Raw genomic sequence first — 115,343 nt, 5'->3', positions numbered from 1 at the left:
GGTGCCCAGCATTGTCGGGATGGAGGGACCATAAATATCGGCGTCAAGCAGGCCGACCTTCGCGCCTTCCGCCGCCAGCGCCAGCGCCAGATTCACCGCCGTCGAGGATTTCCCCACCCCGCCCTTGCCGGAACTGACGGCAATAATATTTTTTACGCCGTTAACGCCCGGCTGATTCTTCACGCGTTTCAGCGTGGCGACAGTATGAGACAGCTTCCAGTCAATCGCTTTCGCGCCGGTGATCCGTAAAAGCTCCGCGCTGGTTTGCTCTTTCAGATCCTCGAACGCGCTGGTCCAGACAAACGGCATCTGTAGTTCGATGTGGATGGTGTCATCCAGCCAGGCGACGTGATGCAGCGCTTTCAGCGTCGTCAGATTGTGTTTCAGTGTGGGATGCTGAAAATTTGCCAGCGTCCCGGCGACCATTGCTCGCAAGCGTTCCGGGGATTTGGCCTGGGATTGTTCGTTCATCCCGACTCCTCTGTTGTTGTTCTGAAAAAGACAGTGTAATTACCCAGTTTACCTCAGAGACGACAATTATTCATTTGTGGATAAATGCCCTTATCACTTGGCGCGGTAAATACCATTTTGGTACTATCAAAGCCCTTTTCATTACCAAAGAAGTAATACCCACTATGACTCAAGTCGCGAAGAAAATTCTGGTAACGTGCGCGCTGCCGTACGCCAACGGCTCAATCCACCTCGGCCACATGCTGGAGCATATCCAGGCTGATGTCTGGGTCCGTTACCAGCGAATGCGCGGCCATCAGGTAAACTTCATCTGCGCGGACGATGCGCACGGGACGCCGATCATGCTGAAAGCGCAGCAGTTAGGTATCACCCCTGAGCAGATGATTACCGAAATGAGTCAGGAGCATCAGACCGATTTCGCGGGCTTCGACATCAGCTACGATAACTATCACTCCACGCACAGTGATGAGAACCGTGAACTGTCGGAGCTTATCTATGGTCGTCTGAAAGAGAACGGTTTTATTAAAAACCGCACCATCTCTCAACTTTACGATCCGGAAAAAGGCATGTTCCTGCCGGACCGTTTTGTAAAAGGCACCTGTCCGAAATGTAAATCTGCGGATCAGTATGGCGATAACTGCGAAGTGTGCGGCGCAACCTATAGCCCGACCGAGCTGATCGAGCCGAAATCCGTGGTCTCTGGCGCGACGCCGGTGATGCGTGATTCTGAGCACTTCTTCTTCGACCTGCCCTCCTTCAGTGAAATGTTGCAGGCATGGACCCGCAGCGGCGCATTGCAGGAGCAGGTGGCGAACAAAATGCAGGAGTGGTTTGAGTCCGGCCTGCAACAGTGGGATATTTCCCGCGATGCGCCGTACTTCGGTTTTGAAATCCCGAACGCGCCGGGCAAATATTTCTACGTCTGGCTGGATGCGCCGATTGGCTACATGGGTTCCTTTAAGAACCTGTGCGACAAGCGCGGCGACACGACCAGTTTTGACGAATACTGGAAGAAAGATTCCGCTGCCGAGCTGTATCATTTCATCGGCAAAGACATTGTCTACTTCCACAGCCTGTTCTGGCCGGCGATGCTGGAAGGCAGCAACTTCCGCAAGCCGACGAACCTGTTCGTGCACGGCTACGTCACGGTAAACGGCGCGAAGATGTCCAAATCGCGCGGCACCTTTATTAAGGCGAGCACCTGGCTGAACCACTTTGATGCCGACAGCCTGCGCTATTACTACACCGCCAAGCTCTCCTCGCGCATTGATGATATTGACCTGAACCTCGAAGATTTCGTGCAGCGCGTTAACGCGGATATCGTTAACAAGGTGGTCAACCTGGCCTCACGCAACGCAGGCTTTATTGCTAAACGTTTTGACGGCGTGCTGGCATCTGAGCTTGCCGATCCGGCGCTCTACAAGACCTTTACCGATGCCGCGACGGTGATTGGTGAAGCCTGGGAAAGCCGCGAATTTGGTAAAGCCGTGCGTGAGATTATGGCCCTGGCCGATGTTGCCAACCGCTATGTCGATGAAAAAGCACCGTGGGTCGTGGCGAAACAGGAGGGTCAGGATGCGGAGTTGCAGGCAATCTGCTCAATGGGTATCAACCTGTTCCGCGTACTGATGACGTACCTCAAGCCGGTGATCCCAACGCTTGCCGAACGTGCAGAAGCCTTCCTGAATACTACCCTGGAGTGGGACGCTATTCAGCAACCGCTGTTGAGCCATAAGGTCAACACCTTTAAAGCGCTGTATAACCGTATCGACATGAAACAGGTTGACGCACTGGTAGAGGCGTCTAAAGAAGAAGTGAAAGCGATGGCGGCTCCGGTATCGGGCCCGCTGGCGGATGACCCGATTCAGGAAACCATTACGTTTGATGACTTCGCGAAAATCGACCTGCGCGTGGCGCTGATTGAAAACGCCGGGTTTGTTGAAGGCTCTGACAAGCTGCTGCGTCTGACGCTGGATCTGGGCGGTGAGAAACGTAACGTGTTCTCCGGCATCCGCTCCGCGTACCCGGACCCGCAGGTGCTGATTGGCCGTCTGACGGTAATGGTCGCCAACCTCGCGCCGCGTAAAATGCGCTTTGGCGTGTCTGAAGGCATGGTGATGGCCGCGGGCCCCGGCGGAAAAGATATCTTCCTGTTAAGCCCGGATGACGGCGCAAAACCAGGCCAGCAGGTGAAATAATACGTCCTTCAAGCGCCGCGCTCGCGGCGCTTTTTTTATCCCTGTTTCGACCTTTTCCTACGACGAACTCCGCTTCCGGACTGCGCAATATTTTAAAAAGGCTCTATGCTTTATTGCACTGGTGCGCGTTTGCGCTTCGCTACGCCACTTCAGGCGGTTATTTTTTAAACATTTTTTATAAAATGGAGTTTTCATGAAAGCATTAAATAAATTGTTGTCAGTCGCGTTTGCTTCGGCGCTGGTTATTTCCCTGGCGGGCTGCGGCGACAAAGAAGAAACCAAAACCTTTAACGCCAATATCAACGGCGCTGACATTAAAATCACCTACACCTATGAAGGTGATAAAGTTCTGAAACAGACTTCAGAGAATAAAATCAACTACTCCACCATCGGTGCGAAAAACAAAGAAGAAGCGGCACGCGTGCTGGATCCGCTGAGTGCAAAATATAAAAACATTCAGGGTGTTGATGAAAAATTAGATTACAAAGACACCTGGGCGGAAGAAACAGTCACCGTTGATATGGAAAAAGTGGATTTCAAAGCGCTACAGAGCGTTTCTGGTTCCATGGTAACAGGCGACACCAGCAAAGGTGTCAGCATGAAGCAAACGCAGACTATGCTTGAGTCAGCTGGCTTTAAAGAAGTGAAATAAGCCCTTTCAGGCCGGATTAAGCCCGGCCTGGTATTCTATTTGGCGGCGTGTTCACGCGCCGTTAGCCCGCGCAGAAAATAACGTAACATCTGATCGCCACATTCGCGGAAGTTTTTATGATCCGGCGCGCGCATCATGGCGGTAATTTCCGGCATAGAGACGCGGAATTTTTGCTCGGTCAGGATCGCCAGAATGTCATCGGTTTTCAGTGCAAACGCGATACGCAGCTTTTTCAGGATCACGTTGTTATTCACGCGACGTTCAACCGCCAGCGCGGGAGCTGACTCATCACGTCCGCGTTTGTCGTAAATCAGGCCGTTTAAAAAGCACGACAGCATGATGTCCGGGCAACGCACGAAGCCTTCTTCCTCTTCCTTACGCAGCCAGGGCACCAGTTGTTCTGCGGTCACATCCGCTTCCCCCAGCGCGAAAATACGCACCAGATCGTTATTGTTGTTCTTCAGAATGTAGCGGACGCTACGCAAAATATCGTTACTGACCATAGTGCCTTCGGTGATGAAAAAAATGCGGGAGCTAATTCTACACCAATTACAGCCCCAGCGCCTCTTTCAGGTTTTTCAGGTAGCGGCGACTGACCGGCACCGTCTGCCCGGCGCGTAACAGCAGTTCGGCCTGACCGTTCTCTTCCAGACGAATTTCTTTCAGGTGCGCCATATTCACCAGATACTGACGATGGCAGCGCAGCAGCGGCGTTCGGCTTTCCAGCGTGCGCAGCGTAAGTTCGGTGAATCCCTCTTTCCCTTCATGGCTGGTGACATACACGCCGCTCATCCGGCTGCTGACAAACGCGACGTCTTCCATCTGCAAAAGCCAGATCCGGCTGTGCCCGGTGCAGGGAATAAATTTCAGCGCCTGCTGATTCTCCGGCAGTACCGAGATGTCCTGCTCGCCGCGCTCCTGGCGCAGGCGGGTCAGAGTTTTATTGAGTCGCCCGGCTTCGATCGGTTTGAGCAGATAATCGAAGGCGTGCTCCTCAAACGCTTTTACGGCGTACTCATCAAATGCCGTCAAAAAGACCACCCACGGCCGATGCTCCGGGTCGAGCATGCCGACCATCTCCAGCCCGCTGATACGCGGCATCTGAATATCGAGGAACAGCACGTCCGGGCGCAACGTATGCACTGCGCCAATAGCCTCAACGGCATTCGCGCACTCGCCTACAATCTCAATATCATTTTCGTCCTGTAGCAGAATGCGCAGATTCTCGCGTGCTAACGGTTCGTCATCCACAATCAGCACTTTTAACATGCGTTTTCCTCCAGAGGCAGTCGCAGAGTAATGCGGGTGAAACATTCTGGCTCACAATTGACGGTAATGCCGCAGTCGTCACCAAAACGGGCGCGCAGACGTTTATCAACCAAGCTCATGCCCAGCCCGCTGGCACTGGCATCCGGGTGATAAAGCCCGGCATTATCTTCAATATCGAGCTGTAAATAACGTTGATACTGGCTGGCATGAATTCTGATTTCCCCGACGCCAAGATGCTGCGACGTGCCGTGCTTGATGGCGTTTTCCACAATCGGTTGCAGCGTAAAGGCAGGAAGCTGGAGATGCTCCAGCGATTCAGGTACAAAAAGCTGCACCTGAAGGCGCGACTGGAAGCGCGCTTTTTCGATTTGCAGGTAGGCATTCACATGTTCAATTTCATCCGCCAGGGTGACTATCTCTGAGGGTCGCTTGAGATTTTTACGGAAAAAGGTCGACAGATACTGGACCAGCTGGCTGGCCTGATCGCTGTCGCGGCGGATCACCGCCTTCAGCGTATTCAGGGCATTAAACAGAAAATGCGGATTGACCTGCGCGTGAAGCAGCTTGATTTCCGACTGGGTCAGCAACGCTTTTTGCCGTTCGTACTGGCCCGCCAGGATCTGCGCCGACAGCAGTTGTGCAATCCCCTCCCCCAGCGTGCGGTTGATGGAGCTGAACAGACGGTTTTTCGCTTCATAGAGTTTAATGGTGCCGATCACCCGCTGGTTTTCACCGCGTAGCGGGATCACCAGCGTCGAGCCCAGTTTGCACTGCGGATGCAGCGAACAGCGATACGGCACTTCGTTACCGTCGGCATACACCACTTCGCCGGTATTGATCGCCTTCAGTGTCCATTCGGATGAAATCGGACGACCTGGCAGATGGTGGTCGTCGCCGGTGCCGGTAAACGCCAGCAGCTTGTCACGGTCGGTGATAGCGACCGCGCCGATATCCAGCTCCTGATAGAGTACCTGCGCCACCTTCATGCTGTTCTCTTCGTTAAACCCCTGGCGCAGGATCCCCTCCGTGGAGGCGGCAACCTTGAGCGCCGTCGCCGAAAACGCGGAGGTATATTTTTCAAACATGGCGCGCTTGTCGAGCAGAATACGCATAAAGAGCGCGGCACCCACGGTGTTGGTGACCATCATCGGCGCGGCAATGCTATTAACCAGGTGCAGCGCATCCTGAAACGGGCGGGCAATCAGCAGAATAATCAGCATCTGTACCAGCTCCGCGACAAAGGTCACGGCCCCGGCCGTCAGCGGACTGAAGACGCGATCTGTTCGCCCCCGTTTGATCAACATGCTGTGGACCAGGCCACCCAATAAGCCCTCGACCATGGTGGAGATCATGCAGCTTAGCGCGGTCATCCCACCCAGCGAATAACGATGCAGGCCACCGGTCAGACCCACCAGGCCACCGACGACCGGCCCGCCCAGCAGCCCGCCCATTACCGCGCCAATGGCGCGCGTGTTGGCAATGGAGTCTTCAATGTGCAAGCCAAAATAGGTGCCGAGGATACAAAAAATGGAGAAGGTCACGTAGCAAAGCAGCTTGTGCGGCAGGCGTACCGTGACCTGGATCAGCGGTATAAACAGGCGCGTCTTGCTCATCAGCCAGGCGATGACCAGAAAAACACACATTTGCTGCAATAGCAGCAACACAAGATTAAATTCGTACATACCTGCCAACCACACTTTCTGAAAGCGCGTAACATACAGGTTGAAGGTTTAACTTTCTTTGAAGCGCGGCATAAAATCGAAAATTCGTGCGCCGGATCACTGAATGGGCGCACAAATGTACAAAAAACGCGCTATCTGAAACCTCTCCGCTTATCAGAACCAAAATTAATGGTTCATTAACACATCAGCTTCGCCGTATAATCTTTTGATTAACATAAGGAGCAAATTATGAGCATAGCCAAAATGGGCATCATCACCCTTTTTGTGGTCATGGCCGTGAGCGGCATCGGCGGCGTCATGCTGGCCGGATACACCTTTATTGTGCATGGCGGTTAAGATAACGTCCCAGCCGCTCAAATCCGCGATCGACAATCACCGCCGCCAGCGCGACCAGGATCGCGCCCTGGATAATATACGCCGTATTGAATCCGCTCAGACCGATAATAATCGGTGTGCCTAGCGTACTGGCCCCGACCGTCGAGGCGATGGCCGCCGTACCGATATTAATAATAATCGAGGTGCGGACCCCGGCAAGGATCACCGGTGCCGCCAGCGGTAACTCGACTTTTATCAAGCGCTGCCAGCGATTCATCCCCATGCCTTCTGCCACGCTGGTAACGCCTGCGGGCACCGCAGCCAGCCCGGCTAAGGTCCCCTGTAAGATCGGTAACACACCGTAGAGAATCAGTGCGATAATGGCCGGCTGCTGACCAAAGCCCATCACCGGGACAGCAATCGCCAGTACCGCAACCGGCGGAAAGGTTTGCCCGATGGCCGCAATCGTCTCGACCAGCGAGCGAAATTCCCGTCCTGCCGGGCGCGTGACCAGGATGCCGGCCCCGACGCCAAGCACGATAGCCACCAGGCTTGACACGCCCACCAGCCAGAAATGGGCCAGCGTCAGCGCCAGAAAGCTCTCCTGTTGATAGACCGGCCGCGGCAGTTGCGGGAATAAGGCGCTGAATAGTCCCTCACTGTGCGGTAGGCCGACCAGTAGCGCGATAAAAAGCACCATCAGCCACAGTAACGGATCACGGATGAGTTTCACCGGCCCCCTCCTCACGCAGCAGATCGTCGAAATGGAGGTTGCCGCAGAATCGGCCCTGACCGTCGACCACCGGTAATACCAGGCACTGACGAGCAACAAAAGCGGAAAGCGCCTCGCGTAATGTCATGGTATCCAGAACGGGTTCACCCTCCACCGGCTCACCGTGGCGCAGATAATCCCGCACCGCACGCAGAGACAGCAGGCGGACGCCCAGCTCGCTGCGGCCAAAAAACTCACGTACGAAGTCATTTGCCGGGTGGGTCAGCATTTGCAGAGGCGTACCCTGTTGTACTACCTCGCCGTTATCCATCAGGATCAGATGATCCGCCAGCCGCAGCGCTTCATCGATGTCATGAGTAACCAGCACAATGGTGCGCCCCAGCAGGCGATGGATGCGGCTCATCTCTTGCTGTAGCGCACCGCGCGTCACCGGATCGAGTGCACCGAACGGTTCGTCCATCAGCAAAACATCAGGATCGGCCGCCAGCGCCCGCGCCACGCCCACGCGCTGCTGCTGTCCGCCGGAAAGCTGGTGCGGAAAACGTTCGCGCAGCGACGGATCCAGCCCCAGCAGGGCCATTAATTCATCAATACGCGCGTTAATGCGCTTGCGATCCCACTTTATCAGTTGCGGCACGGTGGCAATATTTTGCGCCACCGTCCAGTGGGGAAAGAGGCCAATGGACTGGATGGCATAACCCATCCGCCGACGCAGCGCCAGCAGCGGCAGCTGGCCAATGTCTTCCCCGGCAAAACGGATGGTACCGCTGTCGTGTTCGACCAGGCGATTAATCATCTTCAGGGTGGTGGATTTCCCCGAGCCTGACGTGCCGATGAGGACCGAGAACGCCCCCTCTTTCAGATGCAGGTTGAGGTTTTTTACCGCGTCCTGCCCGGCAAACGATTTGCTTACCTGGTTAAATTCAATCATGCGCACGTTCCTTAAGCAGTGCACTCCACAGGCCGAATAGCGCGTCTACCACGACGGCCAGCGCAATAACCGGAATAACGCCCAGCAACACCAGATCAAGCGCGCTACTGAGTAGCCCCTGGAATACCAGCGCGCCGAATCCTCCCGCCCCGATCAGCGCCGCAATCACCGCCATCCCAATGGTCTGCACGGTGACCACGCGTAATCCGCGGATCAATACCGGCAAGGCCAGCGGCAACTGGACGCGGAAAAAACGCTCGCGGGGGCTCATGCCCATTGCGGCGGCGCTTTCCAGAACGTCGCGCGGCACCTGCCCCATCCCGGCCACCACGCCGCGGACCAGCGGCAATAAGGCGTAGAGCACCAGCGCAATGAGCGCGGGCGTTCTGCCGGTTCCGGCCACGCCGATTTTTGCCAGCAGCGGAAAATGCTGCACCAGCCCGGCCAGCGGCGCAATCAGCAGGCCGAACAGCGCAATAGAAGGGATGGTCTGGATGATATTTAATACCGTAAACACCGGGGCCTGGCGCGCAGGATGGCGATAGCACCACAGCCCCAGCGGCACACCAATCAGCAGGCCGGGCAACAGCGTGCCGAACAGTAGCGTCAGATGTTGTAATAACGCGTCGTTAAACACGTCCTGACGGTTGGCGTACTCTTTCATCAGCGAGAGCTCATTAAGAGCGCCAGATCCCAGCAGCACCAGCGGTAGCAGCCAGACCTGCGCATTTAACAGCCAGCGCCATGTTGCTTTATCCGTAAGCCGCCGAATGGTATCACTCAGAATGAGCAGCGAAAGCGCCAGCCAGAGCCACAAGCCGCTTCCCGGCGAGGTACGCGCCAGCGGACTGCCGGTCTGCGCCAGCCAACTGGCAGATTTTCCTGCGCCCCAGATCAGGGCGATAAAGATCAGCTCAACTGCCAGCAACGTTATCACCAGCGACAGGCGGCCACGCAGGAAACTCAGGAGGATTAACCCCAGCGGCACGACCAGCAGCCAGAGCGGCGGAAACGCCCAGATCTGCCAGAGTGCGCGACCTTCCCCGGAAACCAGCCGGTTGGGAGCATAATTCACAAATGGCAGCGCTGCCGCCACCAGCGAAATCATCGCCAGCAGCAGCAGCACGCGGTTTTGACATTTTATATGCACAACGCCGTCCGTGTTATTTCACCAGCCCTTTTTCCTTCAGATAGTCGGCAGCGACTTTCTTCGCATCCAGACCTTCCACGGCAATTTTGGCATTCAGCGTTTGCAGCGTTTTTTCATCCAGGCTGGCGAAAACCGGCTTAAGCCACGCGTCCATCTGCGGATATGCCTTCAGCACGGCGTCACGCACTACTGGCGTCGGGGCATAGATCGGCTGCACGCCTTTCGGGTCGGTCAGCGTTTGCAGGCCCAGGGCCGCCACCGGACCGTCTGTGCCGTAAGCCATCGCCGCATTCACGCCGGAGGTTTGTTGCGCGGCAGCCTTGATGGTCACCGCCGTGTCACCACCCGCCAGCGACAGCAGCTGGCTCTGATTGAGCTTGAAATCGTAGGCTTTTTCAAAAGCAGGCAGTGCGTCCGTACGTTCGATAAATTCTGCGGAGGCCGCCAGTTTGAAGGTGCCGCCCTCTTTTAAATAGCGGCTGAGATCGCTTAATGAAGTGAGTTTATTTTTCGAGGCGAGATCCTGGCGCACCGCAATGGTCCAGGTATTGTTGGCTGGCGCAGGAGTCAGCCAGACCAGCTTGTTCTTCTCCGCATCCAGCTGCTTCACTTTCTCATAGCCTTGTTGCGCATTTTTCCACGCCGCGTCATTTTCCAGCTTAAAGAAAAACGCGCCGTTGCCGGTATATTCCGGATAAATATCCAGCTCGCCGGAGGTGATCGCGCCACGCACGACCGGCGTAGTGCCTAACTGAACTTTATTAACCGTTTTAACGCCGTGGCTTTCCAGAACCTGCAAAATAATATTGCCCAGCAGCGCCCCTTCGGTATCAATTTTGGAGCCTACTTTCACCGGTTCTGCTGCGTGTAGCGGCAGGCTTATTGCGGAGAATAATGCGATAGCGCTAAGCGTTCCCTTGAATGTCATCATCTGCTTTTCCTCGTTATTTTACGACCCACTTACAGGGGCTTAAGAGAAAAGCGTAGACGAAAAAAGGGCATTTAACCTTTAAATGATGTGCGGCCCTCCCGCTTTAACAACAAACGGGAGGGCCAGCAAGGGAAATGGAATGCTGCGGGTTTACAGCAGTTCAAATTCTCCCTGCTTCACGCGAGCGGAATCCACGCCAATAAAGACGTTGAATTTGCCCGGTTCAGCATCGTATTTCATTTTCTGATTCCAGAACTTCAGCGCCTCAACGTCAATCGGGAAGCTGACGGTCTGCGTTTCGCCTGGCTTCAGCGTGACTTTCTCAAACCCTTTCAGCTGTTTTACCGGACGGCTCATCGAGGCGGTGACATCCTGTAAATACATCTGAATAACCGTCGCCCCTTCACGTTTACCGGTATTGGTGACCTCAACGCTGGCGGTAACGCTGCCGTCGCGCTTCATGGTCGGCGCGGAGAGTTTCACGTCAGAGACGGTAAAGGTGGTGTAGCTCAGACCGTAGCCGAACGGATACAGCGGGCCGTTTGCCTCGTCAAAATAGCGCGAGGTGTACTTATTGGGTTTGTCGGCGTTATAGGGACGACCAGTGTTCAGATGGCTATAATACACCGGGATCTGCCCTACCGAACGCGGGAAGGACATCGGCAGTTTACCGGACGGGTTGTAATCGCCAAACAGCACATCGGCAATCGCATTGCCGCCTTCGGTGCCCGCGAACCAGGTTTCGAGGATCGCATCGGCCTGCTGATCTTCTTTCACCAGCGCCAGCGGACGACCGTTCATCAACACCAGTACCAGCGGCTTACCGGTGGCTTTCAGGGCGCTAATCAGATCGCGCTGGCTCTGCGGAATAGTGATATCCGTACGGCTGGAGGCTTCGTGCGCCATGCCCTGCGCCTCGCCCACTACGGCCACGACGACATCAGACTGATTCGCTGCCGCTACGGCTTCGTCGATCATCGCTTTCGGCGTACGCTCATCGACCTGCACCGCAGGCTCGTACTGGTTAAGGAAGGTCACGATGTCTTTGTCGTTAGTAACGTTCGCCCCTTTGGCAAAGATCACTTTCCCCTGATCGCCCATCACGTTTTTGATGCCGGTCAGCACGGTCACCGACTGGTCAACGACGCCTGCGGCCGACCAGCTCCCCATCACGTCACGCTTGCTGTCGGCCAGCGGCCCCACCACGGCCACGGTCGCCGTCTTTTTCAGCGGCAGCGTGTCCAGACGGTTTTTCAGTAGCACCAGACTTTCGCGCGCCACGCTGCGGGCGTCCTGACGGTGCAGACGGCTTTCGGCATTGGTATCTTTCGGATCGGAATCTTTCGGCCCCAGATGGCTATAAGGGTCGTTGAACAGCCCCATATCATATTTGACGTTCAGCACGTGGCGGGCCGCGTCGTCCAGTTCCGCCATCGGGACTTTGCCGGACTTCACCAGCCCCGGCAGGTACTTACTGTAATACTCGTCGCTCATGCTCATGTTAATGCCCGAGTTGAGCGCCACACGCACCGCATCTTCCGGATCGGCGGCGGTACCGTGTTTGATCAGTTCTTTAATCGCCCCGTGATCGGAAATGGTGATGCCCTTAAAGCCCCATTCATCGCGCAGCAGATCTTTCAGCAGCCAGGAATCTGACGACGCCGGCGTGCCGTTTAGCGAGTTCAGCGCCACCATCACGCCACCGCTACCCGCGTCCAGCGCGGCTTTATACGGCGGCATATAGTCGTTGAACAGTCGCTGCGGGCTCATATCGACGGTGTTGTACTCTTTCCCGCCCTCGACCGCACCGTAGGCGGCGAAATGTTTCACGCTGGTCATGACTGAATAGCGATCCGCCGGGCTTTTCCCCTGCATTGCTTCTACCATGGTTTTACCCATGATGGAGGTCAGGTAGGTATCTTCACCAAAGCCTTCCGAGGCGCGGCCCCAGCGCGGATCGCGCGAAACATCGACCATCGGTGCCCAGGTCATATTCAGGCCATCGTCCGCCGCTTCATACGCTGAAACGCGACCGACGGTTTTCACCGCGTCGAGATCAAAGGTCGAGGCCAGCCCGAGGCTTATCGGAAAAACGGTGCGCTGGCCGTGCACCACGTCATAGGCAAAAAACAGCGGGATCTTCAGGCGGCTGAGTTCCATCACCTGATCCTGCATTTTACGAATGTCTTCGCGCGTCACGGTATTAAAAATCGCGCCGACCTGCCCCTCTTTAATCATCTCGCGAATGGCTTCTTTCGGGTTATCCGGCCCGACGCTGATAAGCCGCAACTGACCAATTTTTTCATCCACTGTCATTTTTTTGAGCAGCTCAGTGACGTAAGCGTCACGGGCTTCCGGGGTCAATGGATGCTGGTTTTTGACTTCCTCTGCCAGCGCGGGATAACACGCCAGACTCACAGCGACACCTACAGAACACAGCCATTTCATATGGTTTACTCTCTTATGCTAAAGCCGGGGGAGCGGCCTAATCCGTGCGAAGATCGCAGTTTGCCATAATCGTAACCGCGGTTGCAGTATCTTGCCTCGCTTATTCTCTTATTTTTCTGGCGTTTTTCTCCGCCGCCCCGGTTTTCTCAGGCTATTCTTAAAGACGTTTATTTGTCCCACCACAAGGAGTGGAAGATGCCGTCTACAACTCATCATGATAATCACGCGCTACTCAACGAACTGACCCGCCTGGTGGGCCACTCTCATCTGTTAACCGACCCGGCGAAAACCGCCCGCTACCGCAAGGGCTTCCGTTCCGGCCAGGGCGAGGCGCTGGCCGTCGTTTTCCCCGGCAGCCTGCTCGAACTATGGCGGGTATTAAGCGCCTGCGTGCAGGCCGATAAAATTATTCTGATGCAGGCGGCGAATACCGGCCTGACGGAAGGTTCGACGCCGAACGGCAACGATTACGATCGCGACATTGTTATTATCAGTACCCTGCGACTGGATAAACTTCAGCTACTGGATAATGGCGAGCAGGTACTGGCATTTCCCGGCACCACGCTGTATTCGCTGGAAAAAGCGCTCAAGCCGCTGGGACGCGAGCCGCATTCGGTGATCGGCTCCTCCTGCATTGGTGCCTCGGTGATTGGCGGCATCTGCAATAACTCCGGCGGCGCGCTGGTACAGCGCGGACCGGCCTATACCGAGATGTCGCTGTTTGCCCGTATTGATGAAAATGGACGCTTACAGCTGGTCAATCATCTGGGCATTGAGCTGGGGCAAACGCCGGAGCAGATCCTCAGTAAACTGGACGATGAACGCATCACGGCTGGCGATGTGCGCCACGATGGGCGTCACGGACACGACAACGACTACGTGACCCGCGTACGTGATGTCGAGGCGGACACGCCTGCCCGCTATAATGCCGATCCGGATCGCCTGTTTGAATCTTCCGGCTGCGCGGGCAAGCTGGCGGTTTTTGCCGTGCGTCTGGATACCTTTATGGCGGAAAAAAATCAGCAGGTGTTTTATATCGGCACCAACCAGCCCGACGTGCTCACCGACATTCGCCGTCATATTCTGGCCAATTTCACCCATCTGCCGATTGCGGGTGAATATATGCACCGCGATATTTACGATATTGCCGAGCGGTACGGGAAAGATACGTTCCTGATGATCGACAAACTCGGCACCGACAAAATGCCGCTGTTCTTTACTTTGAAAGGCCGCACCGACGCGCTGCTGGAAAAGGTCTCGCTGTTTAAGCCGCATTTTACCGATCGCACGATGCAGAAGCTGACCCGCGCCTTCCCTTCGCATTTGCCGCCGCGCATGAAAAGCTGGCGCGATAAGTATGAACATCATCTGCTGCTCAAGATGGCGGGCGATGGGGTTAACGAGGCGCAACACTGGCTGAGCGAATACTTTAAAACCGCCGAGGGCGATTTCTTCGCCTGTACGCCGGAAGAAGGCAGCAAAGCGTTCCTGCACCGTTTTGCCGCGGCGGGCGCGGCGATCCGCTACCAGGCGGTACATGCCGATGAGGTGGAAGATATTCTGGCGCTGGATATCGCCCTGCGACGCAATGATACCGAGTGGTTCGAACATCTGCCGCCGGAGATCGACAGCCAGCTGGTGCATAAGCTCTACTACGGTCACTTTATGTGTCACGTTTTCCATCAGGATTACATCGTCAAAAAAGGCGTCGATGCGCATCACCTGAAGGAGCAAATGCTGGAGCTGCTGCGAGCACGCGGTGCGCAGTATCCTGCCGAGCATAACGTCGGCCATCTTTACGAGGCGGCGGAGAGTTTAAAAACGTTTTATCGCAAGAACGACCCGACAAATAGCATGAACCCGGGGATTGGCAAGACCAGTAAACAGAAGTACTGGGGCGAAGGCACTTCTGCCACACAAAAGCCTGCTGAAACCGCAGAGAGTGTGCCGACGCCGCCACCTGCCGTTTGAGTTTTTGTCGTTAGTCGTAATAAAGTGGTTCAACGTGCCAGAGACGGTGTTCTCTGGCTTTTTGTTTTGAGGAGCTTGCGTTATGTCTGCGGTTGACGTTTTGAACGGCGTGGATGTTGAAGTCCGTGATGCCCTGCCCGACGATGTTCATGCCATTGCCGCGCTATATGCCTGGCATGTGCTGAACGGCCGGGCCTCTTTTGAAGAAACGCCGCCTTCGGTGGAAGAAATGCGCGAGCGGATGGAGAACGTCGCAGCGCAGGATCTGCCGTGGCTGGTGGCGCTTTATCGCGGCGTGGTCGTGGGGTATTGCTATGCGACCCAGTATCGTCCGCGTCCCGCCTACCGTTTCACCATCGAAGAGTCGATTTATATTGATACGACGATGACCGGGCGCGGTATCGGCACGCGCCTGCTGTCGCAGTTGATTGCACGTTGTGAACAGGGACCGTGGCGGCAGATGCTGGCCGTGGTGGGTGACGGGCATAATAATCCCGGCTCGCTAAAGCTGCATCAGCAGCAGGGGTTTGAGGTTGCCGGACGGTTGCGCAGCGTGGGATATAAAAAAGGTGACTGGCGCGATACGTTGATTATGCAGCGCGCGCTTAATGACGGTGACTGGACGCTGCCGGAGTAGGATTCGGTGGGAGTAAGGCGGGAATCGGCCACGGTGCGCATGATGCCGGGTGGCGGCTTCGCCTTACCCGGCCTACGAAAACAGCATCGCAACATTGTAGCCCCGGTAAGCGCAGCGCCACCGGAGCTACCACAGCACCGTAGGCCCGGTAAGCAAAGCGCCACCGGGCAAAGTGGCACATAGCCTGCGTCACGACACCACGGGTTAATCGTTTTGCGCGGTGAAATCCGTACTGGCCATCTGCGCCGCCTTCTGCTTTTTATAGCTCAGCGCCGAGGCCGGAACCGGCATGACTTTCCCCGTCTCAATCCAGGTTTTCAGGCGGCTGGCGTCGGCAAAGTGGGTATATTTGCCAAACGCATCCATCACCACCAGCGCCACCGGGCGTTGGTTGATCAACGTGCGCATCACCAGACAATGACCCGCCGCGTTGGTAAACCCGGTCTTGGTCAACTGGATATTCCAGTTATCGCGATAGACCAGGTGGTTGGTGTTACGGAACGGCAGCGTATAGGCCGGGTTCGAAAACGTCGCCATATCTTCGCGCGTAGTGCTGAGTTGACCAATGAGCGGATACTGCTTGCTGGCAATCAACAGCCGGGTTAAGTCGCGAGCCGTGGAGACGTTTTTAATCGACAGTCCAGTCGGCTCCACGTAGCGCGTGTGGGTCATCCCCAGCGCTTTCGCTTTTGCATTCATCGCCCGAATAAACGCATCGTAGCCGCCCGGATAATGGTGCGCAAGGCTCGCCGCCGCACGGTTTTCCGATGACATCAGCGCCAGCAGCAGCATATCTTTACGGCTGATTTCGCTGTTCAGGCGCACGCGCGAATAAATTCCCTTCATTTTTGGCGTATGGCTGATATCCACCTTCAGTTTTTCATCCAGCGGCAGATGCGCATCCAGCACCACCATCGCCGTCATCAATTTGGTGATAGATGCAATGGGACGCACTAGATCCGGATGGCTGGCGTAGATCACTTTATTGGTCTGAAGATCAACAATCATCGCACTACCGGAGGCGATTTCCGGCTGTAACGCCGTAGCGGCCGCAGCCGTTTTGGCACTGACCTGTGGTGCGAAAACCACCGGGAGCATTAGCGCAAGGCTAAGCAAAGAAACGCGTAATTTCGGCATGATGAGATTCTGGTAGTTATATGCACAGGTTATGTTTTTGGGGCGTGATTCATTATAGATATCAATACAAAACACGCCTGCGCATCATACCCGCCGGGAAAAGGCTCCGCCAGAGAAGAATCATGTCCAAATACTGCACGGCGAGCGCGTCTACCCGCCGCACAGCATTTGTCAGATCAGATGATAGCCATAGCCCCACAGCAGGACCGTCAGGGCCAGCAGAACTTCAAGCACCAGCACGCCGATAGCCAGCGTAGAGCTGGAAAAACTCAGCCCCTCTTCTTTGTTGATATTAAGGAAGGTCGGGATGCCCAGATAGAGTAAATAACCGGTATAAAACAGCGCGGCCGTGCCCACCAGCGCACACAGCCAGACCAGCGGATAGAGCGCCACGATACCACTCAAAAAGATTGGCGTGGCGACGTAGCCCGCAAATACCATACAGCGTGCCAGCGAAGGGCGATGCGGATAGTTACGCGCCATCCACCAGATCACCCTGCCCATCACCGCCACCCCCGCCAGCATCAGCCCGTAGAAAAGGATTGCCAGCGCAAAAGCAGTAAACAGCGACAGCCGGACCACGTTATTTTCACCAAAATTCCAGCCAATTTGCGTCGTACCAATAAACGCGCAGATAACCGGGATGGCCGCCATGATCAGGACGTGATGGGTGTAGTGATGCGAAACCGTTTCGTTTTCGCGCTTAATAGCCTGCATTTCGCGATTAGGATGGGAGAGAAGTCCCCAGACATGGTTCATATGATCCCCTCTTCTCAACGTGATACGACTGTGGCTTAAGTATAATGCACATCAATAGATTATTTTATGTACAGTTCAAAAATGCTTATCCCTCTTTGCCTGCAACATTTCGCATAGCGATTATGCTTGTTGGGTGCGGTACAGAGAGGAGAGATGTTTAACGCATGGATATCAATTTGTTAATTACGGAGTATGGCTACGCTGCCCTGACGATTGGCAGTCTGGCAGAGGGAGAAACCATTACGCTGCTGGGTGGCGTTGCGGCCCACCAGGGGCTGCTGAAGTTTCCGCTGGTGGTGATTGCCGTTGCGCTGGGCGGGATCATCGGCGATCAGTTGCTCTATTTTTTAGGCCGCCGGTTCGGCAACCGCATCCTGGCGCGTTTCAGCGGGCATCAGGATAAAATCGACCGTGCGCAGCGGCTGATCCAGCGCCGTCCGTGGCTGTTTGTGATTGGTAGCCGTTTTATGTACGGTTTCCGCATTATCGGCCCCCTGCTGATAGGTGCCAGTCGTCTGCCGCCGACGCTGTTTCTGCCGCTCAACATTGCGGGCGCAATTGTGTGGGCGCTGATTTTCACCACCCTTGGCTATGTCGGTGGTGAAGTGATTGGGCCGTGGCTGCATCATTTCAATCAGCATTTAAAACATCTGGTCTGGCTGGGTATTGCTGTCGCGCTGGTCGTGGGTGTGCGCCTGTGGTTAAAACACCGGCAGAAACGGCAGTAGTTGCTGCCGTTACCGGGGCAAGATTTATTTCAGTCCTGCAAACTGCGGGTTTACCAGCATAAAACCACCGTCAACAATAAACGACTGGCCGGTCGTGTAGGTCGCATATTCCGAGCACAGCCATGCTACCAGACTGGCAATTTCTTCCGTTTTACCCGGACGCGTCAGCGGGATAGTGGGCATGGAGCCGGGTTTTGCATCGTCATCGCTCATATCATTCATGGGCGTGGCGATAGCGCCCGGCGCAACAGAATTGACCAGAATATTGTGTTTGACCAGTTCCAGCGCCATCGATTTGGTCAGCCCACCAAGCGCATGTTTGGCGGACGTGTAGGCACTGGCGTCAGGCAGAGGAGAATGTTCATGCACGGAGGTAATGTTAACAATGCGTCCTCCCTCCCCCTGCTCTACCATTTTTCTGGCGGCAATCTGCGAACAGAGAAATGCGCCTTCGACGTCTACCGTAAAAATCGCCCGCCAGTCCTCCAGCTTGACGTCAAGGAACGCATCTTTGGTCATCATGCCCGCGTTGTTGACCAGCACATCAATACGGCCAAACTGTTTAATCAGCGTTTCCAGCGCCTGCGTGCCCTCCGGCAGCTTGCTGAGATCCAGCTGTACCGCAATGGCTTTGCGGCCCAGCGCCTCAACTTCTTTTACCGTCCCCTGCGCGCCCTTTTCATCCGAGTGCCAGGTCACGCCGATGTCATATCCGCCTTTAGCGAGAAATAACGCGCACTGCTTACCAATGCCGGAATCCGACGCGGTGACTACTGCAACTTTGTTTGCCGCCATACTGACCTCCCGTTAAGTTCAGGAGGTAAGTATAGAAAACCCCGGCGAAGTCTGGGGGTCAGGATGAGAAATGATAGCCGCCGCCCAGCGTAGAAGTCAGCTGGATAGAGGCATCCAGCCACTGTCCCTGCAATTTCAGGCCGTTAATCTGCTCCTCAAGGGCCGGAATGCGCGCCTGGTTGACGCGAGATCCTGCAATCAGACCGGCTTTCAGTCGCGCCTCTGCCAGTGCCACAATGCGCGATGCATCCTGCTGCACCTGCTTCTGACGCGCACTTTTCTCCATCAGCGTTTCAACCTGCGTGGCGCTGCGGGCAACCTGATTCACCGCGTCAACCACTGCCTTATTGTAATTAGCGATGGAGAGACCGTTTTGGGCGCTGGCGATATCCAGATTCGCATTCAGCCGACCACTATCAAAAATCGGCAGCGTCAGCCCCGCCGTCACGCCCATTTGTTGCGCGGAGTGACGGAACAGATCGCTGAGGTGCAGCGCGTCCTGCTGTAAAAACGCCATCAGGTTAATGTCCGGGTAAAACGCCGCTTTGGCGGCATCCACCTCTTTTAATGAGGCTTCGATGTACCAGTGAGCGGCCTGCAAGTCCGGTCGACGCGCCAGTAATTCATAGCCAAGGCTGGCAGGCATTTTGGTCTGTACGGCCGGCAGCGGCACGCTGTGCAGGGCAAGCGTTGATGACTGTCCATTGGTCAATGCCAGCAGGCGGGCTTCGATAATTTTCATATTACCGGCAACTTCCGCCAGCTTTTGCTGGGTTTTCCCCGCACTGATATCGGTTTCCGCACCTTCAACAGAAGAGGTGATCCCCTGCTGATAGAGCTCGCGATCGACAGCAACAATCGCCTCCTGCTGCTGTTCAATATTGCTGAGCACCGTTTTAATGGCCGCTTCGGTCTGCCATTCCCAGTAGAGACGCGCCACGCTGCTGGCCAGTAACTGCTGCGTCTGCTGTAGTTCAGCATCACGCGCACGCACCAGGCCGATGCGGCCTTCCACTTCAGCACGATTTTTGCCCCACAAATCCAAATCCCAGCCGGCTGTCAGACCAAAGGTACCGTTGGTGTACCACGGCCCGGTGGTCCCGGCGGCCGGATCGGTGAGCGCGAAGGGTCCCATCAAACCCTCCGCCGACATTTTTTGCCGCTCAACGTCGGATGAGAAATTCACCGCCGGACCGTCTGCGGCCTCCGCCATTCTCGCCTGCGCTTCCGCCAGCGCAATACGCTGTTGCGCCACTTTTAAATCGGGCGCGTTGGCCAGTGCGCGCGTAATTAGCGCGTCAAGCTGCGGGTCCTGATATTGCTTCCACCACTGGCTTTGCGGCCAGCCGTTTTGTAACGCAGCCGGTAACGTGCTGCTCACCGACACCGCCGGGGTTTGGGGTGTGATCCCGGCGTTAACATCATGCGAGGGCGCGCAGCCCGTCAGGGAAAGAACCAGCGGCAGGACTGACATTGCAGTCAAAATCAGGGGACGATTCATAACGTATTTTTACGAGATAATAAGGAGGCGGCAAGATTACGTGGCGGGTGAGAATTTTTTTTAGTAACGCGTGGCAATGAACAAATGGACATAAAAAGAAATAGTTAGCAAATTATTCACCAAACAAATAATTAACAGGCTATTCAATTAACAAAAGTGTCATTTGGCGAGGCACAATTTCTCTGCTTTCCTATACTTGATGTGAATACTACAAAGAGGGAATGCGCGATGAAAATTTTACTATGGGCGATTTTAGTTATTTTTCTGATTGGACTGTTGGTCGTAACTGGGGTGTTTAAGATGATTTTCTGATAGTTATCGCCCTCCTGTGCGGGGGCGATAGTTTTCATGACCAGCGTTCAATGACCCGCGCAATGGACGTCGAATCCTGAAACGTCCGAATGGCCGTAAACAGATCCAGCGCCTCATCATATTCTTTACGTAAATATCCCAGCCACTGTTTTATGCGAGCGACATGGTATAAGCCGGTGTCGTCCTGCTTTTCGAGGCGGGAATATTTCCGCAGTAGTTCCACCACCTCAGGCCAGGGCATACGCGGCTCGTTATATTTGACCACCCGGCTAAGGTTTGGCACGTTCAGCGCCCCGCGACCGATCATTAGCGCATCGCATCCGCTGGTCTGCAAACAAGCCTGAGCGCTTTCCCAGTCCCAGATTTCACCGTTGGCGATCACCGGAATGGTCAGCCGCTGGCGGATGTCGCTAATCGCCTGCCAGTTAATCCGCTCCGCTTTATAGCCATCTTCTTTTGTGCGGCCGTGCACCGCCAGTTCGGTTGCCCCGGCCTGCTGTACCGCATCGGCAATTTCAAACTGGCGATCGCCGCTGTCCCAGCCAAGCCGGACTTTTACCGTCACCGGTAAATGCGCGGGCACGGCGTCGCGCATCGCTTTGGCTCCCTGATAAATCAGTTCCGGATCTTTTAGTAGCGTTGCTCCGCCTCCGCTGCCATTCACCGCTTTGGACGGACAGCCGCAGTTGAGGTCAACGCCGAACGATCCCAGTTCAACGGCACGCGCCGCATTTTCTGCCAGCCAGTGTGGATACTGGCCCAGCAGTTGGATACGCACCAGGGTGCCAGACGAGGTACGGCTCTGGTGATGCAGTTCCGGACACAGTTTATAGAATGATTTGACCGGCAATAGCTGATCTACCACCCGCAAAAATTCGGTGATGCACAGATCGTAATCGTTAACCTCGGTCAGCAGCTCTCGCACCAGTGAATCGAGCACGCCTTCCATCGGCGCGAGGAGTACACGCATATCTTTACCCGTAAAAAAAGAGACGCTATGTTAGCGTCGCTGAGGTTGATGCCAAACCGTCCGTGCGACCACCGGGTTGGGCCTCCCTCCGGGAACCCAATCCCGGCGTTTCCCCTGAGAAGCCGCTTTGTCAACACGCGGAGAGGCGCTATGTTAGCTTCTCTGCGCCAGGGTTTAAAGCACCCGCGGAATTCACTGGCCGGATTCGTTCATTTGCCCGATGTTCCGTTTGTCTATCTCAGCTATGCTTCGAATTCATGATGTGATCGGTAGCACATTTTCGGCTTTAATTGTATGATGAATGCGTTTTCGTAAGGATTGATACCATGAGCAAAACCTTCACAATCATCTGGCAATACCTGCGTGCATTCGTTCTGATTTATGCCTGTCTATACGCCGGAATTTACATCGCTTCTCTGCTGCCAATAACCATCCCCGGCAGCATTATTGGCATGCTGATCCTCTTTTTTTTGCTGGCGCTGCAAATCCTGCCTGCAAAATGGGTTAATCCCGGCTGCTATGTACTGATCCGTTATATGGCGCTGTTGTTTGTCCCCATTGGCGTTGGCGTGATGCAATACGTTGACGTTCTGCGGGCGCAGTTTGGTCCGGTAGTGGTCTCATGCGCTATCAGCACCCTGGTGGTTTTTCTGGTGGTAAGCTGGAGTTCACATCTGGTGCACGGTGAACGTAAAATCATTGGTCAGAAGGATATAAAAAAATGATGGCGTATATCTGGTGGTCATTGCCGCTGACGCTGGCCGTGTTTTTCGCGGCGCGTAAACTTGCCGCCCGTTTTAAGATGCCGCTACTTAACCCGCTGCTGGTCGCCATGGTAGTGATCATTCCCTTCTTACTGTTAACCGGCATCCCCTACGATCACTATTTTCAGGGCAGCAAAATCCTCAACGATCTTTTGCAGCCTGCCGTAGTCGCACTGGCGTTTCCGCTTTATGAGCAGTTGCACCAGATCCGCGCCCGCTGGAAGTCGATTATTACTATCTGCTTTATCGGCAGCGTAGTGGCAATGGTGACGGGAACCAGCGTGGCGCTGCTGATGGGCGCAACGCCGGAAATCGCCGCGTCTGTTCTGCCGAAATCGGTAACGACACCTATTGCGATGGCCGTTGGCGGCAGCATTGGCGGTATTCCGGCTATCAGCGCGGTTTGCGTGATTTTTGTCGGTATTCTTGGCGCGGTATTCGGTCACACTTTGCTCAATATTATGGGGATTCGAACTAAAGCTGCACGTGGGCTGGCAATGGGCACCGCCTCGCACGCCCTTGGGACGGCGCGTTGCGCGGAGCTCGATTATCAGGAGGGCGCGTTTAGTTCTCTGGCGCTGGTGATTTGCGGCATTATTACCTCGCTGATTGCCCCGTTTCTGTTCCCGCTGATTCTGGTTGTGATGGGGTAAAATTTGCGATACGTCGCGCAATTTTCGTTTTCATTGCAACCGTTGCACACATAATGGGATCTGGATCACGTTACAAATCTTCTGACGCCTCGTAAACTACGATCCCATTACATTGTTACGAGGCACCCCATGCATCAACGTTTTCAATCTGCTCTCCCGCAGCTTCCGGGTGAGATGCAATCGGCGCTGGCACCTTTGCTGGAAGATGAGCATTTTCCTGCCATGCTGAGCGCAGGGCAGATCTCATCGTTACTGAAAGCGACGGGAATGGACGAAGACGCCCTGGCTTTCGCCCTCCTGCCGCTTGCCGCCGCCTGCGCCCGCGCCGATCTTTCCAGTTTTAACGTCGGTGCCATTGCGCGTGGCGTCAGCGGCACCTGGTATTTTGGCGCGAATATGGAGTTTCACGGCGCGACGATGCAGCAAACGGTGCATGCCGAACAAAGTGCGATCACCCACGCCTGGTTACGGGGCGAGAAATCCCTCAAAGCCATTACCGTAAACTATACCCCTTGCGGCCACTGCCGCCAGTTTATGAATGAACTGAACAGCGGACTGGATATCAATATCCATTTACCGGGCCGTCCGGCGCATACTCTGAGGCACTATCTGCCCGATGCGTTCGGTCCTAAAGACCTCGACATTAAAACTCTGCTGATGGACGAGCAGGATCAGGGTTACAACGTGCAGGGCGATGCGCTGACGCAGGCCGCCATCCGTGCCGCTAACCGCAGCCATGCGCCCTACAGTAAAGCCCCGTCCGGCGTTGCGCTGGAATGTCGGGATGGCACGATTTTCACCGGCAGCTACGCGGAAAACGCCGCATTCAACCCTTCCCTGCCGCCGCTACAGGGTGCCCTTAATCTGCTGAGTCTGAACGGCTACGATTACCCGGATATTCAGCGAGCCATTCTGGCGGAGCGTGACGATGGCGCGTTGATTCAGTGGCAAGCCACCAGCGCAACGCTCAACGCGCTGGGCTGTCAGAATATTGAACGTGTATGCCTTGCCTGACAGTCAATGCGGGCTTTCGGGTCCGCATTGATGAAAATCCCTTCAGTTGAGCGTCCGTTTCTTGCGCTTGCTTCACGGGTAAAGTAGCCTGAATGAAATTTTCGCCACCGCCGGGTCTGGGTCCATGTTGAAGCGTTTGTTATACAGTGTGTTAGTCCTGATCGGCTTACTGCTGTTAACGGTGCTTGGCCTCGACCGGTGGATGAGCTGGAAAACCGCTCCCTATATTTATGATGAACTTCAGGACCTCCCCTGGCGACAGGTCGGCGTGGTCCTCGGCACGGCAAAATATTACCGCACCGGCGTGATTAATCAGTATTACCGCTACCGGATCCAGGGTGCGCTTAATGCTTACAATAGCGGGAAAGTTAACTATCTGCTGTTAAGTGGTGATAACGCCCAGCAAAGCTACAACGAGCCGGTCACGATGCGTAAAGATCTGATTGCCGCAGGCGTTGACCCTGCGGATATCGTGCTGGACTACGCGGGTTTTCGCACGCTCGATTCCATCGTCCGTACCCGAAAAGTCTTTGATACCAACGATTTCATCATCATCACCCAGCGTTTTCACTGCGAGCGCGCGCTGTTTATTGCCCTGCATATGGGCATCCAGGCGCAGTGCTACGCCGTCCCCTCGCCAAAAGATATGTGGAACGTTCGGGTACGAGAATTTGGTGCCCGCTTCAGCGCGCTGGCCGACCTCTATATTTTCAAACGCGAGCCGCGTTTTTTAGGCCCGCTGATCCCTATCCCCTCCCGCCATGAAATCCCGGAAGATACACAGGGCTATCCGGCAGTCACGCCCGAGCAACTGCTGGAATTGCAGCCAAAAACGAGAAAGTAATCTTCGCGTAATATAAGTTACATTAATGCAGAAAAAAGTGATCTATGAGTGATATAGGGAACATTACTTGCTTTCAGCCTGCTTTATGCGTAATATTTTACTCATAATCTAAAGGAGGCATGATGGAATCCTTAACATTACAGGCTTTTTATAGTCAACAATGGCATGACATCGCGCAAATTACGTTTCCAGATGGTGAAAATCATGACTTCCGCCGCACAGAAATTAACTATTTATCAGATTATGCCGTCGACTTTCTGGATTGGGACGATTTACATGCCGTTTCATTAAATCATCCTGTCTCACTGTTTTTTGACGATGGCGGTGAACCGGGCTGGTTGAAGTTTATAGACGATATTATGCCCAGCGGAGCAAGTCGTCGCTACTGGGTTAATTATCTCGATCTTGCAGGACTCAGCGTTAACCAGCAAAATTTTATATTACTAAAATATGGGACAATGTCTCCTGTTGGTAATCTCCGTATTAAAGAATCGCTTCCTGAATATAATGCAACCGCAGAAAAACTATTCTTTTTGGTAGACGATGTTATTAACAGAGCAGCTGACTTTCTTGACTACGCGCAGCAACGAGGTGCCGCAGCGGGAGGGGCGACCGGAGCAGGCGGTGAGGCACCTAAGCTCCTGTTACGCTGTAGCGACGATCAAAGGATCTGGATTGATACCTGGCAAAACGATCCTGCCAATCGGGATCAGCATTTTCTGGTGAAATACCCTCGAGGGGCAAGAACAGAAATTGATTGTAATATACTAAGAGCTGAATATTTCTACTATCAAGAGCTTACCGCTATGGGCTTTGATACTATTCCTGTTGAAAACATGAAGCTGGAAGAAGGAATTAGCTATCCTTCACTCTGGCTCCCCCGGTTCGATATCGTTATGGGTGAAAATGGCCTCCTTCAGCGATACGGTCTTGAATCTGTTTATTCTGTTTTAAAAAAAGGCCCCGGCGTTACCCTTGATCATGAAACAACGATCAGGACGCTGATTGACAAAATTCTTAATAGCCATATGGTGCAAGAGCAGGGATTCATATTTGATGTTCAGGCATTTGTCATCGAATGGGTTCGTCGCGATCTGCTCAACATTATCTTTGGCAATAGTGATAATCATGGTCGGAATACATCATTTATGAAAGCCGAGAACAGTATCACTCTCGCGCCGATTTATGACTTTGCCCCCATGAAAGCCGATCCTGAAGGCATTCCACGTAGCATGAAATGGTCCAGAGAACTGGAAATTGGTGGAGAGTATAACTTTCAGGGTATTGCACAAGCACTGTCAGATTTGGTTCCAGAAGATCTGTTGCTGGCAAAACTACGTGAAACGTCGGGACAGCTCATTGATTTAAAAACGCGGCTTATTGAGCGGGGCGTACCGATGCAGATTATTACCATGCCTGCCATCGGCTTTGATTATATTGCCGAAAAATTGTCTCGCTGGAGGCTAATATGAGTTCATCCGATAAAAAACATGACGATGTGCAAACAGCGATAGAAAAGCTTCGCTCACAAAACAAACGGACTGCTATGCATGAAAACACTGGCGTCTATACTGCTGCCGGGCTGAAAACATCATCCAGAAAACGGGTATCCGACGGGACAAATAAAGTGGACAGTCTGGAACGAAAAGCGGTGATGAATGATATCATCAAAAAGCTTCTTTTGGGCGACATGACCCAGGGAGAGGCGTTAAAACGTCTCCGTATTGATGTATTAGGCTTACAGCAAATGGCGTATGCTAATCTGGTCTCTATCTCGCGTAAAACCCTCTCGGAGATAGAAAATAACAAAGGAAATTACTCGGTTGAGGTGGTCAACAAGGCCTTCAGACCTTTTGGACTCGTTGTAGGTTTGGTTCCCGCTTCTAAACATTTGCTGAAGTCATTAATGGCACAATAAAAAAGCCCGGCACGCTTGCGCCGCCGGGCGTGTAGATATGAGGAATTATTTTTTACGCGCGTATTTCAGTGAATCCAGCGCCACGGCGAAGATAATAATACCGCCCTTAATAATATACTGCCAGTAAGGGTTAACGCCGATGTAGGTCAGACCGTAGTTAATAACGGTGAAGATGATGACACCGGTCACCACGCCGAGTACGGTACCGACGCCGCCGCTGAAGGACACCCCACCCACCACGCAGGCCGCAATCGCATCCAGTTCATACATAAAGCCGAGGTTGTTGGTCGCCGAGCCGATACGCCCCGCTTCCAGCATCCCGCCGAACGCGTAGAACACGCCGGAGAGCGCATAGATCATCAGCAGGTTCAGCGCAACGTTAACACCAGAGACTTTCGCTGCTTCCGGGTTGCCGCCGATGGCGAAAATGTTTTTGCCGAAGCGGGTTTTATTCCACAGAACCCAGACGAATGCCACGGCAATTAACGCATAGAAGGTAATGTAGGAGAGGCGGAAACTGCCCAGCGCCACAAAGCCCTGGGTAAAGGTAGAGAAGCCGCTGTCGAAACCGGAAATCGGTGATGCGCCCACGAAATCGTAATACAGGGAGTTGATACCGTAGACGATTATCATCGTACCCAGGGTGGTAATAAACGGCGTGACGTTCAGGTAAGCGATGATAATACCGTTCACCAGGCCAATTACCGCGCCGATAGCGCAAACAATCAGGATCACCACGAAAATCGGCATGGTTGCCATTTCCGGGAAGACCTTATTGGCGTTTTCCATCGATTGTAATAACGTCGCCGCCACCACCGCGGCCAGACCGACCTGACGACCAGCAGAAAGGTCAGTACCCTGAGTGACGATAAGACCTGCCACGCCCAGCGCGATAATAATACGCACCGAGGACTGGGTAAGAATGTTACTCAGGTTCAGCAGACTTAAGAACGTAGGGTCCTGGAAAATAATAATAGCCAGCAAGACTAAAAGAACGACGTAAATACCGCCCTCTTTCAGATAAGTGAGAAAACTTTTTTTATTTAACGCACTCATGAGGAGCCCCTGATCTTAAAGGTGCAAAGACGCAAGACGGAGTATTTCGTTTTGCGTGGTGGTTTTAGTGTCAACAATTCCGGAAACGAGACCATTGCTCATGACCAGAATACGGTCAGTGATCCCCAGCAATTCAGGCATTTCAGAAGAGATAATAATAATCCCCTTGCCTTTCTTCGCCAGCTCCGCGATCAGCTGATAGATTTCGAATTTTGCGCCAACGTCAATACCGCGCGTCGGTTCGTCGAGCATCAGGATTTCTGGCTGAGTTAATAGCCAGCGACCAATAACCACTTTCTGCTGATTGCCTCCGGAGAGCGAGCCAATTTGCGTGCGGTGTCCCGGCGTTTTAACGCGCATGGCGTCAATCACCCACTGGGTATCGCTTTTCATACGCGAATTATCCAGCAGCCCGACTTTGTTCTTGTAATTTTGAATATTCGAAATCAGCGAGTTAAAACCAATATCCAGATAGGCATAAATACCGGTTGAACGCCGCTCTTCCGTTACCAGCGCAAAGCCATGGTTAATGGCCTCGTTGGCAGTATGATTATTTATTTTTTTGCCGTGCAGGGTAATCGTACCACCTGATTTTTCACGGATACCAAATAACGTTTCGACAATATCGGTACGCTTCGCACCCACCAGGCCCGCTATACCGAGAATTTCCCCCTTATGCAGATCGAAGGAGATATCGCGAATCGACGGCTGACGCAGAGAAGTCAGGTTACGAACTTCAAGGATCACCTCGCCCGGTTTGTTTTCACGATGCGGGAAACGCTGGTTGAGAGAACGGCCCACCATCATGGCAATGATTTTGTCCATGTCCAGCCCTTCCAGCGGCTGAGTGGCAATCCACTGGCCGTCACGGAGGATGGTGATCTCATCGCACAACTGGAATATCTCTTCCATTTTGTGAGAGATATAGACAATACCGCAGCCACGCTCTTTCAGTTTACGGATAATGGTAAAGAGATGGCCGACCTCTTTTTCCGTTAACGAGGAGGTCGGCTCATCCATAATGACGATTTTAGCGTCATAGGAGAAGGCTTTGGCGATCTCAATCATCTGCATTTGCGAAACGGATAACGTACCGACGCGCGCCCGCGGATCGATATTAATATCCAGTTCGTCAAAAATGGCTTTGGTGTCGCGGTACATTTTGTCCTGATCGACAAACATACCTTTGGTGGGATAACGTCCCAGCCACATATTGTCCATCACGGAACGTTGCAATACCAGGTTCAGCTCCTGGTGCACCATTGAGATGCCGTTTTCCAGCGCCTCTTTTGCCGAGTGGAAGTCGATCTCTTTGCCCTGAAAAATAATACTCCCGGAATCTTTCTGATAGATCCCGAACAGACATTTTAATAATGTTGATTTACCCGCACCGTTCTCCCCCATTAATGCATGAATAGAGTGAGGACGAACTTTTAAATTAACATTATCGAGTGCCTTAACGCCGGGAAACGACTTGTTGATATTGCTCATTTCCAACAAGAATTCGCCTGACGACTCTGTGTTATTGCTGACCATAGCTATACCTGGCTGCGATAGTGTTGTTCCCGCTGTGTACCGTGGCGCGCACGTAACGCCCCCCGAATGAGTCAGGATATTTCTTTGTCGTTATTAATTGGGCGCACTTGCGCGCGCCCAAAGTTAAAAAACTTATTTATTGCTGAACTGGGACAGGTTGTCTTTATCCACGCCAACATATGGGATGCGGACGATTTTGTTTTCAATTTTCCAGTCAGTACCGTCAGCTGCGCCTTTACCATCGGCCAGGTTTTTCGCCAGATCGAACGTGGCTTTCGCCTGGTTGTTGGCGTCGTTCAGTACGGTACCGGCCAGCGCGCCAGATTTAACCAGCGCCAGCGCTTCTGGCAGAGCATCGACGCCGAATACCGGCAGGCTGCTCTTATTGTGGGCTTTCAGCGCTTCTACTGCGCCCATTGCCATCGCGTCGTTGTTGGCGATAACCACTTCGATTTTGTTAGCGTTCGGGCCGGAGAGCCAGGCATCCATCTTATCTTTCGCCTGAGCGGTATCCCACATGGCGGTATCTAACGCCAGCTGCTGCGTTTTGATGCCTTTATCATTCAGCTCTTTAATCACGTAAGAGGTACGCGCTTCAGCATCCGGATGACCCGGTTCGCCTTTCAGCAGTACGAACTGGATCTGGCCATCTTTATTCAGATCCCAGCCCTGGTTTGCCGCCCAGTGTTTAGCGATAAGATCGCCCTGGATGATACCGGATTCTTTGGAGTCCGTGCCGACGTAATACGCTTTGTCATAGCTGTCCAGCGCTTTACGGGAAGGTTCTTTGTTAAAGAAAACAATCGGCACGTTTTGTCCGCGCGCTTTTTCAATTACGGTGCCTGCTGCTGCCGGGTCAACGAGGTTGATAGCCAGCGCTTTCACGCCTTTCGCCAGCAGTACGTCAATCTGGTCGTTTTGTTTGGACTGGTCATTCTGCGAGTCATTCATCAGCAGCTGAACGCCCGATGCGTCTTTCGCATCTTTCTCAATCGCTTTACGCACGACAGACATAAAGTTATCGTCGTACTTATAAATCGTCACGCCAATACGGGTATCAGCAGCGTGAGCAGCCGCACCAAATAACATGCTTGCCATCACGGCAGACAGGGTAAGCACCTTCTTATTCATGGTATCTCCGGTTTTTGTTATGCAGGGTAGTACGGGTGAATAACTCTGGCAGGCAGCGCCTTAAGGAGGATTACTGCATGCCGAATTCACTTTTAAAGTTCTGCCTTCCGTTTTCGGTAATGCTCCAGTAATGCGCTTTATTATTTGTTTCAGGCACGGTTGCTATGGGTCGTGTAGTCACTCACTGTTACATAGTGTTTCAGCCTTGCAAACGATGTCATCATAGCTATCACGTTGTTAAGATACTGTGAATTTACTCACAAATTGAAAACGGTTACATCATGGAGATTTATAAGTTAGTGATCGGCCCCACAGTTTGTCGCTGAGCGACGGAATGCCGCCTCACCAGCGTCGGCATAAAGCAGTGAGTCGCGTTGCGATCCAGCTTACCCGCGGCTCCCAGCAGCGCCAGCTCGGTGGCAAGTTTGGCCATGGAGGCGACAGGATAGCGCACCGTTGTCAGCTGCGGATCGGTGTAACGGGCCAGCGGAATATCATCGAAAGCAATGAGTGACAGATTTTGCGGCACGGCAATGCCGTTATCTTTCAGCGCCGTCAACGCCCCTGCCGCCATGCTGTCGTTATAGGCAAACACTGCGGTCAGCCCAGAGTTGCGTCCCAGCAGTTCGACCATTGCCGCTTCCCCGCCCTGTAAATCCGGCGTACCTACGCCAACCCAGCTTTCCGGCGGAACGATATCCTGCTCCTGAAGCGCACGCAGCCAGCCCTCTTTACGCATATCATCATCTTCAATGCTGTGGCTCGAACTGAGATAACCAATGCGTTGATGACCATGATTAAGCAGCATTTTGGTTGCCATCTGCGCCCCGCTGATATTATCAAGGCAAACGCAGCGATGCGCGAAACCCGGAACAAGGCGATTGATTAACACCATCCCGGGAATATGTTGCAGAAATTCGCTAAGCTCGCCGTCGCTCAGCGCTTTGGAATGCACGATTAACGCACTACAGCGCTGGCGGATCAGCACTTCAATGGCGTTACGTTCTTTTTCGGCTTCATGATAACTGTTGCCGATCAGCAGATACTTCTGGTTTTGCTGGGCGACGATATCGACGGCTTTCACCAGCGCACCAAAGAACGCATCCGACACGTCCATGACCACCACACCAATGGTATCGCTCGCCTGCGTTGCCAGCGCCTGCGCATTGGCATTCGGCCGGTATCCAAGCGCTGAAACCGCACTCATTACCGCGTCCCGTGTTTCAGGGCTTACCAGTGCACTATTATTGAGTACCCTTGAAACGGTAGCCACGGAAACGCCCGCCTGACGGGCAACATCACGAATGGTGATCATTATCACCACCCCGTTGTAGATTGCAGCGACTCACGGCCACCCCCTGTGTTAAGGAAGGTGCCCATTCTGGCAGCGATAGAGAGACGACTACGTGAGAGAAGTCACACGAATGAAAACGGTTACATCCATTTTGTTAATGAATGTGATCCAGATCGTTATCTGGATGTACCTGATAATGATATCCCTGAAGCACGTGCGGTTAACTGCCGCCACAGCCATTCAACCGGACCCTGGCGATAATAACGCAGCCAGATAACGGAAAAGAGGATATTCACCAGCCAGACGGCGGGAACAAATGCCAGCAGTTGCAGACGGTTAAACTTCATGAAGAGATCACATTGCCAGAACAGCGTAGTGCAGATGAGCGTTTGCAGCAGATAGTTACTGAGCGCCATGCGTCCCACCTGTGCGACAGCGCCCACCAGCCGAAAACGACAAAGCTGCGGCCAGAAACCGTATGCCAGCGAGGCATAGCCGATAGCCTGGAACGGCGCGCTGAGTTCCCGCGGTGCCTGTAAAAAGAAAGCACACCAGCGATAATCCCACCCCACATACCACTGAGCAATCATCCCCGGCACGTTAATGATGACGCCAGTGGCGACCAGCAGTATTCCGACGCGCCGGTAGTGCGACAGGCTAAACTGCCCTTTCAGCCAGCCGCTGCGCATCAGGGCCGCGCCAATCAACATCATGCCGGCCAGTTGCCAGCCGTACTGCGCGCCGAGGGCCAGCAGATTATTCGACAGCATATCCAGACGGTTGCTCATCGCGTCGGTACCGCCCTGAAGCCGCCAGAAATGCTCATACTGGAGATTGGCGATATCCGGTACCCAGGCACGCGGATTGCCCGTACCGGAAATTTTCCCCAGCAGCAGCAAAATACCAATGCCCATCAGATAGAGCACGACGCCGGTATTAAAGAGATTTTTGCCGTGTGAGGCATCGCGGATCATGCGCCAGCAAATCAATCCCACCAGCGCATAGGCCAGCAGAATATCGCCTTCCCAAAAAAACAGGACGTGCAGAAAACCGAGCAGCGCCAGCAGCGTCAGACGCGACTGGATCCAGCGCTTACCGCGCCCCAGCAGGATCTGAAGCCCGGCACCGAATAGTAGCGCAAAGAGGGTCAGGAATTTAACCTGGGCAAACAGGTCGAGCACTGCCCATGTCCAGGTATCGGCGCGGGTGATGTCGCCATACCAGGCGGGATTGAGATAGGCCGCCTTCGGTAAACCGAAGGCGGTAATATTCAGCAGCAAAATACCGAGGATGGCCACGCCACGCACAAAATCCAGCGTAATGTTTCGTTCCATGGTTCCTCTTATGCCTGATGGACGCGATTAGCTGCGATGCCGCACCGCGCGCAGGAACTCCTGACGTGTGTTCTGGCTCGACTTAAACAGGCCGCCCAGGGAGGTCGTCGTGGTGGCGCTGGTGGCGTCACGAATGCCGCGTGCTTTAACACAATAATGCACTGCATCAATGGATACTGCTACATTATTTGTTCCCAGCAACGTCTGGAGGGCGGTCAGGATCTGCTGGGTCAGACGCTCCTGAACCTGAGGACGCTGGGCAAAGAACTGCACGATACGGTTAATTTTGGATAAGCCAATCACCGACTCTTTCGGGATATAGGCCACCGTTGCCTGACCGTCGATAGTGACAAAATGATGCTCACAGGTGCTGGTCAGGGTGATGTCGCGCACTGTGACCATTTCATCGACCTTCATTTTGTTTTCAATGACGGTGATCTTCGGGAAGTTAGCGTAATCCAGTCCCGAGAAAATTTCATCGACATACATTTTGGCGATACGGTGCGGCGTCTCCATCAGACTGTCATCGCTCAGGTCGAGATTTAACAGCTGCATAATTTCGCTCATGTGCCCGGAGATCAGGCGCTTTCTGGTTTCGTTGTCCATTTCGCGCACCGGTGGGCGCAAAGGCGTTTCCAGCCCACGCGCAACCAGCGCTTCATGAACAAGTGCAGCTTCTTTACTGAGTAATGACATCGTTATATTTCTCCCGCAGGTGTGGCTGCCTTTGCCTTGATTGAGCAAAGTGCGTACTTATTGTGCGTGAGGTAGCGCACATAATCCAGTATTCAGGACGATAATTATTGCAATTGTTATTGCCTTTGACTATGCGGCTTCCAGACCAGCAGCCCGGCGACCAATAACGTCACGCCAGCCACGCCCAGCGCAGGCTCCAGACGGTGCGTCAGCCAGGTCGAGAGTGCCGACGTCACCGGCCCGAGTAATTGCCCGACGGCATAGACGGTGGTCAGTAGCCCCGCCATATAGCGGATATGATCGGGAGCCAGCTCACGACCATATTGCAATGAAAGCTGAAGCGCGCAGAGGAAACCACCGCCCACCAGCACCGCGCCCAGCACCAGTCCGCTCATGCCGGGAACCAGCCAGGCGGCCAGCACCCCAATCGCCTGTAACCACAGAACGATTGCCAGCCGCTGATAGCTGTGCCCCGTTTTGCGTGTGAGAATGCTGAGCACGATACCGACGATGGCCGCCGCACCAAACATGGGCCAGACAAACTGAGCAAAAAGACTGCCGGGGAAACGCAGCGCCGCCATCTGCGACAAAAAGGTGGCTGGCAGAATATAGCCGAATCCAGCAAGGGCGTAACTCCAGACCAGCCGCTGCAAATCAGGCGTTAACTGTAACGGCTCAGGGATCGTACCACTACGATGAAGCGCTCCTGGTCGCGGCAAGTAGCGGGCAATAAAAGCAATCAACACCAGTGCCAGCACGCCGTACACCAGCCAGGCATCAGCGGCACTTAATGCTTTTGCCTGAATGGCCACCGCCAGCAGACCGCTAATCGCAATCCCGCCGCCGGGACCGGCAAATACCGCCGCACTCAGGCTGGCGTGGCCCGAACGGGAGAGCTGTTCGTTGGTCCAGCCCGCCGTCATAACCATCGCCCAGCCGCTCATCGCGCCAATAACAAAACGCAGCGCACCGTGCGTCAGCGCGTTATCCGCCAGTGAAGAGAGGAACGTCAATGCCACTACGCCAAAAATACCGAGCCAGAGACGCATTTCAACGTGACGATGTGCACGCATGGCATCCCACGCGCCGAGCAGGTAGCCCAGATAATTTACCGCCGCCACCAGCCCCGCACTGGTCAGCGTGAGCTGTCCGTCGGCGATCATCAGCGGCACCTGAGGCGTGAAAGCAAAACGCCCTATTCCCATTGCCACGACCAGCACGATAAAACCGCTGAACGCGATCCGCAGCGCCATGCCCACCTCAGTTGTTAATGTAAAGTTATGTTTATGATGCAATATGTGTGAGTAATGGGGAAGTGAAAATTACTCACTGCGCATGAATCGTCTGTATGATGTTAAAACGTTTTTACATCATCACCTGGGAGCCCGAATGGAACTGCTCGAAGAACATCGCTGTTTTGAAGGCTGGCAGCAACGCTGGCGGCACGACTCCACCACGCTGAACTGTGCAATGACGTTTAGTATTTTTTTACCCCCGCCACGAGACGCGGCCCCACCGCCGGTGCTGTACTGGCTGTCAGGGTTAACCTGCAATGACGAGAATTTTACCACCAAAGCCGGGGCGCAGCGGGTTGCCGCTGAACTGGGCATCGTGCTGGTGATGGCGGATACCAGCCCGCGGGGTGATGACGTGGCCGACGATGAAGGCTACGACCTGGGTAAAGGTGCAGGATTTTACCTCAATGCCACGGAACAGCCCTGGGCGTCACACTACCGGATGTATGACTATCTGCGCGATGAACTGCCTGCGCTGATTCAGGACAAATTTAGCGTCAGCGAACGCTGTGCAATTAGCGGTCACTCAATGGGCGGGCACGGCGCGCTCATCATGGCGCTGAAAAATCCCGGTAAGTACACCAGCGCGTCGGCGTTCGCGCCGATTGTTAATCCGCTCAACGTACCGTGGGGGCAAAAAGCCTTCAGAGCCTATTTAGGGGAAAATCGCGCCGCCTGGCAGGAATGGGATAGCTGTGCGCTAATGCAGGCCGCCAGACAAACGTCGCCGATCCCATTGCTTATTGACCAGGGCGACAGCGACCAGTTCCTTGCTGACCAGCTTCAGCCCGCTCGGCTTGAGGAAATCGCCAGGCAAAGCAACTGGCCGCTGACGCTGCGCAGCCAGCCGGGGTACGATCATAGCTATTATTTTATCGCCTCATTTATTGAGGATCATTTACGCTTTCACGCGCAGTATTTGCTGAAATAAAAAAAGCCCGGCATGTATTTGCCGGGCTTTCGCTATTCACAGACTGCTTTATTTCTTAAATCGTTCAGGAAATTTCATCTCCCGATAGCTCACAAAGCGCGTGCCTTTGCTGAGTTTGTAGCCGAACCAGATAATCAGAAACAGCGGAATACCGATATAGGTCGCCGCGACGCTGCCCCAGTCTATAGTATCGCTCAGGAACGCTTCGTAGTTCTGCCCCAGAGTGATAATCAGGCACAGCACGAAGGCAAAAATCGGCCCAATCGGGAAGAAACCAGAACGGTACGGCAGATCGTTAATATCGTGTCCCTGCAACACATAGCCGCGGCGGAAGCGATAATGACTAATGGCAATCCCCAGCCAGGCGATGAAACCCGTCATGCCCGACGTGTTCAACAACCACAGATAAACGGTCTGGTTACCGAACATCGAGGTCAGGAAACAGAGACCGGCAATCACCGTGGTGGCATACAGCGCATTACGCGGCACGCCGCCTTTCGACAGTTTCGCAAAGATGCGCGGCGCTTTACCATCGCAGGCCAGGGTGTAAAGCATACGCGTTGAGGCGTACATGCCCGAGTTACCCGCCGACAATACCGCCGTCAGGATCACCGCATTCATGATCGCCGCCGCGGAAAGCAGGCCCGCATGCTGGAATACCAGTGTGAACGGACTGACGCTGATGTCTTTCACATCATTACGCAGCAGGCTCGGATCGGTATAAGGAATAATCAGGCTGATAATCAGGATCGCAAAGACATAGAACAGCAGGATACGCCAGAATACCTGACGCACCGCGCGCGGAATGTTTTTCTCCGGATCTTCAGATTCCCCGGCGGCAATGCCGATAAGCTCGGTTCCCTGGAAGGAGAAGCCGACGATCATCGCCACGCCAATCATTGCGGCAAAGCCACCGGCAAACGGCGCTTCGCCGATGCTCCAGTTGCTCCAGCCTGCCGGTTCAGCCCCCTGGAAAATGCCGAGGATCATCATCAGGCCAACGATAATAAAGATGACGACCGTCGCCACTTTGATGAGCGAGAACCAGTATTCTGCTTCACCAAAGCCTTTCACCGAGATGTAGTTCAGCAGGAAAATCACGCACAGGAACAGCGCGCTCCAGATCCAGCCCGGCGTATCCGGGAACCACCAGTTCATCACCAGCTGTGCGGCAACCAGATCCACAGCGATAGTCACCGCCCAGTTGTACCAGTAGTTCCAGCCCAGCGCGAAGCCAAAACCTTCTTCTACATATTGCTGACCATAGGTGGCAAATGAGCCGGATACCGGCATATACGCCGCCAGCTCGCCCAGACTGGTCATCAGGAAATAGACCATCAGGCCAATCAGAATATAGGAAAACAGCGCGCCGCCCGGACCCGCCTGAGAAATTGTCGCTCCGGAAGCAACAAACAAACCTGTACCGATGGAGCCACCAATGGCAATCATCGTCAGATGACGCGCCTTGAGTTCGCGACGTAGCGCGGGCGCTTGTGTGGTTTTAGTTTGGGAAACCATAGGAAAATGCTGTCCATCCAAAAATTGAGGCGCGATTGTAGCAGACCAAACGGCTCTCATCCGGCACAAATGCGCAGTTATAAGAGACCTTCATGATCATCCAGGGATTATAAGTAAAGCAGCCCTTTGCGATTATGGCGAATCAATGCAATGCCCAAAGTGAGGCAGTGCACAGGGAGATCGAAAGAGGGATTTTCACTCATGGGAGAAAGGCGCGTTCAGAACACAGGCAAAACATTATCCATCACAATAGCTCAAAAAACGCAGTAACGCGTTCGACAGCCGCTTCTGCCGGTGGCTGATGCGCCATAGCGTGCGGGTCAGGCGTGGCAGCGACGTTTCAATTTCACGCAGCGTTCCCGACGCCAGCTGTTCAGCAATGACGCGCCGCGAAAGGCAACTGATCCCCAGCCCATGACGAACTGCGTGTTTAATCGCTTCCGAGTTGCCCAGTTCCATTCCAAGCCGAAACTGTGGCAGATGGGAAAGCAGCAGGAAATCGACTATTTCGCGGGTGCCAGAGCCATGCTCGCGCAGGATCCAGGGAGCCGCCGCCAGCGCGTCGAGCGTCACTGGCTTATCAAACAGCGGCGAGGTGGGCGCGGCGAAGATTACCAGCTCATCTTCAAGCCACGGTTCGGCAATAATATCAATATGGTGGCAAGGCCCTTCGATAAGGCCAATGTCGACACGGAAATCCGCTACCGCATTCACCACATCCTGACTGTTACCCACGCTCATCTCGAGCGGCAGTTCGGGAAAGTCATGCCGATAACGGGCAATCACTTCCGGCAGAATATAGTTGCCGATGGTGCTACTGGCCGAGACACGGATCGCGCCGTTATCTTCTTTAAACAGCTTTTCTATTTCGCCCGCGTCTTCAAGCAGCAAAAGCGCGCGTGAATAAAGCAGTCGCCCGTGTTCATTGACCACCAGCCGCTTCCCTACCCGGTCAAAAAGCTGCACGCCCAGCTGACCTTCCAGCTCGGTTAGCGCCGCACTCACGGCGGATTGCGATAGCGCCAGCATTTGCGACGCCTGGGTTGTGGAACCACATTTGAGCACCTCAACAAAGACTTCAAGCTGGCGTAGCGTGATATGCATAACGGTTCCTGAGGTAAGAAAAGCGCTTACCACTTATTCTGATTAATTATAAACATATAATCAATTTCATTTTTATACCGCTGCGGCATAACCTTATTCACAGACAAAGGAGAGGGTTATGACTGAAGTAATCACAGGGATACCACAGCGCCGGGTATGGCGATTTATTCCAGGGCTGCTATTAAGCGCCGTACTGGTGAGTATTGCCATCTGGGCTGGCTCTTTTCCAGCCGTCGCTGGCGCTGGTTTTAGCGCCCTGACGCTGGCGATCCTGCTCGGGATGCTTATCGGCAACACCGTTTATTCCGGCCTGAGCCAGCATTGTGATACCGGCGTGCAATTCGCTAAACAGCGTCTGCTACGCCTTGGGATCATTTTATATGGCTTCCGCCTGACCTTTGCCCAAATTGCCGATGTCGGCGTCAGCGGCGTGGCAATTGACATTCTTACCCTCTCCAGCACTTTTATAATCGCCTGCGTTGTCGGGCAGAAGCTCTTTGGGCTTGATAAACAAACGACGTGGCTCATCGGCGCAGGTAGCAGTATCTGCGGTGCGGCGGCGGTGCTGGCGACCGAACCGGTGGTCAAAGCCGAGGCCAGTAAAGTGACCGTCGCCGTCGCCACGGTGGTGATTTTTGGCACCATCGCCATTTTTCTCTATCCGGCGATGTATCACCTGCTGGGCATGTGGTTCAGCAGTGAAAATTACGGCATTTATATTGGCTCGACTATGCATGAAGTGGCCCAGGTGGTTGCTGCCGGTCATGCCGTTGCGCCACAGGCGGAAAACGCGGCGGTCATAACCAAAATGATCCGCGTAATGATGCTGGCCCCCTTCCTGCTCATTCTGGCCGCGCGGGTGCGCCAGTTAGCCCCCGCTTCCGGTGAGCAGAAAAGCAAAATCACTATTCCGTGGTTTGCGGTCATGTTTATTGTGGTCGCCATTTTCAACTCGTTTCATCTGCTGCCAAAAGCCATCGTTGATATGCTGATTACGCTTGATACGATTTTCCTTGCCATGGCGATGGCGGCGCTTGGGCTGACGACCCACGTCAGCGCGCTGAAAAAAGCGGGGGCTAAACCGCTGTTAATGGCGCTGATGCTCTTTGTCTGGCTAATCGTCGGCGGCGGTGCAATCAACCTGCTGGTCCATACGCTATTGAGATAAACCCTACAACTTCCTCCTGTTAACCCGCTATGATAGAGCGTCTTGCCCTGGCGGGTTTAACAGGAGTTTTTTATGAAGTATGTTGGAGCGCATGTCAGCGCCGCTGGCGGTCTGGCGAATGCCGTTATTCGCGCCGCTGAAATTGATGCGACGGCCTTTGCACTATTCACCAAAAATCAGCGCCAGTGGCGCGCCGCGCCGTTGAACGAGGAAGGCATTACTGCTTTTCAGGCGGCCTGCGAGCAATATCAGTATTCTCCCGCGCAAATCCTGCCCCACGATAGTTATCTCATTAACCTCGGCCATCCTGTTACAGAAGCGCTGGAAAAATCGCGCGAGGCATTTATTGATGAAATGTCACGCTGTCAGCAGCTGGGCTTAACGCTGTTAAACTTTCATCCCGGCAGCCATTTACAGCAGATCCCGGAAGACGAATGTCTGGCACGGATTGCCGAATCCATTAATATCGCGCTGGAAAAAACCCAGGGCGTAACCGCCGTGATTGAAAACACGGCCGGCCAGGGCAGCAATCTCGGCTTTAAATTTGAACATCTGGCGGCCATTATTGATGGCGTTGAGGATAAATCCCGCGTGGGTGTATGCATAGATACCTGCCACGCCTTCGCCGCCGGATATGATTTGCGCAGCGCGGAAGTCACGGAAAAAACGTTTGCCGAGTTTGAACGGATCGTCGGTTTTAAATACCTGCGTGGGATGCATCTTAACGATGCGAAAAGCCAGTTTGCCAGCCGGGTTGACCGTCATCACAGCCTCGGCGAAGGAAACATCGGACATGACGCGTTTCGCTGGATCATGCAGGACCACCGTTTTGACGGTATTCCGCTCATTCTGGAAACGGTTAATTCAGATATCTGGGCAGAAGAGATCGCCTGGCTAAAGGCACAGCAAACGCAAGAGAAGGTAGCGTAAAGAAGTGAATAAAAAAGGCCGATAAATCGGCCTTTTTTTCACATCAGCAGAGAGTTAAGCGACTTTCGCCACCGTCTCCGCGTCCGGACGTTTCAGGAGAGCATAAGAGAGCCCTGCCACCAGCGTACCGATGACAATAGCCAGCAGGTAGCCAAGAACCGGGGTAATCGCGCCAGGGATCAACAGAACGAACAGACCACCGTGTGGTGCCATCAGTTTTGCGCCCACCGCCATTGAGATCGCACCGGTCACTGCGCCGCCAACGATACAGCACGGCAGGACACGCATCGGATCGCGCGCCGCGAACGGAATCGCCCCTTCAGAGATAAAGCACAGCCCCAGAACCAGTGCCGCTTTACCGCCTTCACGCTGACCTTTGTCAAACTTACGGCCCGCAACCAACGTTGCGACACCCATCGCCAGCGGTGGAACCATCCCGGCGGCCATAATGGCTGCCATCGGCGCATAAGTCTGCGTACTCAACAGGCCAACCCCAAACGCGTATGCTGCTTTGTTAACCGGGCCACCCATATCCGTACACATCATGCCGCCAAGGATCGCACCCAGCAGAACCGCGTTCGCCGTACCCATGTTTTGCAGCCATACGGTCAGCCATTGCAGAATACCCGCGACCGGTTTGCCGATCAGGTAAATCATTGCCAGACCCACAATCAGGCTGGAGAACAGCGGAATGATCAGGATCGGCTTCAGCGCTTCCATACTCTGCGGCAGCTTCACTTTGGTGCTAATCAGTTTTGCCACATAACCGGCCAGGAAGCCGGCGATAATCCCGCCAATGAAGCCGGAACCGCCGCTTACCGCCAGCATACCGCCGATAAGACCCGGCGTCAGGCCCGGACGGTCAGCGATGGAGAAGGCGATAAAGCCCGCCAGCACAGGAACCATCAGGGCAAAGGCTGAACCGCCGCCGATCTGCATCAGCGCCGCCGCCAGCGTATCTTTCACTTCAAAGGCTTTGATACCAAACGCGAAGGAGAGCGCGATACACAGACCGCCCGCCACCACCATCGGCAGCATATATGACACACCGGTCAACAGATGGCGATAGGCCCCTGCGCTCTCTTTTTTCGTTTCGCTGCCTGCCGCCTGAGTCTGACCTGCAGGCTGATAAGGACGGGCTTCAGCCTGTGCTTTATCCAGTTCCTGAGCGGTTTTCTTCAGCGCCAGTCCGGTAGAGGTACGGTACATCGGCTTACCGGCAAACTTCGCCAGATCGACTTCGATATCGGCGGCGACAATCACCAGATCGGCCTGCGCCACCTCTTCTGGCGTAATCGCGTTACCTGCCCCCACGGAGCCACGGGTTTCAACTTTCACCCACCAGCCGCGTTTTTTCGCTTCGGTTTCAATCGCTTCTGCTGCCATAAAGGTGTGAGCGACACCGGTCGGACACGCCGTCACCGCGACGATGCGTTTCGGGCCTGCGGCGGTTGTGGATGCAGCAGGTGCCACAACAGGCGCACTGTACGGGGTGGCCTGCGCTTTCGCTTCGCTCAGAAACAGTTCTGCATGAGCGACTGCGCGATTAATATCGCCGAGAAAAACCTGTTTACCGTTCAGCGCGCTGTCCGCAGGCAGGGCGTTTCCCAGAACGATCGCCAGTTCAGCGTCATTCGGGTTATCGGTGATTTCAACATGTGCTTTTTGCGCCGCAGCACCCAACAGAGTCTTCGCCATATAGGCGCGGGCCTGTCCGAGACCGGCGTCAATAATCAGCAGCGTTTTCATTATGCCTCTCCTGCTGTTAATTAAAGGGTTGTAAGTCAACGCGCGCCATCATCGCGGCTAACTGGGTACGATCGGTAATGCCTACGTTACTCTGGCTGACTGCCAGTGCAGCAACGGCGGTCGCCAGCCGTAACGTGTGTTCGCTGGATTCCCGCATCAGCAGACCGTAGATCAGGCCGCCGACCATGGAATCACCGGCACCCACGGTGCTGACAACGTCAACGGAAGGCGGTTTGGCGATCCATTCGCCGGAGGCGTTGACCCACAGCGCGCCTTCTGAACCCAGCGAGATCACCACGTGAGCAATACCCTGCTCGCGCAGCGCATGGGCCGCTTCGATCACATCTTTCAGCTCAGGCAGTTTACGTCCCGCCCAGATTTCCAGCTCGCGACGGTTAGGTTTAACCAGCCACGGGGCCGCTTTCAGACCGGCAACCAGCGCTTCACGGCTGCTGTCGAAAATAATGCACGGACACTGGCTGCGCAGACGCGTCATCCAGTCGGTGAACGCTTCCGGGCTGACGCCGGTCGGCAGACTACCGCTGACGCAAACCATATCGAACTGTCCCAGCCAGGTCAGGGAGTCCGCGACAAAGCGCTCCCAGTCGGCAGGCGTAACCTCAAAACCGGAAAAATTGAAGTCGGTAACTTCGCCATCTTTCTCGGTCAGCTTAACGTTGATTCGTGTGCGCCCCTGCACCACCTGGAAACGGTTGGCGATGCCGAGTTCGCTGAACAGCTGCTGAAAGCCGTCCTGGTTATCTTTTCCCAGGAAACCACCCACGGTAACGTCGATGCCCAGATCCTTCAGCACTTTGGCGACGTTAATACCTTTACCTGCGGCATGCAGGCCGGTCGTGCGCACCAGATTGACTTCACCACGCTCAACTTCAGGGGTGAACCCGACCAGATCATAGGCTGGATTTAGCGTGATGGTTGCGACGCGACGGCTCATGCTGCGCCCTCCCCAAGACCGGCGGCAATCGCTGCGCCAATCGCGGCCAATGCTTGTTCAGCATCCTCACCCTGAGCGGTAAAGCGCAGGCGATGGCCTTTTTTCACGCCCAGCGCGACCACTTTCATCAGACTGCGACCATTAGCGGGTTTGCCGCTACCGTCGAGGTTAGTCACGGTAATTTCGCTGTTAAATTGTTTAATGGTATTGACCAGCATAGTACCCGGACGGGCATGGAGACCGTGCTCGTTGCGCACCACAAATTCAGCGTTCAGCGCATCGTCAGCCAGGGCGTCGTCACTGGTCAGCAGCGCCAGCAGCGTGGCCGCATCGGCACTGAGCAGACGGTCAGCTTTATTACTCAGCAGTAGCTGGCTCAGACGATCCAGCACTGGCGTCGGCTGGGAATCGGTCATTGCGACGGTGACCAGCAGCGAGGCAGCCTGACCATTAACCTCGAAGGTTGAAGAGGCACGACTCACCGCGATAGCACTGCGCAGGTTGCCTTGAGAACTGTCGTTCAGCCAGATACCCTGGCCAAGGTTCAGCGGTTGCTCTGTAATGGCGCGCGTAACAAAGGCTGCATCTACTGCGCCTGCTTCTTTCAGGCGGCCAGCATTCAGCGCCTGTAACGTCACCAGATCGCTGGCAGCAATATCCAGCGTCAGCGTTTCGTTATCAAGCTTCAGCATTTCGCTCTGTTTTTCGCCCATCAGCAGCGCGCGCAGCTCTTCAGCCGTGGTTGCCGTCTTCAGCTGTTCAGCAACCGAATCATCGCTTAAAACGTGAGTCAGCTGACGCAGCAGTCCTAGGTGTTCATCGGAGCTGGCGGCAATGCCAATGGCCACATACGCCGTCTGCCCTTCGCCCCAGGTAACGCCCTGCGGAAATTGATAGACCTGTACGCCCGTTTTCAGCACCTGATCGCGGGTATCCGTGGTGCCATGAGGGATCGCAATACCGTTGCCGAGAAAAGTGGAGGTCTGCTGCTCGCGAGCCAGCATACCGTTGACGTAGCCATCGGCCACATTACCGGCCTGCACGAGCGCGGCGGCAACCTGACGAATGGCTTCTTCTTTATTCCCTGCCTGTTGGCCGGGATGAATATCCTGCACAGATAACTGGAACATGGGTCTCCTCTCCGCTGAATTGAATCGTTTCAGCTATAATGAGAAAAAATGCGCCATCCCGGTTACGGCTGATGGAAAGATGACGCTGAAACGTTTCAAGGAGTCTGGTACTTTCCGGCAATTCCTGCAAGAAATGTTCTGATTTGGATAACAAAATTTAGAGGTACAGCACATTTTATTGCCCGTGCCACCGCCGTTGCTGAAGTTTACTGGCCCTGTTCGGCACCGGCTTCAGCTCGTTCAGCAACAATTTCAATGCTTTTGAAAACCTGTTTTGATTTATCGTGCGTGTTTTGATTTCACTCACTGTTTATTTTACGTCAGGCGGCGTAAACTCCCGCGCTACTCCATTACGCTTAAAAAATCTGATGCAAAATATCCCTGCCGCCGCCCCCCCGCGCGCTTTTGATTTCACCTCTGCGTCCTTCCTGATCGTTGCTTTTCTGACCGGTATTGCAGGCGCATTGCAAACCCCGACGCTGAGCCTGTTTTTGACCAATGAAGTGCATGCGCGTCCGGCCATGGTGGGATTCTTTTTCACCGGCAGCGCCATTATTGGCATCATCGTAAGCCAGTTTCTCGCGGGTCGTTCAGATCGCAAGGGCGATCGTAAAAGCCTGATTGTTTTTTGCTGCGTGTTGGGCGTGCTGGCATGTGCGTTATTTGCCTGGAACCGTAACTACTTTATTCTGCTGTTTATCGGTGTTTTTCTGAGTAGTTTTGGCTCCACGGCCAACCCGCAGATGTTTGCCCTGGCGCGTGAACATGCTGACCGTACCGGGCGCGAAGCCGTCATGTTTAGCTCGATCCTTCGCGCGCAGGTCTCGCTGGCATGGGTCATCGGCCCGCCGCTGGCTTATGCGCTGGCGATGGGGTTTGGTTTTACCGTGATGTATCTCAGCGCCGCCGTGGCGTTTGTTGTCTGTGGGGTGATGGTCTGGCTATTTTTGCCTACCATGCCCAAGCTGGATGCGGCTGCGTCAGGCAGTATTGAAGCGCCCCGCCGTAACCGTCGTGATGCGCTATTGCTGTTCGTGATTTGTACGCTGATGTGGGGCACTAACAGCCTGTACATCATCAATATGCCGCTGTTTATTATTAACGAACTGCATCTACCGGAAAAACTCGCGGGTCTGATGATGGGGACCGCTGCGGGACTTGAGATCCCGACGATGTTGATTGCCGGCTATTACGCGAAGCGGTTTGGTAAACGCTTCTTGATGCGCATCGCCATTGTCGCTGGCTTACTGTTTTATATCGGCATGCTGACCGTCCACACGCCTGCCCTGCTGCTTGCCATGCAATTGCTGAACGCCATTTACATTGGCATTCTGGCAGGCATTGGGATGCTCTATTTCCAGGATCTGATGCCCGGTCAAGCGGGATCGGCGACCACGCTTTACAGTAATACCACGCGCGTTGGCTGGATTATTGCCGGATCGCTGGCGGGCGTGGTGGCCGAACTGTGGAGTTATCATGCGGTATTCTGGATTGCGCTGGTAATGTGCCTGGCCGGTTTCGCCTGCCTGATGCGCATTAAAGACGTTTAGGGCGCGGTCAGCGTTTCCAGCGTGATGAGATAGGTCATCGCCTGCTCGCGCGTCTCGCCGCACATGTCAGCAGAAGGTTGCAGACTCGCGCAGACGTTGGGGCGCAGCGGCGAGGCAAAAATTTTGCAGCGTAAATGCTCATCAAGCTGAATACAGGGCGTATTAGCAGGCTTGCCGTTCGGCATGCCGGGGATCGGACTGGAGATAGAAGGTGCTGTGCAACAGGCACCGCAGTCCGCACGACACGGCATAAAAACTCTCTTTGTGAGCAGGCAAGAGATCGCACAGTATCATCTCTTGCCTGCTGATAGCAAAACCCTGCAAATCCTCTTGCCTGAAAGCCCCGCCGCGGGTACCTTGACGCGATATTTTCTACATCTCCGTAAACAGGATTATTGCAATGCCAAGAGCGAATGAAATTAAAAAAGGTATGGTGCTGAATTACAACGGCAAGCTGCTGATTGTTAAAAATATTGATATTCAGTCACCCAGCGCCCGTGGCGCAGCAACGCTGTATAAAATGCGTTTTTCCGACGTTCGTACCGGTCTGAAGGTAGAAGAGCGTTTTAAGGGTGACGATATTCTGGATACCGTGACGTTGACTCGCCGTTTTGTGGACTTCTCTTACGTTGACGGTAATGAATACGTGTTCATGGATAAAGAAGACTACACCCCATATACCTTCACGAAAGATCAAATTGAAGAAGAGTTGCAGTTCATTCCGGAAGGCGGAATGCCGGATATGCAGGTGTTGACGTGGGACGGTCAGTTGCTGGCGCTGGAACTGCCGCAGACCGTAGACCTGGAAATTATTGAAACCGCTCCGGGGATTAAGGGCGCGTCTGCCAGCTCACGCACCAAACCCGCGACAATGTCTACCGGCCTGGTGGTTCAGGTGCCGGAATATCTCACTACCGGTGAGAAAATCCGCATCCATATCGAAGAGTGCCGCTATATGGGTCGCGCTGACTAAGCGATTTAACGGAGCCGGTGGGTTTGCAATTTCCAGGCTGGGTAAGGCGAAGCCGCCACCCGGCAACGCGACTCTTCAGGCGCAGACACCGTGCCACGTTGCCCGGCGGCGCTTCGCTTGCGCGGGCCTACGGTATCGTGGCAGATTGTTAATTACGGTAGCAATCATTGGTGATTTTGTAGGCTGGGTAAGCGCACCACCACCCGGCAATGCGACTTCACAACATAATGCGATAACGGCCCCTGCCGCTATCGCTTTTTTATGGCTTACAGCAGTTCAGGGAACAGCGTCTGTTTCAGCGCCAGCTCAACGCCGCGCACTTCAGCCATCCCCTTCAAACGTCCAATAGCGGAATATCCCGGATTGGTCTTCTTACGCAGATCGTCAAGCATCTGATGGCCGTGGTCCGGGCGGAACGGAATCGGACGCAGGTCCCCCGCTTTCTTACGCCGCAGCTCTTCGGCCAGCACCGCTTTCACCACGGCGACCATATCCACATCGCCCTGCAAATGCGCCCCTTCGTGGAAGGTTTTTGGATTCTCTTCCCGACAGGTGGAGCGCAGATGGGTAAAGTGGATGCGATCGCCAAAGGTTTCCACCATCCGCACCAGATCGTTGTCGGCGCGCACGCCGTAAGAGCCGGTACACATGGTGAAACCGTTATTGATGCTGTCAACGGTCTCTTTCAGCCACTGCATATCTTCAATGGTGGAGACAATGCGCGGCAGCCCGAGGATGGGACGCGGCGGATCGTCAGGATGCACGGCCAGGCGGACGCCCACCTCCTCAGCCACAGCGACAATCGCCCGCAGGAAATACGCCATATTCTCACGCAACTGCGCTTTATCGATATGATCGTACTCTGCCAGCCGCGCACGGAACTGATCCAGGGTATAACCCTCTTCTGCGCCCGGCAGCCCGGCGATAATATTGCGCGTCAGCTTTTCAATATCGTCCGCGCTCATGGCGTTAAAATAGGCCTGCGCCTGCTGCTGTTCCTGCTCGCTATAATCAGCTTTAGCACCGTCACGCTTAAGAATATGCAGTTCAAAGGCGGCAAATGCGATGTGATCAAACCGCAGCGCTTTGGAGCCGTCCGGCAGCGTGTATTCGAGATCGGTACGCGTCCAGTCCAGAATGGGCATAAAGTTGTAGCACACGGTATCAATACCGCAGGCGGCCAGATTACGGATGCTCTGCTGATAATTGGCAATCCAGGTATCGTACTGCCCGGAATGGGTTTTGATCTCTTCGTGCACCGGAATGCTCTCGACCACGGACCAGGTTAACCCTTTTTCTGCCAGCAGCGCCTGACGCTGTTTAATTTCCTCTACCGGCCAGACCTGACCGTTAGGAATGTGGTGTAATGCAGTGACTACGCCCGTTGCGCCAGCCTGACGCACATCATCCAAAGAGACCGGATCGTTCGGCCCATACCAACGCCAGGTTTGCTCCATCGCCTCACCCTCTTAAGTTGTTATACCAATTAAACCTATACGAATGATGACTACCATACATGTTTCCCTGTAAGCGTCAATTTGCGCGCCATCATTGATTGATCCAGCTCACATTCCCCGGATTTATCAGGCACACCAATTCAATTTGCTGTCATATAACTTTACAATAGCATTTGTTAATCTTTAGTTAACTGAGTGTGCCAATAATGAAGACTATAGCCTCCACCCCGCTGCCTGATGCTGTACAGCAGCCACATTACGACAGACAGCAATTGCGCTCCCGCATTGTGCATTTTGGTTTTGGCGCATTTCATCGCGCGCATCAGGCGCTGCTCACCCATCGGGTACTGAACGCAAAAGGCGGCGACTGGGGAATATGTGAAATTAGCCTGTTCAGCGGTGATGTACTGATGAGCCAGCTTCGCCAGCAGGACCATCTTTACACCGTGCTGGAAAAAGGCGCGCAGAGCAATGAGGCGATTATCGTCGGTGCCGTTAACGAATGTCTGAATGCAAAGCTGGATTCGCTGGCCGCGATTATTGAGAAATTTTGCGAACCGCAGGTGGCGATTGTGTCACTGACCATCACCGAAAAAGGCTACTGCATCGATCCAGCCACCGGTCGCCTTGATGAAAGCCAGCCGCGCATTATTCACGATCTGCAACATCCCACTGAACCGCACTCTGCACCGGGTATTCTGGTTGAAGCGCTGTCGCGCCGCCGTGAACGCGGGCTTGCGCCGTTTACCGTGCTCTCCTGCGATAATATTCCCGATAACGGCCATATTGTGAAAAATGCAGTCCTTGGAATGGCACATAAACGGGATGCGGCGCTGGCGGCCTGGATTGAGCAGCACGTCACCTTCCCCGCCACGATGGTGGACCGCATCGTGCCCGCCGCCACAGAAGAATCGCTGAATGAGATTGCTGAACACCTGGGCGTGTTCGATCCCTGCGCTATTAGCTGTGAGCCGTTTATTCAGTGGGTCATTGAAGATAATTTCGTCGCGGGTCGCCCGGAGTGGGAAGTCGCGGGCGTACAGATGGTGGAAGATGTGATGCCGTGGGAGCAGATGAAACTGCGGATGCTGAACGGCAGCCATACTTTTCTCGCCTGTCTGGGCTACCTGGCGGGACATCAGCATATCAGCGACTGCATGCAGGATGCGCCATTTCGTCAGGCCGCCCGCCGCCTGATGTCTGACGAGCAGGCTCCCACTCTGAAGATTACCGGCGTCGATCTTAACGCCTATGCGGACAGCCTGATTGAACGTTTCGCGAATCCCGCGCTGAAGCACCGCACCTGGCAGATTGCGATGGACAGCAGCCAGAAGCTGCCGCAACGCATGCTGGAGAGCATACGTATTCACCTCCAGCGCCAGGGCGCCTGGCCACTACTGGCGCTGGGTATCGCGGGATGGATGCGCTATGTCAGCGGGACGGATGATGCGGGAAACGCCATTGATGTGCGCGATCCGCTGGCCGACAAAATCCGCTCGCGGGTCGACAGCAGTGACGAATCACAGCGCGTCAACGCTCTGCTGAGCCTGAAAGAAATTTTCGCCAACGACCTGCCGGAAAACACACAATTCGTTGATGCCGTTCAGCAAGCCTGGCAGCGGTTATGCGAGAGAGGGGCGCGTCAGGCGGTGATTGACACACTGAACGATTAACGTCGCGAGGCGCTTTAAGGTAAGCTGTAACAAAGTTGTTATAGTGTACGGAGCTTACGTGACCAAAACTAATCTCATCACTGGTTTTCTCGGCAGCGGGAAAACCACCTCCATCCTGCATCTGCTGGCAAACAAACCTGCGAATGAAAAATGGGCCGTGCTGGTCAATGAATTTGGTGAAGTCGGCATCGACGGCGCACTGCTGGCCGGAAGCGGCGCGTTGCTTAAAGAGATCCCCGGCGGCTGCATGTGCTGCGTGAATGGTCTGCCTATGCAGGTCGGGCTGAATACGCTCCTGCGCCAGGGAAAACCCGACCGTCTGCTGATTGAACCGACCGGACTGGGCCATCCAAAGCAGATCCTCGATATTCTGACCGCGCCGGTTTATGAACCGTGGATAGATTTGCAGGCAACGCTCTGTTTGCTCGATCCGCGTCTCCTGCTGGACGAGAAAGCGCTGAATAATGAAAACTTCCGCGATCAGCTGGCGGCGGCAGATATCATCGTGGCGAATAAAGCCGACCGGGCGAGCGCGGAAAGCCAGCAGGCGCTGGACAGCTGGTGGCGGCGTTACGGCGGCGCACGCGAGCTGATTTTTAGCGAGCAGGGAAACATTGCGCCAGCGCTGCTGGAAAAACCACGTCTGAACACGGCATCGCTCCCCTCCGCTTCCGGACATGCTCACAGCCACGCACCGAAGCACGGTCTTGCCGCGCTTAACCTGCCTGAGCAGCAGCGCTGGCGGCGCAGCCTCAATAGCGGACAAGGTTATCAGGCGTGCGGCTGGATTTTTGATGCCGACACTCAGTTTGACACTATTGGTCTGCTGGAGTGGGCAAGACTGGCACCCGTTGAGCGGGTAAAAGGCGTTATGCGCATTGCAGAAGGGCTGGTTCGGATTAACCGGCAGGGGCAGGACCTGCATATCGAAACTCAAAATGTCGCGCCACCGGATAGCCGAATAGAGCTTATCGCTGAAGCACAGGCAGACTGGAATGGACTGCAAAGCGCACTGTTGAAGCTTCGTTTAAGCTGATGCCGCTAAGGTTGCGGTTGTTAACATCATACGTGGCCTTTTTTAATGAAAATTCAACTTTCCCGGATCCTGCTGCTCAACGCCGCGGGATTTGCGCTCTTCCTGTGCTGGTATTTGCCGGGAAACCATGGCATGTGGTTTACGCTGGATACCTCCATTTTTCATTTTTTTAACCCCTTGCTGGCCGATCATCGCGCCTTCGTGTGGTTTCTGGCCATCACCAATAACCGTGCTTTTGATGCCTGCTCGCTGCTGGCCATGGGGGCGCTGATGTTACGATTCTGGCTAAAGAGCGACCCGGTCGGGCGTCGCCAAATCGTTATCATTGGTCTGGTGATGTTGTTAACCGCCATCATCGTTAACCAGTTTGCCCAGGCGTTAATGCCGGTCAAGCGGGCCAGCCCGACGCTGTTCTTCAGCGACGCGCTTCGGGTCAGCGACCTTCTGCATATTCCGACAAAAGATGCGTCCAAAGACAGCTTCCCCGGCGATCACGGCATGATGCTGCTTATTTTCTGCGCGTTTATGTGGCGTTATTTTGGTCGTAACACCTTTCTGCTGGCACTACTGATATTTGTCGTATTTGCCTTTCCACGCGTGATGATCGGCGCTCACTGGTTAACCGATATTGTGATTGGTTCTCTCACATCGGTTCTCATTGGTCTGCCCTGGATCCTGTTAACGCCGATGAGCGATAAAATGATTTGCTTTATGGATCGTTATTTGCCCGGCAGGAATAAACAAAAAATTAACAAATAAATAACCACAATTAACGATTGCTATACGTTATTGTTGTGCTGTTTTTTCACCACTTTTCAGCTGCGCCTGATGTTTTGTCATCGCCTTGTCATACTTATGCCTACGTAAGTAGATGAATTTATGCTTTTTTATCTAAAAAAGGTTAATTTTTAGCCAATTCATTTTTTTAACTTTCTGTATCACTTTTTCTTATAAAAAAACGCGTAAAAGCACTCGCAATGCATGTGGTGATAGGGTACTCTCGTTTACGTTTTGCCTCTCAGAGATAAATTATTCTCAATTTAAATAAATTTGTGCGTTCCAGCACAAATTTGGATAGAAAGAATTGTCTCGTTGTGCGCAGGTAATTAGTCTCGTCACGGTTGGCATTTTTATAACGATTTTTCGTTAAGGACTTCAAGGGAAAACAAACAACATGGTCACATCTCAGCCGATTTTGAGATACATCTGGCGGGCTATCCCCGCGTTAGCAGTAGCGGCTTTACTTTCTGCATGTAGTACGACGAATACCGCAAAGAATATGCATCCTGAGACGCATGCTGTGGTCGAAGATACCTCTTCACTGCAAGCCTCTCAGGATGAATTTGAATCCATGGTGCGTAACCTCGACGTTAAATCGCGCCTGATGGATCAATACGCTAGCTGGAAAGGCGTTCGCTATCGCCTTGGCGGCAGCACGAAAAAAGGCATTGATTGTTCCGGCTTCGTACAGCGTACTTTCCGTGAACAGTTTGGTATGGATCTCCCCCGCTCGACTTACGAGCAGCAGGAAATGGGTAAATCTGTATCGCGTGGACATCTACGCACTGGCGATCTGGTGCTGTTCCGTGCAGGTTCCACGGGGCGTCACGTCGGTATCTATATCGGCAACAACCAGTTCGTTCATGCCTCTACCAGCAGCGGTGTGACCATCTCCAGCATGGACGAGCCGTACTGGAAGAAGCGCTATAACGAAGCGCGCCGTGTCCTGAGTCGTTCTTAATGTTTTCTGTTGTCGGTTTTCCCTTGGCTGACAACAGAACGCAAAAAAAAGCACTGCTTATGCAGTGTTTTTTTTTGCCTTTATCCTGATGGTATAGTGACTGAGCTATGCTTACTGCATTCCATCCCCGGAAAAATCGCCCCCACCGTCACGGATAGCGTAACTCTATGCTGACCCACTACTTCTCGACCGGCCGTAAACCTGGATTGATCAGCCTCCTGTGCGGACTGCTGATTGGCTTACTGGTGGGCTGTGCGCATTTTGCGGTGATTTACCACGAACGGGAAACGCGATTCGACAATATTACCCGCCATCTACAATATTATCTGAACAACGCCTTTAGCGAACTGCGCACCACCATTGATTCTCTACAGCCGCTGGCCCAGTATCCCTGTGCTGATATCGCCTCAGAGCTAACGACCCGGGCGGCGTTTACGCTCAATGTCCGCGCCTTTTTACTGGTCGATCGTGGCCGCGCGGTCTGCTCCTCCGCCACCGGGCCGATGGCTACGCCGCTTAATCAACTGGTGCCGGAGATTGATATCCGCAAACCCGTCGATATCGCCGTGCTGGCAGGAACGCCGATGATGCCGGACAAGACCGCGATTGCGTTATGGGTACGCGATCCTCAGCAGCAGGACCGGGGGGTGTTTACCTCGTTAAACGCTAATTTAACCCCGCTGCTGCTTTACCCCGCAAGGCATGATGATTTCTCGGGCATCGCGCTGGGGTTCGGTAATCGGGCTATCTCTTCCTTTTCGCATCGTCTGGTCAACCCACTACAAAAAGGGCAGCCTCCTGTGCGCCAGGTGAAGCTCGATGGGTTGCCACTTGCGGTGTATCTGTATGCCAGCCCCTGGCCCAAAGAGAACCTGCAAATTACCCTGCTGCTGACCTTGATGAGCGTGTTTATTTCCACCGTGCTCTGTTTTTATATTCTGACGCTGCGCCGACATCCCGGAAAAGAGCTGCTCGCGGCGATTAAGCATAATCAGTTTTACGTGGTTTATCAGCCCGTGGTTGATACCAGCACGATGCAAATTGCGGGCGTTGAGGCCCTGATGCGCTGGAAGCATCCTGACGCCGGGGAGATCCCGCCTGATGTGTTTATTCATTTCGCTGAGACACAGAACCTGATCGTGCCGTTAACCCAGCATTTATTTAAACTGATTGCCCATGATGCACCCACACTACAAAAGGTGCTTCCTGCTGGCTCCCGGCTGGGCGTTAATATTGCACCAGGGCATCTGCATGCTGACAGCTTCCGTCAGGATATCCGCTCTTTTGTAGGTTCTCTGCCTGCCGCCCATTTTCAACTGGTGCTGGAAATGACCGAGCGCGACATGCTTAACGAGAAAGTCGCCACCCGACTCTTCGACTGGCTGCATGAAGAGGGGCATCTCATTGCCATTGATGACTTTGGCACCGGCCATAGCGCATTGATTTATCTGGAGCGTTTCCGTTTTGATTATCTGAAAATCGATCGGGGATTCATTGCCGCCATTGGCACAGAAACCGTAACATCACCGGTAATGGATGCGGTATTATTACTGGCTAAGCGAATGGATCTTACCACTATCGCAGAAGGCGTCGAGACGGCGGAACAGGCCGACTGGCTATGCGAACGCGGAGTGAATTACCTTCAGGGTTACTGGATCAGCCGGCCATTGACCCTGAAGCAACTGGTCGCTGCGCATGACGAGCCTGCAAAATGTTTCCGATCTTCTCAGGCGTCTATTACTATTCAGGGACAATAGCTCAGTTCATATGAAACTGTTCACGTAAAGGATGGCCGTTCAGGTATGTTAGTACGCCTCATTTTCTTACTCATCGCGCTATTCAGCTGCATAGCCCAGGCGCAAACCATCAAAGAGAATACTGCGTTTGCGGTGATCGGCGAGCCAAAATACGCCGTTAACTTTTCGCACTTTGATTATGTCAATCCCGCTGCACCGAAAGGCGGCGCGGTGACGATGGCGGCGATTGGCACTTTCGATAACTTTAACCGTTTTGCAATGCGCGGCAATCCCGCGGAACGGACAGGTGCGCTTTACGATACTTTATTCACCACGTCCGATGATGAGCCGGGCAGCTATTATCCGCTGGTGGCCGAATCGGCGCGTTACGCCGACGACTATTCGTGGGTTGAACTGAGCATTAATCCGCGTGCCAGATTTCACGACGGCACGCCGATGACGGCACAGGATGTCGTGTTTACCTTTAACAAGTTTATGACCGAAGGCGTGCCGCAGTTTCGTCTGATCTACAAAGGGACGACGTTTAAAGCCATCGCGCCGCTGACCGTGCGCATCGAACTTGCTCAACCGGGCAAAGAGAATATGCTGAGCCTCTTTTCTCTGCCGGTCATGCCGGAGAAATTCTGGCGTAAGCATAAGCTGAGCGATCCGCTCTCACAGCCGCCGCTGGCCAGCGGTCCGTATAAAATCAGCGCCTGCCGAATGGGGCAATATGTAACTTATTCGCGGGTGAAAGACTACTGGGCGGCAAATCTGCCGGTTAACCGTGGACGCTGGAATTTCGATACCATCCGCTACGATTACTATCTTGATGACAACGTCGCTTTCGAAGCATTCAAAGCGGGCGCGTTTGATTTTCGTACCGAAGGCAGCGCCAAAAACTGGGCTACCCGCTACATTGGCAAGAATTTCGCCAACCACCAGATTGTTAAAGAAGAACTGGAAAGCGATGCCGCTCAGGACGCCCGCTGGCTGGCCTTTAATATTCAGCGTCCGGTATTCAGTGACAGAAAAGTACGGGAAGCCATCACGCTGGCGTTTGATTTTGAATGGATGAACAAGACGCTGTTTTACAACGCCTACTCCCGGCCTGATAGCTATTTCCTTAATACCGAGTACGCGGCACGCCACTATCCGGATGCGGATGAGCTGACGCTGCTGGCACCACTGAAAAAAGATCTGCCTCCCGAGGTATTTACCTCTGTTTATCAGCCGCCGAAATCTAATGCGGATGGCTACGATCGCGATAATCTGCTCAAAGCCAGCGACCTGTTAACCCAGGCGGGATGGGTGATGAAAGGCCAGCAGCGGGTGAACAGCCAAACCGGTAAGCCGCTGCGCTTCGAGCTGCTGCTGCCTTCTGGCGGCAACGATCAATGGGTGCTGGCGTTTAAACACAACCTGGCGCGGATCGGCGTTACGATGGATATTCGCCAGATCGACAACTCCCAGCTCACCAGCCGCTTGCGCAGCCGCGACTACGACATGATGCCTCGCGTGGTACAGGCGATGCCGTGGCCGAGTTCCGATTTACAAATTTCCTGGGCCTCAGACTATATCGACTCCAGCTATAACGCGCCGGGGGTAAAAAGCCCGGTGATTGATGCGTTAATCGCGCAGATTATTCGCGAGCAGGGAAACAAAGAGAAACTGTTGCCCCTCGGACGTGCGCTGGATCGGGTATTAACCTGGAACTACTATATGCTGCCGATGTGGTATATGGCGAAAGACCGACTGGCCTACTGGGATAAATTTTCACATCCGGCTACGCGACCGCTCTACTCTGTCGGTTTCGATAACTGGTGGTACGATGTTAACAAAGCGGCAAAATTACCCGCAGCCAGACGTTAAGGAGCAGGCATGGGCGCTTATCTACTTCGCCGCTTATTACTGGTGATCCCGACCCTGTGGGCGATTATCACCATCAACTTTTTTATTGTTCAGGTAGCCCCTGGTGGTCCGGTCGATCAGGCGATTGCCACCATTGAAATGGGTCAGTCTAGCGGTTTACCGGGCGCGGGCGGCGGCGGCCTCAGTGCATCACATGCGCGGCCCGGCGTCGGTAATCTGAGCGAAAGCCATTACCGCGGCGGACGCGGCCTCGATCCAGAGGTCATCGCCGAGATCACCCATCGCTATGGCTTCGATAAGCCCCTGCACGAGCGCTATTTTAAAATGCTGTGGGACTATGTGCGCTTTGATTTCGGCGACAGCCTGTTTCGCAGCGCGTCGGTATTAACGCTCATTAAGCAGAGCCTGCCGGTATCGATTACCCTCGGGTTATGGAGCACGCTCATCATCTACCTGGTGTCGATACCGCTTGGCATACGCAAAGCGGTGCAAAACGGCAGCCGCTTTGATACCTGGAGCAGCGCGTTGATTATTATCGGCTATGCGATCCCGGCGTTTCTGTTCGCTATTCTGATGATCGTCTTCTTCGCGGGCGGCAGCTATTACGATATTTTCCCGCTACGTGGTCTGGTGTCCGCCAACTTTGATACCCTGCCGTGGTATCAAAAAATTACCGACTATCTGTGGCATATTACCCTGCCCGTGCTGGCAACGGTGATAGGCGGTTTTGCCGCGCTGACGATGCTGACCAAGAATTCGTTTCTCGATGAGATCCGCAAACAATACGTGGTCACCGCGCGGGCAAAAGGCGTCAGCGAGAAAAACATTCTCTGGGGACACGTCTTTCGTAACGCCATGCTGCTGGTGATCGCCGGTTTCCCGGCCACGTTTATCAGCATGTTTTTTACCGGCTCACTGTTAATTGAGGTGATGTTCTCCCTGAACGGGCTGGGACTGTTGGGTTATGAATCGACGATTTCCCGTGATTATCCGGTGATGTTCGGCACCCTGTACATCTTTACGCTGGTCGGGCTGCTGCTGAATATTTTGAGCGATATCACCTATACGTTTGTCGATCCGCGTATTGATTTTGAGGGCCGCTGATGCGTCAGGTAAATTCCATCAATCAGGCCCGCTGGGCGCGTTTTCGCCATAACCGTCGTGGCTACTGGTCGCTATGGATCTTCATGGTGATTTTTATCTGCTGCCTGTTGTCAGAAATTATCGCCAATGATAAGCCGCTGCTGGTGCAGTATCAGGGAAGCCTGTATGTGCCCGTGCTGAAAAACTACAGCGAACGTGATTTTGGCGGGCCGTTTACCACCGCCGCAGATTATCAGGATCCGTGGCTACAAAAACAGCTTGCCAATCATGGCTGGGTGCTGTGGGCTCCCATTCGTTTCGGCGCTAACAGCATCAATTTCTCCAGCGATAAACCCTTTCCCGCGCCGCCTTCGGCACAAAACTGGCTGGGAACTGATGCCAATGGCGGAGACGTGCTGGCGCGTATTCTCTACGGCTCGCGGATCTCGCTGCTGTTTGGCCTGATGCTGACCCTGTGTACCAGCGTGCTGGGCGTGGTGGCGGGTGCCATTCAGGGTTATTACGGCGGAAAAGTCGACCTCTGGGGTCAGCGCATCATCGAAGTGTGGTCGGGTATGCCGACGCTCTTTTTGATCATTCTGCTTTCCAGTGTCATTCAGCCTAATTTCTGGTGGCTGCTCGGGATCACCGTTCTGTTTGGCTGGATGGCGCTGGTCGGCGTGGTCCGCGCGGAGTTTTTGCGCACCCGTAACTATGACTATATTCGCGCGGCGCAGGCGATGGGCGTCAGCGATAGCGCGATTATTTTCCGGCATATGCTGCCCAACGCGATGGTCGCCACCCTCACCTTTCTGCCATTTATTTTATGCAGCTCGGTCACTACGCTGACCTCACTGGATTTTCTCGGTTTTGGTCTGCCGCTGGGATCGCCGTCGCTGGGCGAACTGCTTTTACAGGGCAAGAATAATTTACAGGCCCCGTGGCTCGGCATTACTGCCTTTTTATCGATAGCCATTTTGCTGTCGCTGCTGATTTTCATCGGTGAAGCCGTGCGCGACGCCTTCGATCCTAATAAGGCGGTATAAGATGACGCATCCACTATTAGCCATCGACCGGCTTTCCGTCGCCTTTACGCAACAGGGCGAAACCCGCACCGTGGTCAGCGATTTGTCGCTTCAGGTGGAAGCGGGTGAAACGCTGGCGCTGGTCGGCGAATCAGGCTCCGGAAAAACGGTGTCAGCCCTGTCGATACTGCGTCTGCTCCCTTCCCCGCCGGTAAGCTGGCCGGAAGGCGATATCTGTTTTCACGGTCAGTCGCTACTGCACGCTGACGAGCGGACCTTGCGCGGCATTCGTGGCAATCGCATCGCCATGATATTCCAGGAGCCCATGGTCTCGCTCAACCCGTTGCATACCCTCGAAAGGCAGCTTTATGAGGTTCTATCGCTGCATCGCGGGATGCGCAGAGAAGCGGCACGGGCGGAAATCCTCACCTGCCTGGATCGGGTTGGCATTCGCAACGCGGCCCGCCGCCTTGCCGATTATCCGCATCAGCTTTCCGGCGGCGAACGTCAGCGGGTGATGATCGCCATGGCGCTGTTAACACGCCCGGAGTTGCTGATCGCCGACGAACCGACCACGGCGCTGGACGTTTCAGTGCAGGCGCAAATCCTGCAACTGCTGCGTGAATTACGCCAGGAACTGAATATGGGTCTGCTGTTTATTACCCATAACCTGAGCATCGTGCGCAAGCTGGCGGATAACGTGGCGGTCATGCAGAACGGTCGCTGCGTGGAGCAAAATCGCGCCGCCACGCTCTTTTCTGCGCCCGCACATCCTTATACGCAACGTCTGTTGAATAGCGAACCGTCAGGCGATCCGGTACCTCTGCCGCAAGAAACAACGCCTCTGCTACAGGTAGAGGATCTGTGCGTTGAATTCCCGGTACGCAAAGGCCTGCTGCGACGCGTCGTCGATCACAATCGCGTGGTGAAAAACCTGAGTTTTACCCTGCGTCCCGGTGAAGCGCTGGGGCTGGTCGGTGAATCCGGCTCGGGTAAAAGCACCACCGGGATGGCGCTGCTGAGGCTCATCGCCTCAAAAGGGCGTATCCAGTTTGATGGTCAACCGCTGGACGGATTAAGCCGTAAACAGCTGTTACCGGTGCGCCACCGCATTCAGGTGGTGTTTCAGGATCCCAATTCGTCGTTGAACCCCCGCCTCAACGTGCTGCAAATTGTGGAAGAAGGGCTGCGCGTGCATCAGCCAACGCTGAGCGCCCAGGAGCGTGAGAAGCAGGTCATTGCGGTACTACAGGAAGTGGGGCTGGACGCGGAGATGCGCCATCGTTATCCGGCAGCCTTTTCAGGCGGACAACGCCAGCGTATCGCCATTGCACGCGCGCTGATTTTGAAACCGGAGTTGATTATTCTGGATGAACCGACGTCATCGCTGGATCGCACCGTACAGGCGCAAATCCTCACGCTGCTGAAGTCGTTACAGGCGAAGCATCGTCTGGCCTATATCTTTATCAGCCACGATTTGCACGTCGTGCGTTCGCTGTGCCATCAGGTGATCGTACTGCGACAGGGGGAAGTGGTGGAGCAAGGCGAGTGCGGACGCGTATTTACCGATCCTCAGCAGGACTATACCCGCCAGCTATTAACCTTAAGCTGACGGTCAGAAAGGATTATGGCCTGAAAACGGCTCGGCAATCGCCACCCCGAAATTTTTTAACCGGCAGGTGGCGGCAAACTCATCTTGTCGGCTCACAAACAGACACGGCTCGCCCTCACACTCCAGTACCGAGCAGTCGACTTCAATATCGGTTAATGCCTGGCTCAGAGTATGCATCACCGGCCAGGCGTTATCACCGTCCGGACTCAAAAGCTTCAGCGCGACCAGGCAGTTTTCACAGGCAGGCGTACTTTGCGGAATCGGTTCAACTCTTGAACCCGCAAATCCGGACAGCCAGCGATAGCTCTGCGGCAAACGGTGTACGATGGAGAGTTGTTGATGAGTCACTTTTTTGTCCCCGGAAGCAGTAAAATTAACAATTGATTCACATCAATATTAACACATGGTTGACAATTCGTCGTGCATCCTGAAGAAAACGCTTTCATTCACAACCAGTAAGGATTCAGAGGCTCAACTTCCATGAGTGTAATCAGCGTTACAGGAGCCTTTTGGCGCTATATGTACCCGTTTTTGTGATCTAAAACAACCTTTTTAACAACACTGGCGTGACTTTTTACACAAAATGTTTTTACAAAAAACAAACATTTCATCAAGAAGAGCAGGAGATGGGGACCGTGACGTCCCCGAAAATGCAGATTAGCGTGCGGATTTTTTACTGCGGCTGGCGTACAAACAGAACAGAATGGAGCTGGTCGCACAGAAGGCGATCGATAAAATCATCGGCCAGGCGGTGCTGAATGTCGCCAGCGACAGCAGCGCACCGACAATCGCACCGATGCCAAAACGGAAGGTTCCCGCCAGAGAAGAGGCCGTACCCGCCATATGCGGAAACTCATCCAGAATGACCGCCATCGCGTTGGAGGAGACCAGCGACACGCAGCCGACAAACGCCGCCACGCCCACCACCATCGACCAGAAGCCGACATCGAAAAGCCCGCACACCACCAGCCATACCGCAGTGGCAAACTGAACCCACAGCCCGGCGCGGAACATATTCAGCGCCCCTACCCGCCGGACAAATCGGCTGTTCACAATGGTCAGTACAAACAGGAATACGACATTCAGCGCAAAGTAATAGCCGAAGTGCTGCGGCGGAACGTGGTTCAGTTCGATATACACAAACGGCCCCGCGCTCAAAAACGAGAACATCCCGGCGAAGCTGAAGCCGCTTGCCAGCATATAGCTCAGCACGCGTTTATGCCGAAACAGCGAGGCAAAATTGCCGCCCGTTGTGCGAAGGCGGAATTTCTGTCGCCGTTCAACAGGCAGCGTCTCGTCGATGAAAAAGAAAATCATCGCTGAGGCCAGCAGCGCGGCAACCGCAAGGATCCAGAATATTGTGTGCCAGCTAAACCAGATGAGTACCGCGCCACCGACCATCGGTGCCACCAGCGGGGCGATGGTCGTGACCAGCATGACGAACGACATCATGCGCGAAAATTCTTCTTTCGGATAAATATCGCGCATCAGGGCGTTAATCACCACGCTTGCCGCCGCTGCGGCCAGCCCGTGAAAAAAGCGCATCACAATCAGGTAGTCAATGGTTTGTGACAGGGCGCACGCCGCGGCCGCGGCCGCAAACACCAGCGTGCCGCCGAGGATCACTGGCTTACGTCCAAGGCTATCCGCCATCGGCCCGTACAGGAGCTGACCGAGCGCAAAGCCAAGAATATAGGTGCTGAGCGTCATCTGCGCGCTACCGGCTGGCACGCCGAACTGCGCGGAAATAACCGGCAACGCAGGCAAATACATATCAATCGAAAGCGGCATCAGCATGGCCAGCAGGCCAAGAATAAACACGATACCCAGCGAGGAGCGCTGCTTTGTCGTCACCCTTAACTCCTGTTATTCATGTTACGGCATGCCAGGACTGGCAATTTCTTCTGCGGTCAGCGCCCGGTATTCGCCCGGTGCGAGATCCGCATCCAGCACAATACCGCCGATGCGCTCACGATGCAGGCCAATGACATGGTTGCCCACGGCAGCAAACATGCGTTTTACCTGATGGTAGCGCCCTTCACTGATGGTCAGACGCACCTCGGTTGGGGTGATCACCTCAAGCGTGGCGGGCTTCGTCAGATCTTTTTCATTGTGGAGCTGTACGCCGCGCGCGAACTGTTCAGCGGTATCCTCCGCCACCGGCGATTCCAGGGTGACGAGATAGGTTTTTTCGCAATGATGACGCGGAGAAGTGATACGATGCGACCACTGTCCATCATCGGTCATCAGCACCAGCCCGGTGGTGTCGATATCCAGGCGTCCTGCGGCATGCAGCTTGTACGCCACCGGTTCGTCGAGGAAGTAAAGCACTGTCGGATGATCCGGATCGTCAGTCGAGCAGACATAGCCCTGCGGTTTGTTGAGCATGAAATAGCGCGGGCCGTGCTGCTGGGCAAGCGGATTGCCGTCGTAGGCGATCGCATGTTCCGGTTGAAGTTTAAAGGCGCTGTCCCTTACTATTTCGTCATCCACCGTGACACGGTTGGCACGAATTTCACGCCCGGCAATAGCACGGCTTACGCCAAGCTGCTGAGCGATAAATTTATCAAGTCGCATGAATTATTTTTGCCTGTAATTATGCCTGGAGTCGGACAACGTTGTCCGAAAAAAGAAGCGGTTCTGCACCTCACAGTATAGCGGCCTGTGACTGCCGCTCAAGGGAAAAAGCACCGCGGCATACTATTTAAGATGAATATGACCTTTACTCTTCGCCCTTATCAACGGGAAGCGGTGGATGCCACCCTCGCCCATTTTCGCCAGCATCAGGAACCGGCCGTTATCGTCCTGCCAACCGGGGCCGGAAAGAGCCTGGTCATTGCCGAACTGGCAAGGGTGGCGCGTGGGCGCGTGCTGGTGCTGGCGCACGTCAAAGAGCTGGTCGAGCAAAACCACGCCAAATACCTGGCGCTGGGGCTGGAGGCGGATATTTTCGCGGCGGGTCTGAAGCGTAAAGAGAGCCACGGCAAAGTGGTTTTCGGTAGCGTGCAGTCGGTGGCGCGCAATCTTGAGGCGTTTCAGGGCGAGTTTTCCCTGCTGATCGTCGATGAATGCCACCGGATCAGCGACGACACGGACAGCCAGTATCAGCAAATTCTGGCGCATTTATCCGCCGCCAACCCCCGTCTGCGGCTGCTGGGGTTGACCGCAACGCCCTTTCGCCTCGGCAAAGGCTGGATTTATCGTTTTCACTATCACGGCATGGTGCGCGGCGATGAAAAGGCGCTATTTCGCGACTGTATTTATGAACTGCCGCTGCGCTACATGATTAAACATGGCTACCTGACGCCACCGGAGCGGCTGGATATGCCGGTAGTCCAGTACGATTTCAGCCGCCTTCAGGCGCAGAGCAACGGCTTGTTTAGCGAGGCGGATCTTAACCGCGAGCTGAAAAAACAGCAGCGCGTGACGCCGCATATTATCAGCCAGATAATCGAGTTCGCCCAGACGCGCAAAGGCGTGATGATTTTTGCCGCTACCGTCGAGCACGCGCGGGAAATTGTCGGTCTGCTGCCTGCCAGCGAGGCGGCGCTTATTACCGGTGAAACGCCGGGCGCACAGCGAGACGAATTAATTAGCGCCTTTAAAGCTCAGCAGTTTCGTTATCTGGTCAACGTGTCGGTACTGACGACCGGATTCGACGCGCCGCACGTCGATTTGATTGCCATTTTGCGCCCCACAGAGTCCGTCAGCCTGTATCAGCAAATTGTTGGTCGCGGTTTGCGCCTGTCGCCGGGCAAAACCGATTGCCTGATCCTCGACTATGCGGGCAATCCCCACGATCTCTACGCCCCGGAAGTGGGAGCGCCGAAAGGCAAAAGCGATAACGTCCCGGTGCAGGTGTTTTGTCCTGCCTGCGGTTTTGCCAATACCTTCTGGGGAAAAACCACCGCCGACGGCACGCTGATTGAGCACTTTGGCCGCCGCTGTCAGGGCTGGTTTGAAGATGATGAAGGGCATCGCGAGCAGTGCGATTACCGCTTTCGTTTCAAAAACTGCCCGCAGTGTAACGCGGAGAATGATATCGCCGCCCGCCGCTGTCGCGAGTGCGATACGGTACTGGTCGATCCCGATGACATGCTGAAGGCGGCGCTGAAGTTAAAAGATGCGCTGGTGTTGCGCTGCGGCGGCATGACCCTGCAACACGGTGCCGATGAGAAAGGTGAATGGCTGAAAATCACCTATTACGACGAGGATGGAGCCGACGTCAGCGAGCGGTTTCGTCTGCAAACGCCTGCGCAGCGAACCGCGTTTGAACAGCTGTTTATTCGCCCGCATACGCGCACACCCGGCGTGCCGCTGCGCTGGATTACCGCCGCTGATATCGTGGCTCAACAGCCGTTTTTGCGCCATCCCGATTTTGTGGTCGCCCGTAAGAAGGGTCAGTACTGGCAGGTGCGCGAAAAACTGTTTGATTACGCCGGACGCTACCGCCGCGCCAATGAATTACGCGGTTAGGCGCGCTTTTCATTGCTGTTACGGCCGTACGGGTATAGAATACCGCCCGCTTTTGCACACGCAAAGCAGAACGCTTACCTGTTACTGGGTCGCCTGTAGCAGGATTTATTGAAGAGAGAAATTAATGTCTACTATCAACGCAGAAGTACGTAAAGAGCAGGGTAAGGGTGCGAGCCGCCGCCTGCGCGCAGCTAACAAGTTCCCGGCTATCGTTTACGGTGGAACTGAAGCTCCGATCGCTATCGAACTGGATCACGACAAAGTGATGAACCTGCAAGCTAAAGCTGAATTCTACAGCGAAGTGCAGACTCTGGTTATCGATGGCAAAGAAGTAAACGTGAAAGTTCAGGCTGTACAGCGTCATCCGTACAAACCGAAACTGTCTCACATCGACTTCGTTCGCGCGTAATCGCTGACAAGTTAAAGAAGAACCCCGCTCCGGCGGGGTTTTTTTATGCGCTAAATCTTACTTACCGCCGGAAGTGCGACGCTGAAGCTGATCGCGCAGATTCGGTGGCGTACCTTTAATAGTCAGCGTATCGGTGGCCGGATCCCAGAAAATGCGCTCGCCAAGCAGCAAGGCGTCAAAGTTGATGGTTAATCCACCACCGCTGCCGGCGTATTTAGTTAATTGACGCAGGGTGCTGCGGTCGGCCGGAAAACTCTCCTCCAGCTCATAACCTTTCTCGGCGGTAAACTCGCTGAAACTCACCTCACTGACGCTGGAAAGCTCTTTCGACAGCGATTCAAGGGCAATCTCTTCCCCCGCCTGAAGCTGCTCGCTACAGTAATCGTACACCTGCTGGCGCACAGTCTGGCGTTCTGATTTATCGAGCTGGGCCTCGGCGGTAAAGTCGTCGACCGCCTGCAACAGGCCACGGTTTTGCGCTTTAGCATTCAGCCCTTCGCTGGCACCGAGGAAATCCATAAAGAAATCGGCGACCTTGCGCCCTACCCGTCCTTTGAGGAACGTCAGATAACGCGTGGACTCCGGGTTGGTTTCCCACTCGGTCAAATCAATACGGGCAACGATATCCGCATGGTTAATATCCAGATAGTGAATAGAACTGATATCCAGATTTTCGTTCACGCGCATGCTGCTTAAGTTGTTCAGTACCGCCACCAACAGATACTCCACCGCCAGATAACGGTAGTGGCAGAACAGGACAACACCGCCGTCAGCAAACGGATATTTCGCCAGCTCATCGCGCAGTCGCCCGGTTGCCGCCCGGCTGAAGGCCAGGAAGTCTTCTTCGCCCTGACGTTGCAGACGCAGCGCCTGCGCCAGCTCGCTCTCTTCGCTAAACAGACCGTAAGCTTTGTTTTTGGCGCTATAAACCCGGTGCAGCTCGGCCATCATCTCTTCGACGGGGGCCGTTGGCTCCAGCAATGAATCGCGCAGCACCAGTTCCAGGCTTTGTTCATCACGCTTGATTAACTGATGCAGGGCAATCTGGTTGATATCCAGACTCATGGTAAACTCTCCTTTTGGACCAAACGGTAATCAACCACCGTTGGTGGCCTCACAGTGTAAGGTGAAAAAAAGGGGAAAAAAAGCTGTTGCTACGGTAATATGTTGCCCTTTCATGAACAGACTGATTTTGATTTATGCCACAACACTCCCGCTATAGTGATGAACACGTTGAACAACTGCTGAGCGAGCTGGTCAATGTATTAGAAAAACACAAAACCCCCACCGATCTTTCATTGATGGTGCTGGGGAACATGGTGACGAATCTGATTAATACCAGCATCGCACCGGCTCAGCGTCAGGCTATCGCCCGTTCTTTTGCCCAGGCGCTGCAATCCTCGGTAAGCGACGAACAGGCGCACTAAGGAAAACGAACGACTGCATATGGTGACTCATCGTCAGCGCTACCGTGAAAAAGTCTCCCAGATGGTTAGCTGGGGGCACTGGTTTGCTTTGTTCAACATTCTGTTGGCAACGGCGATCGGTAGCCGCTATCTTTTTGTTGCCGACTGGCCGACAACACTGCCGGGACGCGTTTACTCGTACCTGAGTATTGTCGGGCATTTCAGCTTTCTGGTGTTCGCCACCTATCTGCTGATTCTGTTCCCGCTCACCTTTTTCGTGATGTCGCAGCGGCTGATGCGGTTTATTTCCGCCATTCTTGCCACCTGCGGGATGACGCTTCTGCTGATTGATAGCGAAGTATTTACCCGCTTCCACCTGCATCTTAACCGCATCGTCTGGGAACTGGTGTTTAATCCCGACCAGAATGAAACCGCGCGCGACTGGCAATTAATGTTTATCAGCGTGCCGGTCATTTTGCTTATTGAGATGCTGTTTGCCACCTGGAGCTGGCAAAAGTTGCGCAGCCTGACGCGCCGTCGTCGCTACGCAAGGCCGGTGGTGGCGCTGTTCTTTGTCGCCTTTATCGCCTCGCACAGCATTTATATCTGGGCTGACGCCAATTTCTATCGTCCGATTACCATGCAGCGCGCTAACCTGCCGCTCTCCTATCCGATGACCGCTCGCCGTTTCCTCGAAAAACATGGCCTGCTGGATGCGCAGGATTATCAGCGCCGGCTAATCGAGCAAGGCGATCCGGAGGCGGTCTCCGTGCAGTATCCGCTGAGCGATCTGCACTACCGCGATATGGGTACCGGCCAGAACGTGCTGCTGATTACCGTTGATGGTCTGAACTATTCCCGTTATGAACAACAGATGCCGGGGCTGGCCAGCTTCGCTCAGCAGAATATCAACTTTACCCAGCATATGAGTTCGGGTAACAGCACCGACAACGGCATTTTCGGTCTGTTTTACGGTATTTCCCCGGGCTATATGGATGGCGTGCTGTCGTCGCGCATTCCTGCTGCGCTGGTGACGGCGCTGAATCAGCAGGGCTATCAACTGGGGCTGTTCTCCTCCGACGGCTTTAGTAGCCCGCTTTACCGTCAGGCGCTGCTCTCTGACTTCTCCCTGCCGCCTGCCCGGACGCAGTCCGATGCGCAAACGGCGAACCAGTGGATTAACTGGCTCGATCGCTACGCGCAGGAAGATAACCGCTGGTTCTCGTGGATTGCCCTTAATGGTACCAACGTTGATGAGAGCAATCAGCAAGCCTTTACCCGCCGCTACACGCGTGCAGCGGCGGATGTGGATGCGCAGATTTCCCGCGTGCTGGACGCGCTGAAAGCCTCTGGCAAGCTGGATAACACGGTAGTGATCATCACCGCAGGTCACGGGGTGCCGCTGGATAAACAGCGCGAGGAATTTGACTGGTCTCGTGCCCGGCTTCAGGTTCCGCTGGTCATTCACTGGCCGGGAACGCCCGCGCAGCGCATTAACACCCTCACCGATCATAAAGACGTGATGGCGACCCTGATGCAGCGGCTGCTACGGGTCACAACGCCTGCCAATGAATATTCCCAGGGCCAGGACCTGTTCAGCGTTACCCGGCGCTATAACTGGGTGACGGCGGCCAGCGGCAATACGCTGGCCATCACCACGCCACAGGAAACCGTGGTGCTGGGGCATAATGGCGATTACAAAACCTGGAATGCCCACGGCGACAAAATACGCGATCGCAAACCGCAGATGAGTTTACTGCTCCAGGTTCTGACGGATGAAAAACGGTTTGTCGCTAACTGATTGATTAATTATAAATCAGTCAGCAGATCGGTGGCTTGCAATCGCCGGGGAAAGAGGTACTATTAGGCCCACAAATCGGCACGTAGCGCAGCCTGGTAGCGCACCGTCATGGGGTGTCGGGGGTCGGAGGTTCAAATCCTCTCGTGCCGACCAAAAATCCCAAGAAAACCAACCGCAAGGTTGGTTTTTTTATGCCTGTCATTTTCTGGCTTTAAACAATACTTTCAACAGTCATAACGATCCTCACTTTTTTCTCTGTTAGTACATGATGCATCCCGCTGTTATCAAGCAGCTCTCATTCTTTGAGTCATGGTCAGCGCTTTTCTAATCAACTTTGTGAACCCGTTTCTGCCTGGATAGCATATATCTACTTTCGGGGGCATAGCTACCTTGATAACTGCCTGGCTGAAAAAGCAAATCGATAGTGAGGCCATAATGATGATAGCCTGTCGACAATAAGGAAATCCTGTAAGGATATACTTATATAAGTACAGTGCATAATAAATTATATATTCTTAAACACATTAGTTTTGATGCATCTCAAATGAAGAAAAACTCAAAAGCATTATATTTATAAAATGTACATATCTATCATCTAATAGTTAAGCGACTAACATTTCTGACTATATTTTTTCACAAAATAATTGTTATGTGACATTTAGAAGGAACTATTTTTACACATGAAGAACAAAATATTATCAATACATCACCTACGCGGAATAGCGGCCCTTATGGTGATATTCTTCCATTTCAACGGATATATAAATAATGTGTACGCTCAAAAAAATCTTGGCGAAATCTTGTTCGAATCAGGAGCCTTTGGCGTTGATCTGTTCTTCATGATAAGTGGATTTATTATTGCTCTGTCAACTCGCAATATTATGTCAGAGATAATTTTTATTATCCGCCGTTTTTTTAGAATCTATCCTACCTTCATAATCGTTTTTATTTTTGGCACGCTAACCGTATACAGGTTCCAGCCTTCTGAAAATATTCTCAGAGGGATGTTCTTTATTCACAGAGACTACTCGTTGCTCTCGCCAGGATTTGGCTATAATGTTCTTGGCCCAGCATGGACTTTAACCTATGAGATATACTTTTACTTTATATTTATGCTGGCGATGTTTTTTACTCATAGATATAGAACCGTTTTAGCATCAATCTTTTTGTTAATACCAGTGATCATTTTACAGATATATTTCAATGGTGAATTATCTATATCAGGAGGTGCCGCCGCACATGTACCAGCGGATAACCCGGCTTTCGGTATGTTAAGATTTATTTCATCACCTGTTATTGCCGAATTTGTCGTCGGAATGATATTTTATGAGTTATTTAGAAGGTTTCAGTTTACTATCAAAAAAGAAATAGCCACTTTTATATTTTTTGTCTGTACTGGACTTTTCATCTCATTTTATTTTAGTCGCAATCTAACGGGTTTCGGTCTTGACCGGGCTGGACTCATATCTGCGATCTTGCTATTTGGATTTTTGACCTATGATAAAAGCGTTGGATTTAAAGAAAACAAATTACTAAATTTTCTTGGCGACATATCGTTCTCAATCTATATATTACATTATGTATTTATAAATATGCTAGATTTCTATCACCCTGAATTTTGCGCACAAATAATAGGTTGGGGGAGATTCTTTATGATGACAACGATCACCATGGCAACTGGAACGCTATTACACTTTTATGTTGAAAAACCCTTTATATCGATTGGTAAAAAGATTGAAAAAAAATTAGCAAAGTAGGTGAAAACAAATAACTATTGCGCAACAAAACTCCGCCGTAAAGCGGAGTTTTGAGGGCCTGATATTATGGCGATTAATTTTGCTATCAAAAACAATTCCTCTCTTACCATAATCTGATCGTGCATATCTGTAGCGAAACCACCCACCATCATCGTGGCCGGGAGGCAGGTATTAACAAGTTGCCTCTCGCGCGGGGCTAACGTCACTACCCGCTGCCCGACGACTATGTCAGGATAAGTTGATCTGTCACCGACAACGCACAAAAAGCCCACGAAAGCGCTGTACTTTCCCGTCGCGGCTGGTAAATTGCTGTACATAAAAACAGTGTTCCAAAGGCGGTAAAATGTTTGTAGAACTGGTTTACGATAAACGTAACGTGGCTGGCCTTCCCAATGCACGGGAAATTATCCTTGAAGAACTGACGCGTCGCGTACATCGCATCTTTCCTGAGGCCGATGTGCGGGTAAAACCGATGCAGGCCAACGGGCTGAACAGCGACGCCAGTAAAAGCGATCGGGAAAAACTGAACCGTATGCTGGAAGAAATGTTCGATGAGGCCGATATGTGGCTGGTGGCCGAGTAAGCGTGGCCTTCGCCGCGTTTACCCGGTGGATTACAGCGCGATATCGGCAACCGGTTCAATACTCACCGGCTGCGGCTTACTCTGCGGCTGCGGCACGGCATCCGGCTGGCGCGGCGGTGCGTAGTCCAGCTCCAGCACGTCGCTGGTCCATGCCATCATCTCCTGCGTGGCAGCCGGACGACCGTCCAGAGGCATTCCGTAGCCAGGCACAATCTGTTTCAGCCTGGCCTGCCATTCCGGCGATGCCATTTGCTGCGCGAAAACCTTCTCCATCAGGTGCAGCATAATCGGCGCGGCGGTTGACGCGCCGGGCGATGCGCCCAGCAGCGCCGCCACGGTGCCTTCGTCGTCACACACCACCTCGGTCCCAAGCCGCAATACCCCGCCCTTTTGCGCATCGCGTTTAATAATTTGCACCCGCTGCCCGGCCTGCCATAACCGCCAGTCCGCTTTTTCAGCCTGCGGATAATACGCGCGTAATGCCGCAAAACGATCCTCGTCCTTTTGCAGGACCTGACCGACCAGGTATTTCACCAGCGCAAAATTATCCAGCCCGACATTGACCATCGGCAGCAGATTAGAGGCGTTGGTTGAGCTGAGGAGATCCCAGAGAGAGCCGTTTTTCAGAAAACGGGTCGAGAAGGTAGCGAAGGGTCCGAACAGCACTACTCGTTTGCCGTCAATGATGCGGGTATCGATATGGGGAACCGACATCGGCGGCGCACCGGTAGAAGCCTGACCATACACTTTCGCCAGGTGATGCCGGGCGATCTCCGGGTTCTCGCAGACCAGAAACTGACCGCCTACCGGGAAACCGGCGTAGTCGTTCGCCTGCGGAATGCGCGTTTTTTGCAGTAATTTTAGTGCCGCACCGCCCGCACCAATAAATATGAATTTGGCCCGGATCAGACGGCTGGCTTTCGGGTTATCGGTATCCGATACCCGCACCGTCCAGCTTTTATCCGCGTTGCGTTTAAAGCCGCGTACCTGAGTATTCAGCTGCAACGCGAAGTTATCCCGCTTTTGCAGCGCCGCGATAAACTGACGGGTAATTTCGCCATAATTGACATCGGTGCCATTGTCGGTACGCGTTGCTGCGATCTTTTGTTGCGGATCGCGCCCTTCCATCACCAGCGGTGCCCACTCTCTGATTTGTTGATGATCTTCCGAGTAGCGCATCTCGCGGAACAGCGTACTTTGCTGTAGCGCCCTGTAACGTGCACGCAGGAAATTAACATGCTCTTCACCCCAGACGAAACTGATATGGGGCACGCTGTTGATAAAGCTGCGCGGCTGGTGCAATACGCCGCGTTCGACCTGATGCGCCCAGAACTGACGGGATAGCTGGAAGGCTTCATTGATTTCGACCGCTTTTTCAATGCTGACCGAGCCGTCCGAATGTTGTGGCGTATAGTTCAGTTCCATCAGTGCCGAGTGGCCGGTACCGGCATTATTCCAGCCGTTAGAGCTCTCCTGAGCAACACCGTCCATGCGCTCGACCATGGTAATAGACCACGCTGGCTCCAGCTCCTGAAGAAAGGTGCCGAGAGTCGCGCTCATGATGCCACCGCCGATTAACAACACATCGGTGACATGTTCACGGCGATGCGTGTCAGCACGGACACCCAACTCCCTTGCCCCGGAACGGGGGATGGCGGTATTTCTTTTCATCGTAGTAATTGCCTTACGGAACTTACGTTCTGACAGATACAGGTGAAACGATTCGGGTTTTCCACGTTATCACCGCCGTCTGAAAAATTAAATATTGTTTAAACTTTAAATTTAGTTTTATGGCGAGTTATAAAAATGTTTAATAATTGATGCATGCAAACGATAAAAAGTGCTGGTCGCGCCGTATGCCAGCCGTTACTATTCCCCGTTTTGTGATTTTCCGCACGGACGCCTGATAATCGTTATGGAAGCCCTCTTATTGCCTGCGGATCTGTATGTCTGAAACTCAATCGTCTTTATCGCCCGCCCGTCAGGGTGCTATTGCCAGCGTAATACGCTCGCCGTCGCTGCTGCTGCGCGAATCACTGGCCGGGGTGATCACTGCGCTGGCGCTGATCCCGGAAGTCATCTCTTTCTCCGTCATTGCCGGAGTTGACCCGAAAGTGAGCCTGATCGCTTCAGTCGTATTATGCCTGGCGATGTCGGTGCTCGGCGGGCGTCCGGCCATGGTTACTGCCGCCGCAGGTTCCGTGGCATTAGTGATCGGGCCAATGGTTCACCAGCACGGCGTGGCCTATATTCTGCCCGCCGTGGTGCTGGCAGGGATCATTCAAATCATTTTTGGTCTGAGCGGTATGGCACGCCTGATGCGTTTTATTCCGCAGGCGGTGATGACCGGCTTTGTAAACGCGCTGGGGATTTTGATTTTCTTCGCCCAGGTGCCGCACTTCTGGAGCCGAAGCCCGCTGGTGATCGGTCTGTTTGTGCTGACGCTGTTAATTGTGCTGTGGGTGCCGCGTTTTACGAAAAGCATCCCCTCCCCGCTCATTGCCATTGTGCTGTTGACGATTTTCACCATCACTACCGGTCAGTTGATGCCTACAGTCGGCGATGAAGGATCGATGGGCGGCGGGATGCCGGGCTTTAGCGACCTGCTGGTGCCGCTGGATCTTCATACGTTGAGCATCATCTGGCCGTGCGCGCTGAGTATCGCTTTCGTGGGATTAATGGAGTCCCTGCTGACCGCAAAACTGGTAGACGATCTGACCGCGACCGCCTCGAATAAACATCGGGAAAGCACCGGCCTCGGCATCGCCAACATTCTGGCGGGCTTTTACGGCGGCATCGCCGGTTGTGCGATGATTGGACAAACCATTGTTAACGTGGAGATGGGCCGCGCCCGCAGCCGCATTTCTACTCTGGCGGCCGGGCTGGTACTTCTGCTCCTGGTCACGGCCTTAAGTGAAGTAATGGCGAAAATCCCGATGGCCGTGCTGGCGGGGATTATGGTTATCGTGGCGGTAAAAACCTTTAGCTGGCACAGCATCCGGCCCACCGCGCTGAAAAGTACGCCGTGGCCGGAGACCGTGGTGATGATGATTACCGTTGCCGCGACGGTAACAACGGGGAATCTGGCGATTGGCGTACTGGCAGGCGTAATAACCATGACCATCGTACCGCACCGTATTAAGCGAAAATATCGGCTTAAAGCAGAAAAATCGTCGCCAGACCAAGAAAAATAAAGAAGCCACCCGTGTCGGTAATGGCGGTGATCATCACGCTTGAGCCGACCGCCGGGTCATGCCCCAGCTTAATCATCACCATGGGAATAATCACGCCCATCAACGCCGCCACCAGTAAATTAAGCACCATCGCCAGCATCATCACGCCGCCGAGGGCGGGATCGCCGTATAGCGCCCAGGTGACGCCGCCCATAATGCCGCCCCACACCAGGCCGTTAATCAGCGCCACGCCCATTTCGCGCAGGATCAGGAAGGAAAAGTTGCCCGGCTGAATATATTGCAGGGCCAGCGCCCGCACGATCATCGTGATGGTCTGGTTGCCGGTGTTGCCGCCGATGCCAGCGACAATCGGCATCAGTGAGGCCAGCGCCACCAGCTTTGAAATAGTATGCTCGAAGCCGTCAATCACCCGCGAAGCGATAAACGCAGTACAAAGATTCACCGCCAGCCACGCCCAGCGCGTTTTGACCGCTTTGTGTACCGGGGCAAAAATGTCTTCGTCGCTGCTCAGCCCGCTCATCTGGCGCAAATCGTTATCGGTCTCCCGGTATACGACATCAACAATTTCATCGATGGTAATACGCCCCATCAGCTTGCCGTCGGGATTGACCAGCGCGGCGCTGATCAGGTTATCACGCTCAAAAGTTCGCGCCGCTTTTTCCGCATTCTCTTCAGGATGAAAAGCCAGGATATCGCGCTCCATCACGTCGCCGACGTTCAGACTGGCAGGCGAGATAAGGATCGTTTTAAGCTCCAGCTCGCCCAACAGCGTGTTATCCCTGTCAGTGACAAACAACTTATCGGTGTTTTCCGGCATCTTACCCAGCCGCCGCAGATAACGCTGCACCGTACCCAGCGTCACCTCCGGGCGCACGGTAATGACTTCAAACTCCATGATCGCGCCGACGCTACCGGGATCGTAGTTCATCACCTGACGTACACGCGCCCGCTCCGCCGGCGACAGCGTCGCCAGCAGACGGCCCGTCAGATTGCGTGGCAGATGCTGAACGATATAAATCTGCTCATCGATATCAAGCGTATTCATGGCTTCCAGCAACGCCCTGTCGCTCATCTGATCGATGAGATCGCCCCAGACGTTTTCGGACGCCTCAAGCAGGACCTGTCCACGCTTGTCATCGCCAATCAGTAGCCACAGCGCGCGACGCTCTTCCGCAGGCAGGGCTTCCAGCGTATCGGCAAGATCGGCCGGTTTCAGGTGTTCAACCAGTACGCCGACCTCGGCCATTTGATTTTCCAGCGCGCCGCTGTCGTACTGCTCAACCAGAGTCAATTTGTTCAGCAGCGAGGAGGTAATGGCTTTATCAGTCGTGAGCAGCCAGATCAGGCGCGCACGCTCTTCATCGCGCAATCGGGCGCTGTTATTTGTCGAGACGGACATTGGTGGATCCTTGGGTCATTTTATTACGCCAGGCAGGGTGGCTGGCGCATTAAGCATAGCGTGGAGTTGGAAATTAATGATAAACGAAGCGAATGAGTGCGGAAAAAATAAGCGGTAGCGCCTCCCGCTTAACGGGAGGCGCTATTCTCAGGCGGTGCGGGCAACGGCGTCGCGAGAGGCCAGCGCCCGCTCTTCGCCAGTAAGTTCAGAAAGCTGGCCGTCGCGCATTTCCAGCAGCCGGTCAGCGTGAATGAAATAGTGGTCGTCATGGCTAATGGCGAAAATGGTTTTACCCATCGCCTGCATCAGCGGCAGAAGGACCTGATAAAACTCGCGGCGGAAGTGCGGATCCTGATCGGCGGCCCATTCGTCCAGCAGGATGATATCGCGTTCTTCTGCCAGCGCCAGCAGCAGCGCCACGCGTTTTTTCTGCCCTTTGGACAGCTTCAAATCGAGGATCTTGCCGTTTTCCAGCGTCAGTTTATGGCTCATTTTCAGCTGCGCGATCCAGCGATCCACCAGCGCAGGATCGGCAGGCTTACCTTCCGCACCCAGCAACTGATCGAATAGCCAGACATCGGTAAACACCGCCGAAAAAAGCTTGCGATAATCTTCCGGGCGGTCCGCCGCCAGCGGCTCGCCATCCAGTAAAATCTGGCCTGATACAGGCTGATACAACCCGGTGAGCAGCATAGCAAGCGTAGATTTACCGCTGCCATTGCCGCCAATCAGGAAGACCAGCTCGCCGCGATTGAGGGTCAGGTTAATCGGCCCCACGGAGAAGGTGTTATCCCGGTAGCTAAAGGTGACGTCACGCAGTTCCAGAGTCTGCCACTGGGCATAGATTTTCGGCTGCGGGAATTCAGGTCTGAACGCCGCCAGGTCAAATTGTTTGAGCTTATTAAACGCCACCTGAGCACTGAGTAGCGTCGGCAACGCGCCAACGGCAGAAAGCAGCGGCGTGCGCAGGAATAGTAGCGTTAATGAATACGTCGCCGCGACGTTGGTGTCTGCCCAGCCCAGGCTGTTGGCCATCCAGAAAACCAGCCCGATGGCACCCAGCATCATAATGTTGGACCAGTTCACGGCACTCAGATGGAAGGTGTCCGTGCGCACGATATGATGGCGGTACTCTTTGGCGTCTGGCAGGTAGATGTTATTAAAAATATGTTCCGCGCGCTCGCGGTTGAGGGTCAGCTCTTTGCGCCCTTCCAGCACCATCTGATAGTCATGATACAGTTTATCTTCGGTTTCACGCAGGGTGGCCATATGGCGATAGACGCGTGCGACCAGCACAAATCCCCCCCAGATGGTCAACGCCATCCACAGGGCGGTGATCAACAGCATTTTTGTCGAGAGCGTCGCCAGGTAAGCCGCCGATCCTATGGTCAGGATGATCCCCTGCACCAGCTCCGGCAGGCGGACAAAGGCGATGGTGATATTGCGGATATCGCTGGTCAGGCCCGCCAGCAGCGTGGCGCTGCCCAGTTTCTCTATCTGCTCGACCGGCGTATCAAGAATACGTTTGATAAACTCACTGCGCAGGCGATAAACAAAATGATGACCCAGCGTGGTGAGCGCCAGCTGTGAGCCGAGCGTGACCGCCATCAACAGCAGCAGGAGTCCGAGGAATTCCGGCAGCACGACCAGCGTCGTATCCACGGATTCGATCAGGCGCAGGTTAATGAAGGCAATCAGGCCAATACCCAGCGCAGCGCTGACTAAGCTCAGCGCCATTACCGCGATAAAAGGCCAGCGGTATTGACGCCAGACAAGCAGGAGGAGTTCCATAAATACAATCCGCAAGAAAAATCAGCCAGCAGTGTAAACTGCACGGCGCTGACATCAAGAATAATTCTTATTTTTATTCAACAAATCAGGTCTGGCGAAACGTCAGGTTGTAGCGACAGCGTCCGGTGACCGGATGCTCGCCCTCTTTCAGCGGCTGTATCCCATGATAAAACAACCGCGATGCGCCACCCCACACCACGACATCGCCATGTTCCAGCAGCGTGCGCTGGAGCGGATCGCTGCGTTTCAGACCACCGAACTGAAAGATGGCCGGGAGCCCCAGCGAAACGGACACGATGGGCGCGCGCAGCTCTTTTTCATCTTTATCCTGATGCAGCGACAGTTTAGCGCCCGGCAGATAACGGTTGATCAGGCAGGCGTCCGGCGTGAAATCCGCATAGCCCGCCACGGTCGCCGCGTCATCGGCCAGCGTGCGAAAAATATCCGGCAGCGGCGGCCAGGGCTCCTCGGTCAGCGGATCGCGGGGAGAATAAAGGTAGCCCCGGCTGTCGGTGGTCCATCCCAGCGGCCCGCAGTTGGTCATCGCCACCGACATGGTATAGCCGCCGGGGGTAATCATCTGACGGAATGGCGAGACATGAGCGACCTCGTCGATCGCCGCCAGCAGCGGCGCGGCGCGACTGAGGGCAAAACGGCGCAGGATCGTTGCGCCTGGTCCCAGCGGCTCCTGCCAGGGTTCAACATCGGCAAAGAGATCGAGCATTACTCCTCCTGCTGCGCTTCGCGGCGCAGTAAAGCGGCTTTTCGCGCCACTCCCCAGCGGTAGCCGGAGAGAGCTCCGTCCCCGCGCACCACACGGTGACAGGGGATCACTAACGCCAGTTTGTTCGCCGCACAGGCGCTGGCAACGGCACGCACGGCGCGCGGATGGCCGACCGCCTGGGCGATTTGCTGATAGCTGCGGGTTTCACCGGCGGGAATATCACGCAGCGCCTGCCAGACGCGCATCTGGAAAGCCGTCCCGCGAATGTCCAGCGGCAGCGTAAGGGGTGCCGGATCGCCATCCAGATGGGCAATCACCTGATTGACCCCGGCGGAAAATGCGGCATCGCCCGGCACACACTGAGCCTGTGAAAACATCGCCGCAAGCGAGGCCACCAGAGCGTCATCATTTTCATCCAGCAAAATCGCACATATGCCACGCTCGCTGGCCGCGACCAGGCAGCGCCCCAGCAAGCAGCTATCAAGGGTAAAACGGATGGTCATCGCTTCGCCACCGCTACGGTACTGACGCGCGGTCATGCCCAGAGTGGCGTCGGCATGACGATAAAAGGCGCTGCTGGCGGAGAATCCGGCATTCATTACCGCATCGGTGACGGCTTCACCTTGCGTCAGCGCATTACGCAAGCGCCGGGCGCGTTGCGCCTGCTGCCAGGCCTTTGGCGTCATGCCGGTGACGGATTTGAACAAACGGTGTAAATGAAAGGGGCTTACGGCCAGGGTCTGCGCCAGCGTGTTCAGCGTGACAGACGTTTCCTGCTCCAGCAGGCGACAGGCACGTGCCACGAGGTCAATATGTTTTGTGTGCGGTGAAAGCCCCGTGGGCTGACAGCGTTTACAGGGGCGAAAACCGGCGGCCAGCGCCGCCTGCGCATCGGGATAAAAGCGCACGTTGTCCCGCAGGGCGTGGCGCGCACGGCAGGAAGGGCGACAAAAGATACCCGTGGTAACCACGGCGAAAACAAACTGACCGTCGGCACGGGCATCGCGCGCGAGCACCGCCTGCCAGCGGCGCTCAGCATCGGTAAGGGTAGTGTGTGTCATAAGCAGGCTCCTGTTATAAGGGTAGCTCTACTCTGGTAAAACGCCGCCAGCAAAAAACCGACAATCTTGCTTTTTAATTTTTTTCAGACAGTAAAAATCCTGCAAACTGCGGTGACATCCAGGTTTTAAACGCATCACCGTCTTTCACAATCATATACACCGCCAGCCCCTGCTCCCTGATCACCTCTTTAGCCTGCTCGGGGCCGAGCACCATCAGACCGGTATCCCAGCTGTCGGCTTCCAGCGCGCTGGGGGCGATGACCGTGACCGATACCAATGTGTGCTCAATGGGCCGTCCGGTCTGCGGATTAATCACATGGGAGATGCGTTTGCCGTCCAGCTCATAATAGTTGCGATAGCTGCCAGAGGTGCTGATACCGTGACCGTTGATATCCACAATGGCCTGAACGGCGTTCTCGCGATCGGTCGGCTTCTGAATAGCAACGCGCCACGGTTTGCCCTCACCGTTCATCCCCCGGCTGACCAGTGCCCCACCGACGGAGACCAGGTAGCGTGAAATGCCCTCCTGCTCCATCAGTCTGGCGAGATGATCGGCGGCATAGCCCTCGCCTACCGTGGAAAGATCGACGAACAAATCAGCAATGTCTTTTTGCAGGTACTGCTGCCCTGCCCGTGAAATAACGGTGAGATGTTGCAGGCCAGTACGCGCTCTGGCCTCGGCGATTTGCTGGTCGCTCGGGGTGGTCACCGGCTGCTTATCCGGGCCAAATCCCCACAGGTTCACCAGCGGGCCGACGGTGATATCCATCGCCCCGTTGGTCTTAGCACCAATGCGCAACGCTTCGGTGACGATATCCGCCATCGCCTCATTCACCGGCCACAGCGTCGTGCTTTGCGAATGATTAAAACGCATCAGCGCCGAGTCTGGTTTCCAGGTCGACAGAAGTTGATCATCAGCATCAAGCTGAATCTGAATTTTTTCCCGTAGCGTCTCAAGGCGCTCTGGCTCAACGTTAATGACGCTGACCCGCCAGACGGTGCCCATGGTTTTCCCTTCAAGTACGGTGGGAGGCGTGGTGTCAGAAGGCGCAGAAACCGGTGCATTATCGCAGCCGGTAAGTAAAACAAAAGCGGTCAAAATCACCGCGCGAAGAAATGACATTTCCATTGGTTTTTTATCCTCTTACAGAGGAGCGTAAGAGTACACCTGTTCGGGCATTTTTGAACAATCGATCCGTGCGCAATAAAAAAAGGGCCCGCAGGCCCTTTACCGAAAATGTCAGCGCATCAGAACTGGTAAACCAGACCCAGCGCAACGATATCGTCGGTGCTTACGCCCGCGTCGCGGGTGAAGTCATTGTCATCCAGCAGGTTGATTTTGTAATCAACGTAGGTAGACATGTTTTTGTTGAAGTAGTAGGTCGCGCCCACATCAACGTATTTCAGCAGATCCTGATCGCCATAGTCTCTGGCACCGTTATTGATGTCTTTACCTTTCGATTGCAGGTAAGCCACGGACGGACGCAGACCGAAGTCGAACTGGTACTGCGCTACCGCTTCAAAGTTCTGCGCTTTATCTGCAAAACCGTACGCGTCAGCGCTGCTGCTGCCGCCGAAACGGGTAGCGTTATAAGACTGAGTATACTGCGCCGCCAGGTAAACATTGTTAGCGTCATATTTCAGGCCGCCGGAATAGGTCGTTGCGCGATCGCCGCTACCGTAGATGCCAGGCATATCGTTCTGGTCAGAGGTACGTTTGGAGCTGGCAACCGCACCACCGATGCTGAAACCTGAACCCAGATCGTAGGTCAAAGACCCACCAACGCCGTCGCCGTTCTGACGAAGAACGCTACGACCAGCAGCATCTTCCCCGTCAACGTCGCCGTTGCTGCCCTGATACTGCACAGCAAAGTTCAGGCCATCAACCAGACCGAAGAAGTCAGTGTTACGGTAGGTTGCTACACCGTTAGCACGAGATTGCAGGAAGTTGTCTGCACCGTAGGTGTCGCCGCCGAACTCAGGCAGAACGTCGGTCCAGGAGGTCACGTCATAAACAACGCCGTAGTTACGACCGTAGTCGAAAGAACCCGCTTCGTTAAATTTCAGACCGGCAAAGCCAACACGGGTCCAGGAATCGTTTGAACCTTCATCGGTGTTACCCTGAACCTGGTATTCCCACTGGCCGTAACCGGTGATCTGGTCGTTGACCTGGGTTTCGCCTTTGAAGCCGATACGCACGTAAGTCTGGTCGCCATCGCTACCGTCGTCATCGGAGAAGTAGTGCAGACCATCAACTTTACCGTACAGGTCTAATTTGTTGCCGTCTTTGTTATAAACTTCAGCCGCATTCGCTGCGCCTGCTACCAGCAGAGCTGGTACCAGGAGGGATAGTGCTTTAACTTTCATGTTATTAACCCTCTGTTATATGCCTTTTATATGCTTTTTTTAGTTGCCACTGCTTTACTGGTTATTGGTTACCCACTAACCCGTCGGCGAAACCATTTTGCGGCAAAATACAGAATAATCCAACTGGAATATGATACGAAAACTTCTAAGATGTTTCAGTTTTCCCTGTAGATGTTTCATTTTGTGAATTTTGGGGAACTTTTTTTTGCCACAAATAGCTAAAAATATCCGCACTAATAATCAAAATTAAAATATAAAATAACTCAATCAAGCACTTAGGTTGCGAAAATGTTATAGCACTGATTGCCAAAACAAAATCAGCGAACGCGACTAGAATAGATATCGCTATCATCATTAACTTTATTTATTACCGTCATTCAGTTCTGAATGTCTGTTTACCCCTATTTCCACCGGATGCCTCGCATCCGGTTTTTTTTTACCTTTCTTTACGTTAATCCATAAAGGATGTACTACCGCGAGGAAATCATAACGACTATTAATTAATCATTTTAATAACTTAAAGTGATAATTCCCGCTTCGTCTGAAGCGTTATATGGTTTGCTATTTTGTGCGGTTACCGGCATCTGGATTGTCTCTCCTGCCGCTGAGGAAGAGCTCATTTCTGCAACTCGTCTTGCCCTGAGAGCGTTTTGCTATGGTAAAAATCAGGTGACTGACTCGTTAAGAGTCTGGAATTTCATCCATTACCCTTTATACTGCCAGCAGTACAAAATCATGCAGCATAATGGCTTACATCAGCTTTCTTATGTCGGTGCAATGCAAAAGCATGGTCAACACAGTATCTCAGTTGCGCTAACGGCTCTGAGCTTTTCCTTATTTCAGTGCGGTCACAACGGGTACACATGCAAAATGAGTCAGTCTGATACAATGAGTCCTTCTAAGTTCTCCCTGATGCCGGCAAGTCTTACGCGCTACTTCCTGCTGCTTATCATTGTATTGCTGGTAACAATGGGTGTGATGATCCAGAGCGCGGTCAACGCCTGGCTTAAAGACAAGAGCTATCAGGTTGTCGATATCACTCACGCCATTCACAAACGGGTAGATACCTGGCGCTATGCGACCTGGCAGCTTTACGACAACGTCGCCGCCACGCCGCTGACTGCCGGAGAGGGTCTTCAGGAAACGCGTCTTAAGCAGGACGTGTACTATCTTGAAAAGCCGCGCCGGAAAACCGAAGCGCTGATTTTTGGCTCGCATGACAGTTCGACGCTGGAGATGACCCAGCGTATGTCGACTTACCTGGATACGCTGTGGGGTGCGGAAACGGTTCCCTGGTCAATGTATTATCTGAACGGCCAGGACAACAGCCTGATTCTGGTCTCTACGCTGCCGCTGAAAGATCTCTCCTCTGGTTTTAAAGAATCTAACGTCGGTGGCATCGTTGATTCCCGCCGCGCTGAGATGCTCCAGCAGGCCAACTCGCTGGACGAGCGTGAAAGCTTCTCTGCCCTGCGCCGTCTGGCCTGGCAAAACGGCTATTACTTTACGTTACGCACGACCTTTAACCAGCCGGGACATCTGGCGACGGTGGTGGCCTTTGACTTGCCGGTTAACGATATTATTCCGCCGACCATGCCGCTGGAGAGCTTCCGTCTGGAGCAGGACAACACGCCGTCCGCTCTGCGCACGGCAGAAAAAGAGGCAGCAGACAGCGCCAGCGTTAACCTTAACGGCTCGCGTATTGAGATTGCTTCCGCTATTAACTCCACCGGAATGCGCCTGGTGTGGCAGGTTCCCTTCGCCACGCTGTTGCTGGACACGCTGCAAAATATCCTGCTGCCGCTGTTGCTGAACATCGGCCTGCTGGCGCTGGCGCTGTTCGGCTATACCACCTTCCGCCATCACCCCGCACGCCAGCAGGGCGAACCGGCCACGCCGGCGGTGGCGAATAATGAGCTGCGGTTACTGCGTGCGATTAATGAGGAGATAGTGTCCCTGCTCCCGCTGGGTTTGCTGGTGCACGATCTGGAGTCCAACCGCACGGTGATGAGTAACAAGATCGCTGACCATCTGCTGCCGCATCTCAATTTGCAGAATATTACCAGCATGGCCGATCAGCACCAGGGCGTAATCCAGGCGACGATCAACAATGAACTGTACGAGATCCGTCAGTTCCGCAGCCAGGCTGTGCCGCGCACGCAGATATTTATTATCCGCGATCAGGATCGGGAAGTGCTGGTCAGTAAAAAACTGAAACAGGCCCAGCGGCTGTATGAAAAAAATCAGCAGGGCCGCATCGCCTTTATGCATCATATTGGCGAAGCGCTGAAACAGCCAGCCAGAACATTAGCCTCTGAAGCCGCGATGCTGGCGACGGATGAAAGCCGGAAACTCGCCCACCATGCCGATATTCTGGTGCGGCTGGTTGATGAGATCCAGTTGGCAAATATGCTGGAAGACGGTAGCTGGCAAAGCGCCTCCCGCGAGTTTTCAATTCAGGAGCTGATCAACGAAGTGGTACCGGACGTGCTGCCGGTAGTGAAACGCAAGGGTTTGCAGCTGTTGATCAACAATAACCTGCCCGCCAGCGAACAGCGTTACGGCGACCGGGATGCCCTGCGGCGGATCCTGCTGTTATTAATCCAGTATGCGGTTACTGCCACCCAAATTGGCAAAATTACGCTGGAAGTGAGCGCTGACGAGTCGGCGGAAGATCGTCTGACGTTCCGCATCCTCGATACCGGCAACGGCGTCTCTTCGCGTGAAATTGACAATCTGCACTTCCCGTTCCTTAACGATACGCAGGCCGATCTCTACGGTAAGGCTAATGCCCTCACCTTCTGGCTTTGCGACCAGCTGGCGCGTAAACTGGGCGGCCACCTTAATATTAAATCTCACGATGAACTGGGCACGCGCTATTTGCTGCATGTGAAAATGGCGGCCAGTGCGCCGGAGACAGAATCTGACGAACGTCTGCTGGATGACGTGGTGGCGATGATCGACATTACCTCCAGTGAAATTCGTAGTATCGTCGTCAGACAGCTTGAAAACTGGGGAGCCGCATGCATTTCCCCGGATGAAAGAGGCGGGAGTCAAGAATTTGATCTCTTTTTAACGGATAATCCGTCTAATCTTACAGCCGCGGGCTTGCTTTTAAGCGATGATGAGCCTGGCGTGCGAAAAATTGGCCCCGGTCAGCTACGGGTCAACTTTAATATGAGCAATGCTATGCAGGATGCTGTACTGCAACTGATTGAAGAGCAACTGGCTCAGGAAGAGAGTGTGGAGTCCCCCGGCGCAAACAATGAAAACGCCGAGCTTCACGCCAGCGGCTATTATGCGCTGTTTGTTGACACAGTACCGGATGATGTTAAGAAGTTGTATACTGAAGCGGCAACGGATGATTACGCTGCGCTGGCGCAGACGGCTCACCGCCTGAAGGGAGTATTTGCCATGCTTAATCTGGTACCCGGCAAGCAGCTATGTGAAACTCTGGAACATGTCATTCGTGAGAAAGACTCTCCAGGCATAAAAAAATACATCAGCGACATTGACGCTTACGTCAAGAGCTTACTGTAGCAAGGTAGCCTTATAGATGAACAACATGAACGTAATTATTGCCGATGATCATCCCATCGTCCTGTTTGGTATCCGTAAATCACTGGAACAGATCGAATGGGTGAACGTTGTCGGCGAATTTGAAGACTCCACAGCGTTGATAAATAACCTGCCGAAGCTGGACGCTCATGTGCTGATCACCGATCTTTCCATGCCAGGCGACAAATATGGCGACGGGATCACTTTGATCAAGTATATCAAGCGCCATTTTCCCGGCATTTCCATCATTGTCCTGACAATGAACAACAACCCGGCTATCCTGAGCGCGGTACTGGAACTGGATATCGAAGGGATCGTCCTGAAGCAGGGTGCGCCAACCGACCTGCCAAAAGCGCTGGCGGCGCTGCAAAAAGGGAAGAAGTTTACGCCGGAAAGCGTCTCACGCCTGCTGGAAAAAATCAGTGCCGGTGGTTATGGCGATAAGCGTTTATCGCCTAAAGAGAGTGAAGTGCTGCGGCTGTTTGCGGAAGGTTTCCTGGTCACGGAGATCGCCAAAAAACTCAACCGCAGTATTAAAACTATCAGCAGCCAGAAAAAATCAGCGATGATGAAACTGGGTGTTGAGAACGATATCGCGCTGCTCAATTATCTTTCCTCCGTCACGCTGTCCTCTGCGGATAAAGAGTAATCCTCCTTTTCACCCCGGCCACTGACCGGGGTGATACTCCCCTACTCTCTGGCTTTTCTGACGCGATTGGCGTAGGTGGTTAACGTCTGCTTAAGCACATCCAGCGTTACCGGCTTCGATAAACAGCTATCCATTCCTGATTCCAGACAACGCTGCCGCTCTTCCGCCAGCGCGTTGGCCGTCACGCCCACCACCGGCAGGGTCAGCCCGAGCTGACGAATACGCTGCGTCAGGCGATAACCATCCATATTCGGCATGTTCACGTCGCTGAGAATAATATCGATATGGTTTTTGCTTAACACGTTGAGCGCATCCACGCCGTCATTGGCCGTTTTACACTGATAGCCCAGCGATCCGAGCTGATCGGCGAGCAGACGGCGGTTAATCGGATGATCGTCAACCACCAGGATCATCATGTCGTCATTGGCGGCGATGGTGCTTTCATCCGCAGGCAGCGATGTGCCGCTGTCGGCGCTTGCGACATCAAGGCTGTAAATTCTCGCCATCAGCGCCATCAGCTCATGCGGGGAGGCCACGCTGTGAACCCACTCTCCCGGCGTTCGCTCCTGCGGAATGCCGATGTGGCGGCGGCAGAAGGTAATCGTCGCCCGGCCACTCCACCCCTCCGGCGGCGTGCCATCGGTAATGAGTGTATCTTCATGGTCGGGATATTGTCCCTCATAACGTTCGACGCGCACGCCGTGGCGTTGCAGCAGGTTTTCGAGGAACAGATACAACGATGCATTATTCACCGCCAGCCAGCAGCGCTTATTACTGAGGCCCTGCAACGAGAGTTGCGGCATATCTTCCACGCCGTACAGCGGAATGCGGATCGTGAACTGGCTGCCCATGCCCGGCTCGGTATCGACAGAAATATCGCCATCCATCATGCCGATCAGCTTCTCGCAGATCGCCAGCCCCAGCCCGGTTCCCTGGAAGTTACGCTGCACGCCCGTCCCGACCTGGAAGAACGGGTCGAACAAACGCACGACCTCTTTTGCCGGAATACCGACCCCGGTATCGCGTACGCGAATCGAGAGATATTCTTCGCTACGCTGAATATGCAGGATAATGCAGCCGGTATCGGTGAATTTGATGGCGTTGCTCAGCAGGTTAGAGATCACCTGTTGCAGACGCATTGGATCGCCTTTCATCTGCAACGGTACGTCAGGCTCCACAAAGCAGTACAGACCGAGCTGTTTTCTGACCACCAGCGGCAGATAGTTGGCCGTGATGTGGCTCATCACCTCACGCGGAGAGAACTCCCGCGGCTCAATTTTCAACTGCTCGGACTCAATTTTCGAGAAGTCGAGAATGTCACTAATAATTTTCAGCAGCAGTCCCGAAGAGTTGTTCATCGCCGTAACCAGCCGGTCGACGCTTTTTGGTAACTCTTTGGTTTGCAGCAAATCGAGGTTACCGATAATGCCATACAGCGGGGTGCGCAGTTCATGGCTGACGGTGGCCAGGAACATGGACTTCGACTGGCTGGCCTGCTCGGCAGCATGCGCCATTTCCTGAAGCGACTCTTCCATTTTGACACGCGAAGAGACATCCACCAGTACGCAAATCGCCACGTTCTCGTTACGGTAGCGCGAGTGAACAAAGCTGATTTGCAGGTTGGTATTATTACTGGTCAGCACGTCAACAAAGTTCACCTGCTGGCCGCAGATGATCTGCGTCAGCCGCTGGCGGTCCTCGTGGGTAAGCATGTTGAGGTAGTCGTGCGCCAGCTCGTTACTCAGGATGTTCGTGCCGTCGAGGGTGCGTAAAATACAGATCCCAACTGGCGCAGAGGCGACAATTTTGCGGTTGAACTGCTCATGCTCCTCCAGCCGCTGCGCGTCGTTTTCCGCCGGAATAAACAGCTTGCGCTCATATACCCGCGCCAGCCAAATCAGCCCGATACCGACCAGAATATTCAGCAGTGCCGCATTCATCATCAGCATCCGGATCCGTTCCAGAACCACGTCAATGGGCACCGAATAAACAATACTCAGGGAAGAGGGCAGCAGGTTTTTCTTCAGCACCAGCTCACGGTAGCCGGAGGTATAGCCAAACCACATCCGATCCTGCATCCAGCGGGAATCGATTTGCAGGGTGTTTTCCGGCCCGGTCAACGCAATCAGCGAATGCCCGTTTTCATCCAGAATCGTCACGCCCATGGGCAGGTTGCCGGGAGTGAAAAAGTTTTCCATGCGGATGGTCTGCTCAACGCCCATCAACGCCTGCAAACGGTTTGCCAGATAGACGGGCGTTAAGGCATAAAAATAGCCGACGCCGGGGCGCGGGCCACGGCTGATCCAGAACAGGTTATCGCCCCGCTCTTCCTGCGGCGCGCTGCGGTATTTCACGATCCGCTCATGTAACGCGCTTAACGCTTCATCGCGTTCTACCGGAATATCGCGCAGGCCAAAGTTCGCCATACACAGATTTTCGCCGCCGATCAGAAAAACACGGTTCAGATCGTAGGCCGCTGAGAAATTATCCCGCCAGTAGCGCATAAACCACGCCATCGACTCCAGCGACCCGCGCCAGGTATTCCCCATGGCGGAACAATCAGAATCAGGAAATAGCGGCGCAAACTCAGGAACATTCATATCATTAAGGCGGTTCCGCCCCGCCATAACGCCATTTTCAGCCGTAAGACGATTCTCAGCGATATATTTAAGCTCTTTCATCACATCCGACGTGCGCTGTATATAGCGCTGCGCCTGGTCGGCGTTTAACGTAAATTCCTGATGAATTTCAGCTTCCCGGTCATGAAGCGCATTGACGATGTAAAAGACAGAGGCCAGCGCGGTAAGCAGCCATAGCAGCAGCGCCAGCGCGCGAAACATATAGCGCGAGATTTTGAGCGTATTACGAAAGGAGGCAAGGTATTTCAAAGGAAGCAGCCATCAGAACCATCGGGATGGAAATAAAGTAGCGGTAAAACATGCTACCCGCAACGGTAATAAAAAGGGCCGGATGATCCAGCCCTTTTTTTACGCGTTCTGTATTAACGATAAGTGGTAATCGTTATTCGTCGGCGTCGTCAGCAACGTCGTCATCGGTATCGGCTTCCGGGGCGATGTCTTCATCCCCTTCCGCCACGCTACCGTCGATTGAATCCAGCTCTTCATCATCAACCGGTTCAGCGACACGCTGCAAGCCCACCACGTTTTCATCTTCCGCCGTGCGGATGAGGATCACGCCCTGAGTGTTACGGCCCACCACGCTGATTTCCGATACGCGGGTACGCACCAGCGTTCCGGCATCGGTGATCATCATGATCTGGTCGGTGTCAGTGACCTGCACTGCGCCCACCACGGAGCCGTTACGCTCGGTGACTTTGATCGAGATAACGCCCTGGGTGCCACGAGACTTAGTTGGGTACTCGCTTTCCGCGGTACGCTTACCGTAGCCGTTTTGCGTGACGGTCAGAATAGCGCCTTCACCACGCGGTACGATCAGCGAAACGACCTTATCCTCTCCGGCCAGCCTGATGCCACGCACGCCGGTCGCGGTACGACCCATTGCGCGCACCGCGCTGTCTTTAAAGCGTACCACTTTACCGGCGGCTGAGAACAGCATGACTTCGTCCTGCCCGGAGGTCAGGTCAACGCCAATCAGCTCGTCGCCGTCGTTGAGGTTCACCGCGATAATACCGGCAGAGCGCGGACGGCTGAACTCGGTCAGCGCCGTTTTCTTCACCGTACCGCTGGCGGTCGCCATAAAGACGTTCACGCCCTCTTCGTACTCGCGTACCGGCAGAATAGCGGTAATACGTTCGTTGGCTTCCAGCGGCAGCAGGTTGACGATAGGACGCCCACGCGCACCACGGCTCGCTTCCGGCAGTTGATAAACCTTCATCCAGTACAGACGGCCACGGCTGGAGAAGCAGAGGATGGTGTCATGGGTGTTGGCCACCAGCAGGCGGTCGATAAAGTCTTCTTCTTTAATACGCGCAGCTGACTTGCCTTTACCGCCACGACGCTGGGCTTCGTAATCGGTCAGCGGTTGATATTTCACGTAACCCTGGTGAGAAAGGGTTACGACAACATCTTCCTGGCTAATCAGATCTTCGATATTGATATCAGCACTGTTGGCGGTGATTTCGGTGCGGCGTGCGTCACCAAACTGCTCGCGTACCAGCTCAAGCTCTTCGCGGATCACTTCCATCAGACGCTCGGCGCTGCCCAGAATGTGCAGCAGTTCAGCGATCTGTTCCAGCAGCTCTTTGTACTCGTCGAGCAGTTTTTCGTGCTCAAGGCCGGTCAGTTTCTGCAAACGCAGATCCAGAATCGCCTGTGCCTGCTGTTCGGTCAGATAATACTGGCCGTCACGCACGCCGAATTCTGGCTCCAGCCATTCCGGACGTGCCGCGTCATCACCGGCACGTTCCAGCATCGCGGAAACGTTACCCAGATACCATGAACGCGCGATTAAGCCAGCTTTCGCTTCAGCCGGCGTTGGCGCACGGCGAATCAGTTCGATAATCGGATCGATGTTCGCCAGCGCAATCGCCAGCGCTTCAAGGATATGCGCACGATCGCGCGCTTTGCGCAATTCGAAAATAGTACGGCGAGTCACCACTTCACGGCGGTGGCGCACGAAGGCAGCGATAATGTCTTTCAGGTTCATGATCTTCGGCTGACCATGGTGCAATGCCACCATGTTGATACCGAAGGAAACCTGGAGCTGAGTCTGTGAGTAAAGGTTGTTAAGAACTACTTCACCCACCGCGTCGCGTTTTACTTCAATCACGATACGCATACCGTCTTTATCAGACTCGTCACGCAGCGCGCTGATGCCTTCCACGCGTTTGTCTTTCACCAGCTCGGCGATTTTCTCGATCAGGCGCGCTTTGTTTACCTGATACGGGATTTCGTGAACGATGATGGTTTCACGTCCGGTTTTCGCGTCAGCTTCCACTTCCGCGCGGGCGCGAATATACACTTTGCCGCGACCGGTACGATAGGCTTCTTCGATGCCACGGCGACCGTTGATGATCGCAGCGGTCGGGAAGTCCGGGCCGGGGATATGTTCCATCAGCCCTTCAATGCTGATGTCTTCATTATCAACGTACGCCAGACAGCCGTTGATCACTTCCGTCAGGTTATGTGGCGGAATGTTGGTCGCCATGCCGACCGCGATACCTGAGGAACCGTTGACTAACAGGTTCGGGATCTTGGTTGGCATGACATCTGGAATGCGTTCGGTACCATCGTAGTTATCGACGAAATCCACCGTCTCTTTTTCCAGGTCGGCCATCAGTTCGTGGGCGATTTTCGACATACGGATTTCCGTATAACGCATCGCTGCGGCGGAGTCGCCGTCGACAGAACCGAAGTTACCCTGGCCATCCACCAGCATGTAGCGCAAGGAGAATGGCTGCGCCATACGAACGATGGTGTCATACACGGCGGTATCACCATGGGGGTGATATTTACCGATTACGTCACCCACCACACGGGCAGATTTTTTATAGGCTTTGTTCCAGTCATTGCCCAATACGTTCATGGCGTATAGTACGCGACGGTGAACCGGCTTCAGGCCATCGCGGACGTCCGGCAGCGCACGGCCAACAATGACCGACATCGCATAATCCAGATACGAGCTTTTAAGCTCTTCCTCGATGTTAACCGGTGTTATTTCTCTCGCAAGGTCGCTCATCTAACCGCTATCCCTCTACTGTATCCCGGATTCAAAGGTCGCAAATTATAACACAATCGTCATGAGACAGGTAAAGTGAATGCCGCTCCGGGAAGGCTTTATTCATCTCACGGTGCTGATATACTCAGACGAATTGCCAAATAAGGAGTAAAAGCGCCAATGAATGCCGAAAAAGCCGCGGTGGCCCCGAATGTTGACCAGCAAGAGATCGCTAAATTTGAAGCGGTTGCGTCGCGCTGGTGGGATCTGGAAGGTGAGTTTAAGCCCCTGCACCGCATTAACCCGCTGCGTCTGGGTTATATCGCTGAGCGCTCAGGCGGCCTGTTTGGTAAATCGGTGCTGGATGTCGGCTGCGGCGGCGGCATTCTTGCCGAGAGCATGGCACGCGAAGGCGCGACGGTCACCGGGCTGGACATGGGTGCTGAACCGTTACAGGTCGCCCGTCTGCACGCGCTGGAAAGCGGCGTCACCGTTGAGTATGTGCAGGAAACGGTAGAGGAGCACGCGGCTAAACATGCGCAGCAATACGATGTCGTTACCTGTATGGAGATGCTTGAGCACGTACCGGACCCGCAGTCCGTCGTTAACGCCTGCGCGCAGCTGGTCAAACCCGGCGGTCACGTTTTCTTCTCGACGATTAATCGCAACGGTAAAGCCTGGCTGATGGCGGTCGTCGGCGCGGAATATGTCCTGCGTATGGTGCCGAAGGGCACGCACGACGCGAAAAAATTTATTCGCCCTTCCGAACTGCTGGGCTGGGTGGATCAGACGTCGCTTAAAGAAATTCATATGACCGGCCTGCATTACAATCCGCTGAGCAATACGTTTAAGCTCGCGCCTGGCGTTGACGTTAACTATATGTTGCATACAACGGCTAAAAACGACTGACCTTAGTAAAATTATTGCTGAAGATTGCGCGCTATCAAACGGCGCAATCTTTCAGGTCGTCGAAGAAATCAGCGCTTGATCAAAAATTCTATTTTTTTTCCAGAATATTGACATGCCCTCCAGCCCTTATGTGACGTGGATTTTGCCTTTCTTACGCTTTCGCAACCTCAATTTAACTTCAAAATCAACTCTTGTACTGAAAAGAATCCTTACTAGAATACTCACCATATAGCGTTCATTTTATTCATCACCCCCTACATATAGTATTTATCCACAGAGTTAGTCACAGGACGCTGTGTGGATAAGCGGGGATATTTCTTCACGGACAGGTAAAAACCACATGAATCAGAGTCTGCTGGTGACAAAGCGCGACGGCCGTACTGAGCGCATCAATCTCGACAAAATCCATCGCGTGCTGGATTGGGCGGCAGATGGGCTGAGTAACGTCTCTATTTCGCAGGTAGAGCTGCGTTCGCATATTCAGTTCTATGACGGCATCAAGACTTCCGATATCCATGAGACGATTATCAAAGCTGCGGCAGATTTGATCTCCCGCGAAGCGCCAGATTATCAGTATCTGGCCGCTCGCCTGGCAATTTTCCATCTGCGTAAAAAAGCCTACGGTCAGTTTGAGCCACCTGCCCTGTATGACCATGTGCGCAACATGGTTGAGCTGGGTAAATACGATACCCATTTGCTCGAAGATTATACTCAGGAAGAGTTTGTGCAGATGGACGCGTTCATTCAGCACGACCGCGATATGACCTTCTCCTACGCCGCCGTTAAGCAGCTGGAAGGCAAATATCTGGTGCAGAACCGCGTCAGCGGTGAGATCTACGAGAGCGCCCAGTTCCTGTATATTCTGGTTGCCGCGTGCCTGTTCTCGAACTATCCGCGCGAAACCCGCCTTGACTACGTAAAACGTTTTTATGATGCGGTGTCCACCTTCAAGATTTCGCTGCCGACGCCAATCATGTCCGGCGTGCGTACCCCGACCCGCCAGTTCAGCTCCTGCGTGCTGATCGAGTGCGGCGACAGCCTTGACTCCATCAACGCCACCTCCAGCGCGATCGTGAAATACGTTTCCCAGCGTGCCGGTATCGGCATCAACGCCGGACGTATCCGCGCGCTGGGTAGCCCGATTCGCGGCGGTGAAGCGTTCCATACCGGCTGTATTCCGTTCTACAAGCACTTCCAGACCGCGGTGAAATCCTGTTCACAGGGTGGCGTGCGCGGCGGTGCGGCGACGCTGTTCTATCCGATGTGGCATCTGGAAGTCGAAAGCCTGCTGGTGCTGAAAAACAACCGTGGCGTGGAAGGCAACCGCGTGCGCCACATGGACTACGGCGTGCAGATCAACAAACTGATGTACACCCGTCTGCTGAAAGGCGGCGACATCACGCTGTTCAGCCCGTCTGATGTCCCCGGCCTGTACGACGCCTTCTTTGCCGATCAGGACGAGTTTGAGCGCCTGTACACGAAATACGAACAGGACGACAGCATCCGTAAGCAGCGGATCAAAGCGGTTGAGCTGTTCTCGCTGATGATGCAGGAACGTGCCTCTACCGGTCGTATCTACATTCAGAACGTCGACCACTGCAACACCCACAGCCCGTTTGACCCGCAGGTTGCGCCGGTTCGTCAGTCGAACCTGTGCCTGGAAATTGCTCTGCCGACCAAACCGCTGCTTGATGTTAACGATGAAAACGGTGAAATCGCGCTCTGTACGCTGTCCGCCTTTAACCTGGGCGTAATTAAAAATCTGGATGAACTGGAAGATCTGGCAGTGCTGGCCGTTCGCGCGCTGGATGCCCTGCTCGATTATCAGGATTACCCGATTCCGGCCGCCAAGCGCGGCGCAATGGGTCGTCGTACCCTGGGTATCGGCGTGATTAACTTTGCCTACTGGCTGGCGAAAAACGGCAAGCGTTATTCTGACGGCAGCGCCAACAATCTGACCCACCAGACGTTTGAAGCGATTCAGTATTATCTGTTGAAGGCCTCGAACGAGCTGGCGAAAGAGCAAGGTGCCTGCCCGTGGTTCAACGAAACCACCTATGCGCAGGGTATCCTGCCGATCGATACCTATAAGAAAGATCTCGACGGCATTACCAATGAGCCGCTGCATTATGACTGGGAAACGCTGCGCGAATCCGTCAAAACGCACGGTCTGCGTAACTCCACGCTGTCCGCGCTGATGCCGTCTGAAACCTCGTCGCAGATTTCGAACGCCACCAACGGCATCGAGCCGCCGCGCGGTCATGTGAGCATCAAAGCGTCGAAAGACGGCATTCTGCGCCAGGTGGTGCCGGATTATGAGCTGCTGAAAAACAATTACGAACTGCTGTGGGAAATGCCAAATAACGACGGTTATCTGCAACTGGTGGGGATTATGCAGAAGTTTATCGACCAGTCGATCTCTGCAAACACCAACTACGATCCGACGCGTTTCCCGTCAGGTAAAGTGCCGATGCAGCAATTGTTGAAAGACCTGCTCACCGCCTACAAATTTGGTGTGAAAACGCTGTATTATCAGAACACCCGCGACGGCGCGGAAGATGCTCAGGATGACCTGGCACCGTCTATTCAGGACGATGGCTGCGAAAGCGGCGCGTGCAAAATCTGATGAACTCTGCCGGGTGGCGCTACGCTTACCCGGCCTACGGTTTTACGGTTTATCGATCTGGTGAACATGCCGGGTGGCGCTGCGCTTAGCCGGCCTACGATTTCACGGTTTGTAGGCCGGATAAGGCGCTTGCACCGCCATTCGGTTTTCATTCCATTAAGGACTCACTTTCATGGCATATACCACCTTTTCACAGACGAAAAATAATCAGCTGCTGGAACCGATGTTTTTCGGCCAGCCGGTGAACGTGGCACGCTACGATCAGCAAAAATATGACATCTTCGAAAAGCTGATTGAAAAGCAACTCTCCTTCTTCTGGCGTCCCGAAGAAGTCGACGTCTCCCGCGACCGCATCGACTACCAGGCGCTGCCGGAGCATGAAAAACACATTTTTATCAGCAACCTGAAGTACCAGACCCTGCTGGATTCCATTCAGGGGCGCAGCCCGAACGTGGCACTGCTGCCGCTAATTTCGATTCCGGAACTGGAAACCTGGGTAGAGACCTGGGCCTTCTCCGAAACGATCCACTCACGCTCCTATACGCATATCATCCGTAATATCGTTAACGATCCGGCGATTGTGTTTGACGATATTGTCACCAACGAGCAGATCCAGAAGCGTGCGGACGGTATTTCCAGCTATTACGATGAGTTAATCGAGATGACCAGCTACTGGCATCTGCTGGGTGAAGGCACGCACCAGGTGAAGGGTAAAACCGTTACGGTTAACCTGCATGAACTGAAGAAAAAACTCTATTTGTGCCTGATGAGCGTGAACGCGCTGGAAGCCATCCGTTTCTATGTCAGCTTCGCCTGTTCTTTCGCCTTCGCCGAGCGTGAACTGATGGAAGGCAACGCCAAGATCATCCGTTTAATCGCCCGCGACGAAGCGCTGCACCTGACCGGTACTCAGCATATGCTGAACCTGTTGCGCTCCGGCAGCGACGATCCGGAAATGGCGGTGATTGCTGAAGAGTGTAAGCAGGAGTGCTATGACCTGTTCGTACAGGCAGCGTTGCAGGAGAAAGAGTGGGCAGGCTATCTGTTCCGCGACGGCTCCATGATTGGCCTGAATAAAGACATTCTGTGCCAGTACATTGAGTACATCACTAATATTCGCATGCAGGCCGTGGGTCTTGATTTGCCGTTCCAGACCCGCTCGAACCCAATCCCGTGGATCAATACCTGGCTGGTGTCCGACAACGTACAGGTTGCGCCGCAGGAAGTGGAAGTCAGCTCCTACCTGGTCGGTCAGATTGACTCTGAAGTCAATACCGACGACCTGAGCGACTTCCAGCTCTGATGAGCCGGGTTACGCTCTGCCTCACTGGCACACATTTGCTGTGCCAGGATGAACATCCGTCGCTGCTGGCCGCGCTGGAATTTCATCAGGTGACGGTGGAATATCAGTGTCGTCAGGGGTACTGCGGCTCCTGTCGCACCCGGCTGGTGGCAGGTCAGGTAGAATGGCTGACGCAACCGCTGGCGTTCATTCAGCCCGGCGAGATTTTGCCCTGCTGTTGCAGGGCAAAAGGGGATATTGAAATCGATATCTAAGCGGTTAATGCAGCGCTTTAGTGGAAACCAGTTTGACGTTGCCACGCATTTTCATCTGCACGATATACAGCGCGCCAGCAAGCACTACCACGACCGCCCCTACCAGATAAATCGCTCTGTACCCTATTCCCTCGACCATTAAGCCCATGATGAAGGCACCAATCGCCAGACCTGCATCCATCGCATTAAAAAATAGCGAGTTGGCGACACCGATTTTATGCGGTTCGACCGAGCTAATAATTTGCGTCTGGAATACCGGCGTCACCGAACCATAGCCAATACCAATCAGCGCACCGGCCAGGATCATGGTCACGCTACCGTGGGTATAGCCCAGCACCACCAGCCCGATAGTAAAGGCCAGCAGACAGGGATATACCACATACTTCGGTCCTTTCTTATCGCAGACATTACCCGTGAAGGTACGGCATACCATCAGGAACACGGCGTAACAGAGCAGGAAGTTACTGGCTGCCGCCATCAAATCCAGCTCGCGGGCGTAAAGCGACAGAAAAGCAGACACCCCCGCATAAGCAAAGGTCATAAAGAAAGTGACCAGCGCGAACGGTAACGCAGCGCGATCGAACATCGCGGCGAAGCCCAGCTTCGGTGCGGAACCATCCGCATGGCGGATCACCGGCGGCACGGCAACGATAAAGGAGAGCAGGATCCCCAGCATCGCCACAGCGGTACAGAGCCAGAAGGCGGGAATATACAGCGCATGCCGCGCCATATTAAGCCCTACCCACGGCCCTACCACCATGGCCAGGCCCATGGCTAAAGAGAAAAAACTGATGCCCTCTCCACGTCGGGAGGCCGGTATTAACCGCGCTGAAATCGTTCCTTTGACTGTCGTAATCACCCCAAAGGCGACACCATGAAGCATGCGAATTAACAGCAGTACTTCAATCGAATGACAGAAAGGATATAGCGCAGTGATCACCAAAAAGGCCAGAGAAGAAAGCACCAGAACCGTTTTATTCGAATATTTACCCACCCATTGCCCGGCAAAAGGCCGGATAATAATTGCCGCGCCGAGGAAGAACGTCACCAGAAGTCCGGCTTTATCGGCGGTGGCGTGCAAATTATCGGCGATATAAATAGGCAGTAAGGTCAGGAGCACATAAAACACAAAAAATATAATAAAGCTGATAATGGTTACGGCCCAAAAATCCTTTGTCCAGAGCTTTTCTTTCATAGAAAATAAACCTGTTCAGACGGCGCGCAGGTCTGCAATGTCCTGAAAATAGTTCACTGGAATACATTCACCAGACTTATAAATACTGTGCGTCATTTTGTGAGTTAATCGACAGAAAAAGTATAAGTTTACGCGCAGGATTAGTAAAATTAATCGTTTTAATGATATTAATTAGAAAACACTTATGACCATTATTCAAATGAACGCCCTTCTGGCGGTGCTGGAATACGGCGGCTTTACGGAAGCGGGCAAACGCCTGTATATGAGCCAGTCCGCCGTGAGTCAGGCGATTTTTGCCATTGAGGACGAACTCGGTATCAAGATCCTGATCCGCGAGCGGCGCAAAGCGCTACACCTTACGGCGGCCGGCGAACGGATTGTGGCGCGGGTACGCTCCATTATGCATGAGGTAAACGCCATCCGCGAAATCGCCGAGCAGGAGAAACATACCCCCGCCCGGCAAATCCGCATCGGCTGCTTTCCCAGCGTCTGCGCCTGTATTTTGCCGCGTATCGTGCGCTATTTTGAAACCCACTATCCGCATATTAAAATTATTCCCTATGAAGCCAACAGCGCGGAAATAATAGACTCGCTGCAAAAAGAAGATATCGATGCCGGCTTTGTCCATTTTCCGATAAATGGGATGTATTCTGTCCCAGTCTATACCGATAAATTTTGCGTGGTGGTGCCTGAACAGCATCCTTTTGCGCAGCGTAACAGCGTCTCTCTTGAGGCGTTATTTAACGAACCGCTGATTATTAGCAAAGGGCGCTATGAATTAAGTATTATGAGCCTGTTTAAAGAGCATAACATCACGCCAAAAATTAAATATGAATTCAACCATCCGGCAACGGCCATCAGTTTTATTCGTCAGGGACTGGGGATCGCCCTCTTACCTGAGCTGACGCTGGAAAGCGTGGAGCATAATCTCTGCTCTGTGCCGCTGGAGCCGACTTTTTACCGCACCATCTCACTGGTCAGTAAAGAAGAACCCATCAGCGGTAGTCCTCTCGCGTTGCTCAATGCCTGCCTGCAACATTCACCTGATGTGAAGTAGTCGGGCGGCATTGCGCCGCCCGGCAGGGTTAACGTCGCTTCTGCACAAGCGCGGCATGATGACGCTTCTCGCCGATCATCACCACAATCAGCAGGAGCACGGCCAGCACGCTGCCGCCAATCATCACAATAAATCCGCCGTCCCAGCCAAAGAAATCGACGGTATAACCGACAATCGCACTGGCTGCTACCGAACCGCCAAGATAACCAAACAGCCCGGTAAAGCCCGCCGCCGTGCCCGCCGCTTTTTTCGGTGCCAGCTCCAGGGCGTGCAGACCAATCAGCATCACCGGCCCGTAAATCAAAAAGCCGATCGCGATCATACAAATCATATCGACCGTCGGGTTGCCCGGCGGGTTAAGCCAGTAGACCACGGTGGCAATGGTCACCAGCGTCATAAAGAAGACCCCGGTCGCGCCACGATTGCCGCGGAAGACTTTGTCCGACATCCAGCCGCACAGCAGCGTACCGGGGATCCCGGCGTACTCATATAAGAAGTATGCCCAGGAGGATTTATCCAGCGCAAAATGCTTCACTTCTTTCAGATAGGTCGGTGACCAGTCGAGAATGCCGTAGCGCAACAGGTAAACAAATACGTTAGCAATCGCGATATACCACAACAGTTTGTTGGGCAGCACGTACTGCATAAAGATTTGCTTCGCGGTCAGCTCCTCTTCCGCTTTTTCGTTGTAGTCGTCCGGATAGTCGTTTTTGTATTCCTCAATAGGCGGCAAGCCGCATGACTGCGGGGTATCGCGCATCAGGGAAAAGGCAATCACTGCCACCACAATCGCGGCAAACGCCGGCATATAGAGCGCCGCCTTCCAGTCGTTAAACCACGCCATCCCCAGCAGAAACAGCAGCGGAGGGATACCGCCACCGACGTTATGCGCGCAGTTCCACACCGAGACGATCCCGCCACGCTCTTTTTGCGACCACCAGTGAACCATCGTGCGCCCGCACGGCGGCCAGCCCATGCCCTGAAACCAGCCGCAGATAAACAGCAGCACAAACATGATGGCAATGCTGGAGGTGGCCCAGGGCACAAAGCCCATAAACAGCATCACCGCCGCCGCCAGAATCAGCCCCGCCGGGAGAAAAACGCGCGGGTTCGACCGGTCAGAAACCGAACCCATAATAAATTTGGAGAAACCGTAGGCGATGGAAATCCCCGACAGCGCAAAACCCAGGTCACCGCGTGAAAACCCCTGCTCGACCAGATATGGCATGGCGAGAGCAAAGTTTTTACGCACCAGATAATAGGCGGCATAACCGAAGAAGATACCCAGGAAAATTTGCCAGCGCAGTCGACGATACGCCGGGTCAATTTCCGCCTCCGGCAGGCGGGCCCGATGAGGAGCAGGTTTAAAAATACTCAGCATAATAGCCTCCGTGGCCATGTCATATTCAGAGGTAAAAAGCAGAACGTCTGCTTCAGGTGTGTTCATAAAGTTAAAAAATCGGAAACTACAGGCTGAAGTAAAGCATAGTTTGTTACATTTTTATGACAAATGTTCAGAAAGGCGCATGACGTCACATTTCATCTTCGTAAAATGCGCGAATGTGCTCGAAATCAAACATTCACTGCGTTTTATATGGCTAAATGTTAATAAACGAACAGTAAGGGGAAGGCGATGAAGGCAGCGTTAGCGCAGGAAAGTGATGTGATTGTCATTGGTGGCGGAGCCACCGGTGCCGGTATCGCGCGCGACTGCGCCCTGCGCGGGCTGCGGGTTACGCTTGTGGAGCGTCATGATATCGCGACGGGTGCCACGGGGCGCAATCATGGATTGCTGCATAGTGGCGCACGTTATGCGGTGACCGATGGCGAATCGGCACGCGAATGCATTAGTGAAAATCAGATCCTCAAACGCATCGCCCGCCACTGCGTTGAACCCACCGATGGCCTGTTTATTACCCTGCCGGAGGATGAGTTGTCATTTCAGGCTACCTTTGTCAGCGCCTGCGAAAACGCCGGGATCAGCGCGGAGATTATCGACCCTGCCCTTGCCCGCCGGATTGAACCCGCGGTTAACCCGCACTTAACAGGCGCAGTCAGAGTCCCGGATGGCACCCTCGATCCCTTCCGCCTGACCGCCGCGAATATGCTGGATGCCCGCGAGCACGGTGCCACCATTCTTACCGCCCACGAAGTCACCGGGCTGGTGCGCAACGGCGCGACGGTGTGCGGCGTACATGTCATCAACCATCTGACCGGCGAAGCAGCGACCCTTCATGCCCCGGTGGTGGTCAACGCGGCAGGGATTTGGGGCCAGCGCATCGCGGAGTATGCCGACCTGAGTATTCGTATGTTTCCGGCCAAAGGATCGCTGCTGATCCTCGATCACCGTATTAATCAGCACGTGATCAACCGCTGCCGCAAACCCTCCGACGCCGATATTCTGGTGCCTGGCGATACCATTTCGCTGATCGGCACCACCTCCCTGCATATTGATTACGCTGAGATTGACCAGAATCGGGTGACGGCGGAGGAAGTTGACATTCTGCTGCGCGAGGGGGAAAAGCTGTCGCCGATTATGGCGCAGACCCGTATTTTACGCGCCTATGCCGGAGTGCGTCCGCTGGTCGCCAGCGATGACGATCCGAGCGGGCGTAACGTCAGCCGTGGCATTGTTCTCTTCGATCACGCCAGTCGCGACGGCATGGAAGGCTTTATTACGATTACCGGCGGCAAACTGATGACCTACCGACTGATGGCGGAATGGGCAACCGACGCCGTGTGCCGCAAGCTGGGAAATCACCAGCCCTGCACCACCGCCAGCACGCCGCTGCCCGGTTCGCAGGGTCCGGTGGAGCATACGCTGCAACGCATGATCTCCCTTCCTGCGCCGCTGCGCGGCTCAGCGGTATACCGTCACGGCGACCGTACGCCCTCCTGGCTGGGCGAAGGCCGCCTGCACCGCAGCCTGGTGTGCGAATGTGAAGCCGTGACTGCCGGAGAAGTCCAGTACGCGGTGGAAAATCTGGCGGTCAACAGCCTGCTCGATCTGCGCCGTCGTACCCGCGTCGGCATGGGCACCTGCCAGGGCGAACTGTGCGCCTGCCGCGCCGCAGGGCTACTCCAGCGGTTTAACGTCACCACCTCAGCGCAGTCATTATGTCAGCTTTCCGACTTTCTTAACGAGCGCTGGAAAGGCGTCCAGCCCGTCGCGTGGGGCGATGCGCTGCGCGAAAGTGAATTTACGCGCTGGGTTTATCAGGGCCTGTGCGGGCTTGAGAAGGAGCAAAAGCATGAGATTTGATGCGGTGATTATCGGCGGCGGTCTGGCGGGTCTGCTGTGCGGGCTGCGATTACAGAACGCAGGTCTGCACTGTGCGATCGTCAGCCGGGGGCAAAGCGCCCTCGCCTTCTCCTCCGGATCGCTCGATCTGTTAAGCGTCCTGCCGGATGGCACGCCAGTGACTGACATTCGCACGGGGCTGGAGAGGATCGGCACGATGGCACCCGACCATCCGTATTCGCTGCTGGGGGTGGAAACGGTGCTCACACTGGCCCAACAAACGCAGCAATTACTGGCAGAATGCGGGGCGTTAATGCAGGGAAATCTCAGCCGCAATCACTCCCGCGTGACGCCACTCGGCAAACTACGCAGCGCCTGGCTTAGTCCGCAAGAGGTTCCTGTCGCGCCGCTGACTGTCCGGCGAATTTGCGTGGCGGGCATTAGCGGCATGATGGATTTCCAGCCCCATCTGGCAGCCGCCTCGCTGTGCGAATACGGGCCAGAGGTGGAGGTCGCCGAAATCGACCTGCCGGAACTGGATGTGCTGCGCGACAACCCGACTGAATTTCGTGCCGTCACTATCGCCCGTTTGCTGGATGATGAAGCGCACTGGCCGCGGCTTTATCAGGCCCTCCTGCCGCTGGCGCAGCGCTGCGACGCGCTATTGATGCCCGCCTGCTTTGGCATGGAAGATCATCGCCTTTGGGAGTGGCTAAACCAACGGCTCCCCTGTTCGCTGCATTTATTACCGACGCTGCCGCCGTCAGTGCCTGGCCTGCGTCTGCATCGTCAGCTACAGCGTCAGTTTGTTAAATCCGGGGGCACCTGGCTGCCTGGCGACGAGGTTAAGCGGGTCACGCTGTGCGCAGGGAGGGTGAGCGATGTCTGGACCCGTCATCATGCGGATATTCCGCTGCGCCCACGTTTTGTGGTCCTCGCCAGCGGCAGCTTTTTCAGCAATGGTCTGGTGGCCGAACGCAACGCCATTCGTGAGCCTGTTTTAGGGCTTGAGGTCCGGCAAACCGCCACCCGCGCCGACTGGTATGCGCGTGATTTTTTCGCCCCTCAGCCGTGGCAGCAATTTGGCGTGAAGGTCGATAGCCGCCTGCGTCCGCAAGTGGAGGGTGAACCTCTTACCAATGTTTTCGCGGTCGGTGCGGTCCTTGGCGGATTCGATCCGATTGCCCAGGGGTGCGGCGGCGGCGTCTCGGCCGTTACCGCGCTATTTGCCGCCCGGCACATTATCGCGCTTGCCGGAGGTCAGTCATGAGCGACACGCGTTTTGAAAGCTGCATTAAATGCACGGTTTGCACCACTGCCTGCCCGGTGAGCCGCGTCAATCCGCGCTATCCCGGCCCGAAACAAGCCGGGCCGGACGGCGAAAGGCTGCGTCTGAAAGATGGCGCGTTGTATGACGAGGCGCTGAAATATTGCATCAACTGCAAACGTTGCGAAGTGGCCTGCCCCTCGGACGTGAAGATTGGCGATATTATCCAGCAGGCTCGCGCCCGCTACGATACCGCTCGCCCCTCGTTACGGAATATTATTCTGAGCCATACTGATTTGCTGGGCAGCGTGTCCACGCCGTTCGCGCCGGTGGTTAACGCCGCGACCTCGCTGAAGCCGGTGCGTCAACTGCTCGATCACGCGTTAAAAATTGACCATCGTCGCACGCTGCCAAAATACTCCTTTGGCACCTTTCGCCGCTGGTACCGGAGCGTGGCGGCACAGCAGGCGCAGTACCACGATCAGGTCGCCTTCTTCCACGGTTGCTTTGTGAATTACAACCATCCGCAGTTGGGCAAAGATCTCATTCGCGTGCTCAATGCGATGGGCACCGGCGTACAACTGCTGAGTAAAGAAAAATGCTGCGGCGTGCCGTTAATCGCTAACGGTTTTACCGATAAGGCGCGGAAACAGGCGGTCAGCAATGTGGCGTCGTTACGGGAAGCCATCAGTGGGAAAGGTATTCCGGTCATCGCGACCTCTTCCACCTGCACTTTCGCCCTGCGCGATGAGTATCCGCAGGTGCTGGACGTGGATAATAGCGGGCTACGCGAACATATTGAGCTGGCAACCCGCTGGCTATGGCGCAAACTGGACGCGGGGCAAAGGCTACCGTTGAAAACGTTGCCGCTGAAGGTGGTGTATCACACGCCGTGTCATATGGAGAAAATGGGCTGGACGCTGTATACGCTTGAACTGCTGCGTCTGATCCCAGGGCTGGAACTCACCGTGCTGGATTCACAGTGCTGCGGCATTGCCGGCACCTACGGCTTCAAGAAGGAGAATTACCCAACGTCGCAGGCAATAGGCGCGCCGCTATTTCAGCAAATTGAAGAGAGCGGCGCGGATCTGGTGGTGACGGACTGTGAAACCTGCAAATGGCAAATCGAGATGTCCACCAGCAAACGCTGTGAACATCCCATTACGTTACTGGCGAAAGCGCTGGATGGGTAACAGCACAACGTCAGCAGAGATGCGTTACGCGCCTACAGCGCCAGCGACTCCACCACGTTAATCCAGCCGTGTTCGCTGGCAATCGGTTTACCCGCCAGCCAGCGGCGCAGCATATTTAGCGCCATCATCGCAGAGACCTCCTGGCGGACCTGGAGGGAGTGGCGTGTGGCACTGAACTTCACGCGCAGCGCCCACGTGCCATCCGGGGTGGAAAGCGCAAAATTCAGGTGATCGGACTCCAGCCCGGTCACGGCCAGCGCCAGCCCGGCAAAGTGGCTGCGGCGACGTTCCCTCACCCAACGTGCGGTCTGCGCCAGCGTCTCTTCCTGGGCAGGGATCACCTCTGAGGCCAGCAACGGTGCACCGGCGCGCGAAAGCTGTAGCGCCACCAGACCGGCGGTAAATTGTTCACTGAGGGTCAGACTGAGCTGTCGCGCCTGAAGCTGGCGGGCGATCTCCGTCGGCAGCCCGTCGGTGCCTTCAAAAATCAGGCTCTCCCCGGCGACGCGCTTCACCTCCGGCCACAGGGCCAGCATCGCGTCGCGCTGCGTAGCGGGTCCGGTCAGCTTCAGTTCAATAATCGGCATCGAAGAGCGGTAGCCCATCGTGACGCCCGGTGGCAATACCAGCGGATCGAGGCTTTGCGCTAAATCGCTTTCTGAACGGCCAAAGGTGGTGAGGCGCAGGCACAACGGTGGTTCGACGTGGGTATAGCGTTTCTGTAAACGCGGCAGGATTTGCTGCTCAACCATCACTTTAAATTCCGACGGCACGCCGGGGGTGAAGAAAATCAGGCAGCGGTTAAGCTCAAGGGCAAATCCACAGGCGGTGCCGACGGGGTTATCCACCAGCTCGGCGCTGGCCGGAATTTCGGCCTGCTTACGGTTGCTGGGGGCCATGACGCGTCCACGTTCGCTAAAAAAGCGCTCCATTTGCGCCAGCCATGCTTCATGCAGCACCAGCGCTTCACCTTTCGCCGTGGCGGCGGCTAAGGCGCTTAAATCGTCACTGGTCGGCCCAAGCCCGCCATTAACGATCAGCACATCTGCATGTTCGCTGCGCTCACGCAGGATGGCGACTAAATCGTGCAGATTATCACCAACCGTATTGCGGCGAGAAAGCGGGAATCCCTGAGTAAATAAAAAATCGGCAAGCCAGGCGGCGTTGGTATCGACGATCTGCCCGTGCAGAACTTCGTCACCCGTGGATAGCATCTCCACATTTATCATCATTTTCTCCAGCAAAAGAGGACGATTAACTATAACGCATGCGGAGGGGAAAAAAAGCGGTGCGGCGATTTACCGCACCGTGGGGATCAGAAGCTGGCGTTCACGCCGACATAAGGACCGTCAGCCACCGCGCTGTCGCGGTCGCCATCTTTACCGGTTAGATTGATGTAGCGATAACCCGCTTCAACGCTTAACGGGCGCATGATGGTCATGCGCGCACCCGCGTTGGCTTCCTGGTAATCTTTTACGCCGCTGGAGAGCGAGTCAGGAGAGTAGTAATACTCGCCAAACAGGCGGAAACGATCGCCAATTTTCCACTGTAGGCCACCGCCAACCGCCGCTGCATAGCCTTCATCGCCTTCCTGAGGATTAAGGTAGACTCCTTTCCCTCCGGCGGTCGCCATAAACGGCCCCAGCGGAAGATTTAAACCTAAGCCGAGACCGGCGATATCGCCGTCATCGTCGTTATGCGCCCAGTTGCCGGTCATGGCCAGGCCGGTAGACTCAGTACCCAACCCTATACCGATATTGGTGTAATCTTCACCGGCTTGCCCGCTGATGCTGAGCGCATTGGCAGCAGCAGAAACGAAGATGAGTCCACAGACGCCCACCAGAATTCTTTTTTTCATTTTATTGCTTCCCACAAATGCAAAGTAAACATCCCGAAAACGCCAGGATTGTACAACCGAATCAGAGAGAAGCAATGCAAGAAAAACGCTATCGCCGACAATAAATGTAAGCCAGCATTGCCGCTGCATTGAGAGGCGAAAGGTATGGCTGTAATAGCGAGAGACAAATTGCGTAAGATCAATATATTGCTTACAAATATGCTCTAGATTAATTTCTTAAATTAAACGGAAATTAAATATTTTTTTAACATTTATATCCTGAATAATTCGGATTGCAGAAAGTCAGCAAATAAATATATCTCCAGGGACATAGATAATGATGAAACTGGGGTGCGTGAGCCTTATGCAGTTTGAAGTATGACGGGTATGTTGGGAGATAAAGATGAGCAAAAAAGGATTAACCACCTCCGCTGGCGCACCTGTTGCGCATAATAATAACGTCGCCACTGCCGGTCCTCGCGGTCCCATGCTGTTACAGGACGTCTGGTTTCTGGAAAAGCTGGCCCACTTTGATCGTGAGGTGATCCCGGAACGCCGTATGCACGCCAAAGGTTCTGGCGCGTATGGTACGTTTACCGTTACCCAGGATATTACTCACTACACACGCGCTAACATTTTTTCTGCCGTCGGTAAAAAAACCGACCTGTTTTTACGCTTCTCTACCGTCGCAGGCGAGCGCGGCGCGGCGGATGCCGAACGTGATATTCGCGGTTTCTCGATTAAATTTTATACCGAGGAGGGTAACTGGGATTTGGTCGGTAATAACACCCCGGTGTTTTACCTGCGCGATCCGCTGAAGTTTCCGGACCTGAACCACGTTGTGAAACGCGATCCACGCACCAACCTGCGTAATCCGACCTATAAATGGGATTTCTTTTCGCATTTGCCGGAATCGCTGCACCAGTTGACCATCGACTTCAGCGATCGCGGCCTGCCCTTCTCGTATCGCACGATGCATGGTTTTGGTAGCCATACGTTTAGCTTTATTAACCATAACAACGAACGTTTCTGGGTTAAGTTTCACCTGAAATCCCAGCAGGGGATTGCTAACCTGATGGATGATGAAGCCAAACGGCTGGTGGCGGAAGACCGGGAAAGCTCGCAGCGTGATTTGTTTGACTCCATTGAGAAAGGTGATTTCCCGCGCTGGAAATTTTACGTGCAGATCATGCCGGAAGCCGAGGCATCGAAAGTGCCTTATAACCCGTTCGATCTGACGAAAGTCTGGCCGCATGGGGATTATCCGCTGATTGAAGTCGGCGTGCTGGAGCTGAACCGTAACCCGGATAACTATTTTGCCGAGGTGGAACAGGTGGCGATGTCGCCCGCTAACGTGGTGCCGGGCATTGGTTTCTCTCCGGACCGCATGTTGCAGGGTCGTCTGTTCTCCTATGGCGATGCGCACCGCTACCGTCTGGGTGTCAATCATCATCAGATCCCGGTGAATGCCCCGCGCTGTCCGTTCCATAATTACCATCGCGATGGCGCGATGCGCGTGGATGGCAACAGTGGCAATGGTCCAACCTACGAACCGAACAGCTTTGGCGTTTTCCAGGAGCAGCCGGATTACAGCGAGCCGCCGTTAAGTGTGGAAGGAGCAGCGGATCACTGGAATCACCGTGAGGATACCGATTACTTCAGCCAGCCGCGTAAACTGTATGAGCTGCTGAGCGAAGAGGAGCATCAGCGGATGTTCGCCCGCATCGCCGGGGATATGAAAGACGTGCCGGAGTTTATTCAGCAGCGGCAGATTGGGTTGTTCAGTGAAGTGCATCCGGAATACGGCGCAGGCGTAGCGGCGGCGCTGGCGGCATTGAAGGAAGCTAACTAACCCATCAATCGGGGCTTCGGCTCCCTCGTGCCGGGTGGCGGCTTCGCCTTACCCGGCCTACAAAACCCGCTATATCAACGTGTTGAACGTAATCCGTAGGCCCGTGCAAGCGCAGCGCCGCCGGGCATTTTGTGCGCTGGTGCGTCGTTTAACACCCTGCCAAAAACCTCAGCCTCGTCAGCTTATTGCCCCGCGACCCACGCCTGCAACGCCTGCCGGGAAATTTTGATCCCGCCAGTTTTAAGCGTTTCAGGCAAGGGCAGCCAGCGTACCGGCTGCTGGAAACCGGCAAGTTTGTCTTTGACCCACAGGGATAACTGTGCGCTATTCAACGGCGTATCGCTCTCCACCACCGCGACCGGGCGTTGCCCAAATTCCGGGTCAGCGACAGGCACCACAAATACCTGCCTCACCTGCGGATGCGCGGCGATAATCCGTTCCACCTCTTCCGGCTGAACGCCCTCCCCGCCGCTGAAAAAGAGATTATCCAGCCTGCCGAGAATAGTTAACCTGCCGTCACGCAACTCGCCGCGATCGCGGGTGGCAAACCAGCCCCGGTCGTTTACCAGCGGCAGCACTTTTCCGTCACGCCAGTAGCCGTCAGCCATACTGGCAGCGCGCAGCCAGACTTCGCCGTTGACCAGTTGCATCTCTCGCCCCGGCAACGGCGTACCGACATCGGCCAGGCCGTCCGCTTCTTTCGCGCAAACCGTTGAGGCGAATTCCGTCAGCCCATAGCCGCACCAGCTATGGATGCCGCGCTGCTGCGCCTTGCGGGTCAACTCAACCGGGATCGCCGCCCCGCCTAATAATACGGCTTTCAGCGCGATGCGAGCATCGTCCTCCAGGAGCCGCCAGAGTTGCGTCGGCACCAGTGAAGCATGAGTACATCCTTCGAGCGCCTGCTCCAGTGGCTGCTTCACTCGCACCGTCAGCCGTGCCCCCGCCCGTAACCAGCGCCAGAGTATGCCCTGCCCGGAGACGTGAAACAGGGGTAGCGAAAGCAGCCAGTCATCTTCAGGCGCAAAGGGGATCATCGCCAGCACGCCTTCGGCGCTGGCAAGATGCGCCTCGCAGGTATGCACCGCCGCTTTCGGCAGCCCCGTTGAGCCGGAGGTTAAGGTCATCGAGGCCAGACGCTGAGGCTGCCAGACGACGGCATACTCTCCGTCGGTTTCTTTCAGCATTAACGCTGTGAGACCGGGAACATGCCGATCGCTTTCCGTGTCCAGCGCATGATGCAACGTCAGCCGGGGCAGCAGTTGATCCAGCAACGGCTGAGGTAATTGCGGGTTTAGTGGCAGCACCCTCGCACCGCACTGCAATAGTGCCAGCCATGACAAGAGCACAGCGGGATGATTCGCCCCGCGTAACATCACGCCATCGCCCTCGCGCACGCCCTGCGCCGCAAAGCCTGCCGCCAGCGCGTCAATGCGGATGCACAGCGTGCGCCAGCTTAACGTCTGGTTGTCGAGACGCAGCGCCTGCGCCTCTCCCCGCAGCCGCCGCCAGTGCCGCCACGGCCAGTCGGTAAAGATCATAGCAGCGGCTCCAGCGCACGTTGATCCAGGCACGGTAACGGGCTACCGGGCCAAAGGCGAAGTAATTGTGACTGCATCAGACTCAGGGTATCGAGACCGGGAATAGTCTGTGGCGTCAGCCAGGCAGCAAGGCGTGCCAGCTGGGTCAGCCCTAAGCTGGACTCAATCGACGAACTGATCACCGCCGTCAGTCCCAGCGCGTGCGCCGCGCTGACCTGCTCCCGCACCTTTTGCAGACTGCCGGTTAATGTCGGCTTAATGACGACCGCCCGCAGCCCAGGTTCCGCCGCGAACACAAAATCCGCCTCGCGCAGGCTTTCATCCCAGGCAATGCCAATGCCGGTTTCGCGGGCAAAAGCGCGGGAGTCTTCGCGGGTTTTGCACGGTTCCTCAAGAAAGGCAATACGGTTGCGCCAGGCAGGGTTAACGTATTTAGCAAACTGCTGCGCCTTGAGCGGCGTCCAGGCGCGATTGGCGTCAAGTCGAAGTTGCAGATCCGGAATCGCTTCCAGCAGCAGGTTGACCACCATGCCGTCACGTACAGCCTCATACAAACCGACTTTCACCTTCGCCACTTTCTCACCGGGCATCGCGGCCAGCACCGGCAGAAGCTCATCCGGATCGCCGGTGCACAGCGGCGCGGCGCGATAGTCCGCCGCCTGCGGCAGTTCATCATGCAGCTCCGCCAGCGCGCAACTGGTGCCAAATGCCACCGAGGGGAGTACGGGCGCGTCAGTATCGCCATGTTGCTGCCAGCGTTGCGCCCACTGAAGCAGTTCAGCCTGCGCCTCTTCCCGCGTTTCAGAGCTAAAACCCGGTAGCGGTGAGATCTCCCCCCACCCTTCGCGCTCACCGTCACTCAGGCATAAAAACAGCCCGTCGCGGGTTTTTAAACGCCGCTCCCGCAGTACTACCCCCGCGTCCATCGGGATCTGCCAACGCCAGACCTGCGCGCGACGCATTATGGGTTCCGTTTGAATTTGCTGAAGTCAGGCTGACGCTTCTGATTAAACGCGTTGCGTCCCTCCTGCCCTTCTTCGGTCATGTAGAACAGCATAGTGGCGTTACCTGCCAGCTCCTGCAAACCGGCCTGACCATCGCAGTCAGCATTCAGCGCGGCTTTCAGGCAGCGCAGCGCCATCGGGCTGTTTTGCAGCATCTCACGACACCAGCGCACGGTCTCTTTTTCGAGATCTGCCAGCGGAACCACGGTATTGACCAGACCCATATCCAGCGCCTGTTTCGCATCGTACTGGCGACACAGGAACCAGATTTCACGCGCTTTTTTCTGCCCGACGATACGCGCCATGTAAGATGCGCCCCAGCCACCATCGAACGAGCCGACTTTCGGCCCGGTCTGACCAAAAATCGCATTTTCAGCGGCAATCGTCAGGTCGCACATCATATGCAGTACGTGACCACCGCCGATGGAGTAGCCCGCCACCATAGCCACCACCGGTTTCGGGCAGGTACGGATCTGGCGCTGGAAATCCAGTACGTTCAGGTGATGGACGCCGGAGTCATCCTGATAGCCGCCGTAGTCACCGCGTACTTTCTGATCGCCCCCGGCACAGAAAGCCTGATCGCCTTCGCCGGTCAGGATAATCACCCCGATATTGTCATCGTAGCGGGCATCGGCCAGCGCCTGAATCATCTCTTTAACGGTCAGCGGACGAAACGCATTACGCACCTGCGGACGATTAATCGTGATTTTGGCGATGCCATCGGCAGATTTTTGATAGCGAATATCGGTGTAACCTTCTGAACAGTCCTGCCATTCAGCGGGGGCGTAAAGCATGTTTTCATCAGGATAAATCATCTTGTTTCCTTAGATCAAAGTGGCAATAACTGTGCCAGAGCGGCAGCAACGCCAGCGGGCGCTTCCCGGTGGGCATTGTGTCCGGCGGCAGAAATACAGTGGCAAGGTACGTTAAGTTCATCAGCAATCGCCCTGAACTTCGCATCACGCTCGCCGCAGAGATACCAGAAGGGAAAATCCCGGGCATAGAGCGCCGGGCGTAAATCAGGCTGCACCGCCAGCGAGGTTGCCAGCAGCATGTCCGCCAGCGCCGGACCGTTATTCTGCTGGCGGAGCAAAACCAGTTCATCACGCTGGGTGGCGGTGAGCGAAGCAAAAACGGGCTGCTGATACCAGAGTGCAAAGACCTCGTCGAGCGGCTGGTGGCGAAAGCGCCCGGCCCAGCGCTGATCTGAGAGCCAGCGATCGTGACGAGCCGTGTCATCCTGCAAACCCGGATGCCCGCCCTCCACCACTACGCCCCGCAGTCCGGGCCATTTGGACTGGCAAGCCCAATGCATCGCAACGCGGCCGCCGAGGGAGTACCCCACCAGCCAACATTCAAGTATGTTGTAACTAATTAGCGTAGCGGTAAGCGCCGCATCCACATTGGCAAATCCATCGGCCCGCAGCGCCGCTGAACCGCCGTGGCCGGGCAGGTCAATATAGAGGCGCGAATAGTCCTGAAACTGCTCCCCGATTTCACACCATTCACGGTGGTCGCCGGAAAAACCGTGCAGAAAAACCAGCCAGGGCTTCGCCGTCGACCCACGTTTCGCGACCGCATGGAGCTTCACAGCTGGCTTACCTGAGCAAGAAGGTGCTGCAAGGTCTGCGCGCCGTCGGTGCTGTTCACCACCACCTCTACAATGGTTGCCGAAGGCGTGCGCCATGCCCCTGCCAGCGCATCCTCAAACGCTTCCCAGTCACCGACGCGCGCATAGCCGAGGCCAAACATCGCGGCCGCATGATCAAAGTGGAGGTTTTGCGGCATCGTGTAAAAACGTTCGCGTTCGTTGACCGGCGTCGGCAGCAGGGAAAATATCTGCCCGCCGTTGTTATTCACCACGATAAGCACCAGCGGCGCTGAGACCTGACGCAGCAGCGCCAGGCTATTGAGATCGTACAAAGCAGATAAATCGCCGACAATCGCCAGCGTCGGTCTGGCGCTGGCGCGCTGGACACCCGCCGCGGTAGCGATGAGTCCGTCAATGCCGCTGGCCCCGCGATTGCTGTATACCGGATAGCCGGCGGGAAGCTGGCCCAGGGCGTCAATCAGACGCACTACCAGGCTGTTACCGACAAAAAGCTGCCCCTGTTCCGGCAGATAGTCGCTGATACGATGCGCCAGTTGTGCTTCGCCAAACGTCTCTCGAGTGGCCTGCACTTTTTGCCATGCCTGCTGCGCCAGCTGCGGAACGGTCACGCACCAGGGCTGGCGTTTTTCTGCCGGATGTTTAGCCAGCCAGTCGCTCACCGTGCTAACCAGTCGGCGTCCGCGATGCTGCGCCGGATCGAGGCGTCCGGTGAGATTATCGACCAGCCAGTACTCTTCCGGCCCGCAGCTCATCTGCCACTGTAAAAGTCGTTTCCCGGTCAGGCTGCTGCCAAGCTGAACCACGATTTGCGCCTGCTGAAGCTCGCTGACCGCCTGCGAATTACCGAGCCACAAATCCGCGCAGGGCAGCGGCTGCCCGGTTTGCGCCAGCACATCACCAATCAGCGGCCAACCCAGCGTTTTCGCCCATTCCGCAACCTGTTTCCCCTCGGTCGCGCTCATTCTGCCGGCAATCACCACACCGCGCTTCTGCCGCCAGTAAAACCAGTCGCGTTGGGTCTCGCTCTTGAGCGTTAGCGTACTCTGTAGCCAGGGTTTTTCATCCTGCCACCAGTCGCCCAGCGCCTGTTGCCACGCCAGATCGGTATCGTCCATTTCGCCGTATAACGGCTCGGCAAAAGGACAGTTGATATGCACGCCGCCCGCGTGCAGGTTTCCCAGCGCGTTGTCAATTGAGGAGACCAGCCATCTGGCCGGAATGTCCGGGCTGGGGCGAGGCAGCGACAGCGACTGTGCCGGATGAGTGGCAAACATGCCCGGCTGGCGGATTGCCTGGTTTGCGCCGCAATCAATCAGTTCCGGTGGACGGTCGGCGGTGAGAAGAATGAGTTTTTCGCCGGTCAGTCCCGCTTCTATCAGTGCCGGATAGAGATTAGCCACTGCCGTCCCGGAGGTGACAATCACCGCCACCGGCTCGCCGCTGACTTTTGCCAGCCCAAGCGCCAGATGCCCCAGCCCACGCTCATCAAAATGGGTATGCGGGATAAGCATTCGGTTTGCTGCCGCCGCGAGCGTCAGCGGTGTGGAACGTGAGCCTGGTGCGATACACACATGCCGCACGCCGTGGCGCGTTAAGGCTTCCAGAATGACCGTCGCCCAGCGTCGGTTAAATGCGCTTACTGACATAAATTTGTCCGCTATCAATATTGCGACACATTATAAATAATAGAAAATGATGAATTTTTGATATGAGTCGGGATTGTGTGAGTCATTGCGACAAAAGCGGCAATAAATCCGGTCACGCGGTCTTAAGAGAGAGGGGGTAAGGCAGGTCGTGAGGCTCAACAGTCAGAGAAACGCACTTCTCCTCCCGCTTAAAACCCGGCAATTATAAAGGGTACTGCCGGAAAAGGCAGTACCCATGAGGGGGGAGAGTCAGGAAATTAGCCGCGAAGCAGCAGACCCAGTACCAGGCCCGCCGCCGCGCCAATACCGACGCCCTGCCACGGTTTTTCGCGTACATAGTCATCCGCGCGGTAAGCAACTTGTTTTGCCCGGTAGTAATAGGTGTCAGACGCCTGGCTTACGCGGTTTTTCACGTCTTCCAGAGACTGCTCGGCACGCGCTTTCAGCTCAATGTATTTCTGATCGGTAGGATCCCCGGAGGAGCGTAGTACTTCCTCCAGCGTCTCGCTCAGAAGAGTCAGATCGTCGTCGATTCGTGATTCATAAGAGTGATAAGACATTTGCTTTCTCCATGTTTTACAAGGCCAGTCAGATAACTATAGACAATGACTTTGCGTTACGCCTGGTCAACTTCACGCGCCATGCCAATATGCGGAATATCATCCTCCAGATAAATCTCCGTCACCGGGCGAAAGCCAAACCGGGCATAGAAATTTTGCAAATGGGCCTGCGCACTCAGGTATAACGCGTGCTGCGGCCAGTGCTGCTCACAGCTTGCCACCGCTCTGGAGAGAAGTTGATACCCCAGTTTTTCGCCGCGAACCGCCTCGCTGACAATCACCCGACCAATCACCACCGGGTCATATTCGCTCTCACTTTTCAGAATCCTCGCATACGCCACCAGCGTATTATCGCGCCAGCCGAGGAGATGCCGGTTCTCGCCCACCAGATCGTCATCATCAATATCCAGGTACGGACAGTTTTGTTCAACGACAAAGACTTCACAGCGCAGTTTGAGCAACGCATAAAGCTGAGGAACGGTTAACTGCGAATGATGAAGATCCTGCCACTGAATCATGCTGTGCTCCTTATTGAGATCGTCGCGTTATAATGAGGTTTTCATACGCGGCGAGGGTAACAATTGATGGAATTAACTTTTTTGGGAACGTCCGCCGGGGTGCCGACCCGTACGCGTAATATGACGTCGATTTTAGTAAATTTGCAACAGCCAACTGCCTCTGCCATATGGCTGTTTGACTGCGGCGAAGGTACTCAGCATCAATTGCTTAACACGGTTTTCCATCCTGGCAAACTGGATAAAATCTTTATTACCCATCTGCACGGCGATCACCTTTTCGGTCTGCCCGGTCTGTTATGCAGCCGTTCGATGCAGGGTAACCCGCAGCCGCTCACGCTCTACGGACCAAAAGGATTACGCGAGTTTGTCGAAACCGCGCTGCGCTTAAGCGGTTCGTGGACCGATTACCCGCTGACGATTGAAGAAATCAGCGCCGGTCACGTGCTTAGCGACGATCGCTATACCGTCACGGCGTTTGCCCTTAATCATCCGGTGGAGTGTTACGGCTATCGTATCGAAGAGCACGACAAACCCGGCGCGCTGAATGC

98 protein-coding genes and 1 tRNA gene (2 of these 99 running past the window's edge) are annotated in these 115,343 nt (G+C 54.5%); 47 read left to right on the top strand and 52 right to left on the bottom strand.

The annotated features are described in order from the left end of the window. Window positions 1–471 carry the 5' end (the start) of an iron-sulfur cluster carrier protein ApbC gene (gene apbC / locus INT84_RS08150; RefSeq protein WP_194206392.1) on the bottom strand. It extends 639 nt beyond the left edge of the window, so only the first 471 of its 1,110 coding nucleotides appear in the window; the start codon lies at window positions 469–471; its stop codon lies beyond the left edge, outside the window. A 164-nt stretch (window positions 472–635) separates the two neighbouring features. Between apbC and metG the strand changes: the two genes are divergently transcribed. Further along, window positions 636–2,669 carry a methionine--tRNA ligase gene (metG, locus tag INT84_RS08145; protein WP_194206391.1) on the top strand — a complete coding sequence of 678 codons (2,034 nt, stop codon included), beginning with the start codon at window positions 636–638 and terminating at the stop codon, window positions 2,667–2,669. Window positions 2,670–2,862: 193 nt separating this feature from the next. Continuing rightward, window positions 2,863–3,321, top strand: a complete 459-nt coding sequence (locus INT84_RS08140; protein WP_194206390.1) for a YehR family lipoprotein — start codon at window positions 2,863–2,865, stop codon at window positions 3,319–3,321. A 35-nt stretch (window positions 3,322–3,356) separates the two neighbouring features. Here the strand turns inward: INT84_RS08140 and INT84_RS08135 are convergent, their stop codons facing one another. The 3 genes from INT84_RS08135 to INT84_RS08125 are packed head-to-tail and all read right to left on the bottom strand — an operon-like array spanning window position 3,357 to window position 6,272. Then, complete coding sequence (locus INT84_RS08135; protein ID WP_194206389.1) at window positions 3,357–3,824, bottom strand: DUF1456 family protein; 468 nt, start codon at window positions 3,822–3,824, stop codon at window positions 3,357–3,359. Between the two features lie 46 nt (window positions 3,825–3,870). Next, a complete protein-coding gene (btsR, locus tag INT84_RS08130; protein ID WP_194206388.1) occupies window positions 3,871–4,590 on the bottom strand; it encodes a two-component system response regulator BtsR in 720 nt (239 codons plus the stop codon). Beyond that, complete coding sequence (locus INT84_RS08125; protein WP_194206387.1) at window positions 4,584–6,272, bottom strand: sensor histidine kinase; 1,689 nt, start codon at window positions 6,270–6,272, stop codon at window positions 4,584–4,586. The genes btsR and INT84_RS08125 overlap by 7 nt, the downstream gene beginning before the upstream one ends. 228 nt (window positions 6,273–6,500) lie before the next feature. Between INT84_RS08125 and INT84_RS08120 the strand changes: the two genes are divergently transcribed. Continuing rightward, window positions 6,501–6,608 carry a protein YohO gene (locus INT84_RS08120; RefSeq protein WP_103674269.1) on the top strand — a complete coding sequence of 36 codons (108 nt, stop codon included), beginning with the start codon at window positions 6,501–6,503 and terminating at the stop codon, window positions 6,606–6,608. Here INT84_RS08120 and INT84_RS08115 read toward each other — a convergent pair. The 5 genes from INT84_RS08115 to bglX all read right to left on the bottom strand — a co-directional run bounded on the left by INT84_RS08115 (window position 6,589) and on the right by bglX (window position 12,780). Then, window positions 6,589–7,320: an ABC transporter permease gene (locus INT84_RS08115; RefSeq protein ID WP_194206386.1), complete on the bottom strand. Its 732-nt coding sequence runs from the start codon at window positions 7,318–7,320 to the stop codon at window positions 6,589–6,591. The two genes, INT84_RS08120 and INT84_RS08115, sit on opposite strands and share 20 nt — an antisense overlap. After that, a complete protein-coding gene (locus tag INT84_RS08110; protein WP_194206385.1) occupies window positions 7,304–8,251 on the bottom strand; it encodes an ABC transporter ATP-binding protein in 948 nt (315 codons plus the stop codon). Before INT84_RS08110 ends, INT84_RS08115 begins: the two co-directional genes overlap by 17 nt. Further along, window positions 8,244–9,401, bottom strand: a complete 1,158-nt coding sequence (locus INT84_RS08105; RefSeq protein WP_370529641.1) for an ABC transporter permease — start codon at window positions 9,399–9,401, stop codon at window positions 8,244–8,246. The genes INT84_RS08110 and INT84_RS08105 overlap by 8 nt, the downstream gene beginning before the upstream one ends. Window positions 9,402–9,414: 13 nt before the next feature. Then, on the bottom strand, window positions 9,415–10,332 hold the full coding sequence (locus tag INT84_RS08100; RefSeq protein WP_194206384.1) for an ABC transporter substrate-binding protein: 918 nt from the start codon (window positions 10,330–10,332) through the stop codon (window positions 9,415–9,417). Window positions 10,333–10,482: 150 nt separating this feature from the next. Then, the gene (bglX, locus tag INT84_RS08095) at window positions 10,483–12,780 is read right to left on the bottom strand and encodes a beta-glucosidase BglX (RefSeq protein ID WP_194206383.1); all 2,298 of its coding nucleotides are present in this window, start codon (window positions 12,778–12,780) and stop codon (window positions 10,483–10,485) included. 195 nt (window positions 12,781–12,975) lie between these two features. On the opposite strand from bglX, the gene dld reads away from it, so the two are divergent. Both dld and INT84_RS08085 read left to right on the top strand, forming a co-directional pair. Further along, window positions 12,976–14,751: a D-lactate dehydrogenase gene (gene dld, locus INT84_RS08090; RefSeq protein ID WP_194206382.1), complete on the top strand. Its 1,776-nt coding sequence runs from the start codon at window positions 12,976–12,978 to the stop codon at window positions 14,749–14,751. Window positions 14,752–14,833: 82 nt separating this feature from the next. Continuing rightward, window positions 14,834–15,388, top strand: a complete 555-nt coding sequence (locus INT84_RS08085; protein ID WP_194206381.1) for a GNAT family N-acetyltransferase — start codon at window positions 14,834–14,836, stop codon at window positions 15,386–15,388. Window positions 15,389–15,592: 204 nt separating this feature from the next. Here INT84_RS08085 and pbpG read toward each other — a convergent pair whose 3' ends face one another. Both pbpG and INT84_RS08075 read right to left on the bottom strand, forming a co-directional pair. Then, complete coding sequence (gene pbpG / locus INT84_RS08080) at window positions 15,593–16,525, bottom strand: D-alanyl-D-alanine endopeptidase (RefSeq protein ID WP_194206380.1); 933 nt, start codon at window positions 16,523–16,525, stop codon at window positions 15,593–15,595. Between the two features lie 171 nt (window positions 16,526–16,696). Further along, complete coding sequence (locus tag INT84_RS08075) at window positions 16,697–17,284, bottom strand: Yip1 family protein (RefSeq protein ID WP_194206379.1); 588 nt, start codon at window positions 17,282–17,284, stop codon at window positions 16,697–16,699. A gap of 164 nt (window positions 17,285–17,448) precedes the next feature. Here INT84_RS08075 and INT84_RS08070 point away from each other — a divergent pair, with 164 nt between their 5' ends. Then, window positions 17,449–18,012 carry a DedA family protein gene (locus INT84_RS08070; protein ID WP_194206378.1) on the top strand — a complete coding sequence of 188 codons (564 nt, stop codon included), beginning with the start codon at window positions 17,449–17,451 and terminating at the stop codon, window positions 18,010–18,012. 24 nt (window positions 18,013–18,036) lie between these two features. Here INT84_RS08070 and INT84_RS08065 read toward each other — a convergent pair whose 3' ends face one another. Together INT84_RS08065 and mdtQ are read right to left on the bottom strand one after the other, a co-directional pair. Continuing rightward, window positions 18,037–18,807, bottom strand: coding sequence for an SDR family oxidoreductase (locus INT84_RS08065; protein WP_194206377.1), 771 nt, complete (start codon window positions 18,805–18,807; stop codon window positions 18,037–18,039). 58 nt (window positions 18,808–18,865) lie between these two features. Then, complete coding sequence (gene mdtQ, locus INT84_RS08060) at window positions 18,866–20,308, bottom strand: multidrug resistance outer membrane protein MdtQ (RefSeq protein ID WP_194206376.1); 1,443 nt, start codon at window positions 20,306–20,308, stop codon at window positions 18,866–18,868. Window positions 20,309–20,536: 228 nt separating this feature from the next. Between mdtQ and yohP the strand changes: the two genes are divergently transcribed. Then, window positions 20,537–20,620 carry a small membrane protein YohP gene (yohP, locus tag INT84_RS08055; RefSeq protein ID WP_176919193.1) on the top strand — a complete coding sequence of 28 codons (84 nt, stop codon included), beginning with the start codon at window positions 20,537–20,539 and terminating at the stop codon, window positions 20,618–20,620. A 34-nt stretch (window positions 20,621–20,654) separates the two neighbouring features. Here the strand turns inward: yohP and dusC are convergent, their stop codons facing one another. Then, a complete protein-coding gene (gene dusC, locus INT84_RS08050) occupies window positions 20,655–21,590 on the bottom strand; it encodes a tRNA dihydrouridine(16) synthase DusC (protein ID WP_176919049.1) in 936 nt (311 codons plus the stop codon). A 326-nt stretch (window positions 21,591–21,916) separates the two neighbouring features. Between dusC and INT84_RS08045 the strand changes: the two genes are divergently transcribed. From INT84_RS08045 to INT84_RS08020, 6 genes are all read left to right on the top strand, one after another. Next, the gene (locus INT84_RS08045) at window positions 21,917–22,315 is read left to right on the top strand and encodes a CidA/LrgA family protein (RefSeq protein WP_176919048.1); all 399 of its coding nucleotides are present in this window, start codon (window positions 21,917–21,919) and stop codon (window positions 22,313–22,315) included. Further along, a complete protein-coding gene (locus INT84_RS08040; protein WP_194206375.1) occupies window positions 22,312–23,007 on the top strand; it encodes a CidB/LrgB family autolysis modulator in 696 nt (231 codons plus the stop codon). Before INT84_RS08045 ends, INT84_RS08040 begins: the two co-directional genes overlap by 4 nt. A gap of 129 nt (window positions 23,008–23,136) precedes the next feature. Continuing rightward, a complete protein-coding gene (cdd, locus tag INT84_RS08035) occupies window positions 23,137–24,021 on the top strand; it encodes a cytidine deaminase (protein WP_194206374.1) in 885 nt (294 codons plus the stop codon). Window positions 24,022–24,145: 124 nt separating this feature from the next. Next, window positions 24,146–24,865 (top strand): outer membrane permeability protein SanA, encoded by a 720-nt coding sequence (gene sanA, locus INT84_RS08030; RefSeq protein ID WP_176919045.1) that lies wholly within the window; start codon window positions 24,146–24,148, stop codon window positions 24,863–24,865. Between the two features lie 122 nt (window positions 24,866–24,987). Then, window positions 24,988–26,337, top strand: a complete 1,350-nt coding sequence (locus INT84_RS08025; RefSeq protein WP_194206821.1) for a type II toxin-antitoxin system HipA family toxin — start codon at window positions 24,988–24,990, stop codon at window positions 26,335–26,337. After that, window positions 26,334–26,783, top strand: coding sequence for a helix-turn-helix transcriptional regulator (locus tag INT84_RS08020; RefSeq protein ID WP_176919043.1), 450 nt, complete (start codon window positions 26,334–26,336; stop codon window positions 26,781–26,783). The genes INT84_RS08025 and INT84_RS08020 overlap by 4 nt, the downstream gene beginning before the upstream one ends. Before the next feature lie 45 nt (window positions 26,784–26,828). On the opposite strand, the gene mglC is transcribed toward INT84_RS08020, so the two are convergent. The 7 genes from mglC to INT84_RS07985 form a co-directional block, all read right to left on the bottom strand. Then, complete coding sequence (mglC, locus tag INT84_RS08015; RefSeq protein WP_194206373.1) at window positions 26,829–27,839, bottom strand: galactose/methyl galactoside ABC transporter permease MglC; 1,011 nt, start codon at window positions 27,837–27,839, stop codon at window positions 26,829–26,831. Between the two features lie 15 nt (window positions 27,840–27,854). Continuing rightward, complete coding sequence (gene mglA / locus INT84_RS08010; RefSeq protein WP_194206372.1) at window positions 27,855–29,375, bottom strand: galactose/methyl galactoside ABC transporter ATP-binding protein MglA; 1,521 nt, start codon at window positions 29,373–29,375, stop codon at window positions 27,855–27,857. Between the two features lie 132 nt (window positions 29,376–29,507). After that, window positions 29,508–30,506, bottom strand: coding sequence for a galactose/glucose ABC transporter substrate-binding protein MglB (mglB, locus tag INT84_RS08005; protein WP_194206371.1), 999 nt, complete (start codon window positions 30,504–30,506; stop codon window positions 29,508–29,510). Between the two features lie 289 nt (window positions 30,507–30,795). Then, window positions 30,796–31,821 carry an HTH-type transcriptional regulator GalS gene (gene galS, locus INT84_RS08000; protein WP_194206370.1) on the bottom strand — a complete coding sequence of 342 codons (1,026 nt, stop codon included), beginning with the start codon at window positions 31,819–31,821 and terminating at the stop codon, window positions 30,796–30,798. Between the two features lie 155 nt (window positions 31,822–31,976). Then, a complete protein-coding gene (gene yeiB, locus INT84_RS07995) occupies window positions 31,977–33,134 on the bottom strand; it encodes a DUF418 domain-containing protein YeiB (RefSeq protein ID WP_194206369.1) in 1,158 nt (385 codons plus the stop codon). 27 nt (window positions 33,135–33,161) lie between these two features. Next, a complete protein-coding gene (gene folE / locus INT84_RS07990; protein ID WP_176919038.1) occupies window positions 33,162–33,830 on the bottom strand; it encodes a GTP cyclohydrolase I FolE in 669 nt (222 codons plus the stop codon). A gap of 116 nt (window positions 33,831–33,946) precedes the next feature. Continuing rightward, window positions 33,947–35,083, bottom strand: coding sequence for a YbfB/YjiJ family MFS transporter (locus INT84_RS07985; protein WP_194206368.1), 1,137 nt, complete (start codon window positions 35,081–35,083; stop codon window positions 33,947–33,949). 136 nt (window positions 35,084–35,219) lie between these two features. Here INT84_RS07985 and fghA point away from each other — a divergent pair, with 136 nt between their 5' ends. Continuing rightward, entirely contained in the window at window positions 35,220–36,056 is an 837-nt protein-coding gene (gene fghA / locus INT84_RS07980; protein WP_194206367.1) for an S-formylglutathione hydrolase, read from the top strand. A gap of 48 nt (window positions 36,057–36,104) precedes the next feature. Here the strand turns inward: fghA and INT84_RS07975 are convergent, their stop codons facing one another. Both INT84_RS07975 and yieE read right to left on the bottom strand, forming a co-directional pair. Then, a complete protein-coding gene (locus INT84_RS07975) occupies window positions 36,105–37,574 on the bottom strand; it encodes an amino acid permease (protein ID WP_176919036.1) in 1,470 nt (489 codons plus the stop codon). A gap of 237 nt (window positions 37,575–37,811) precedes the next feature. Further along, window positions 37,812–38,678 (bottom strand): DNA-binding transcriptional regulator YeiE, encoded by an 867-nt coding sequence (gene yieE / locus INT84_RS07970; RefSeq protein WP_194206366.1) that lies wholly within the window; start codon window positions 38,676–38,678, stop codon window positions 37,812–37,814. Window positions 38,679–38,796: 118 nt separating this feature from the next. Between yieE and INT84_RS07965 the strand changes: the two genes are divergently transcribed. Then, complete coding sequence (locus tag INT84_RS07965) at window positions 38,797–39,846, top strand: YeiH family putative sulfate export transporter (protein ID WP_194206365.1); 1,050 nt, start codon at window positions 38,797–38,799, stop codon at window positions 39,844–39,846. Window positions 39,847–39,918: 72 nt separating this feature from the next. Then, the gene (nfo, locus tag INT84_RS07960; RefSeq protein ID WP_194206364.1) at window positions 39,919–40,776 is read left to right on the top strand and encodes a deoxyribonuclease IV; all 858 of its coding nucleotides are present in this window, start codon (window positions 39,919–39,921) and stop codon (window positions 40,774–40,776) included. A gap of 54 nt (window positions 40,777–40,830) precedes the next feature. Here the strand turns inward: nfo and fruA are convergent, their stop codons facing one another. The 3 genes from fruA to fruB are packed head-to-tail and all read right to left on the bottom strand — an operon-like array spanning window position 40,831 to window position 44,610. Next, window positions 40,831–42,525, bottom strand: coding sequence for a PTS fructose transporter subunit IIBC (fruA, locus tag INT84_RS07955; protein ID WP_194206363.1), 1,695 nt, complete (start codon window positions 42,523–42,525; stop codon window positions 40,831–40,833). Between the two features lie 16 nt (window positions 42,526–42,541). After that, window positions 42,542–43,480: a 1-phosphofructokinase gene (fruK, locus tag INT84_RS07950; RefSeq protein ID WP_194206362.1), complete on the bottom strand. Its 939-nt coding sequence runs from the start codon at window positions 43,478–43,480 to the stop codon at window positions 42,542–42,544. Continuing rightward, complete coding sequence (gene fruB / locus INT84_RS07945) at window positions 43,477–44,610, bottom strand: fused PTS fructose transporter subunit IIA/HPr protein (RefSeq protein ID WP_194206361.1); 1,134 nt, start codon at window positions 44,608–44,610, stop codon at window positions 43,477–43,479. Before fruB ends, fruK begins: the two co-directional genes overlap by 4 nt. Window positions 44,611–44,978: 368 nt before the next feature. Here fruB and setB point away from each other — a divergent pair, with 368 nt between their 5' ends. Then, window positions 44,979–46,160 (top strand): sugar efflux transporter SetB, encoded by a 1,182-nt coding sequence (gene setB / locus INT84_RS07940; RefSeq protein ID WP_194206360.1) that lies wholly within the window; start codon window positions 44,979–44,981, stop codon window positions 46,158–46,160. Here the strand turns inward: setB and INT84_RS07935 are convergent. After that, entirely contained in the window at window positions 46,157–46,411 is a 255-nt protein-coding gene (locus INT84_RS07935) for a YkgJ family cysteine cluster protein (RefSeq protein WP_176919028.1), read from the bottom strand. The genes setB and INT84_RS07935 overlap by 4 nt on opposite strands. A 149-nt stretch (window positions 46,412–46,560) precedes the next feature. Between INT84_RS07935 and yeiP the strand changes: the two genes are divergently transcribed. Next, a complete protein-coding gene (yeiP, locus tag INT84_RS07930) occupies window positions 46,561–47,133 on the top strand; it encodes an elongation factor P-like protein YeiP (protein WP_103674305.1) in 573 nt (190 codons plus the stop codon). A 266-nt stretch (window positions 47,134–47,399) separates the two neighbouring features. On the opposite strand, the gene uxuA is transcribed toward yeiP, so the two are convergent. Next, window positions 47,400–48,590, bottom strand: coding sequence for a mannonate dehydratase (gene uxuA, locus INT84_RS07925; protein WP_194206359.1), 1,191 nt, complete (start codon window positions 48,588–48,590; stop codon window positions 47,400–47,402). Between the two features lie 206 nt (window positions 48,591–48,796). On the opposite strand from uxuA, the gene INT84_RS07920 reads away from it, so the two are divergent. From INT84_RS07920 to yejF, 9 genes are all read left to right on the top strand, one after another. Beyond that, complete coding sequence (locus tag INT84_RS07920) at window positions 48,797–50,263, top strand: mannitol dehydrogenase family protein (RefSeq protein ID WP_194206358.1); 1,467 nt, start codon at window positions 48,797–48,799, stop codon at window positions 50,261–50,263. A 58-nt stretch (window positions 50,264–50,321) separates the two neighbouring features. Then, complete coding sequence (locus INT84_RS07915) at window positions 50,322–51,299, top strand: GTP-binding protein (protein ID WP_194206357.1); 978 nt, start codon at window positions 50,322–50,324, stop codon at window positions 51,297–51,299. A 45-nt stretch (window positions 51,300–51,344) separates the two neighbouring features. Beyond that, on the top strand, window positions 51,345–52,058 hold the full coding sequence (locus INT84_RS07910; protein ID WP_194206356.1) for a phosphatase PAP2 family protein: 714 nt from the start codon (window positions 51,345–51,347) through the stop codon (window positions 52,056–52,058). A 415-nt stretch (window positions 52,059–52,473) separates the two neighbouring features. After that, window positions 52,474–53,040, top strand: a complete 567-nt coding sequence (mepS, locus tag INT84_RS07905) for a bifunctional murein DD-endopeptidase/murein LD-carboxypeptidase (RefSeq protein ID WP_176919022.1) — start codon at window positions 52,474–52,476, stop codon at window positions 53,038–53,040. A gap of 167 nt (window positions 53,041–53,207) precedes the next feature. After that, window positions 53,208–54,797 (top strand): cyclic di-GMP phosphodiesterase, encoded by a 1,590-nt coding sequence (locus INT84_RS07900; protein WP_194206355.1) that lies wholly within the window; start codon window positions 53,208–53,210, stop codon window positions 54,795–54,797. A 45-nt stretch (window positions 54,798–54,842) separates the two neighbouring features. Then, complete coding sequence (locus INT84_RS07895; protein ID WP_194206354.1) at window positions 54,843–56,648, top strand: extracellular solute-binding protein; 1,806 nt, start codon at window positions 54,843–54,845, stop codon at window positions 56,646–56,648. A gap of 9 nt (window positions 56,649–56,657) precedes the next feature. Further along, window positions 56,658–57,752, top strand: a complete 1,095-nt coding sequence (locus INT84_RS07890; RefSeq protein ID WP_194206353.1) for a microcin C ABC transporter permease YejB — start codon at window positions 56,658–56,660, stop codon at window positions 57,750–57,752. After that, complete coding sequence (locus tag INT84_RS07885) at window positions 57,752–58,777, top strand: microcin C ABC transporter permease (protein ID WP_194206352.1); 1,026 nt, start codon at window positions 57,752–57,754, stop codon at window positions 58,775–58,777. The genes INT84_RS07890 and INT84_RS07885 overlap by 1 nt, the downstream gene beginning before the upstream one ends. Before the next feature lies 1 nt (window position 58,778). Continuing rightward, entirely contained in the window at window positions 58,779–60,368 is a 1,590-nt protein-coding gene (gene yejF, locus INT84_RS07880) for a microcin C ABC transporter ATP-binding protein YejF (RefSeq protein WP_194206351.1), read from the top strand. Window positions 60,369–60,371: 3 nt separating this feature from the next. Here the strand turns inward: yejF and INT84_RS07875 are convergent, their stop codons facing one another. The 3 genes from INT84_RS07875 to rsuA form a co-directional block, all read right to left on the bottom strand. Next, window positions 60,372–60,716, bottom strand: coding sequence for a YejG family protein (locus tag INT84_RS07875; RefSeq protein WP_176919016.1), 345 nt, complete (start codon window positions 60,714–60,716; stop codon window positions 60,372–60,374). A 309-nt stretch (window positions 60,717–61,025) separates the two neighbouring features. After that, window positions 61,026–62,222, bottom strand: a complete 1,197-nt coding sequence (locus tag INT84_RS07870) for a Bcr/CflA family multidrug efflux MFS transporter (protein ID WP_176919015.1) — start codon at window positions 62,220–62,222, stop codon at window positions 61,026–61,028. A 21-nt stretch (window positions 62,223–62,243) separates the two neighbouring features. Continuing rightward, window positions 62,244–62,945, bottom strand: a complete 702-nt coding sequence (rsuA, locus tag INT84_RS07865) for a 16S rRNA pseudouridine(516) synthase RsuA (protein WP_194206350.1) — start codon at window positions 62,943–62,945, stop codon at window positions 62,244–62,246. Between the two features lie 138 nt (window positions 62,946–63,083). Here rsuA and INT84_RS07860 point away from each other — a divergent pair, with 138 nt between their 5' ends. After that, entirely contained in the window at window positions 63,084–64,844 is a 1,761-nt protein-coding gene (locus INT84_RS07860) for a DEAD/DEAH box helicase (protein WP_194206349.1), read from the top strand. Window positions 64,845–64,968: 124 nt separating this feature from the next. Next, entirely contained in the window at window positions 64,969–65,253 is a 285-nt protein-coding gene (rplY, locus tag INT84_RS07855; protein ID WP_194206348.1) for a 50S ribosomal protein L25, read from the top strand. A 57-nt stretch (window positions 65,254–65,310) separates the two neighbouring features. Here rplY and yejK read toward each other — a convergent pair whose 3' ends face one another. Beyond that, window positions 65,311–66,318 (bottom strand): nucleoid-associated protein YejK, encoded by a 1,008-nt coding sequence (gene yejK, locus INT84_RS07850; protein ID WP_176919012.1) that lies wholly within the window; start codon window positions 66,316–66,318, stop codon window positions 65,311–65,313. A gap of 134 nt (window positions 66,319–66,452) precedes the next feature. On the opposite strand from yejK, the gene INT84_RS07845 reads away from it, so the two are divergent. From INT84_RS07845 to INT84_RS07825, 5 genes are all read left to right on the top strand, one after another. Continuing rightward, window positions 66,453–66,680, top strand: a complete 228-nt coding sequence (locus INT84_RS07845; protein ID WP_176919011.1) for a YejL family protein — start codon at window positions 66,453–66,455, stop codon at window positions 66,678–66,680. Between the two features lie 19 nt (window positions 66,681–66,699). After that, window positions 66,700–68,460: an LPS biosynthesis-modulating metalloenzyme YejM gene (gene yejM, locus INT84_RS07840; protein ID WP_194206347.1), complete on the top strand. Its 1,761-nt coding sequence runs from the start codon at window positions 66,700–66,702 to the stop codon at window positions 68,458–68,460. Window positions 68,461–68,536: 76 nt separating this feature from the next. Further along, window positions 68,537–68,613, top strand: a tRNA-Pro gene (locus INT84_RS07835). A 527-nt stretch (window positions 68,614–69,140) separates the two neighbouring features. Then, on the top strand, window positions 69,141–70,217 hold the full coding sequence (locus INT84_RS07830) for an acyltransferase (RefSeq protein WP_194206346.1): 1,077 nt from the start codon (window positions 69,141–69,143) through the stop codon (window positions 70,215–70,217). 343 nt (window positions 70,218–70,560) lie between these two features. Then, a complete protein-coding gene (locus tag INT84_RS07825; protein WP_176917725.1) occupies window positions 70,561–70,800 on the top strand; it encodes a DinI family protein in 240 nt (79 codons plus the stop codon). Between the two features lie 30 nt (window positions 70,801–70,830). Here the strand turns inward: INT84_RS07825 and mqo are convergent, their stop codons facing one another. Next, the gene (mqo, locus tag INT84_RS07820) at window positions 70,831–72,471 is read right to left on the bottom strand and encodes a malate dehydrogenase (quinone) (protein ID WP_194206345.1); all 1,641 of its coding nucleotides are present in this window, start codon (window positions 72,469–72,471) and stop codon (window positions 70,831–70,833) included. A 275-nt stretch (window positions 72,472–72,746) separates the two neighbouring features. On the opposite strand from mqo, the gene INT84_RS07815 reads away from it, so the two are divergent. Continuing rightward, the gene (locus INT84_RS07815; protein WP_194206344.1) at window positions 72,747–73,994 is read left to right on the top strand and encodes a SulP family inorganic anion transporter; all 1,248 of its coding nucleotides are present in this window, start codon (window positions 72,747–72,749) and stop codon (window positions 73,992–73,994) included. Here INT84_RS07815 and mgtE read toward each other — a convergent pair. The 6 genes from mgtE to INT84_RS07785 form a co-directional block, all read right to left on the bottom strand. Then, window positions 73,957–75,393, bottom strand: coding sequence for a magnesium transporter (gene mgtE, locus INT84_RS07810; RefSeq protein WP_194206343.1), 1,437 nt, complete (start codon window positions 75,391–75,393; stop codon window positions 73,957–73,959). The genes INT84_RS07815 and mgtE overlap by 38 nt on opposite strands. A gap of 147 nt (window positions 75,394–75,540) precedes the next feature. Then, window positions 75,541–77,184 (bottom strand): multidrug ABC transporter permease/ATP-binding protein, encoded by a 1,644-nt coding sequence (locus INT84_RS07805; RefSeq protein ID WP_194206342.1) that lies wholly within the window; start codon window positions 77,182–77,184, stop codon window positions 75,541–75,543. A gap of 85 nt (window positions 77,185–77,269) precedes the next feature. Continuing rightward, window positions 77,270–77,908, bottom strand: coding sequence for a DNA oxidative demethylase AlkB (alkB, locus tag INT84_RS07800; RefSeq protein ID WP_194206341.1), 639 nt, complete (start codon window positions 77,906–77,908; stop codon window positions 77,270–77,272). Next, window positions 77,908–78,969 carry a bifunctional DNA-binding transcriptional regulator/O6-methylguanine-DNA methyltransferase Ada gene (ada, locus tag INT84_RS07795; protein ID WP_194206340.1) on the bottom strand — a complete coding sequence of 354 codons (1,062 nt, stop codon included), beginning with the start codon at window positions 78,967–78,969 and terminating at the stop codon, window positions 77,908–77,910. Before ada ends, alkB begins: the two co-directional genes overlap by 1 nt. 73 nt (window positions 78,970–79,042) lie before the next feature. Continuing rightward, window positions 79,043–80,098 carry an FAD:protein FMN transferase ApbE gene (apbE, locus tag INT84_RS07790; RefSeq protein WP_194206339.1) on the bottom strand — a complete coding sequence of 352 codons (1,056 nt, stop codon included), beginning with the start codon at window positions 80,096–80,098 and terminating at the stop codon, window positions 79,043–79,045. Between the two features lie 119 nt (window positions 80,099–80,217). Next, window positions 80,218–81,336: a porin OmpC gene (locus tag INT84_RS07785; protein WP_176920381.1), complete on the bottom strand. Its 1,119-nt coding sequence runs from the start codon at window positions 81,334–81,336 to the stop codon at window positions 80,218–80,220. An 870-nt stretch (window positions 81,337–82,206) separates the two neighbouring features. On the opposite strand from INT84_RS07785, the gene rcsD reads away from it, so the two are divergent. Together rcsD and rcsB are read left to right on the top strand one after the other, a co-directional pair. Beyond that, the gene (gene rcsD / locus INT84_RS07780) at window positions 82,207–84,876 is read left to right on the top strand and encodes a phosphotransferase RcsD (RefSeq protein ID WP_194206338.1); all 2,670 of its coding nucleotides are present in this window, start codon (window positions 82,207–82,209) and stop codon (window positions 84,874–84,876) included. A 16-nt stretch (window positions 84,877–84,892) separates the two neighbouring features. Then, window positions 84,893–85,543: a response regulator transcription factor RcsB gene (gene rcsB, locus INT84_RS07775; protein WP_103674331.1), complete on the top strand. Its 651-nt coding sequence runs from the start codon at window positions 84,893–84,895 to the stop codon at window positions 85,541–85,543. A 41-nt stretch (window positions 85,544–85,584) separates the two neighbouring features. On the opposite strand, the gene rcsC is transcribed toward rcsB, so the two are convergent. Together rcsC and gyrA are read right to left on the bottom strand one after the other, a co-directional pair. Then, a complete protein-coding gene (rcsC, locus tag INT84_RS07770; RefSeq protein WP_194206337.1) occupies window positions 85,585–88,431 on the bottom strand; it encodes a two-component system sensor histidine kinase RcsC in 2,847 nt (948 codons plus the stop codon). A gap of 133 nt (window positions 88,432–88,564) precedes the next feature. Then, entirely contained in the window at window positions 88,565–91,201 is a 2,637-nt protein-coding gene (gene gyrA, locus INT84_RS07765; protein WP_194206336.1) for a DNA topoisomerase (ATP-hydrolyzing) subunit A, read from the bottom strand. Window positions 91,202–91,360: 159 nt separating this feature from the next. Here gyrA and ubiG point away from each other — a divergent pair, with 159 nt between their 5' ends. The 4 genes from ubiG to yfaE all read left to right on the top strand — a co-directional run bounded on the left by ubiG (window position 91,361) and on the right by yfaE (window position 96,272). Further along, window positions 91,361–92,089, top strand: coding sequence for a bifunctional 2-polyprenyl-6-hydroxyphenol methylase/3-demethylubiquinol 3-O-methyltransferase UbiG (gene ubiG, locus INT84_RS07760; protein WP_194206335.1), 729 nt, complete (start codon window positions 91,361–91,363; stop codon window positions 92,087–92,089). Window positions 92,090–92,429: 340 nt separating this feature from the next. Continuing rightward, window positions 92,430–94,715 (top strand): class 1a ribonucleoside-diphosphate reductase subunit alpha, encoded by a 2,286-nt coding sequence (gene nrdA, locus INT84_RS07755; protein WP_194206334.1) that lies wholly within the window; start codon window positions 92,430–92,432, stop codon window positions 94,713–94,715. Window positions 94,716–94,887: 172 nt separating this feature from the next. Then, window positions 94,888–96,018 (top strand): class Ia ribonucleoside-diphosphate reductase subunit beta, encoded by a 1,131-nt coding sequence (gene nrdB, locus INT84_RS07750; RefSeq protein ID WP_194206333.1) that lies wholly within the window; start codon window positions 94,888–94,890, stop codon window positions 96,016–96,018. Further along, complete coding sequence (yfaE, locus tag INT84_RS07745) at window positions 96,018–96,272, top strand: class I ribonucleotide reductase maintenance protein YfaE (protein WP_194206332.1); 255 nt, start codon at window positions 96,018–96,020, stop codon at window positions 96,270–96,272. The genes nrdB and yfaE overlap by 1 nt, the downstream gene beginning before the upstream one ends. A gap of 4 nt (window positions 96,273–96,276) precedes the next feature. Here yfaE and INT84_RS07740 read toward each other — a convergent pair whose 3' ends face one another. Beyond that, window positions 96,277–97,467, bottom strand: coding sequence for an MFS transporter (locus INT84_RS07740; RefSeq protein WP_194206331.1), 1,191 nt, complete (start codon window positions 97,465–97,467; stop codon window positions 96,277–96,279). A 184-nt stretch (window positions 97,468–97,651) separates the two neighbouring features. Here INT84_RS07740 and INT84_RS07735 point away from each other — a divergent pair, with 184 nt between their 5' ends. Then, window positions 97,652–98,524 (top strand): LysR family transcriptional regulator, encoded by an 873-nt coding sequence (locus INT84_RS07735; RefSeq protein WP_194206330.1) that lies wholly within the window; start codon window positions 97,652–97,654, stop codon window positions 98,522–98,524. A 28-nt stretch (window positions 98,525–98,552) separates the two neighbouring features. Here the strand turns inward: INT84_RS07735 and glpT are convergent, their stop codons facing one another. After that, window positions 98,553–99,905, bottom strand: coding sequence for a glycerol-3-phosphate transporter (gene glpT, locus INT84_RS07730; protein WP_194206329.1), 1,353 nt, complete (start codon window positions 99,903–99,905; stop codon window positions 98,553–98,555). Between the two features lie 252 nt (window positions 99,906–100,157). Between glpT and glpA the strand changes: the two genes are divergently transcribed. Genes glpA through glpC form a run of 3 tightly spaced genes read left to right on the top strand, consistent with a single transcriptional unit; the run spans window position 100,158 to window position 104,225 of the window. Further along, window positions 100,158–101,786 (top strand): anaerobic glycerol-3-phosphate dehydrogenase subunit A, encoded by a 1,629-nt coding sequence (glpA, locus tag INT84_RS07725; RefSeq protein ID WP_194206328.1) that lies wholly within the window; start codon window positions 100,158–100,160, stop codon window positions 101,784–101,786. Next, window positions 101,776–103,035 carry a glycerol-3-phosphate dehydrogenase subunit GlpB gene (gene glpB / locus INT84_RS07720; protein WP_194206327.1) on the top strand — a complete coding sequence of 420 codons (1,260 nt, stop codon included), beginning with the start codon at window positions 101,776–101,778 and terminating at the stop codon, window positions 103,033–103,035. Before glpA ends, glpB begins: the two co-directional genes overlap by 11 nt. Then, on the top strand, window positions 103,032–104,225 hold the full coding sequence (glpC, locus tag INT84_RS07715; protein WP_194206326.1) for an anaerobic glycerol-3-phosphate dehydrogenase subunit GlpC: 1,194 nt from the start codon (window positions 103,032–103,034) through the stop codon (window positions 104,223–104,225). Before glpB ends, glpC begins: the two co-directional genes overlap by 4 nt. Window positions 104,226–104,257: 32 nt before the next feature. Here the strand turns inward: glpC and INT84_RS07710 are convergent, their stop codons facing one another. Together INT84_RS07710 and INT84_RS07705 are read right to left on the bottom strand one after the other, a co-directional pair. After that, complete coding sequence (locus tag INT84_RS07710; RefSeq protein WP_194206820.1) at window positions 104,258–105,454, bottom strand: nicotinamide mononucleotide deamidase-related protein YfaY; 1,197 nt, start codon at window positions 105,452–105,454, stop codon at window positions 104,258–104,260. Window positions 105,455–105,540: 86 nt separating this feature from the next. Continuing rightward, complete coding sequence (locus INT84_RS07705) at window positions 105,541–106,083, bottom strand: YfaZ family outer membrane protein (protein ID WP_194206325.1); 543 nt, start codon at window positions 106,081–106,083, stop codon at window positions 105,541–105,543. A 382-nt stretch (window positions 106,084–106,465) separates the two neighbouring features. On the opposite strand from INT84_RS07705, the gene katA reads away from it, so the two are divergent. Continuing rightward, window positions 106,466–107,914, top strand: a complete 1,449-nt coding sequence (katA, locus tag INT84_RS07700; RefSeq protein WP_194206324.1) for a catalase KatA — start codon at window positions 106,466–106,468, stop codon at window positions 107,912–107,914. A gap of 182 nt (window positions 107,915–108,096) precedes the next feature. Here katA and menE read toward each other — a convergent pair whose 3' ends face one another. The 7 genes from menE to INT84_RS07665 all read right to left on the bottom strand — a co-directional run bounded on the left by menE (window position 108,097) and on the right by INT84_RS07665 (window position 114,795). After that, window positions 108,097–109,455 (bottom strand): o-succinylbenzoate--CoA ligase, encoded by a 1,359-nt coding sequence (gene menE / locus INT84_RS07695; RefSeq protein ID WP_194206323.1) that lies wholly within the window; start codon window positions 109,453–109,455, stop codon window positions 108,097–108,099. Next, window positions 109,452–110,417, bottom strand: coding sequence for an o-succinylbenzoate synthase (gene menC / locus INT84_RS07690; protein ID WP_194206322.1), 966 nt, complete (start codon window positions 110,415–110,417; stop codon window positions 109,452–109,454). The genes menE and menC overlap by 4 nt, the downstream gene beginning before the upstream one ends. After that, complete coding sequence (gene menB / locus INT84_RS07685) at window positions 110,417–111,274, bottom strand: 1,4-dihydroxy-2-naphthoyl-CoA synthase (RefSeq protein ID WP_176920362.1); 858 nt, start codon at window positions 111,272–111,274, stop codon at window positions 110,417–110,419. The genes menC and menB overlap by 1 nt, the downstream gene beginning before the upstream one ends. Before the next feature lie 14 nt (window positions 111,275–111,288). Continuing rightward, window positions 111,289–112,050, bottom strand: a complete 762-nt coding sequence (menH, locus tag INT84_RS07680; RefSeq protein ID WP_194206321.1) for a 2-succinyl-6-hydroxy-2,4-cyclohexadiene-1-carboxylate synthase — start codon at window positions 112,048–112,050, stop codon at window positions 111,289–111,291. Beyond that, the gene (gene menD, locus INT84_RS07675) at window positions 112,047–113,717 is read right to left on the bottom strand and encodes a 2-succinyl-5-enolpyruvyl-6-hydroxy-3-cyclohexene-1-carboxylic-acid synthase (RefSeq protein WP_194206320.1); all 1,671 of its coding nucleotides are present in this window, start codon (window positions 113,715–113,717) and stop codon (window positions 112,047–112,049) included. Before menD ends, menH begins: the two co-directional genes overlap by 4 nt. A 257-nt stretch (window positions 113,718–113,974) precedes the next feature. Next, window positions 113,975–114,277, bottom strand: a complete 303-nt coding sequence (elaB, locus tag INT84_RS07670; RefSeq protein ID WP_103674351.1) for a stress response protein ElaB — start codon at window positions 114,275–114,277, stop codon at window positions 113,975–113,977. A 56-nt stretch (window positions 114,278–114,333) separates the two neighbouring features. After that, window positions 114,334–114,795, bottom strand: a complete 462-nt coding sequence (locus tag INT84_RS07665; protein ID WP_194206319.1) for a GNAT family N-acetyltransferase — start codon at window positions 114,793–114,795, stop codon at window positions 114,334–114,336. Window positions 114,796–114,861: 66 nt separating this feature from the next. Here INT84_RS07665 and rnz point away from each other — a divergent pair, with 66 nt between their 5' ends. After that, window positions 114,862–115,343 carry the 5' portion of a ribonuclease Z gene (gene rnz / locus INT84_RS07660; RefSeq protein ID WP_194206318.1) on the top strand. It continues 436 nt past the right edge of the window, so 482 of the gene's 918 nt are visible here — the first part of the coding sequence; the start codon lies at window positions 114,862–114,864; its stop codon lies off the right edge, out of view.

It is taken from the genome of Superficieibacter sp. 1612_C1 (assembly GCF_015234305.1).
Classification (GTDB): domain Bacteria; phylum Pseudomonadota; class Gammaproteobacteria; order Enterobacterales; family Enterobacteriaceae; genus Superficieibacter.
Note: the sequence above shows the minus strand (reverse complement) of the source record. Positions and strands in the feature narration are given on the sequence as shown.

Excerpts from the sequence above, each read along its gene's own strand:
- menC (WP_194206322.1), bottom strand. The coding sequence starts at position 110,417 with ATGCGTCGCGCGCAGGTCTGGCGTTGGCAGATCCCGATGGACGCGGGG.
- galS (WP_194206370.1), bottom strand. The coding sequence starts at position 31,821 with ATGATCACCATTCGTGATGTTGCCCGTCAGGCGGGCGTTTCCGTGGCT.
- rsuA (WP_194206350.1), bottom strand. The coding sequence starts at position 62,945 with ATGCGACTTGATAAATTTATCGCTCAGCAGCTTGGCGTAAGCCGTGCT.
- INT84_RS08125 (WP_194206387.1), bottom strand. The coding sequence starts at position 6,272 with ATGTACGAATTTAATCTTGTGTTGCTGCTATTGCAGCAAATGTGTGTT.
- fruB (WP_194206361.1), bottom strand. The coding sequence starts at position 44,610 with ATGTTCCAGTTATCTGTGCAGGATATTCATCCCGGCCAACAGGCAGGG.
- mglA (WP_194206372.1), bottom strand. The coding sequence starts at position 29,375 with ATGGTCAGCAATAACACAGAGTCGTCAGGCGAATTCTTGTTGGAAATG.
- nrdA (WP_194206334.1), top strand. The coding sequence starts at position 92,430 with ATGAATCAGAGTCTGCTGGTGACAAAGCGCGACGGCCGTACTGAGCGC.
- mepS (WP_176919022.1), top strand. The coding sequence starts at position 52,474 with ATGGTCACATCTCAGCCGATTTTGAGATACATCTGGCGGGCTATCCCC.
- folE (WP_176919038.1), bottom strand. The coding sequence starts at position 33,830 with ATGTCATTACTCAGTAAAGAAGCTGCACTTGTTCATGAAGCGCTGGTT.
- katA (WP_194206324.1), top strand. The coding sequence starts at position 106,466 with ATGAGCAAAAAAGGATTAACCACCTCCGCTGGCGCACCTGTTGCGCAT.
- INT84_RS07985 (WP_194206368.1), bottom strand. The coding sequence starts at position 35,083 with ATGGCGCTGCGGATCGCGTTCAGCGGTTTTATCGTGCTGGTCGTGGCA.
- btsR (WP_194206388.1), bottom strand. The coding sequence starts at position 4,590 with ATGTTAAAAGTGCTGATTGTGGATGACGAACCGTTAGCACGCGAGAAT.
- nfo (WP_194206364.1), top strand. The coding sequence starts at position 39,919 with ATGAAGTATGTTGGAGCGCATGTCAGCGCCGCTGGCGGTCTGGCGAAT.
- elaB (WP_103674351.1), bottom strand. The coding sequence starts at position 114,277 with ATGTCTTATCACTCTTATGAATCACGAATCGACGACGATCTGACTCTT.
- INT84_RS07885 (WP_194206352.1), top strand. The coding sequence starts at position 57,752 with ATGCGTCAGGTAAATTCCATCAATCAGGCCCGCTGGGCGCGTTTTCGC.
- INT84_RS08135 (WP_194206389.1), bottom strand. The coding sequence starts at position 3,824 with ATGGTCAGTAACGATATTTTGCGTAGCGTCCGCTACATTCTGAAGAAC.
- menD (WP_194206320.1), bottom strand. The coding sequence starts at position 113,717 with ATGTCAGTAAGCGCATTTAACCGACGCTGGGCGACGGTCATTCTGGAA.
- yejK (WP_176919012.1), bottom strand. The coding sequence starts at position 66,318 with ATGAGTCTGGATATCAACCAGATTGCCCTGCATCAGTTAATCAAGCGT.
- INT84_RS07900 (WP_194206355.1), top strand. The coding sequence starts at position 53,208 with ATGCTGACCCACTACTTCTCGACCGGCCGTAAACCTGGATTGATCAGC.
- mglB (WP_194206371.1), bottom strand. The coding sequence starts at position 30,506 with ATGAATAAGAAGGTGCTTACCCTGTCTGCCGTGATGGCAAGCATGTTA.
- ubiG (WP_194206335.1), top strand. The coding sequence starts at position 91,361 with ATGAATGCCGAAAAAGCCGCGGTGGCCCCGAATGTTGACCAGCAAGAG.
- INT84_RS08085 (WP_194206381.1), top strand. The coding sequence starts at position 14,834 with ATGTCTGCGGTTGACGTTTTGAACGGCGTGGATGTTGAAGTCCGTGAT.
- INT84_RS07860 (WP_194206349.1), top strand. The coding sequence starts at position 63,084 with ATGACCTTTACTCTTCGCCCTTATCAACGGGAAGCGGTGGATGCCACC.
- INT84_RS07920 (WP_194206358.1), top strand. The coding sequence starts at position 48,797 with ATGAAGACTATAGCCTCCACCCCGCTGCCTGATGCTGTACAGCAGCCA.
- mqo (WP_194206345.1), bottom strand. The coding sequence starts at position 72,471 with ATGAAAAGAAATACCGCCATCCCCCGTTCCGGGGCAAGGGAGTTGGGT.
- INT84_RS08120 (WP_103674269.1), top strand. The coding sequence starts at position 6,501 with ATGAGCATAGCCAAAATGGGCATCATCACCCTTTTTGTGGTCATGGCC.
- metG (WP_194206391.1), top strand. The coding sequence starts at position 636 with ATGACTCAAGTCGCGAAGAAAATTCTGGTAACGTGCGCGCTGCCGTAC.
- INT84_RS08110 (WP_194206385.1), bottom strand. The coding sequence starts at position 8,251 with ATGATTGAATTTAACCAGGTAAGCAAATCGTTTGCCGGGCAGGACGCG.
- uxuA (WP_194206359.1), bottom strand. The coding sequence starts at position 48,590 with ATGGAGCAAACCTGGCGTTGGTATGGGCCGAACGATCCGGTCTCTTTG.
- dusC (WP_176919049.1), bottom strand. The coding sequence starts at position 21,590 with ATGCGTGTACTCCTCGCGCCGATGGAAGGCGTGCTCGATTCACTGGTG.
- INT84_RS07845 (WP_176919011.1), top strand. The coding sequence starts at position 66,453 with ATGCCACAACACTCCCGCTATAGTGATGAACACGTTGAACAACTGCTG.
- ada (WP_194206340.1), bottom strand. The coding sequence starts at position 78,969 with ATGACACACACTACCCTTACCGATGCTGAGCGCCGCTGGCAGGCGGTG.
- nrdB (WP_194206333.1), top strand. The coding sequence starts at position 94,888 with ATGGCATATACCACCTTTTCACAGACGAAAAATAATCAGCTGCTGGAA.
- mdtQ (WP_194206376.1), bottom strand. The coding sequence starts at position 20,308 with ATGAATCGTCCCCTGATTTTGACTGCAATGTCAGTCCTGCCGCTGGTT.
- INT84_RS07910 (WP_194206356.1), top strand. The coding sequence starts at position 51,345 with ATGAAAATTCAACTTTCCCGGATCCTGCTGCTCAACGCCGCGGGATTT.
- yejF (WP_194206351.1), top strand. The coding sequence starts at position 58,779 with ATGACGCATCCACTATTAGCCATCGACCGGCTTTCCGTCGCCTTTACG.
- INT84_RS07895 (WP_194206354.1), top strand. The coding sequence starts at position 54,843 with ATGTTAGTACGCCTCATTTTCTTACTCATCGCGCTATTCAGCTGCATA.
- mglC (WP_194206373.1), bottom strand. The coding sequence starts at position 27,839 with ATGAGTGCGTTAAATAAAAAAAGTTTTCTCACTTATCTGAAAGAGGGC.
- glpA (WP_194206328.1), top strand. The coding sequence starts at position 100,158 with ATGAAGGCAGCGTTAGCGCAGGAAAGTGATGTGATTGTCATTGGTGGC.
- rplY (WP_194206348.1), top strand. The coding sequence starts at position 64,969 with ATGTCTACTATCAACGCAGAAGTACGTAAAGAGCAGGGTAAGGGTGCG.
- rcsB (WP_103674331.1), top strand. The coding sequence starts at position 84,893 with ATGAACAACATGAACGTAATTATTGCCGATGATCATCCCATCGTCCTG.
- menE (WP_194206323.1), bottom strand. The coding sequence starts at position 109,455 with ATGATCTTTACCGACTGGCCGTGGCGGCACTGGCGGCGGCTGCGGGGA.
- INT84_RS08100 (WP_194206384.1), bottom strand. The coding sequence starts at position 10,332 with ATGATGACATTCAAGGGAACGCTTAGCGCTATCGCATTATTCTCCGCA.
- INT84_RS08025 (WP_194206821.1), top strand. The coding sequence starts at position 24,988 with ATGGAATCCTTAACATTACAGGCTTTTTATAGTCAACAATGGCATGAC.
- yejM (WP_194206347.1), top strand. The coding sequence starts at position 66,700 with ATGGTGACTCATCGTCAGCGCTACCGTGAAAAAGTCTCCCAGATGGTT.
- INT84_RS07805 (WP_194206342.1), bottom strand. The coding sequence starts at position 77,184 with ATGGAACTCCTCCTGCTTGTCTGGCGTCAATACCGCTGGCCTTTTATC.
- menB (WP_176920362.1), bottom strand. The coding sequence starts at position 111,274 with ATGATTTATCCTGATGAAAACATGCTTTACGCCCCCGCTGAATGGCAG.
- alkB (WP_194206341.1), bottom strand. The coding sequence starts at position 77,908 with ATGCTCGATCTCTTTGCCGATGTTGAACCCTGGCAGGAGCCGCTGGGA.
- INT84_RS07965 (WP_194206365.1), top strand. The coding sequence starts at position 38,797 with ATGACTGAAGTAATCACAGGGATACCACAGCGCCGGGTATGGCGATTT.
- fruK (WP_194206362.1), bottom strand. The coding sequence starts at position 43,480 with ATGAGCCGTCGCGTCGCAACCATCACGCTAAATCCAGCCTATGATCTG.
- yeiP (WP_103674305.1), top strand. The coding sequence starts at position 46,561 with ATGCCAAGAGCGAATGAAATTAAAAAAGGTATGGTGCTGAATTACAAC.
- INT84_RS07975 (WP_176919036.1), bottom strand. The coding sequence starts at position 37,574 with ATGGTTTCCCAAACTAAAACCACACAAGCGCCCGCGCTACGTCGCGAA.
- glpC (WP_194206326.1), top strand. The coding sequence starts at position 103,032 with ATGAGCGACACGCGTTTTGAAAGCTGCATTAAATGCACGGTTTGCACC.
- INT84_RS07785 (WP_176920381.1), bottom strand. The coding sequence starts at position 81,336 with ATGAAAGTTAAAGCACTATCCCTCCTGGTACCAGCTCTGCTGGTAGCA.
- apbE (WP_194206339.1), bottom strand. The coding sequence starts at position 80,098 with ATGGAAATGTCATTTCTTCGCGCGGTGATTTTGACCGCTTTTGTTTTA.
- fghA (WP_194206367.1), top strand. The coding sequence starts at position 35,220 with ATGGAACTGCTCGAAGAACATCGCTGTTTTGAAGGCTGGCAGCAACGC.
- setB (WP_194206360.1), top strand. The coding sequence starts at position 44,979 with ATGCAAAATATCCCTGCCGCCGCCCCCCCGCGCGCTTTTGATTTCACC.
- INT84_RS07935 (WP_176919028.1), bottom strand. The coding sequence starts at position 46,411 with ATGCCGTGTCGTGCGGACTGCGGTGCCTGTTGCACAGCACCTTCTATC.
- glpT (WP_194206329.1), bottom strand. The coding sequence starts at position 99,905 with ATGCTGAGTATTTTTAAACCTGCTCCTCATCGGGCCCGCCTGCCGGAG.
- cdd (WP_194206374.1), top strand. The coding sequence starts at position 23,137 with ATGCATCAACGTTTTCAATCTGCTCTCCCGCAGCTTCCGGGTGAGATG.
- INT84_RS08070 (WP_194206378.1), top strand. The coding sequence starts at position 17,449 with ATGGATATCAATTTGTTAATTACGGAGTATGGCTACGCTGCCCTGACG.
- sanA (WP_176919045.1), top strand. The coding sequence starts at position 24,146 with ATGTTGAAGCGTTTGTTATACAGTGTGTTAGTCCTGATCGGCTTACTG.
- INT84_RS08075 (WP_194206379.1), bottom strand. The coding sequence starts at position 17,284 with ATGAACCATGTCTGGGGACTTCTCTCCCATCCTAATCGCGAAATGCAG.
- INT84_RS08020 (WP_176919043.1), top strand. The coding sequence starts at position 26,334 with ATGAGTTCATCCGATAAAAAACATGACGATGTGCAAACAGCGATAGAA.
- INT84_RS07705 (WP_194206325.1), bottom strand. The coding sequence starts at position 106,083 with ATGAAAAAAAGAATTCTGGTGGGCGTCTGTGGACTCATCTTCGTTTCT.
- glpB (WP_194206327.1), top strand. The coding sequence starts at position 101,776 with ATGAGATTTGATGCGGTGATTATCGGCGGCGGTCTGGCGGGTCTGCTG.
- INT84_RS07665 (WP_194206319.1), bottom strand. The coding sequence starts at position 114,795 with ATGATTCAGTGGCAGGATCTTCATCATTCGCAGTTAACCGTTCCTCAG.
- INT84_RS07890 (WP_194206353.1), top strand. The coding sequence starts at position 56,658 with ATGGGCGCTTATCTACTTCGCCGCTTATTACTGGTGATCCCGACCCTG.
- dld (WP_194206382.1), top strand. The coding sequence starts at position 12,976 with ATGCCGTCTACAACTCATCATGATAATCACGCGCTACTCAACGAACTG.
- fruA (WP_194206363.1), bottom strand. The coding sequence starts at position 42,525 with ATGAAAACGCTGCTGATTATTGACGCCGGTCTCGGACAGGCCCGCGCC.
- yeiB (WP_194206369.1), bottom strand. The coding sequence starts at position 33,134 with ATGGAACGAAACATTACGCTGGATTTTGTGCGTGGCGTGGCCATCCTC.
- INT84_RS07830 (WP_194206346.1), top strand. The coding sequence starts at position 69,141 with ATGAAGAACAAAATATTATCAATACATCACCTACGCGGAATAGCGGCC.
- INT84_RS08045 (WP_176919048.1), top strand. The coding sequence starts at position 21,917 with ATGAGCAAAACCTTCACAATCATCTGGCAATACCTGCGTGCATTCGTT.
- INT84_RS07740 (WP_194206331.1), bottom strand. The coding sequence starts at position 97,467 with ATGAAAGAAAAGCTCTGGACAAAGGATTTTTGGGCCGTAACCATTATC.
- INT84_RS08065 (WP_194206377.1), bottom strand. The coding sequence starts at position 18,807 with ATGGCGGCAAACAAAGTTGCAGTAGTCACCGCGTCGGATTCCGGCATT.
- mgtE (WP_194206343.1), bottom strand. The coding sequence starts at position 75,393 with ATGTCCGTCTCGACAAATAACAGCGCCCGATTGCGCGATGAAGAGCGT.
- pbpG (WP_194206380.1), bottom strand. The coding sequence starts at position 16,525 with ATGCCGAAATTACGCGTTTCTTTGCTTAGCCTTGCGCTAATGCTCCCG.
- INT84_RS08040 (WP_194206375.1), top strand. The coding sequence starts at position 22,312 with ATGATGGCGTATATCTGGTGGTCATTGCCGCTGACGCTGGCCGTGTTT.
- yohP (WP_176919193.1), top strand. The coding sequence starts at position 20,537 with ATGAAAATTTTACTATGGGCGATTTTAGTTATTTTTCTGATTGGACTG.
- INT84_RS07825 (WP_176917725.1), top strand. The coding sequence starts at position 70,561 with ATGTTTGTAGAACTGGTTTACGATAAACGTAACGTGGCTGGCCTTCCC.
- INT84_RS08140 (WP_194206390.1), top strand. The coding sequence starts at position 2,863 with ATGAAAGCATTAAATAAATTGTTGTCAGTCGCGTTTGCTTCGGCGCTG.
- yieE (WP_194206366.1), bottom strand. The coding sequence starts at position 38,678 with ATGCATATCACGCTACGCCAGCTTGAAGTCTTTGTTGAGGTGCTCAAA.
- gyrA (WP_194206336.1), bottom strand. The coding sequence starts at position 91,201 with ATGAGCGACCTTGCGAGAGAAATAACACCGGTTAACATCGAGGAAGAG.
- INT84_RS07735 (WP_194206330.1), top strand. The coding sequence starts at position 97,652 with ATGACCATTATTCAAATGAACGCCCTTCTGGCGGTGCTGGAATACGGC.
- yfaE (WP_194206332.1), top strand. The coding sequence starts at position 96,018 with ATGAGCCGGGTTACGCTCTGCCTCACTGGCACACATTTGCTGTGCCAG.
- INT84_RS07815 (WP_194206344.1), top strand. The coding sequence starts at position 72,747 with ATGTCTGAAACTCAATCGTCTTTATCGCCCGCCCGTCAGGGTGCTATT.
- bglX (WP_194206383.1), bottom strand. The coding sequence starts at position 12,780 with ATGAAATGGCTGTGTTCTGTAGGTGTCGCTGTGAGTCTGGCGTGTTAT.
- rcsD (WP_194206338.1), top strand. The coding sequence starts at position 82,207 with ATGAGTCAGTCTGATACAATGAGTCCTTCTAAGTTCTCCCTGATGCCG.
- INT84_RS07710 (WP_194206820.1), bottom strand. The coding sequence starts at position 105,454 with ATGATAAATGTGGAGATGCTATCCACGGGTGACGAAGTTCTGCACGGG.